Consider the following 110,087-nt stretch of genomic DNA (forward strand, 5'->3'; position numbering starts at 1 on the left):
TCGGGGGTGGGGGTCTACCGGAGTTCGCCGCTCCCCCACCCGGCGCTTACGCGCCACCCTCCCCGCAAGGTGGAGGGGAACAGCTCCCCGCCTCGCGCACGTCGAGCGTGAAAATGGAGTTCAACTCCGAAGTCTCGACACGCATCCCCTCCCCCCATTCCTTCAATGGGAGAGGGTTAGGGGCAGCATCGCGAGCGGTGCTTACCGCCGCCCCTCATGCAACAAGGCCGTGCCCTGCGGTCGGCTCCGCGAAGCGGAGTCGCCGGGCACCACAAAAAACATTGCCGGGCACCAACAGGAAAGCATCACAACATCCTCACTGTCGGTTTCAGCGCATCACTCAACAGCAAATCCGTAATCGCCCAGACAAGCGCGTCGGCGCGATCGGGGCTGCGGCCCTTGACCGTGCCGTCGGACCCAAACGCACACATCTGATCCTCGAGCGCGTCGAGCCGGCCGACGTGCGCCACGCGGCCTTCCGCGTAGAGCGCCGCGACCGGCTCGGCCCTAACCCATTTTCCCCGCGTCGCTCTGACTTTGACGACGGGGAAATTCTGTCGAAACTGCTGCAGCACGGAGACGACGAGATCTCCGCCTTGATTGACTTCAGCGACCATGCGGTCGGCTTCGTAATCGTCGAACGCGGAAAGCGCCGCACGCGCCCAGATTTCAGGCGTTCGTCCCTGTACGGTTCGATCGGCGAGAACGTAGGCGCGCTTGTCGACACCCAATCCCGCAACGACAATTCCGCACGCATCCGACGCGGCCGTCGCCGTAACCGGCGGATCGACAGCCACGACGACGCGTTGCATCTCGGGCACCGCATCGACGCGCGCCTCCTCGATCCAATGCCGCCGCCACAGGCCGTCGCTCGCATCCTCGACGATTTCGCCGAGCAATTCCTGCCGCCCGATCGCCGAGCCCGCGTAACGCCGCGTCATCTCCGCGAGAAACGTCGGCGCGAGGTTCAACGCGTTGTCCGCCGTCGCGAGATTGACGGTCACAGTCGCTTCGTCCGCGATAATCGATTTCAAAAGCTTCGTTGCGCGCGGCGTCGTCGTCACGCAGGCGCGCGGCGCATCTCCGAGACGAAGCGCAAACTGCAGCATGTCCCACGCCTTCTCCGCGTTCCGCCACTTCGCAAGCTCATCGCACCAGGCGGCGGTGAATTGCGGACCGCGCAGAGCTTCTGCTTCGTCCGCCGAGAACAATTCCGCCACCGCGCCGTTCGGCCATGTGAGCCGCCGCTTCGACGGCTCGAACACGGGCCGCTCGCGCGCCGGATGAACCGCGAGCAAACCCGATTGCCCTTCGATCATCACGTTGCGCACGTCGGCCAATGTTTTTCCCACCAGCGCGATACGCGGGGATTCTTTTGTTGGCGCTCGGCGACTCCCGTTCCGCGAGCCGGCCGCCGAGCGCGGCCCTGGATCTTCGCCGCAGGCCAGCCCTCTGATCCACTCTGCACCCGCGCGAGTCTTGCCGGACCCGCGTCCGCCAAGCAGCATCCACACGCGCCATTGTTTGATTGCGCCTTGCGACTCCGCTTCGCGGAGCCGGCCGCAAGGCGCGGCGTTGTTGGACGAATCTCGCGCAACATCGAGCGCGCTCGGCGTCCGGCTCCCCGCAGGGGAGTCGCCGAGCGACAACAAAGGACTCAATTGTTCGTCCCGCGCCCACAATTCCCAATCATGCGCGATGAACTCCAGCTCGGCGGCCGAAAGCTCATTCAGAATGTCGCTGAGACGTCCGTTTGCGATTGAGGCGTTCAAGACGTTCCGCAATTTCGCGGCGTAAGTCTTCCGCATGAGCCAGCGCCTCCTTGCTCTTGGCGTCGCCTCCCGTTGCCTTTCGCTTCGTCATCTCGCGTTGCATCTCAACGGCTTTCTCCAATGCATTGACCATCTGCGACAGAGCCCGGGACGCACGCTCGCGATCCTGCGACGTGAGCCCCTTCTGCTTTTCGAGTTTTTCGAGTTCGCCATCGATCGTGTTGTAGACACGCTGCACGAGGGCGCCCGGTTTTGACTTCTTTGCTGGCGCGCTGCGACTCCCCTTCGGGGAGCCGGCCGCAGCGCGCGGGGCAATTTTCTTCGAGCGGACACGCGTCGTCGTTCGCCGCGCGCTCGATGCCGCTGCCATGGGCTGCTCACCTTTTCAGAATTTCGGGAAACGCGTTCGGCGCAACGGCCGGGATTTCGGTGAGATCGTCGTCTCACACTTTCCGCGTTATACAGAGATGATGCCCGAGAAGCGTCGCGCTGTCAATTGAGAAAACAACATAACACGTTGAAAATATTTGAAATTATAGCAATCCGGAAGTCAAACCGTCCAAGTATAAATCAGCTCCGGCAAGCGAGGATAAGTTTCTCCGCGTCAGCGTGATCGACCAGACGAAGCCGCGCGTTCCTTACGTTGGCGAGGTTGTTCCGGCGCGGCCTGCTGCTCCTCAGCCCCCAAATCCGGGATGATGTAGCGCCAGTAGTTCTCTTCCTTGACGCGCTTCTCGCTCATCGCGAACGAGCTGACTGCGATGCCCGCCTGATGCACCGTCTCGGACGACCCGGAAATCAGCGGATGCCACCACGGCAGATCGCGCCCTTCGTCGACAATGCGATAGCCGCACGTCGGCGGCAGCCATTTCAGCTCGCGCGCCCGTTTGACGTCGATCTGCAGACAATCCGGCATCTTGCTGAAGCGATTCGCATAATCCTTGCACTGGCAGGTCCGCACGTTCAGCATGCTGCAGGCGAGCTTCGTGGTGTAGACCTCACTCGTGTCTTCGTCCTCGAGCTTGACCAGGCAGCAACGGCCGCAGCCGTCGCAGAGCGATTCCCACTCCTCGGGCGACAGCTGTTCAAGCGTTTTGGTCTTCCAGAACGGTTGGCTGTCGCCGTCCAACGTCAGTCTCTCTTTCACTTGCCAGCGCCGCCGAATTGACCACAATTTGGTCGCCTTGCGACGCCTAACGTCCGTCGCTGAAGGTTTGCGGTGCATCCAGCAGGGAGGCGCCGCAATAGTGCTTGCAATGCGTCACGTGTTTTGGTGCTGAAGGGGCTTAATCCCACGTGCCCCGCAAGGCAAGTCTGCCGTCGGGTCGACGTGGCAAGGGGTGACGGGTCTTGAACGACTGGTTCTTCAGACAGGGCGGACGCGACCGTTTCATCAACTGGCTTGCCCTTGATTCGAAACTCAACTCGACGCTTGGCGAGGCTTGGTCTCGCATCAAGGATTACTGGAACGCCGGCTCGAGCTACTTCGCTCGCTTCCAGCTCGTCGGCTGGCGGCGCCTGCTGAATGAATTCGCCTCCGAAGGCCTGACGATGTTGTTCGGCGGACTGGTCGTGCTCTACGGCCTGGCGCTGCCAGCGTTCCAGGAATTCGACGAAAGCAAGTTCCTGACCGGCAAGTTCGCGGTCACCTTCCTCGACGTCAACGGCAACGAGATCGGCAAGCGCGGCATCCTGCACAACGACGCGGTGCCGCTCGATCAGATTCCCGACGTCCTCATCAAGGCGACGCTGTCGACGGAAGACCGCCGCTTCTTCGAGCACTACGGCATCGACGTGCTCGGCACGATGCGCGCCCTGCTGACGAACGTGCAGGCGAACGAGGTCGTGCAGGGCGGCTCGACGCTGACGCAGCAGCTCGCCAAGAACCTGTTCCTGTCTTCCGAACGCTCGCTGCAGCGAAAAATCAAGGAGCTGTTCCTCGCCTTCCTGCTCGAGAGCCGGTACACGAAGCGGCAGATCCTGAAACTCTATTTCGATCGCGCCTACATGGGCGGCGGCACGTTCGGCGTCGAAGCCGCGTCGCAGTATTATTTCGGCAAGTCGGTGCGCGACATCACGATGGCGGAAGCGGCCATGCTCGCCGGATTGTTCAAAGCTCCGTCGAAATATTCGCCGCTCGTCGATCTCGCGGCTTCGCGCGCCCGCACCAATCAGGTGCTCGATAACCTCGTCGAAGCCGGATACTACACGGCAGGACAGGTTCATGCCGCGCGCATGAGCCCGGCACGCGTCGCCGAGAACCGCACGTCGACGAGCCCCGACTGGTTCCTCGATTGGGCGTATGAAGAAGTGCAGCGGCTGGCCGAAGGCAAGGACCAGTATGTTCTGACGGCGCGCACAACCGTTGATCTCACGCTGCAGCGTCAGGCGGAAGAAGCGCTCAACGCCACACTGAAACGCAACGGCCGCTCCGATCATTTCAATTCCGGCGCCATCGTCGTGATGGAAACCGACGGCAAGGTGCGCGCCATCGTCGGCGGCCCCGACTACGGCGAAAGCCAGTTCAACCGCGCGACGCGCGCCAAGCGTCAGCCCGGCTCATCGTTCAAGGTCTACGTCTACGCGGCAGCATTGGAGAACGGCTACAAGCCCGACACGATGGTGCGCGACGCCTCGCGCTCATGCGGAAACTGGTCGCCGTCGAACTACGGCGGCGGCGGCGGCTCGGGCGGCAGGCTTCCGCTCTGGCAGGCGCTGGCGAAGTCATTGAACACGGTCGCAACGGAACTCTCCTTCGCGGTCGGGCGCGAGAAAGTCATCGAGATGACCAAGCGTCTCGGCATCGAAGGCGTGAAGAAAACGTGCTCGATGGCGCTCGGAGACGGCGGCATCACGGTGCTCGAACACACTGGAGGTTTCGCGACCTTCGCCAACGGCGGCAAGCGCGCCAAACCGTTCGGCATTCTCGACATCACGACGTCGAAAGGCGACCTCCTCTATTCGCGCGAACGCGATGAGCCGCCGGCCGAGCAGATTGTCTCGCGGCAGGTAGCCGAAGGCATGAACACGATGCTCTATCGCGTCGTCAACGAAGGCACCGGCGGCATGGCCAATCTCGATTTCACCAACGTCGCGGGCAAGACCGGCACCTCGACCGGACCCAAGGACGCATGGTTCATGGGCTTCACCGGCAAGTACGTTGCGGGCGTGTGGATCGGCAACGACGACAATCACGCGATGCGCATGGGCGTCACCGGCGGCCATCAGGCGGCGCCCGTCTGGCATGATCTCATGACGGTGGCGCACACCGACATGAACATCCCGACCATTCCAGGCCTGCAACCGCATCCGCGTCAGATCGAGGAGCAGCAGCGATTGGCGGCGATCAAGGCCGCGCAGGTCGCGGCCGGACTTGAACCCGCGACGAAGGACGAAGCCGGCAAGCCCGAAACCATCATGTCGGAAAAAACCCGCGCCGTATTGAAGTCGCTGACGACGGCGCTGCGCAAGGCAGAAGGCGGCCCTGGCGATCCCGCGACGCCATCGCCGTCCAATGCACCGCAAGATCCGAAGGACCCCAAGACTCCCGAACGTGCCGACCGGCGCGCGCCGCTGTTCGGTTCGCCTTCCGGCGAGCCGGGCGCATCCGGCGCCCAGCGCGCACAGTAGGAGGATCAGGGCGTGGCGTCGCTCGAACTCAAATCCTATGAGCGGCCATCGGCGCTGGCGCTTGTGCGCACCGTTGCGGCGATCATCTTCCGCGCCGTCAGTCTGATCGCGGCCGTCGCGCTCGCAACCGGCGTCGGCGTCTGGTCGAGCCGCTACATGATCTCGCGCGGCTCTCCGCTTTCCGTTGATTCCTACGGTCCCTGGCAACACTGGCGCGACCTCGGCCGCGAAAACGCCGACCCGTATTCGAAGGCGCATCTCGCATCGACCGGCAAGCTCAGGATCTCCGCCGATAGCGCCGGCATCTTCGAAGCACGGACGGACTCGCAAGGCGCGCGCCTGCACTCTTCCTGCAACTACAAAATCGAGGGCGCGAGCTTGCCCGGACTTTGGTGGAGCCTCGCGGTCTTCGATGCTCGTGGCCGCCTGATCCGCAACGACGCGGATCGCTATACGTTCACCGCCGATACGATCGCACCGAACCCGAACGGATCGTATGTCGTGACGCTCGGCCGCGACGCGCGTCCCGGCAACTGGATACCGACCGGCGGCGCAGGGCGTCTCGTTCTCGTGTTCACCGTGCTCGATCCGGCGAACGGCCTCTCCGACGAGCAGCGCGCTGAACGCAACAAGCGGCTTCCCGTCATCACGCGGGAGAGCTGCTCATGAACCTGTTCAAGCGCATCGACTGGCGGCTTTTGGTGATCTTCGTTCTGGTCGCGGTGATCGTCCACATCGTTGCGACGTTCCTCGCCGTCAACGATCAGCGCGGCACGGCTTACGCCCGCCTCGCGAATGTTCTGCCGCACAACACGATGACGATCGTCGGGCCGGTCGACACGCAACAGGCGCTGCTGCCGTATCTGTCGCCGGACGCGCGATACGCGTTCTGCCCGTTCGATACCGCGGATCGCGCAATGCGCGTGCACGCGTTGCTGCCCGACCTCGGATGGACCGTCGGCGTCTATGCGCCTGACGGGACGAACCTCTATTTCGCCGCCGCCTCCTCCGAGCGCGAGACGACGATCAATCTCTCGATCATTCCGGCCGATGATCGTTTCCTGGGCCTATCGAGCGAAGCTCCGCAGACCGGCGACACAGATCAGACCATCGCCGCGCCGAAAGGCTTCATCGTCGTGCGCGCACCCGACCGGGGCGATCCCTATCGCACCGAAACGCAATCCGTGCTCGAAAAAGCCTCGTGCTCCGTCCGGCGCACTTAATGCTCGCTGCCCGGCGCGTCAGCTATCGATTTCGAGCGTATCGCGACCAGGCTTGCTCTTCTTCGGCTTTTCGACCGCAGGTTCGGGCCGTTCATACCTGACACCCGGAAAGAAAACGATGTCGGCCGAACCGCCGGCGTTGACCGGCCCGGAGTTCACCGGCAAAGACTCGGTTCGTCGCGAAGTGCTCCTGAATTCCACGATTGTCGCCATGCGTGGCCCCCCAAAACACGAAGCTCCCTTCGTGCATGCGGCTCCGCCCGTCATGAGGCTCGTCAACCACCCCGTTATGACACCGTACAAAAACGGTTGCGGCGAAGATGCGTTGCGGCCGCTCGAATCAGCGCATGCATCGATTACAGGCGCGGGGGCATTAACGGAGTGTAAATCTTCCAGCGTCGCGCGCGGAAGCAGCCTCCGCTATGGCAGCAATTCATCGCCGAGAAAATTGCGCCCCTCGCGATCCTCGATTTCGACGATCCAGAGATCGCTGTCGAAACTCGTCTCGCGGTTCAGCAGCGTTTCAGCCTCCGCCTCCGGAACGAAACCACGATCGAAGCGCGACACCCAGCGCCGGTCGTGATCGGCATCGTCAAGTCCGGCCGGAGCCGGCGCATAGACGGCCGCCATCAGATCCTGACGCACGATCTTGATGAAGATCGCACCCGCATCGTCATCGCCGTGGCGCACGACCACGCCGCTGGCGCCGTTGACGGTGCACCGGCGCAAATACGCCTTGACCCAGATTTCTGATTTAAGCCGCATGCTCTCAAGTTATCAGCAAGACCGGCGCAGCGCCTAGCGCGAGGCGGAGCGCGACGACGCACCCTGGCGCAACTTCGCTTGACCCTGAAGACGGATCAGCCGGCTCATCATCGGGCCTGAGATACGGCCGCTAGCCTTGAGCTTCTGCTCGGTCTCGAATTCGCGGATCGCGCGCCCGAGTTCCGGCGTCAGCGCTCCCCCAGCGGCACCCGTCTGATAGCCGAGCGCGGCAAGCTTCAGCTTGACGTCGCGCACCAGCGCCTCGCCATCGGGCGAGATCGTTTTGCCCGGCCGCGCGCTGTTCTGTTCGAGCGACGACGAGCCGAGCACGATCTGGCTCAGCAGCGGCTCGCTCGGTTTGCCGGTCAGCACCAGCCCGTTGTCGTATTCGTAAGCGAAGATCGCGGCGCGCGTGACGAGCCCCGCGACGCCGTCCGGCTGCCCGACATCATACCCGCGCGCATCGAGTTCGCGCTGAATGCCGCGCGTGACTTCCGCCGTGTTGGCGTCGTCCTTCAGCGGACCCGTCGGAGGATCGGTCGGCCCCGGCAACGGCGGCGCAGCCGACGGTGGCGATGTCGGCCCCATTCCGAGTCCCGGACCTTCCACCCATCCGCCACGCGCCGGCAGCCCTCCGGTCTCGATCGCGCTGGCCTGACTTGCTCCCGGTCCCTTGCCCTGGAACGCAGCCATGTTGACGGCGACGCTGAGCGTCATCAGCACGGAAGCGCCGATTGCGATTTTGCGATCCCACCCGATCATGTCTCAACGGCTCCGTTCGCCCCTGCGCGGTATCGCAAGACTATGCCGGCCAGCCGTTAAGGTCTTCTTAACTGTCGGAACGAGGCCCAAAAGAGATGCAAAGCATTTTATCAAAATTTGCCTCAAATTCGCATCGAAGACTGATCGAATTGTAGTGCACACGCTAGCGTCGTCTTGAATTGGCTTTGGTATGAGAATGCTGCGGGAGCCTCACGTCTTTCCCGCTCAACTCTGCGAAGGTCGACCATGGGCTTGTTGCGTACCGCCATAATCGTTGCCATCGGGGTTGCCGTGCTGCCATCGGATCACGAGCAGCAGCAGCGCTTGTACGAGCGCGCCGGCGCCACCGCGCAATGGGTCGTCACGTTCTGCGATCGCAACGCGGGAACGTGCGCGAAGGGTTCGGAATATTGGTCGGTATTCGTTGCGAAGGCCCAGTTCGGAGCCAAACTTGCCTACGACATGATGCGCGATAGGCAAGGTGGGGCAAGTGAGACGGCTGCGGCCGATCATGACGATCGGCCGTATAAGCCGGCCGTGCTCGAGCGCGAGATGGGAACGCTCACTCCGCTCGACAAAGAACCGGCGTGGCGCGGCAAAAAGTCAAGCAAGGGCAGCATCTAGGCTCAAATCGAGCCTTGCCGCGGCGGGGTTCGGCCACCTATTTTCAGGTAATGCCCGATAAGCGGGCTGCTTGGAATTTCCGATGACGATTGACGACATCCGCGCCGATTTCGCGCTCCTCGACGATTGGGAGGACCGTTACCGGTACGTGATCGAACTCGGCCGGGCGCTTCCGCCGCTCCCCGAAGACCTGCGGACCGAAGCGAACAAGGTTCGCGGCTGCGCCAGTCAGGTCTGGCTTGCGACAAAGCCGGTCGCGAACGCGAGTTCCGGCAGGGCAAGCGGCATGGACATGCAAGGCACGAGCGATGCCATGATCGTCCAGGGACTGATCGCCGTGTTGTTCGCTATTTACCAGGACAAGACCCTGGAAGAGATCGTTGCCACAGACGCGCAACACATCTTCGGCGAACTCGGATTGAGTGAGCATCTGACCCAGCAGCGTTCGAACGGCCTCGCCTCGATGGTGAAGCGCATCCACTCCGACGCCGAGATGATGCTGGCTGCCTGATCACGCGCTATCCTGCTCGATCGCCGGACGATAATCGCTCGCGCCCCAGTGCCGGACCTTGACGGGTCTCGCGCCGGACGGCTCAGGCGCGCGCAGCAAACCATAGTGACGGGCCAGCTGACGCAACGCGATCTGCAAAATGATCTTGCCGGAGCGTTGCGGCCATCCGCTCGCCTTCTCGCTGGCTTCGAGTCCTTTCAGATGACAGCAGACGTCGATCAGAACGCCGGCCAGATCCGGCCCGACGCTCGCCAGCGCGCGCCGCACCCGCTCGCGCGCTGCGATGACGGAATCGCGCATATCCGGGCCGAGGTCCGGCGCACCACCACTGCCGCCGCCGCCACCGAGCAGCAGAGACCAGTTGGCCGTGACACGCGGCGTCATCTGAGCGAACCAGAAATCGGCGCGGAGACGCTCTCCGGCATCGAATTCCTCATCCGACAGCATCGGCCTCCCGTCCTTGTCCTTGCGTCGCGCGAGCCACGCCAGCGGGCTCTCTTTAAGATCGCGCTCGGGCGTTTGATGGTCAGCAGCTCTCGCTGCCGAAGCCGCGGAGCTTCGTCTCATCGCCATCGTCTTACCTCGTGGGGATTTGCTGCTTAAGAAAGTCGCGTCAGTGCGGACGCCGTTTTTCGGCGCGCATGACGAGCGTCGGCAATGCCCAGCCGAGAAGGTCGAGCGTCCGGTCCAGGATCGGATCGTCACGCCGGTATTCGACCTTCAGGCAGCCATAGGAAACCGTCGTGCGGTCCCTGCCGAACATCGTGCCGACGTCCGTCAAAGTCATCCCGCACGACACGTGCGCAAGATACATCGCAATCTGGCGTGCGGACGCGATGCCTTTGGCACCGCGCGTGCCGTGCCAAAGCGCGCCGCTCTCGACGCCGAATACGCTCGACATGGCGAGATCGAGCGCGAGGCGCGCCTGACGATAGTGCTGCTCTTCCAAAGCATCGGAAAACGCCGGGCCGCGCGGACGCGTTTTCAACGCGAGGCTGCGAGAGACTTCAAGCATGTGTTCTTCTTCTCATGTGCTTAGATCGGCTTCTCAACGCGGGATGCGCTTCGTTGCAGTGGGGCCGGTCAAGATCGCTCTCCAGTTCGACGCAGAAGCGACGAGCAGAAGATAGAACCGGCAGGAGTAGCGGGGATAAGTTTTTTGTTCGCGCACCCGTTCACCTTACTCAAAAAACAGATCCCAGGAACTTATCCCCGCGCCCGTGCAGTGCAGCACTGTGTGGCGCCATGCCAGATAACGTCTCGATACGGAACATCACTACGCGGACGAAAAGCTCAACGGGCTGCCGCTTCAATTCGAAGGCCAGATGCGCGGACGATCTGCAGCGCGCATTGCCGCTGTGGCCGCGCGAGCGCGATGATCGAAGCGTTGAGGGTCGCGAGAGACTTATCGTGGCGCTCGAACGCGCCTTGCGCAGAGAGCGGCGGAACGGTCGCGCAGGGCATCCCGCCTACGACCTTGAACGCCACGCATCGCTCAACCGGATTCTGAAAATGGAACGCGCCGCACTTGCGGCGCTTCCGTATCGTGTTCACCAACCGCGACGACCGCCGCAAAAGTAAAATGATGCGGCGCGAAGAAAATCAGCGCCGCGTTCCGAGGCCCATCTTCTTGGCAAGCTGCGAGCGGGCGTTGGCATAGTTCGGAGCGACCATCGGATAGTCCGGCGGCAGGCCCCACTTCTCGCGATATTCCTCAGGCGAAAGATTGTAATGCGTCCTGAGGTGCCGCTTCAGCGATTTGAACTTCTTTCCGTCCTCGAGGCAGATGAGATAGTCCGGCATCACGGATTTCTTGACCGCGATTTTGGGCTTGGCCTCCTCGCGCTCCACCGGCGCGCTACGCCCGGCGGCACGGCTCAGCGCGGCATGCGTCTCAGCGATCAGACCCGGCAGATCCGTTGATGAGATAGAGTTATTGCTGACATAGGCGGCGACGATGGTCGCCGTGATGGTCACAAGCTCAGGCTGGGACGGACTGTCCATCGTTATGTTTTCCGCTACTGTTTCTAGCCGAGTTCAGAGGTGCGCCTAACAGATGGCAAGCTTCGACGCAGATCGCTTTGACGACGTCTTAGCCATATTTTGCCGATGTCTGAACTTGCCCCGAATAGAACTTGTCTTCACTTGTGAAAGCTTTGACTACAGCTAATGTTCATTGTCAATTGCGGCTCCTCAACACTTCACAGCATCACTAATTCTTGGCGCCATCTGAACTCCATTGTGACGTTGCTTCAAATTGAGGCTCGCGCGTTGACGCGGGCGCTTTACGCGTAAAGAAACCATGCAACGCCATGCGCTTCCCAATGAAAGGCCTCCCCAAACCATGACCGCGCCGATCGCCTCCGCTTCTCCCGATCAGGTTCCTGCGAACGAACAGGTCTGCCCACCCTTGGCGCGCCGCGAACCTGTGACGGCGATCCATCACGGCATCACGCTCACGGACGATTACGCCTGGCTCCGCGCCGCGAACTGGCAGGAGGTCATGCGCAAGCCGGAGACGCTCGCAGCCGACATCCGCGCCTATCTCGAAGCCGAGAACGCCTACACCGACGTGAAGCTCGTCGATACGAAAGCGCTGCAGGAAACGCTGTTCCTCGAGATGAAGGCGCGGCTCAAGGAAGACGATCGCCAAGTGCCGCAGCCGGATGGTCCGTACGAATACTTTCCGCGCTTCGTGAAAGGCGGCCAATATCCCGAGCTGTGCCGTATCCCGCGCGGCGGCTCTACCGACGATGCCGAGGTGCTTCTCGACGGCAACGCCGAAGCCTCAGGCAAGAAGTATTGGGACCTCGGCGGCACGACCCATTCCGAAGACCACCGCCTGCTCGCCTACTCGACCGACGATAAGGGCTCGGAGCTTTACACGGTCCGCATCCGCGACCTCGCGACCGGCAAGGATCTCGCTGACGAAATTCCCGACACGCGCGGCAGCCTGGAATGGTCGCGCGACGGCTCAACCCTGTTCTATATCAAGGTCGACGATCATCAGCGCCCGCTGTTCGTTTACAGCCACAAGCTCGGAACGCCCGTATCCGACGACAAGCTCGTCTATGCCGAACAGGACTCGGGATTCTTCGTCGGCCTGTCCGCGACCCAATCGGGCAAGTTCATCCTGATCGACATTCACGATCACGAAACGAGCGAAGTTCATCTGATCGACGCCGACAGCCCGGAAGATCCGCCCCGCCTCGTCGCGGCCCGCCGCGTCGGCCATCAGTACAGCGTCGAGCATCACTGGTCGCTGCTGGTCATCACCACCAATTCCGCCGACGCGGAGGATTTCCGCATCGTCGTAACGCCGGTCCACGCGACCGACGAGGCGAACTGGCGCGAGATCGTTCCGCACAAACCCGGCCGCCTCATCCTCGACGTCGGCGTCTATGAGAATTTCATGACGCGCCTCGAACGCGAGAACAGCCTGCCGCGCGTCGTCATCACGCCGATCACCACCGGCATCGTCGTCGATCGCGACGTTCTCGATCTCTCCAATGAGCACACGATCGCCTTCGAGGAAGAAGCTTACGCGTTGGGCCTCGCATCGGGCTACGAGTTCGACACGAGCCGCATTCGCTTCACGTACTCATCGCTGACGACGCCCGCCGAAACCTACGACTACGACATGGCGACCCGCGAACGCGTTCTGCGCAAGCGCCAGGAAGTCCCGAGCGGCCACAACCCGGCCGACTACGTGACGCGACGGCTGCTCGCGCCCGCCGAGGACGGCGCGCTCGTTCCTGTCACGCTGCTCTACAAGAAGACGACACCGCTCGATGGCTCGGCGCCGCTGTTTCTCTATGGGTACGGCGCTTACGGCATCTCGATGCCTGCATCGTTCTCGACCGCGCGGCTGTCGCTCGTCGACCGCGGCTTCATCTACGCGATCGCGCACATCCGCGGCGGCAAGGACAAAGGCTTCCGCTGGTACACCGACGGCAAGATGAAGAAGAAGAAAAACACCTTCACAGACTTCATCGCAGCCGGCGAGTATCTCGTTGCGCAGGGCCTCACTCGGCGCGGACGCATCGTCGCGAACGGCGGTTCGGCGGGCGGCATGCTGATGGGCGCGATCGCCAACATGGCGCCGGATCTCTTTCTCGGCGTCATCGCCGACGTGCCGTTCGTCGATGTGTTGAACACGATGCTCGACAAGGATCTGCCGCTGACTCCGCCGGAATGGCCGGAATGGGGAAACCCGCTGACGAGCAAGGACGACTTCGACTACATCCGAAGCTATTCGCCCTACGACAACGTCCAAGCAAAACGCTATCCGCACATCCTGGCTTTGGCCGGCCTCACCGATCCGCGCGTCACCTATTGGGAGCCCGCGAAGTGGATCGCGAAACTCCGTGCGCGAAACACCAGCGATAATCTTGTGCTGCTGAAGACCAACATGGGCGCAGGACACGGCGGTGCTTCCGGCCGCTTCGACGGCCTCAAAGACACCGCCCTGAATTTCGCGTTCGCACTGAAGGTCGCGGACCTGGCGGAATAGCGGAGCACGACGCCATCGTGCTTCGTCACGCCCAAAAAAATGATGGCCGCGAAAGCGGCCATCAACATCGTCTGAATTTTCGTCGTAACAACCCCCAAAAAACAAAAAGGCCCGCCGAAGCGGGCCTCTCGTTTCAAAGGAGCAGCGCTAGGCTGCGACCGTGCCGAAGGTAGGCGATTTCGTAGCCTCCTCGAGTGCCATGTCGGATTTGAGTGCGATACCAATATACCGGACTCGACCGGCCACCTTCTCCTTTTTCACGCCAAGCTCGGCGAATTCACGCGCGAAGCTCGGAAGTGCTGCGGGTTCCTTGTTCTTGGAGTCACACCAAGAGCAATAGTCCTCGTAAAGTTCAGTAGCCGTTACACTTGATCCGTCACGGACCTCGACATTCTCCTTGTAGAAACGTTCGGTGTTATTTTCAGGGGCGAGACGAGCAACCGGAGCTGCGACTCTCGCTTCGACAACCTTCTGCTCGACCTGATGCACTTCTGCGGGGCGAGCTTCGATTGCTGGCACCTGGACAACTTCGCGTTCGAGAGGAATCTCGATCGAGCGATTGTCGTTGGCGCCGGAACGCGGCTTGCTTGTCTCAACGGCGATCGGTGTAAGCACCGGAGCCGCCACCGCTGCCGCAGCGGTGATTTCCTCTGCCTTCGCCAGTTTCGGCGCGGCAGACTGACGGTCATAGAGCCGCCACTGACTGAATGCGACGTACATGCCGAATCCAGAACCGATTTCGAGCAGCAGCGCCACGAACAACGTCAGGGCCATCTGCACATTCTCGATCTTGACGCTCGGGAAGAAGGCCGAGGCAAGCTCAGTCAGAACCTTGGCTTGCGGATCGGCTTCCGACAGCGCAGGCTTGCCTGCGGCCGCATCGATCTTGGATCGGAGCTCGGAGATGCGAACGTCGGCGGTCTTCGCAGCGCTTGCCGAAGCAAGCTCAGCGTCAAGACCGGTCAGCTTCTGACAGAAGCCGCGCTCCGTCTTCGAATTGACGTCCTTGCAGCCGTTCGTCCACTTCCAAGCTCTCTGCATCTTGAGACCGTCGATCTCGCTCTGCACCGCCTCATAGGGCCGATGCTGAGGAATCCAGCCAGCTTGCTCTTCGGCACGCTTCAGCTCGGTTCTCAGATCCTGATACGACTGAGCTTCCTGCGCGCGTTGCCCGGTCGAGTCGAAGCGGTTCAACGCTGCGTGTCCGAGCGCCGAGGTCATGGAATAGGTCGTCACGACCGTCCACACCAGCGCCGACGCAGCCGCCTGCGACCAGATTCGATTTCGAACAGCGGCGAAGAAGAAGAATGGTATCAGTGCTTTTAAACAGTCGGCCGCAGCGGATGCTGCGCCATAAATCTGGCCGTCCAGCTCGGACCGTCCGAGACTGAAGCCAAAACGCCAGTTCATCGCGGCCGACACGGCTAATAGAACGCCGGCTGCTAGAACCCCCAACACGCCTAAAACGTGTCTCATTTCGTGTGCCCTCTCCTGTGAGGGCCGGTTTACGTGACGCGATACAGACCGGCCATTTCGGCTTGTGGCTGCGCACCTGAGGAGGGAGGCGGCGACCAATGCTCCGGAACGCACAACCGGCACGGCTGCGGACGATATCCTGTTTGACCGACTGTGAGCTCCACTGTCATCCCCATGACAGTGGCAGACGAGCAACTGGGATACTGCGCAACCACGCGAGCCAAGAGCTACCAATCTCCGCCGAGTTGAAGATGCCATACCGGTTCGCCGCTCGAATCCGGTGGATGACTTTTCCTCAAGGTCGACGCGAGGCTGGAAAACGTAAACGCGAATTAAACTCCCCTCGCCCCCAGCCGTAGCTGAGTCGACCTGGGTTGTGAATCGTTTTGACAGGAGAATCAGAATTCTAGGTTTCGCTGCGTGCTGAGTTTTGAACCTCGCGCGCCTCTGTGCACAAGAGCCAGGCGCAGTTGATAACAGAGCGGTTTTCAAGAGGTTTTGCACCGCTTGTCCCAGCTTTGTCATACGAACAGTCTAGCCGCGCAGGCGATCGGCGCATTTGCGGCGAGACGAGCAAATCCGCGCCTCTGTGTCGATCATGTTACACGCACGCGACACGAGTTACCTCTTACAACCGTGCGCGCTTTGGTGCATGCTCGGAGGCGGCGCGGATGTATGCGGCCGCGCGACCGCAGACCCTTCAGCTGGCATGTTCGAGGCAACCCGTAGCCGCTGAAAGGACGAGGCTCGAACTCGCAAATCGCGATGTCGATCTTGCTTCTGCGCGTCGCGGAGTTGAGTGGAGTTTCGCCATGCAGCAGTTCGGTGGATGGCTGTTGTTGCTCTCAGGCGTCGTAGCGTTGGGCGGCTATCTGACATTGCCGCCGGCATCGGACGAGGTTGCCGCTCCCGCCGAAGTCTCACACGTCTCGGTCGTGCCCTATCATGCTCGCCGCCCTGGCGACGCCGTCACACGCACCTTTTCTCCGGTCTCCGCGACCTACCGCGAGGCCGTACTCGCAAACGGGCAGCCCGTGCCAGAGCGCCAGCCGCAAACCACGACGTGGGCCGCGACCGTAATCTCTGAGCCGTCGCCCAGCGCCGTGCTCAGATCCGCGAAACCGGCCGACGCACGCACACGCTACGAGCTTGCGCGCGATCTGCAGAAAGCGCTGAAGCGCGCTGGATGCTATTGGGGCGAAATCAACGGCCTCTGGAATCCGTCGACCAAACGCGCGATGTCGGCCTTCATGGATCGAGCCAACGCGACGCTGCCGATCAAATCGCCGGACTACATTCTCCTGAGCCTCGTCGAGAACCGCCGGGAGATTTCCTGCGCATCCGGCTGCCCGGCGGGGCAGGCGATGGACTATACGGGACGCTGTGTGCCGAACGCGGTCATGACGCAAGCTTCGAAACGGTCGAAGCGGCTCGAGACGCGCTACGCATCCGAAACTCGCGCGCCTGCTGGCTCCGGTCGGATCGCCGCGACCAAGGCCGAACAACTGCCCTGGCTCGATCGTGACGGTCGCTCGATCGTTGCAGACACCACCGCACGCGCCGCACCGCCACCCGGCATGATGTCCGTCGGCGGCCCCAGCGCCGGGCTGCGGCCTGCTCCCGCGTTGCCCCTCGCTCAAAAGGTCGTCATCGAACACGACGACGATCGCATGGTGGCCGAGACCGCGAACGGCGCCGATCCCGCAGCGAACCCCGATAAGCTTGCAGCCCTCTCGTCCGATGACGCGGCGGCGGCCGAGTACGCGCCCGTCGCGAAGCCGGCGAAATCCCGCCGTGCACGCCACACGCGCGAATGGCGAGACGACCGTCCTCGCCGCTCCGCTTATGGCGGCCGCTCGCGGCGTGGCGATCCAAGGCCCGGAACGATCCGCTATAATGTGGCGCAAGTGCTCGGTGGCATCTACTGACGGAGAGCGAGCAAGCGGCTGACGATCAGAGCTTCGTCCCGTCGCGCACCCAGTTGAGGTAATTGGCGCTGCCGCCGGAAACGGGCAGCACCAGCACCGCCGGGGTTTCGTAGGGATGATGCGCCAGAATGTGAGCGACGGCGCGCTCCGCGCCTTCTGCTCCGAGCTTGGCGATCAGCACGGCCTCGTTCGACGTCTCCGTCACGCCCTTCCAGACATAGACCGACGTCATGCCTGGAAGCACATTGACGCAGCCCGCGATCCCCTGCTCCACCATGATCCGGCCGGCAGAAAGCGCCGCATCACGATCCGGGTACGTCGCATAAATCATGACCACGGCTGCCGCTGGCGCGGCAACACCTGCTCCTTTATCAGCCACTAGGGGCTTGTCGTTTTCCGGCACTTGAGCGAGCCTCCCTGCCGCCATAGGCCCGCATCAGCCGCAAAGCCATTCATGTCCAAAGAGAAAAACAAGTTCGAACGCATCGCCTTCGTCGCGAGCGACGTGCCAGAGGCGATCGAGGCCCGCGAAGCGCTGATCAAACGCTACGGCAAGACCGATCCGGCGGACGCCGATGTCATCGTCGCCCTCGGCGGCGACGGCCTGATGTTGCAGACGTTGCACCGGTTTATCAATGACAAGATCCCGACCTACGGGATGAATCGCGGCTCCGTAGGCTTCCTGATGAACGACTACAGCGAGGACGATCTTCGGGAACGTCTCGCAGCCGCCGAGATCAGCCGCATCCATCCGCTGTCGATGATCTCGACCGACAGCACCGGCAAGGCCCAGAAGAGCCTCGCGATCAACGAGGTCTCGCTGTTTCGGCAGCGCTATCAGGCCGCCAAGCTGAAAGTCGCCATCGACGGCAAGGTCCGCCTCGAAGAGCTGATCTGCGACGGCATCCTCGTCGCGACGCCCGCCGGCTCCACCGCCTACAATCTTTCGGTGCACGGACCGATATTGCCGATCAAGGCCGCGCTCCTCGCCGTGACGCCGATCAGTCCGTTCCGCCCCCGGCGCTGGCGCGGCGCGCTCGTCTCAAACAAGGCGCACATCACGATATCGGTGCTGGAAGCGCAGAAGCGCCCGGTCAGCGCCGCCGCCGACCATTTCGAAACCCGCGATGTCGTGAAGGTCGAGATCGAACAGGCGCGCGCCATCGAACTCTACATGATGTTCGACCGCAACCACGGCCTCGAAGAACGCCTGCTGGCGGAACAATTCAGCTATTGATTAGCGCTTTGCGACTCCGCTTCGCGGAGCCGGCCGCAAAGCGCAATGCTACCCCGAAAACCGACTGGCCTCCTCGGCCGGACGGGAGAACCCGAGGGCGGAGAAGGCCATGATTTGGTGAGTATGCTCTCGGCATCTCTGCCGCTGGCGGAGCGGTGCTGATCCCGCCGCAACGGATGATGCCCGGAGCACGCATTTCGTTAGAATGCCGCCGATCCCGTTAACAACCGGTTAAGATTTCCAGATCGACGGGCCAAAAGCCGACGCGACTATGCCGTCCACTCGGTGATCAGGTTTTCGATGACCGGCCGCTCGCGCTCTTCCGGCTTCTCCATTGGCTGCCCAATATAGAGGAACCCGGCGATCCGCTCCGACTCCTTGAGACCAAGCGCCTCGCGCACCGTTTTGCTGTAGGCGATCCACTCCGTCAGCCACGTCGTTCCGAAGCCCAGCGCGTTCGCGGCGAGACACGTGTTGTAGCAGACAGCCGCCGCGGACAGGATCTGCTCCCATTCCGGCGCGCCGGGCCGCGGCTTCAGCGACGAGACGACCGCCACGACCAGAGGCGCACGCAGGAATCGCTCGCGCTCCATGTCGAGCCGGACGTGCGAAGGCGGCTGACTTTCCTCGGCTTGGCAGGCCTTGGCGAAAACTTCCCCAACACTTTTTCGCGCGTCGCCTTCGAAAACGATAAACCGCCATGGTGCCAGCTTTTTATGGTCCGGAACGCGCGCCCCGACCGTCAGAATCTGCCGCAATTGTTCAGGCGTCGGTCCGGGTGCCGCGAGACGATCCGGCTTCACTGAACGTCTTGCCGCAAGAAATTCAAAAATCGGGGTATTCATGTCTTATTCCGTCTCGTTCTGGTTGCCGTCTCGCTATCGCAGGCCGCCGCCTGTTACAATTGGAATCAGGACGAAATCGGCGTGAGGGGACGATGCGCCTAAGGATTCTGCAATTCGCCGCAGTGGTGACAGCCGCGAGCGCTGCCGCGCTCTCTGGCGCGCGCGCCGACGATGCACCGACGGCGATGCTGATCGTCGACGGATCGGGATCGATGTGGGGCCGCCTCGCACCTGACAACAAGCCGAAGATCGACGTCGTGCGCGAAAAGCTCGCGACAATTCTGCAGACGCCGTCATCGACGCGCGTCGGGCTCGTATCGTTCGGCCACCGCCGCCGCGGCGATTGCAACGACGTCGAGCTGATCGCCTCGCCCGACAGCGAACGCGCCGCGCTTCTCGGCCCCCTCGCGAAATTGAACCCACGAGGCCCCGGCCCCGTCACCGCAGCTTTGGAGATTGCGGCCGACGCGATCGGAACGTCGCGACCGGCGCAGATCATCATCGTCGGCGACGGCGCCGACAACTGTCAGCGGGACAGCTGCGCCGCCGCGAACGATTTCGCGAAGTCAGCGCCCGGCGTCGCCGTTCAGGTCATCGGCATCGGCGTGCCCGCGACGGAGCGGCCGCGCATCGCCTGCGTCGCCCAGGCGACCGGCGGGCGTTACTACGATGTCACCGACTCCGCTGGACTGAACGCGGCGCTCGATGAAGCGACGAAACTCGCGATCCTTGCTCCCGGCGCGCCGGCCGTGGCCGCGAAACCCAATGAGCCGGCTGCTCCGCCACCGCCCGCAGGCGCGACGCTGCGCGCGTCGGCAAACCTTGCCGAAGGCAGCCCGCTCCTCACCGTGCCGATGCGCTGGAGCATCTTCAAGGCCGGCGAAAAGGATATCGCCGGGCGCTCGACCGGTCCCGACATCAGCGCCAAGCTCGCGGCCGGCAGCTACGATATCGAAGTCGAGCTTGGGTCCATCGTCGCGCGGCGGCAGATCACCGTCACGGACGGCGGCGCGGAAAGCATCATCATTCCGATTGACGCCGCGCACCTCAAGGTCAACGCCATCGCCGCCAAAGGCAGCGCGCCATCTGAGACCGCGACGATGACGGTCGCAGCCGGAGACAAACCCGTAGGGCTCGCACGCAACGGCGTGATCGATCTCTATCTGCCGCCCGCCGACTACACCGTGACCATTGCTGATGGCGTCGCACATGCGAGCCGCGCGGTGTCGCTCAGCGCAGGCGACGTCAAAACGGAAAACGTGACGCTCGGCACCGGCCGCGTCGAACTCTCCGCCACGACGGGCGCGAATGGCGTCGCCCCCGATGATCTCATCTACACGATTTACGAGGACGATCCCGAAAGCCCGAATGGGCGGCGCGAAGTTGCCCGCTCGCACGCCAGCGAAGCGAGCTTCGTTCTGCCATCTGGAACGTATTACGCCAGCGCGCGATCCGGCGCCGCCGACGTGCGCCAGCGCATTGCCATCGGCGCCGGCGAGACCGTGAAGCAAACGCTGACGCTCGCACTCGCACCGCTGAAGCTTTCGACCGTCGTCGCAGGATCGCCCGCGACGGCAGCGCAAGGCATCGTCTACCGCATCGACAAGGCCGATGGCGACAAGGCGCGCATCGCCCGCGCCGTCGGGCCGGAGGCAGCCTTCTCCTTGCCACCCGGGCGCTATAAAGTGAGCGCCACGCTTGCCGCGTATCCGCTATCGACGTCGCAGGACATCACGCTCGAAGGCGGCAAGCCCGTCGAAGCGACGCTCAGGATCGAGGGCGGGATGGTCAGCTTTCGGCCACCCGCGGAAATCGCGACCAGCGACGTCTACTGGGAAGTGATGGACTCGAGCGGCACCCCGGTATGGCGTAAGACGGGCCGCGAGGCGAAAACGCTGCTCGCGCCCGGCCGCTACAAAGTCCGGGTTGAATCGCAAAGCACACGCCGTGAAACCGACTTCGATGTTCGCGCCGGCGAAACGAAAGAAGTTGAGATCGGCCGAGGATGATGCAGGCTTCGAAGCAATCGAACCTCCGCAGCGGCGGTGCCCGTAAAACGGCATCACCATCGAGCATGCTGATGCGCGCCGCAGCCCGAACGAGGTCTGCAATCTTGGCGCTCGCCGCAGCCGTCCTGCTCGCCGCTCCGCAGCCGTCGCTCGCGCTCGATCCTATCCCCGACGGACCGCCGAGCGGCCCGCTCAATCTGCATATCCCGCCGCACAAATCCGCACCGAAATCACCGAACACGACGGTCATCGAACGCGCGGGAAAAACCGGATTGCCGTCGCTCAGGCTCGTCGCGCTGCTCACCGGCGACGGACAGCAGATCGACGAAGGCCTCGTCTGGAGAATTTTTCAAAGTACCGGCCCCACCGGCAAAGCGAAGCTCGTACTGGAATCGCACGAGGCGACGCCGCTCGTGAAACTTCAGCCCGGCGACTACACCGTCAATGCAGCCTTCGGCCGGGCGAACCTGACGCGCAAGATCGCCGTTAAAACCGACGGCCCGCCATATGAAGCTTTCGTTCTGAACGCCGGCGGTCTGCGCCTCGGAGCGACCGTCGCGGGCGCGCCTGCGGCTCCCGGAGCCGTGACGTATTCGATTTATGCCGACGATCACGACCAGTTCGACAGCCGCTCCGTCGTTATCAGCGGCGCTAAGCCCAATCTCATCATCCGGCTCAATTCCGGCATCTACCGCATCGTCTCGCAGTACGGCGACGCCAACGCGAAGATCGAAGCCGACGTGACCGTCGAAGCGGGCAAGCTGACCGAAGCGAACGTCACGCACACCGGCGGCAAGGCGACGTTCAAGCTCGTCACGCGTTCCGGCGGCGAAGCGATGCCCGACACGCGCTGGACGATCCAGACCGACGACGGCGAAATGGTGAAAGAAAGCGTCGGCGCTCTACCGACGCACGTGCTGGCGCCCGGAAAATACATCGTCACGGCATCATCGGGCGGCCATCTCTACAAGAACCGTTTCGAGATTGCGGACGGCGAAGTGAAAAACGTCGAAGTGCTGATGGCGGCGTCGGCCCTCGGCGCGCGCTCGGCCGGTGCGACCGATATCGCTCCGACAAACGGCGACAGCCTCGACAGCGTCGGCAAGCCATCGTTCGATTTCAAAACTCCGTAAGCACCCAGTCGGTCGGGCAGCCGTTTTCGCGCATCAGCTTTTCGACGCGGGCATGCTCTTCCGAATGGCCGCTGGCCTGAAACGCCTCGCGCGCCAGATGCCAGTGCTCGCAGGCGCTCGTCAGGTCGCCGGTGCTGCGCGCGGCGTCGGCCAGATGCATCCGCGCGATGGCGTGCGTCGACTCCGGACCATGAAGCGCGGCATATCCCGCAGCAGCCGTCAGCGCCGTCATGCGCGCTTTCTCATCACCGAGCTTCTGATAGGCAAGCGCCTGTGCAAGGTAGAGATCTGCGACCGCCACGTTGTTGTTCCCCGCCTTCGCTGCCTCGATCCGAGTTGCAATCGCGCCTACGTCGTCGACCGGCATCGCATAGGCGTGCGCGGCGGTATCGCGACGCCCCTTAGCCCGTTTGATCGCTATGCGCCGCAATAACAGAAGCACCAGCGTCAGCAGGACGGCTAACGGAATCGCAAAAATCGCTTCGCCCGGCAGCGTTTCGATTATCCTCTGGATGGTCACTACACTGCTCTTTCAACGTGAACCGGGAATTCCCGTGACCAAGCCGTTCGCCTGTTAGCGCATCGGCGCGGAATACATCAGCCCGCCCTTAGTCCAAAGGTTGTTCAACCCGCGATCTAGTTTCAGCGCCGAGCCCTGCCCGAGCGTGCGATCGAAAATTTCGGCGTAATTGCCGACCTGCCGGACGACCTGATAGGCCCAATCGCGCGCCAGCCCGAGCGGCGCACCGATGTCCGCCTCGAGCCCCAGGAAACGGCGAACGTCGTGCGATGGCGAAACTTTCATCATCTCGACGTTGCTGCTGTTGATGCCGAGTTCCTCGGCGGCAACGAGCGCCATGTACGTCCAGCGCACGACCGCAAACCAGGAATCGCGTCCGACTTTCACGGCAGGTCCCAGCGGTTCCTTGCTGATATACTCCGGAAGCAGCATTTGATCAGCGCCGTTGATCAGCCGGCTGCGCTCATAAGCGAGCAATGAAAGATCGCCGGTAAGAACCGTGCAGCCGCCGCTGGAGTACGTCTTGACCAGTTCATCCCAACGATCCGATGTGATCAGCTGGTAGCGCATTCTCCTGGCGCCGAAATAGTCCGCGACCGCGTTGGCATCCGTTGATCCCGGCAGCACGCAGATCGACGCTCCGGAAAGCTCGAGCACGCTTGAAATCGAATGGTTGCGCGGCACGATGAAACCTTGCCCATCGTAGTAGAGGGCCCCCACGAAGCGCGCGCCGAGTTCGGTATCGCGCGTGAGTGTCCACGACGTCGCCCCCATCAGCACGTCGATTTCATTGTCCCGGAGCGCGTTGAATTTATCGCTCGGCATCAAGCTCAGAAACTTGACGGAGTCCTTGTTGCCTAAAACTGCGGCAGCGAGCGCTGAACAGAATTCAACATCCAGACCTTTCCAGGTCCCACTGCCGCTGATTTCGCTGAAACCGGGAGCACGTTCGCTGACGCCGCAGACGACGTGCCCGCGCTTGCGAATGGTATCAATGAGGCTGGCTTCGCTCCAAGCCGGGCCGCACAATCCACCAGCCATCGATCCGATGGCCAGGATCAGCGCCGCACACCTCATTGCAATTTTCATATGCACTTTCCAGCGAACCCTTTACCGGGCATTCGATTGCTTGTTGCCCGGCGATGGGCACGGTGGCCCGTCATGGTACGTTAATCGTCGCGATCGCAGGGGCCACACACATCCCGCGCCAGAGCTTAGCGGTCAAGGCCTTGACCGCGCACGAAACTTGCGCCACGAGGTCCGATCCTGCGGCCGGAGACGCGAAGAAATGACGGATAAGGACGATCATTCAAAGCCTGCGACGCGTCCGGAAACAAAGGTCGTTCACCTCGGTCGCGAACCCTTTGAACAGCATGGCTTCGTCAACCCGCCGGTTTATCGCGGTTCGACGGTTCTCTACAAAACGCTCGACGCCATCAACTCGCGAAAGCAGCCCTACACCTACGGCCGCCGGGCGACGCCGACGACGCGCGCGCTCGAAGACGCAATCACCGACCTCGAAGGCGGCGCGGCAACGATCCTGACGTCATCGGGTCTCGGCGCGGTATCGACGGCTCTGCTCGCATTCGTGACGGCCGGCGATCATATCCTTATCACCGACAGCGCTTATCAGCCCGGACGTGCGTTCGCGGACCGGATGCTGAAGCGGCTCGGCGTCGAGACGACGTATTACGATCCGCACCTCGGCGCGGACATCGCGAAACTCTTTCGTCCGAATACGCGCCTGGTGCTCGTCGAGAGCCCAGGTTCGCAGACGTTCGAGATGCAGGACATTCCCGCCATCGCGAACGCGGCGCACGCGCGCGACATCTGGGTGCTGGCCGACAACACCTGGGCGACGCCGCTCTTCTGCAAACCGCTGGCGCTCGGAGCCGACGTCTCGATCCAGGCGGCGACGAAGTACATCGTCGGTCATGCCGACGCGATGCTCGGAGCGGTCACTGCCAATGCCCGCGCGGCGCGCTTGCTCGATCATGCCAAGGAAGCGCTCGGAACGTGCCCGGGCTCGGAAGAAACGTACCTCGGCCTGCGCGGGCTTCGGACGCTCTCCGTCCGTCTCCAACAACATCAGAAATCGGCGCTCGCCGTTGCCGAGTGGCTGGCCGCGCGCCCCGAGGTCGACCGCGTTCTCTATCCGGCTTTGCCGAGCGATCCCGGACATGCGCTCTGGAAGCGCGACTACACCGGCGCGAGCGGATTGTTCGGCGCCGTCCTGAAGCCCGTTTCCGAAACCGCGCTGGCGGCATTTCTCGATGGATTGAAACTGTTCGGAATGGGCTACTCGTGGGGCGGCTACGAAAGCCTCGTCATCCCGTTCGACCCGACGAGCTACCGCACGGCGACGAAGTGGATCGGCCCCGGCCCGGCACTGCGCTTCCACATCGGCCTCGAAGCCGTCGAAGATTTGCTGCGCGATCTCGACGCCGGTTTCGAGCGGCTCAATACCGCGTAACCCGCGCGCGCATCAGAATCCGAGCTTCATGCGGATGATGTCGCCGACGCTATCGTTGTAGCGTTTGTAACCCGCGCTCGAGAAGCTGTTGGTGACGCCCATCGGCGCGCCGAAACCGTCGCCATCCTTTTTCGAGCGACCTTCTTCACGCAGCCGCACCTTCTTCAACATCGACGTGTCGATCTCCGCGAGGTGATCCTTGCCGACGTCGATCTGTTTCCATTTTCCCGCCAGCGCCAGTGTGATGCGCTTCTGGTGGCCATAGTAATCCTTGAAATACTGCGGCTGCCCATCGTCGCCGACCCACACCGTGAAGTATCCGACGTGCACCGGGATAGGCGTCTCGAGCGTCACGTTGTTGTCCTTCGGACCCTTGCGGACGAGGCGTTTGACGTCAAAGGCCCCCGCGCCGCGATCGATATCCAATAGATCCTGAGCGAAGACCTGCGGGTTACGCACGCGCACGCAGCCGTGACTGTAGAGACGTACGCGCTCGTTGAAGAGATGCCGCGACGGCGTGTCGTGCAGGTAGACCGAGTGCTTGTTCGGAAACAGAAACTTGACGAGACCGAGCGCATTGTCGTCGCCCGAGGGCTGGAAGATCGTGTACTCGCGCAAGTTGGCCTTGGCCCAGTTGACGCGCGTGCTGTCGATCGTGCGCCCGTTGCGCATCACGACATAGCCTTGCTGCTCGATCGAGCGTCCCGACAGTAGTGCGGTCAATTTGATCGAGTCCGGCAAATTCCATTCCGGCCGGAGCACAATCGTCTTCATACTCTTTGAAAAGATCGGCGTCTGCTTGTCGGCCGTACCGACCACGACGCGGTCTTCGAAGACCGGCGCATCGTCTTTCGTCAGGCGGATCGAAAACGCGGGAATGTTGACGAAGACGTTCGTCGCGCCGAGCTCTTGCGGCATCCAGCGCCATTCTTCCATGTTGGCGATGACCGCCGCGATCCTGTCGGCGTTGGTTTCGGAACCGTCGCCCGCAAGCGCGGCGCGCGTCGCCGGACCAACAAACCCATCGGCGCGCAAGCCAGCGGAAGCTTGGAACGTCTTCACCGCCGAGACGAGCGCCGCATCGAACACCGTTTCTTCGCCTTGAGCCGACGCGACGCCGAAACGCTTCTTCAGTGTCGCGACTTCAGGGCTCTTCGACTTGCGCTGCAACGACGGTCCGCGGCGCGCGATCTGCAGGTCCTGCGGTTCGCCAGGCTGCTTGCCGCGCAGCGTCGCAAGCAAGGCCTTCAACTTCAGGAACTGGTCCGCCGACGGTTGCCATTCGCGTAGCGTAACGTCGGGCGCCGGCGATTGTGAAATCTTTGCCAGGATGTCCTGCGCGCTCGAAAGCGAAGGCTGCCGGTCGATGTAGGACGACAGTTGCGCTTCCGGGTTCGGAATGCGTCCGCCTTGCGCCTGATGCGCATAACGGAGAACCGACGCCGTGATCTCAAGCTCCGCATCGGCGGTCTCGTCGCCCGTCCAACGCCCTTCTGCTTTCGAGCGGCTGAGAGCCGCGAAGGGGAAATCAGCCGACCTCAGTCCCCATGCGTCGGCGCGGCGAATTTCGGCGATGGCAAGATCCGCAGCCCGCGTCGTTCCCGTCTCGTCGACCCACAACGGACGGCAGTCGCGCGCCGCATAGAAGGCGGTAACGGCGGGGCGATCCTCGCTATCGAAGCCGTCGAGCGCCCCCGACGCTGTCCTCGCGCAAATGGCGGACTGAGCCATGCTCCGGTCGTCCGCAAAGCTCTGCGCCGCGGTCACCGGAAGTGAGACGGACAATACCGCAAGCAGCCGGAACACGGCTTTGAAGGTCGGACGCACCACGAAACCCACTCTCTACAATCGCGACGAAAACTAGCTCGTCCAATATAGGGCGTTTTTGCGTCACGACCACAACCGCGCCGTAAAAACGGCACCGCTGCTTAACCCTTTATGACCTTGTCATGAGAATCGGCGAGTTGGCGATCCCGGCAGGGGTCGAACCTGCAACCTTCGGAGTCGAATTCCGACGCTCTATCCATTGAACTACGGGACCGCAGCGCGACGCGAGTCGCAAGGCGATTTCTTATCGACTGGGAGGTGAATTGTCGACACCCCGCCCGTCCTCCAGTTTCGCTCAGGAGAGCGGCACCTGGTTAATACGAAAAATTTTTAACTCCGATATCGGAACTTCGGCGCGCCGCACAGAGTTGCGAACATTCGGGGAGTTGGCGTGCACACTTCTACTCAGGGAACGCGAACCTGATGACTTACGTTGATCGTCAAATCGGAAATGCAAGCACTGTACATATCCGATATCATCTCGACGCCATATTCAGCAGTGCAGCCGCTGTTCGGAAATTTCTGGGAGAAGCGCATTCCGCGTGCTCTTCCCTTCTCGCCTTCATTTCACACGCACAGGGTCCGACCCATTCGGCGTCGGCGCTCGTCTACGGCGGTGTCGCAGCCGCCGGCACGGTGCTTTACGAAGCGTGGGACGATGCGGCCGAAGAAGGCCGTCCAACACGCGGCTTGATTTGCGAGCGCGGATGTCTCCGCCGCTTGTCAAAAAGATTGCATGTCAAAGCGACCGACGAAATCCGTCTGCATCAAGATGTTCTTGATCGGCGCTTCCGGTATCGGGTGCGAACGCTGAGATCGCAGCGAAGTGCCAACTTCTGAAGTTCCACGGTGACGTTAGTCCAACAGAAACTCGGAGCGCCGGCCTGACAGGTCGGCGCTTTTTTGCGTGCAAGCTTACGCGCCATACCCGCCGATCACTGGCAGGATTTCGCCGGTGATATAGCTCGAACAGCAGGGCGCCGCCATGAACACGAAAGCGGGCGCAATTTCCTCCGGCTGCGCCGCGCGATGCATGGCCGAGGTCGTGCCGAACTTTGCGACGTCTTCCGCTGGCCGGTCCGCCGGATTGAGCGGCGTCCAGACCGGTCCCGGAGCCACGGCATTGACCCGGATGCCTTTGTCGATGAGTTGCGACGACAGCGACCGCGTAAACGCATGGATGCCGCCCTTGGTCATCGAATAATCGAGCAGCTCTTTGCTCCCCTCGATGCCCGTGACCGAGCCGGTCATTACGATCGATCCACCGGGTCTGATGTGCGGGATCGCGGCGCGCGCCATGTAGAAATAGCCATAGAGGTTGGTTTTCAGCGTTCGGTCGAAATGCTCGTCGGTGAGATCCATGATGTCGGACGTGTGTTCCTGAAACGCAGCGTTATTGACGAGCACATCGAGCTTGCCGAAGTCCGCGACGGTTTTCTCAACCGCCGCCTTGCAGAAATCTGAATTCGAAACGTCGCCCTGGATCAGGATGCAGCGCGCGCCTTCCTTCTCGACCGCCGCCTTCGTAACCGCCGCATCGTCCTTCTCTTCCAGGAAGCAGATGGCGACGTCGGCGCCTTCGCGCGCGAAAAGCACGGCAACGGCGCGTCCAATCCCGGAGTCGCCGCCCGTAATCAGCGCGACCATATTTTTGAGCTTCTGCGAACCCTTGTAGCCGGGTGCTTCGAACATGGGCTTCGGCTCGAGCAGCTCCTCGCTTCCGGATTTCCTCTGATGCTGCGCGGGAAACTCCGAAGGGTACTCACGCGCGCCTGCCTGCATCGGCGCTTTCGCGCTCTTCGATTTCGAGGATGACGTCTCGTCAACGACGTCCACATCGGCCTGCACGCGCCGCCCCTCTTCGGCCGTCTCTTTCGCTTGTTTCGGTTTCGATGCCATCGAAAAGTAGTCCTCTTGAACAAACATCAGCGCACGCGCCGCCGGGCACGAGAAAGCATAAGGAAGTCATTGATGAACTGTCCGCGAGCTGCACAGTTCCTGCGCTTTTTGAGGAACCGCCGGTTCAGCAAGACGTTGGATCGCACACCATAAAGGCTGCGCGATCGGACGAATGCGGTGTTCGGCCAGAGGCTCAGTCCTTCGCACAAGGAGGTTGATCTAATGAACTTCAAAGCTCTTTTGACAGCAGCTGCCATTCCGGCGTTCGCGACGGTCGCATACGCGCAAACAACCACGCCAGCTCCTTCGACCGCGCCATCCGCAACGACCGCGACCACGACACCGTCGGTAAGGACGACGGGCGATGCGATGGCTCCGCAATGGTATTCCACGCAGCAAGGCGAATGGCGCACGAGCAAGCTGATAGGTTCGAAGGTGCAGAATAAAGCCGGCGAATCCATCGGCGACATCAACGAGATTATTCTCGCGAGCGATGGCTCGGCCGCTGCAGCCGTGATTGGCGTCGGCGGATTCCTCGGCATGGGCGAGCATCATGTCGCCGTGCAATTCAAGTCGCTGAAGATCGACCGCGACACCAAAGGCAACATCGTCATCACGCTCGACACGACCAAAGACGCTTTGAAGAGCGCGCCGGCGTGGAGCGATACGAACACTTGATGGTGTCTCGAACGTCTGTGCGCAGATCTCGTATCCGCGCACAGCGTCTCAAACGAACACAGATGGAGACAGCAATGAACCCTGAAATGACAATGCTCGAGACCAGCAAGGTGCCGGGAACGTCCGTTTATGGCGCTTCGCGCGAGTCGATCGGCGAAGTCGACGATTTGATCGTCGATACGGTATCGGGAAAAGTCCGTTATGCCGTTTTGAGCTTCGGCGGCTTCCTTGGCCTCGGCAAGAGCAGCTACGTTATTCCCTGGACGTCACTGAAATGGGATCAGGAACTCAACGGCTACGTAACTGGCGTCACCGAGGAGCAGTTGAAATCGTCGCCCGACCTCGATCCGACATCTTTGCGCAGTCGCGATTTCGAACAGCGGTTGCACACCAACTACGGCGCGCCAAGCTACTGGGACCTCGAAACGCGTAACAACTAATTGGCCGCAGAACACAGGTTCAAAGGGCATTCGCGAGTTTGAGCTTGCGGATGCCTTGTCTGTTTTGCCGACGTCGTCAAACCTTCGTCGGAGCCGATCCGAAACCGTCCGGAGCGGAATTTTCCGGATCGAGCATCATCAAGGCTCGATTGACTTCATCGAGCAGGTTTGGCTCGTCGCCGCTCATATTTTCATCGGTCGCGCGTTGAAGCGCGCGCGCGTCCAGTTCCCAGCGCTTCAGGATTTCGATCTTCTGATCACGCGAGAGCCCGGGGCACGCGACAACTTCGAGCGGAAAATCGAATATCGAAACAGGACTCGTGATCGCTTCGGTGAGTTCCTGCTTCGTCAGAGTGACCGACTCCGTCTTCATCGCAATGATCCTGGCGAATGGATTTAACAACGATAAAAACGCATGCGAATAAACTGCGGTTCCGGCCTCCTCCGACGCCGCCTTTTGCGCGAGAGCGTCGAAAGACCTCGTCACTTCTCTGGAACAAAGCCTTGCGAGGCCGGGTTTCCGACCTGGACAGCAAGAAAAGGAGAAGATGAATGAATGTTCTGAAAGTTGCAGCTTTAGCAGCATCGTTGTCGGCTCTCGGCTGCGCTGGCGCGATGGCTCAAAGCAACGATACCGTTCAGCGTCCGCCGTCGATGGCTCCATCGGAGACTCCGTCAACGACGGCGCCGTCTAGCGAAGGCGTGAGCTCGGGTGAATCTGGCGTGACGTCACCCGCCGGCATTCCGGCCGATCCGAACACCAATCAGAATGTCCAGCCTGGTCCGTCGACCGGCACGCCATCGGATCCAGCCGCTGGCTCGACCCCTGGCGCGCGCGTTCCGACTTCGCCGCCTGGAACCGGAACATCGAGTCCGTAATTCGCAGAACATGTCCCCAAAAAGAAAGGATCCGGGCGTTCGCTCGGATCCTTTTTATTTCAGCCTGCTACAGCGACACGCTTTTAGTACGTGCACTGCTCATAACGCCGCCACCAATACGGGCTGCCGGTCGCGATGGCCCGCCGATACAGCCAGCCGCAATCGCCACCGTAATAACCGTCGTTGTAGTAACCGTAATCGTAGAAGTAGGGCGCTCCAATGAAGATGCGCCGGCCGCGATGATGCCGCCAACGACCGTGATTGCGTCCGCCCCAGTTCCCGTGACGCGCGAAGTCCCGGCCGCGCATACCGCGCCCGTCACCGAAGTTGCGGCCCGGCGTAAACGAGCGTCGGTTGAAGTTGCCGCCGCGGAAGCCGCCTGTACGCGGACCGCTGAAACCGCGATTGCCGCTGAAGCTGCGGTTTCCGGCGAACCCGCCGCCGCCGAAGCTGCGACCGCCACCACCACCGAAACTGCGGCCACCACCGCCGCCGCCAAACCCGCCGACGCTCGGACCGCCGCCACCGCCACCTTGAGGCCTTGCCTCGGCGACAGCGCCGCCCAGCGCCAGGAGCAGAACCGCTCCCGAGGCTATTACGAACTTTCTGATCATTGCTTTAGGCTCCTAGCTAGATTTCCGTCGTGCACGTATTCAACAAACCGAAAATATCAACGCTCAGTTCCTGCATTGCTGCTTCGCCGTGATGAGCGACGGAATTGGAACGGCCCGGATTAAGGCGCGTTGTAACTTCGCGTTTTCATAAATCGATTAACACCTATGGCAGCCCAGGACTTTGAGAAAAGCCCCGCCGTCGGCCCCAGTAAACCACGTCTCTTCAAAGTTTTAGGGCCAGGCCTCATCACCGGCGCCTCGGACGACGATCCGAGCGGCATCGCGACCTATTCGCAGGCTGGAGCACTGTTCGGCTTCGGGCTGTTATGGACGATGGTCGTTGCCTATCCGTTGATGGCCGCCGTGCAGGAGATCAGCGCCCGTATCGGCCGGACCACCGGCAAAGGTCTCGCGGCCAACATCATTCCCAATTATCCGCCGGTCGTCGTGTTCGGTCTCGTCGGCCTTTTGTTTATGGCTAACATCATCAACATCGGCGCCAATCTCGGAGCGATGGGTGACGCCGTTGCGTTGCTCGCAGGCGGCCCGCGACTAATCTACGTCATCGCGTTTGGCGTTCTTTGCACACTGATGGAAGTCTTCATGAAGTACACGCGCTACGTCGCCGTGCTGAAATGGCTGACGCTCGCGCTGTTCTCCTACATCGCAACGCTGTTCGCGATCGACATCCCCTGGACCGGGGTCATCTCCGGCCTGCTGGTGCCGAAGCTCTCGACCGACGGCAACTACTGGCAGACCGTGGTCGCCATCCTCGGCACGACGATCAGCCCTTATCTGTTTTTCTGGCAGGCCTCGCAGGAGGTCGAAGACATTCATGAAATCCCCAAACGCGAACCGCTTCTGACGAGCCCTCGCCAAGCTCCGTCCGCCCAACATCGCATAAGGATCGACACGCTCGTCGGCATGGCGTTCTCGAACATCGTCGCGATCTCGATCATCGTGACCGTCGGAGCAACGCTGCACCCGGCCGGCATCACGGACATCGAAAGCTCGGCGCAGGCGGCATCGGCATTGAAGCCGATCGGCGGCGCCTTCGCGTTCGGCCTGTTCGCGCTCGGCATTATCGGAACGGGGATGCTTTCAATTCCCGTTCTCGCAGGCTCCGCCGCTTATGCGTTCGGCGAAGCGCTCAAATGGAAAGTCGGACTGTCGTTGAAACCGACGGAAGGCAAAGCCTTCTACGGCATGATTGCCCTTGCGACCCTCGTCGGCATCGCGATCAACTTTTCGGGATTGAACCCCATCAAAGCGCTATACTATAGCGCCGTCATCAACGGGGTCGTGGCCGTGCCCATCATCGCGATCATGATGCTGATGGCTGGAAATAAGAAAGTCATGGGGCAATTTACGGTTCACGGATGGTTGAGCTACCTCGGCTGGGCCACCGCCGCCGTCATGGCGCTCGCGAGCGTCGCTATGCTTGTCGGAATGCTCTGACAGAGACGCCGATCAACCTTTGTCACCATCGCCATCCTCCGAAGTCAGCAGCCCATAGTCTTGCGATCTCAACGGCTTCACGGCTCCTTCCAGCTGCTTGATGTGAAGGCCGACATTCAACAACTGGCGTATCGCAGCCGCGCGGCTCGGCATGCGCTGCTGAAACCGCCAATCGTCGATCGCCGCCAATTCTTCGTCGCTCAGCATGATCTGGATGCGGGTTTCGCGAGATAATCCGCCCATAGACTTGCCTCTCCCCTTCCCGCCTCCGACTGGCGTCACTTACTCATTCGACACCAAAACGGTATGTGGGGTAGAATGTTCCATGATCGCATTAACCTCGGATTTGGTATTTCGCGGATGGTTTCCCGTATGCCGATGCGGTATGCCGGGAGCTTAGGTAGCGTCAGTGAGCAACATGTCCTCAGGGTTTAATGTCTTCGGGCCGGAAGAACTCGATCGCGCCGAAAGCATCCTCAGCGAAGTCTGGGCTTCAGTGCCGGGCGACGTTCGCAAAGGCCCGGGCGCGGACATCTTGCGCGAACGCATGGCCCGCCACGTTCTCGCAGCGCTCGTAAACAGCGGCGCCGACTCCGATGAACTCAAAGCCTCGGTGATGAGAGCTGGTGCGTCCGACTGGGCCCGCGCATAACCGAAATCGAAGGGGAACCTTCTTCCTCATTTTGTCGTTCATCAACCAGACGCATGTACCAACGTGTGTCAGGCGCCGAAAGGTGCTGGGCCGTCCGGGAGCCTCCATGACTCCCCGGCGGCTTTCTTTATATTTGCGGCATCCGCTGGCGGCAGGCGCAAGCCGCAGCTAAGCTCTTGAAGCTTTTCGCGGAGACTGAGGGATGGCGTCGAAACAGCTTTCCGAATATCGCGCCAAACGCGATTTCACCAAGACAGCCGAGCCCAGCGGCGCGAAATCGGTCCGCCCCGCCAAGCATCTCCGCTTCGTCATCCAGAAGCACGACGCAACCCGATTGCACTATGATTTGCGGCTTGAACTCGATGGCGTGTTCAAATCCTGGGCCGTGACCAAGGGGCCGTCGCTCGATCCGAAAGTCAAACGCCTCGCCGTCGAAGTAGAGGATCATCCTCTCGATTACGGGGACTTCGAGGGCACGATTCCGAAAGGACAATACGGCGGCGGTACCGTCATGCTCTGGGATCGTGGGTTCTGGGCGCCGCTCGGCGACGAAACACCCGAGCAGCAATTGCGCAAGGGCGATCTGAAATTCGTGCTCGTCGGCGACAAGCTCGAAGGCAGCTGGGTTCTCGTGCGCATCAAGAACGATCGCGCCGGCAACAAGCGCACGAACTGGCTTCTGATTAAGCATCGCGATCAAATTGCAAAGCCCGGCGACGATGACGGCATTCTGAAAAAGGATCGATCCGTCGCATCCGGCCGGTCGATGTCCGATATCGCTGCCGGGCGCGGCAAAGGACCCGAGCCCTTCATCTCGAAACGCCGTCACGCCGCCAAGCCGGACGCCATTTGGAACTCGAACCGCGCCGACGGCGAAGCCGAGGAAGACGAGAAAAAGCCGGCGCCGTTGCGCCGCGTTGTTGTGAAAAAAGCAACGAACGCCGGCAAACGCTCGGCGAAAAACACTGACGGTGGCCCGAACACCGTCTGCGGAATTACGATTTCGAACCCCGATAAAAAGCTGTGGCCCGCGAATACCGGCGCCGCGGTTTCGAAACTCGACCTCGCGCATTATCTCGAGACAGTCGGACCTTGGATGCTCGAACACATCAAGGGCAGGCCGTGCTCCGTCATCCGCGCGCCCGACGGCATCGACGGAGAAACGTTCTTTCAGCGTCATGCCATGCGCGGCATGTCCTCCGAGATCGACCTCGTCCGCATTTCCGGCGATCGCGAACCCTACATCGAAGTCAACAGCGTCGAAGCGCTCGTGGCGCTCGGGCAAATCGCGGCGCTCGAATTCCATCCCTGGAATTGCGAACCGCTCGAGCCGGATGTGCCGGGCCGTCTGGTGTTCGATCTCGATCCGGCGCCGGACGTTCCCTTCGATCGTGTTGTCGACGCCGCCAACGAATTGCGCGAGCGCTTGCAAGCTATCGGTCTTGTGCCCTTTTGCAAGACGACCGGCGGCAAGGGTCTGCATGTCGTGACGCCGTTGAAGCCGCGCCGCGGCGACGGCATCGGCTGGAACGAAGCGAAGACGTTCGCCGGTGCGCTCTGCCAACAGATGGCCGCCGACGATCCGAAGTCGTATCTGATCAAGATGACGAAGAAGCTGCGCACAGGCCGGATCTTTCTCGACTACTTACGCAACGATCGGATGGCGACGGCGGTCGCGCCGTTGTCGCCGCGTGCGCGGCCGGGTGCGACCGTCTCCATGCCGCTCACCTGGAGCCAGGTTCGCAAAGGCCTCGATCCGGCGCGCTTTACCGTGCACACGGTTCCTGACCTGCTCGCCAAATCCAAAGCGTGGAACGACTACTGCGACTCCTGCCGTCCGCTCGGAGCTGCGATCAAATCGCTGCTCGGCAAGTGAGCCGTGGGGTGGCGCGCGGCAGGACGACCATCGGAGCACGAACGCGTACTGCGACCGCGAAACCGAAGGCGGCGTCTCGCAACGGCACGCGAACGCCCAAAATGCCCGCCGCTGCAGTTAAAAGCGCGCTTCCCGACTTCGTCGATCCCTGTCTTGCGACGCTTGTCGCGGCGCCGCCCGAAGGCGACGATTGGGTGCACGAGATCAAATTCGACGGCTATCGCATTCAGGCCCGCATCGACGGCGACGACGTTCGGCTCATCACGCGCAGCGGATTGGATTGGACAGACCGTTTCGGTGAGCTTTCCGAATGGCTGCGCAAGGTCCATCGCGGCAAGGCGCTGATCGACGGCGAACTCGTCGTCGAAGACAGCTCCGGACACTCCAACTTCTCAGAGCTCGCCTCAGCGCTGAAGAGCGGAGTTTCGGATCGCTTCATTTTTCAGTGTTTCGATCTTCTGCATCTCGACGGCTTCAATCTGATGCCCGCCCCTCTGATCGAACGGAAAGATCTGCTTCGGCAAATACTGGTGCGTCGCCCTGTACCGGGCATTCGCTACAGCGAACATCTGACCGGCGACGCTGCCCGTATGCTGAGCGAAGCATGCCGTCTCGGTCTCGAAGGACTCGTCTCCAAACGCGCCAACAGACCGTATCGCTCAGGCCGTCACGACGACTGGCTGAAGAGCAAGTGCATTCAAGTCGATGAATTCGTCATCATCGGATACGTCGTGTCGAATGTCTCGGCCAGCGCGGTCGGCGCGCTCGTCGTCGGCTATTTCGACCGCAAGCGCCTTGTGTACGCAGGGCGCGTGGGAACCGGATTCGCTCAAAAGACGGCCGTCGCTCTGATGAAGAAGCTGAAGCCGCTCGCAATCGCCGCCCCGTCATTTGCTTCCGCATTGACAGGCTTGCAGCGTAAGGGCGTCGTCTGGGTCGAGCCCGTGCTCGTCGCGCAAATCGAATATCGCGCCTGGACCGGCGACAACCTGCTGCGCCACGCGGCGTTCAAAGGCTTGCGCGAGGACAAGCCTGCCGTCGACGTCCGCCGTCCTGTCGTCAAGTCTCCAAAAACCTGATCCGGCGCGCCCGCCCGGTCATCCGCGCGCGCGGCTTTTGGTTTTCGGTTTCGGCTTGCTGCGCTTTGCCGGCTCGCGCTTCTGCTGCGAAGCCGCCGTTTTGGTCGATGATCGCGCGCTCTTCGCCGGAGCCTTGCCGGTCGAGCGCCGCAGCGCATCCATGAAGTCGATGACCGTGCCGCCCGCCGGACGCTCGTCGCCGCCACCGACTTCCGTCGACTCTCCGCCCTCGACCTTCTCCTTGACGAGATTGCGAAGCGCCTCGGCGTAATGGTTCTTGAAATCGCCGGGTTCGAATTTGCGCGTGCGTTCCTTAATGAGTTGCTTGGCCATTTCGATCAGCTCCGGCCGAAGCTTGCCGTTGCTGATTTCGGAAAAGACGTCGTCGGCATCGCGCACTTCGTTGGCGTAGCGCAGCGTCTCGATCATCAAACCGTCGCCGCTCGGCTTCATGGCGATCAGATTTTCGCGTCCGCGCATCGTCAGCTGTCCGACGCCGAATTTCTTCGACTCCTTCAGCGCATCGCGGATGATGCGATAGCCTTCCTCCGCGACGTCGCCGTCAGGGAGCACGTAATACGGATTATCGAAGTACAGCGGATCGATGGAGCACGCATCGACGAATTCCGTCAGCTCGATCGTGTGCCGCGTCGAGAGCTTGAGCTTGTCGAGCTCGTCCGGCTCGAACAGCACATAGCTACCGTCATCAAGTTCATAGCCCTGCACGATGTCGGATTGCGGCACGACCTTGCCGGTCTCCCCCGCCACCTTCTGATAGCGGATACGCTGCTTCGATTTACGATCGACTTGATGCAGCGCGATCTTGTCTTCCGAAGCGGTCGCGCTGACGAGCCGGATCGGAATGGTGACAAGAGCCAGGCGGAGATGCCCCTTCCAGAACGACCGCGCGGTGGCCATGATCTACTCCCTGGGACGCAATACAATGGGAGGATTATAGCGCAGAATGCGCGAAATCCCCCGTTTACGCCAAGCAACGCCGCGATGCGGGGAACGGTTCCGCTTAACGCTGTTTCCGTTCGCTATTTCGGCTCCGTGATCGCCACCCAGTGATAGCGATTGCTCAGCGTACGCCGATGCTCCTCCGCCTCTTGCCTCGTTGCAAACGTCATCGCTGCATCCACGTCCTGGACGCCGCTGTTGTCCTTGCCCAGATAGATTTCCGTGCCGCCGGAATAAATGACGTCAGGCTTACGTTCGACGAGCATCCACTTCATCGCAAGGCTCTGTAATCGCTTCCGGCCCCCGCGCGACCATCGGCCGGGCCCGAACGGAAGTTGTAGCCGAACGGTCAGCCAGAGAAATTGACAATTCGGACGTACTCCAACTTTTTTTACCGCCAGCCGCGCCCGATGCTGGCCTCGGCTGGCGATACCGGTATCAGCCGAAGGCGCGAGTGGCGGGCCGGCGTTCGGACAGATCGCCGGCGTCGAAATTGACAAGATCTTCCGCCCCGCGCGGCGGCGAGAAATAGTAGCCTTGGAAGCTGCCGCAACCCATGCTCTGCAACAGCACGAACTGCTCGTACTTTTCGACACCTTCGGCGGTGACGCGCAGCCCGAGGCTCTGTCCGAGCTGAACGATGGCCTTCACGATCGACAAACTTTCGTGGTTCTCGTGCATGTCCTGAACGAACGAGCGGTCGATTTTCAAGCGGTCGATCGGGAATGCCTTGAGATGCGTCAGCGACGCATAGCCGGTCCCGAAATCGTCGAGCGCGACTTCGACGCCCAACGCGTTGATACGGTGCATCGCATCCGCGATGTTCGTGACGCCGCCACCGAGGAAGACCCGCTCGGTAACCTCGATGCAGAGCTTGCTCGCCGGCACATGATAACGCGCCAGCGTCGCCTGTAGGCGTGTCGCGAGGCAGCCGATCGTGAAATCCGCCGACAGGACGTTGACCGCGATGCGCCCGAACTCCTTGCCTTGCGCCATCCAAGCCGCCGCTTGCCGTATGGCCATCTCGATGACGTGACTGCCGACTGAGGAAGCCAATCTCGGATCGTCGAGCACTTCCTCGAAATGTCCTGGCGTCAGCAGGCCTTCCACTGGATGCTTCCAACGCAGCAGGGCTTCGAACGATATCGGACGCTTGGGATCGGCAGCGATGATCGGCTGGAAGTGCAGGACGAACTGGCCGGATTCGAGTCCGTGACGCGCTTCCTGTTGCAATTCCACGCGTCTGCGCAGCGCTTGCCGCATGTCGGGAACGAAATGGACGACGCGATCGCGCCCATCCGATTTGGCCCGATAGAGCGCAAGATCTGCGTTTTTCAGAAGCTCGCCTGCTGTCGTTGCGTCTTGCGGAAACTTGGTGATGCCGACGCTGATCGTGCAGCTTCGGCGCGTGCCGCCGATCGCGAGCGGCTTTTCCAACGCTTCATGAATGACATCGCAGGCTGCGGCGATTTCCTTGTCCTGCCCTCGTATCAGGACGGCAAACTCATCGCCGCCCAAGCGCGCGATCTTTCCGATCCCATCCAACGCTTCCTTCATCCGCGCCGCCAATTGCTTCAGCATCTGATCGCCGACGTCATGGCCGAGCGTGTCGTTCACCTCTTTCAGTCGATCGATATCGAGGAGCGCGACAGCAAACGACGCGCTGGTCAATTGCGCGAACTGTATTTCGTTGAACAGCAGCTCGTTGAACGACAGCCGGTTCGGCAGCGACGTCAGAACGTCGAGGTTCGCGAGCCGCCACAGCTCATCACGGATCTTGTTCCGCTCCGAAACCTCCTCCGTCATCATCATCATGCCGCCGATGCTCTGGTCCGGCAGATACCAGGGGCGGACTTCCCAGCGAATGACATTTTCGCGGCCGTCGGCCCTGATGAATTTCTCTTCCTCGCAGCGCTCCATTGCGCCTGCGAGGATGCGCTGATGCTTGCGCTTCCAATGCACCGGAATTTCAGGAAACACGTCGTAGTGACAGCGCCCGGCGAGATCGGTGGTTCCAAGATTATAATCCGCGAGCCAGCGATCCGTGTAGGCGACGTAGCGCATGTCGTTGTCGAACATCGCAACCGCCGCTGGCGCATGCTTGACGAAGGCCTGCAGCCGCGAATTTGCCTCCTTGAGCGCTTGCTGCGCGCGGCGCTTGTCGCTGACGTCGACACCTACCGTCGTCAACGATTGCAGGACGCCTTCGGCATCGCGCACCGGCACGACGATCGCGCTCATCCACACCAGCGATCCGTCCTTGGCCTGATCGCAGAATTCGCCGCTCCAGGACTTTCCCGAGCGGACCAGCGGCCACATCTCGGACAGCGAGGCACTTTCGTCGTCGATCTGATGGCGTGGTAGCGCGCGCAGCTCTTCGATCGTGTAGCCGATGCGCTCGAGATACATCTCGTTCGCGTCAACGAGATGGCCGGCGACGTTCCACTTCAGCACGTAAAAGAATTCTTCGATGGTCGCGTCGTAGGGCTCCGAATGCCCGGCGCGGGGCTGCCGGTTCGGCCGGAAAAGCGCGACCCCCGCGATCGTGATCGCTAATGAGGAAAGCACCGCAGCCGCTGCAGCGACCCAAATGGAGACGTCCGTTAACAGGTAGAGCAGCACGCCTTGCGCGACGCCGAATCCAACGACCACCCAAATGCGCGGGCTCATTAGAGATTTAGCGATATTCCAACTCGTCATGCTTATGCACGCTTCTTAATTCAATTGCGGAACCTCCACAGCCTAAGTCAAAAAGCTAAACGGACGGCGAACAGACGCGTCATTTCGCGCTTGCGAAGCACCGTTGCGCCGCAAAGCCAAATCATCGCCTTACGATTTGATATGGATCAGAGTTCTTGCGCGCCGCACATTGAGTGGCCGTCGCGCGCCATTCGCTTTACCGATGCGCCTGTTCGGCGACGCCGTGGTAACGGCGAAACGCTTCGGAGGGCAATTCCCCGAACATCATGTTGTAATCGCGCGCGAAGCGGCCGAAATGCCAGAAGCCCCAGAGCGTTGCCGCCTCTGCGACCGAGTTTTCCGTCTTGATCGCGCGGCGCGCACCGTTCATGCGAACCGCACGCATATAAACGGATGGCTTCACCCCGAGCGTGTCCTGAAACGACTGCTGCAGCGCCCTCCGGCTGACACCCAATTCACGGCAGAGATCGGCGATCCCTTTCAAATCCTGTGACCATTCCGAAATCAGATCGCGTGCGTCGCGAACGATCAGCGCCCGCCTCGCCTGCGGGACGTCGAACCGGTCACCATAGCCGTGCGCCAGACCGCTGACGATCGCCGCAATCAGATCGCGTGACATCGACGATAGCCGCGCCCGGTCTCGAGCCGAGGCATCAGGCTCCGCCAGGATCTCGCAGACATCGAGAAAAATGGCGCGCATGCGATTGAGCGCGGTAATATCCGCGAAGCGCAGATGCGGTGTTGCAAGCGACGGCATGACGTCCTCGAGTTCGTCATGTGTCAGGGCGCTGCGCAGATCGCTTTCGTCCAGCACGAATCCGACGATGTCCAATCCCCGCGGCGAGAAGAAATCGAATTGATCCTTGCCCGAGAACACGTGCAGCTGCTGGCCATTGCAAGAACGCCCGCAAAAGGTGGCGCTGCCATGCAGCGACAGCGGTGCACCCACCGCGATCGTCCCTTCGGGAAGCGCACCGGTCTGCTGCAAGGAATTGCTTGTGACTTCGCGAAACAATTGAACGCAGTCTATTTGCGTTTCGAGAAACGATCCGTTGAAGCGCCCTGCTGAAATCTGTTCGTAGGTCTGGTTCCAGCCACGCAGAAGAGCCGCTTGCTCATCGATATCGGACGTACTGGCCGCGTGGATAATGGCAGTTTCCCCCGCAGGCGCGCTCATCGGAATCTCAGGAGAGTCGGACCGCAATTCCATCCCGCACAACACCCTATCTCAAGTGCTTCCGATCGCAGTTCGCGCAATGGACTTAAGTCGGCATGCACGTGTGCCGAAAATGGATAGACGGCATATTAGCGCAGTCCTACCGTCCCACGCTACCCGGAACCAACGCGTTCCGCGCTCCTTTGGGGCCAATGATGATGCCGGCAGTAATCGTCACTTGCAGCACTAGGCGTGCCTTCGGTCCAACTAGCCGGATGCGCCGCCGCTCGGAAAAAATAATAACATTCAAGAGGATTGGGTATGGAGACGACGGGACAGGGTGGAGTCGAATACGACAAAGTCGGTAATGAATACTTCGAAAAAAGGCAGCTGAAGCGCGGCGCGGCCGGATGGCTGCTGCTCGTCGGCCTCGGCGTTGCTTACGTGATTTCAGGCGATTACGCGGGCTGGAACTTCGGCCTCGCGCAGGGCGGCTGGGGCGGTCTGTTCGTGGCGTCGCTGCTGATGGCGACGATGTACACGTGCATGTGCTTCGCGCTCGCCGAACTCGCGACCATCGCTCCAACAGCCGGCGGCGGCTACGGTTTCGCGCGCCGCGCCTTCGGTCCTTGGGGCGGCTTTCTTTGCGGCATCGCCATCCTGATCGAATATGCGATCGCCCCCGCAGCGATCGCCGTTTTCATCGGCGCTTATTGCAATTCGTTGTTCGGCATCGACGGCTGGGTCGTCTATCTGGCCTTTTATGCTGTGTTTTTAGGCATCCACCTCTATGGCGCGGGCGAAGCCCTTCGTCTGATTTTCGCGATCACGGCGCTCGCCGTCGTGGCGCTGATCGTCTTCCTGGTCGCGATGATCCCGCACTTCAACGCCGACAACCTGTTCGACATTCCGGTAACCGACGCCGCCGGCGCAAGTCCTTTCCTGCCCTTCGGTTACATCGGCATCTGGGCAGCCATTCCCTACGCCATCTGGTTCTTCCTCGCGATCGAGGGCGTTCCGCTCGCGGCGGAAGAAACGAGCGATCCCAAACGCGATCTGCCGCGCGGCTTGATCGGCGGCATCCTCGTTCTGCTCGCGTCTTGCGCCCTCATCCTGCTGTTCGGACCCGGCGGCGCCGGCGCTGACGCTCTGAAATCCTCGGGCAATCCGCTCGTCGAAGCGCTCGAGTCGGCGAAAGTGTACGGAGGCCCGACATGGGTCAGCCGCTTCGTCAACTTCGTCGGCCTTGCCGGTCTGATCGCGAGCTTCTTCTCGATCATCTTCGGCTACTCGCGTCTGGTGTTCGCGATGTCTCGCGCTGGTTATCTGCCGCGAGCGCTGTCGCTGACCAACAGTCGCAAGACGCCGTACGTGGCGCTCATCGTTCCGGGCATCATCGGCTTCCTGCTGTCGCTCAGCGGCCAGGGCGATCTTCTGATCTTGATCGCCGTCTTCGGAGCGACCATTTCCTACGTGATGATGATGGCGGCGCATATCGCGTTGCGCGTGCGGGAACCGGATCTCGAGCGTCCGTATCGAACGCCGGGCGGCATCCTGACCTCCGGCATTGCGCTCGTACTCGCGTGCGTCGCGGTCGTCGCCGGCTTCCTCGTCGACCCGCGCGTCGTGATCGGTGCCGCCGTCGTCTATGCGGTATTCATCGCATACTTCGGACTTTATAGTCGCCATCATCTCGTGGCGGCGGCGCCAGGCGAAGAAGAAATTTTCTAAGCTCTCGAACCTCCAGCAACGGCGAGTGCCACATGAGCTACACCTATTCCATCGGAGGACACCGGTTCAGCTTCGAGAACCTCAAGGTCCTCATGGCGAAAGCCACGCCTGCGCGATCCGGCGATTATCTCGCCGGTGTCGCGGCGGGCGACGACGAGGAACGGGTTGCCGCCCAGATGGCGCTCGCCGATGTCCCGCTCAAGGAATTCCTCGTCGATCATCTCATTCCCTACGAGATCGACGAGGTCACACGTCTGATCATCGACGATCATAATGCCAAGGCGTTCGCGCCCGTTTCGCATTTGACCGTCGGCGCTTTCCGCGACTGGCTGCTTTCGGATGAAGCGACGGAACGTTCCCTCGCCCTGCTCGCACCCGGCCTGACCCCGGAAATGGTCGCGGCTGTCTCGAAAATCTGCCGCGTGCAGGACATGGTTTTGATCGCGCAGAAATGCCGTGTCGTGACCAAGTTCCGCAACACGATCGGCCTCAAAGGACGGCTTTCAACGCGCCTGCAGCCCAATCATCCGACCGACGATCCGACCGGCATCGCGGCGAGCATCGTCGATGGGCTGATGTACGGCAACGGCGACGCTGTCATCGGCATCAATCCCGCGACCGACAGCACCGCCGCAGTCACGACGCTGATCGAGATGCTGCACGAGATCATCCAGCGCTATAACATTCCGACGCAATCGTGCGTCCTCACGCACGTCACGACCAGCATCGCCTGCATCAACAAGGGCGCGCCGGTCGACCTCGTCTTCCAGTCGATCGCAGGCTCGGAAGCAGCCAACGGCAGCTTCGGCATCAATCTCGCGATGCTGAAGGAAGGCTACGAAGCGGCGCAAAGCCTGCAGCGCGGCACGGTCGGCAACAACGCCATGTATTTCGAGACGGGTCAGGGCAGCGCGCTCTCGGCCAACGCCCACCACGGCGTCGATCAGCAAACGCTCGAAGCCCGCGCTTATGCCGTCGCCAGAAAATTCGAGCCGCTGCTCGTCAACACCGTCGTTGGCTTCATCGGCCCCGAATACCTTTACGACGGCCGCCAGATCATTCGCGCCGGACTTGAAGATCACTTCTGCGGCAAGCTCCTCGGCGTGCCGATGGGTTGCGACATCTGCTATACGAACCACGCCGAAGCCGACCAGAACGACATGGACACCTTGCTGACCTTGCTCGGCGTCGCCGGCATCACGTTCATCATGGGCATTCCGGGCTCCGACGACATCATGCTGAATTATCAGACGACGTCGTTTCACGATGCGCTCTATGCCCGCAAGGCGCTCGGATTGAAGCCGTCACCGGAATTCGAAGACTGGCTCTTGAACGTCGGAATTTTCCAGGACGGCGATGCTCTGAAGCTCGCCGACACGCTGCCCAAACCATTCCAGCGCGCACTCGCACATCTCCACTGAGGTCAAGCACGGCCATGTCGGATAAAAAGATGCCGGATGAAAAGAAGCCCGTCGTCGTCACCAATCCCTGGGACAAGCTCCGCCAATATACGCCCGCGCGCATCGCGCTCGGCCGCGCCGGGACGAGCCTGCCGACGAAGCCGCATCTGGAATTTCAGCTTGCCCATGCTCGCGCACGCAACGCCGTCCATCATGAGCTCGACACCGCAGCACTTCAGTCGGCGCTGAAGACGCGCGGCCACGACACATGCCTCATGCACAGCGCCGCCGCCAACCGTCCGATGTATTTGCAGCGCCCTGACATGGGCCGCCGCCTGGATGAGGAGTCACGCGCCGCGCTGACCGACATGGCGCGCGCAGGCAGCGGTTACGACGTCGTCTTCGTGATCGGCGACGGCCTGTCGTCGTTCGCGATCGAAGAGAACGCCGCCCCGTTCCTCGACGTCATCCTGCCGCCCCTCGTCAAGGAAGGCTGGCGGATCGCGCCACTCGTCATCATCCGCGAAGCCCGCGTCGCCGTCGGCGACGAGATCGGACAGCTACTCGGCGCCAAGATGGTCGTTGTTCTGATCGGCGAGCGCCCCGGCCTCAGCTCTCCCGACAGCATGGGTATCTATATGACTTTGAACCCGCGCGTCGGGCTCACCGACGAAGCACGCAACTGCATCTCCAACGTCCGGCGCGAAGGTCTGAACTATGAGGGCGCCGCCCACAAATTGTTCTACCTGATGACCGAAGCGCGCAAGCGCGGCCTCTCCGGCGTGCACCTGAAGGACGAAGCCGAGGCGCATCAAAGCGCAGTTTCAACGTCGAGCAAGAGCTTCCTGATCGAACCGGATTCATCGCCGGGTAGCTGAGCGTGATCGCTTTTCCGCCAACACATCACGCAGCACGACCGCCTGATTGTGCTCGGTATCCTTTGCGCCGTAGAGCAGCGTGACCGGCTCTTTTTTCGCGCGGGCCCGCAATTCATCCAGCTTATCGCCAAGCTCACGCAGTTCGGCCCGATACTTTTCTTGAAATCCAACCCACCGCGCCGGATCGTGGTTGAACCATTTGCGTAGCGCGGTCGACGGTGCGATGTCCTTCATCCAGAGATCGATCTGTGCAGCGTCCTTGCTGAGCCCGCGCGGCCAAACCCGATCCACCAGCACGCGATACCCATCAGATTTCTGCGGCGGTTCGTAAATGCGCTTCAGCTGAACTTGCACCATGACGGCCTCCAGCGTTTTGGCTCGACGCTTACCTAAGCGCCAATTTCACGGCATTGCGAAGCTCCGGAATGACCTCGGCTTCGAACCACGGATTCTTGCGCATCCAGATCGTGCTGCGCCAGCTGGGATGCGGCAACGGAAAGAACTGCGGCGCGTACATTGAAAAATCTCTGACCGTCACCGTGACCGAAGACGCGCCGCGTAACCCGAGATAACGACGGTGCGCATACTGCCCGACCAGCACCGTTAGCTGAACATCGGGCAAATGCCTAAGCAATCGTTCGTGCCAATGGGGCGCGCATTCCGGCCTCGGCGGATTGTCGCCGCCCGACTTGCCGACCCCCGGATAGCAGAACCCCATCGGCAGCAAGGCAATCTTCGCAGCATCGAAAAACATATCGCAGTCGAGCCCCAGCCACTCGCGGAGCCGGTCACCGCTGGCGTCATTCCAAGGCACACCCGTCAGATGCACTTTCCGCCCCGGCGCCTGACCGACGATCAACAGCCGCGCGCCGCTTCCGAGCTGCACGACCGGGCGCGGACCGAGAGGCAACTCCGCCGCGCAGATCCGGCAGGCGCTGACATCGCGCAACGCTTTCGCCAGGGATGCGGAATTTTTTTGCATCGAAACCGGATTTCAAACGCTCGCCGTCAGGCGATCAATCCATTTGCGCCCAAAATCGCAAGCGGGACGAGACTAGTTTGCGCAACCCAGCGCGGCACTTCGAGCCTGCCGGTGCTCCGATGGCGAATTTCCACCCTGAGCCGCCTTGATCTATGATGGCCCGACAATGCTCCGTTGACAGTACGTTCGCATGAAATTATCTGCCGCAGACGCAGGGGCGGCGCATTCGTGTATATCATCACGATCACGACCAGCATTCGAGAAAGCCGACTGAGGACTGCCGATGACCGCGCGCATTTTCAAGCCAGCCAGATCCGCGATGCAGTCTGGCGAAGCTCGCACCAAAGAGTGGGTTTTGGAGTTCGCCCCGGCGACGCCGCGTTCGGCCGACCCGCTCATGGGATGGACGAGCACCCGCGATACGCAAACGCAGGTGCGGCTCGAGTTCGAAACCAAGGAAGAGGCGATCGCCTACGCCGTGCGCGAAGGCCTGAGCTACTCGCTCGCCGAGCCGAAGCCGCGGAAGCCGATCCGCAAATCCTACGCCGACAACTTCCGCTTCGGCCGCACCACGAACTGGACGCACTGAACACCCATCCGTCGCACGGTCGTACGCGTTGATCGGCGGCTTTGATCCGCGCTTCCCGCGCGGCCGAAAATCGGCCGCGCCACAACGCCGCTCGGAAATCACCCGAACAGCGCCACCGCTTTCACCAGCGTATTCCAGACGCCCCACAGGAACGGTATTCCAACGGCGAGCCACGCGAGTAGGACCGCCGGGCTGAAGCCGCCGAAGCCGATGCCATGCGAGCCGTCCGGCAACGTCGCCGTCGAAGCCTTCGTCTTGAGCGCCGCAAGCTGCTCGTCGGTCATCATGTATTTATGATCGACCGGTCGCACGAGCGCATTGGCGATGAGGCCGATGAGCAGGAAGCCGGTCAGGATATAGAGCGTATAGTCGTAGACGGCGGCGCGCGGCACGCCGGCCGCGATTTCCGCGTCGCGAATGTATCCGATGACCAGCGGCCCTAGAATGCCGGCCGCCGACCACGCCGTCAGGATGCGGCCGTGAATTGCGCCGACGAACTGCGTGCCGAAGATGTCGGCGAGATACGCCGGAAGCGTCGCGAAGCCACCACCGTACATGCTGATGATGACGCACAGCGTACCGACGAACAGCGCCACCGATCCCATGTGCGCCAGCGTCGGCGCCAGCACGTAGAGGATCATGCCCAGAATGAAGAAGGAGAAATAGGTGACCTTGCGCCCGAGGATATCGGACAGCGAGGCCCAGGCGAAACGACCGCCGCTATTGAATAGCGACAAGAGGCTGACGAACCCGCCTGCGATGCCGGCGATCACAGCATGCTGCGAGGCGTCGAGGTCGCCGAACTTCAAGTCTGGGCGGCCGATCAGCGATCCGCCGAAGATTTCCTGCAGCATCGGCGACGCCATCGACAGCACGCCGATACCGGCCGACACGTTCATCCACAACGCGACCCAGATCAGCCAGAATTGCGGCGTCTTGTGCGCATCGTTGAGATGCACGTGGCCGGTCGTGATGAGCGCGTGCGTTCGCTCCTTGGATTGCGTCCATCCGTCGGGCTTCCAGCCGTCGGGCGGCACGCGGTAGCCGAAGGCGCCGCACAGCATGAACACCAGATAGATGCAGCCCATCACGGCCATCGCCTGCGCGACGCCTGACGATTGATCGTCCTTGAAATGGTTCATCAGCAGGATGGCCAGCGGCGAACCGATCATCGCGCCGCCACCGAAACCCATGATCGCCATGCCCGTCGCCATGCCGCGGCGGTCAGGAAACCATTTGATCAGCGTTGAGACCGGCGAGATGTAGCCGAGCCCAAGTCCGATGCCGCCGATCACACCGAGGCCAAGCCAGAACAGCCAGAGCTGATGAATATAGACGGCGAGCGCGGCGAGCAGGAAGCCGCCGCCCCAGCAGAGCGCCGCGGACACGCCCGCCCGGCGCGGGCCAGCCCGCTCGAGCCACCCTCCGAATGCCGCGGCCGACAGCCCAAGGAAAACGATCCCGAGTTCGAAGGTCACGAGCAGGCTGCTGACGCGCCAGTCGCACGTCGTCGTGAACAGCTCCTGCATCAGCGACATATCGGGACACGCCACCGGCTTCGAAATGCCGAGCGCCTGCGACAGCGGCAGCCAGAAGACGCTGAGCCCATAGCTCATGCCGATGCAGAGGTGGATCGCAAGGGCGGCGGGCGGCACGAGCCACCGGTTGAAGCCCGCCTGCGCAACAATGCGGCCGCGGTCCAAAAGCCCCGGTGCCTGATCGGACGCCATTACCGTCATGTTCTCTCCCCCACGATGAATCTGTTCTTTTTGGCTTTTTGCCGGTGTTGTCGCACGGGATCTGCGACACAATCAACAGCATTGCCGCACTTGCCGTTCTGAACGATTGATGCCGGCGGTGACTTGCGCTTGGGAGCGGCGGCCATTATCGGTTTTTCGCGACGCTGACGGTGCGTCGCGCCGCCGGTTCGGCTGATAGGGCGAACTTGCGGCACCGCAGCAAAGCGGGATCCCGTAGCTCAGTTGGATAGAGCATCTGCCTTCTAAGCAGAGGGTCGCAGGTTCGAATCCTGCCGGGATCGCCAATAATTGCAGACATTTCTGTAATTGCAGACATTTCTGTCAAGTTCAGTATGCGGATGGAAAAGTGTGAAACAGAGCGAAGTTTCACACTTTCATTTTCTTCGTCTTCTTCAACCCCTTGAATTGATGGACTGTAGGCATCTCGGGCATCTACTTTTGCTCAATTAGGGGCAGCATTTGTCGGCACATTGCGAGATGCAGATAAGACGAAGCCCCGCCTCAAGGCGGGGTTTCGTTTCTGGTTCTGGAATGCTCAATCAGGGGGATTGAAGGGTGGCGCGACGTAATACGTTATTAGTCGTTGGAGCCGGGGCAAGCGCAGAAGCAGGCTTACCGATCGGCCGCGGGCTGGCAGATCAAATTTCAAAAATCCTTCGCTTCGAGGCGGACCGCTTCGGAAGTGCAATTGGAGGGGACGAAGATTTTCGCTACCAGCTCGAACGCCACACTCAACAGGATTTTAAAAGTTTTGCGAAGACCGCTCAAACAATGTCCCCGGGGATTCTGCGCGCCCCTTCTATAGATCAGTTTATCGACAAGCATTCAGATGACGAGCGCGTTGCCATCCTCGGCAAAGCGGCAGTCATTCAAACTATCCTGAAAGCAGAGCGAAATTCCGCTCTCTATGCCGATGAGAGCAAGCGTAAAAGCATTGATAGTGTGGGAGTCCGCGCAACTTGGTACGCTGCTTTTGCCGATCTAATTTGCGCAGACACGAACAAGTCCAAGTTGGACGAAGTCTTTTGCAACGTCACAGTTGTTTGCTTCAACTACGATCGATGCATTGAACAGTTCCTGGCATTCCACCTTAGCGAACTATATAGGATACCGCTCGCGGAAGCACGTGCACGGGTGGCTGGACTGTCGATTTTGCGGCCTTATGGGCTCGTAGCCCCTCTTTACGGCGCAAACGCAATATTCTTTGGCTCAGACTTCCGCAATCACGACATCTTCTATCTCGCGAACAACATCCGGACCTTTACCCAGCAGGAACAGGATCATACTGTGGTCACGCGTATCAGGAAGGCAATCGAAGAGGCCGACACAATCGCCTTTCTCGGATTTTATTATTTGCAACAGAATATGAAGCTTCTATCGCCAGAGAAACCGACGCGAGCCACTCGAATTTACGGAACTGCATTTGAGCGTTCGGGGCACGACGTGATCGAGATCAAAAACCGCATCAGAGGTTATCTCTATAATAAAGGACCTAATCATAAATCCGCACCCGAACTGATGATTGATCAAACCAAGTGCGGTGCTTTGCTTCGGGATCACTCGCTAGGGCTCGATCTGACGTCTTGATTCTCAACACCGAGCGTCAGACGAGTTCAAAAAGTTTAACGCTCGACGATTGACTCGCTAATTGCGGGATTTCTCTGGGCGGTAGGGACCGCTTTGGGCGTTGTCGCTATATTCGGATACCCGATCTTCATAGTCATCGTTTTTCGGGTCAAACGTGAGCACGCCAACAGATTTTAGGATTCGATCTTTCCTTGAAAAGGCTTGGCCATGATCAGCCGATTTCTGAACCGCTAAAATCCACTGCCTTAACGGTAGCATCATACAGTTTCCAGACATCGCAGCACGCACAACCGGGCTCGTGCTCTTCGCACCGAAGTCCAAACTGTTCGGTAGCAAATTGCATAAAGTGCGCCAGGAAATCGGCGCTCGCTCGATCATACTGATCGGATGTATCAGACTCGATTGTCACCATCTCTATCTCCATGAGAACGAAGAAGCTGAAAATACCTGCGCGGGCGCCATTGAAGCGAAATGCATTTGCAATGCATCCCAAAAAATTGTTTCACATAGGCAAGCGGGTAATTAGTGATTTGAACACGTTAGAACGCACAGAATAGCGATCCAAAATTGCGAAAACATAATTGATTTTGTTCAAGATAGCCTAGTCTTCCAAGCAGAGGGTCGCAGGTTCGAATCCTGCCGGGATCGCCAGCGGCGCGCTGCTTCGAGTGTCCGATGAGGTTTTGCTACCCCAGCCCGAGGAACCGCTTGATGCGGTGGCGCGGCGAAACATCGACTCGCCGCAGCTTTGCGCCAAGGCCTGGAACGTACCGCTCGCGATCGCGCGTGACCGCCTGCATATAAATGTCCGCGAAGAATGCCCGCTCCTTGCGCTTCTCGAGTTCAATCCTGCCGAGCATCGACGGCTGATAGGAATTGTCGGTGAAGATCGGCGGGATCTGATCTGTCGCGATCAGAAACATCAGCTTCGTTCGAACGCATTTCTGGCAACGCCCGCAATTGACGGGCCGCGATTTGCTATCGGTGCAAAATGAAATCGAATCGCACGCCATCTTGTTTGCAGCGATGGCCTCGATCTTTTCCGTTCTCGAAAAGTCGCTCGTAACGGTTTTGAGAGACCAGTCGGAACCCGCGAAATATCTGTTCGTGACGTGGTTCGTCCCCCACGGCCACGACATCATGTCTTGCTCCCAGGTGTAGTCGGCCGCGATCTGTGCCGTTCCGAAAACATCAGAGAGCAAGCTCGCGCAGCCTGCGAGCGTGAAGCCATGCAAGAGGGTTGCTTTGCCGTATTGCGCGACGTCGCTCTTGATCGTCACACGCTCGATTCCGAAATGCTTCAGAAGCGGCTCGGTCTTTTTGACGAGCGCAAGAAAATTGCGGTCATTGTCCGGCTTGTAGTCCATTCCGTGAATCGTCAAAGCGCGCGACGGAAGATCTTCTTTTGGCGACGCCATCAAATGAAAAGTTGAATCGACGCCGCCCGAATAAAACGCGAGCACACTCCGCTTGCCGCGCTGCGGCGCTACGACCTTCGATGCGTGGATTTTGACGGGCTGCAATACACCCGGACTCCACATGGACCAGACGCGGGCGAGCTTTTCTCCATTAGCGATGACGACAGGATCGACCGGGCCATCGATCTCGATATCGCGCCCCGTCAGCATCGCGGTCGGCAGCGTATGCCAAACCGCGAAACTGTAATCGGCAAGCTGCGGCAGTTCCAACCCTTCGACTTGGTAGCTTATCGTCCGGCTCCGGTCCGACAGCTTGATCTAGTTCCCGTTCTGCTCAACCTTCCACATTGCAATTGCCTTTTCCCGTCAATTCCAATTACGGCTGCACAAATGGCAGAAGAGCGTCAGGACAATCGGGCTTCTTGCGCCAATGCTCAAGCGCCGTACTGACGGATATTCATAAATGGCAGTTCAGGTCTGGCGCACCTCCAGCAATCGGTGCGCCGCAGTGGAACGCGCAGCCACCTTCAAACCCGGCGCGACCGGCGGCTGAATCGTCTTAGAATTGTAGCTGCCGGGACACGTTACGCGCGCGCGCGTTCAACCGCGATCTGCGCGACCACGTCATCGAAGCACTCGGCAACGGCTTTCTGGGCGTTCGCGACGTAGTTTCGGCAGCGGGCCTGGTCCGTGTCGCTCCAGGTTGCGGCGGCGAACAGACTATCGAGGCGTGTCGTCGACTTCAAAGTTTCCAAGTCGATGAGCTTGTGCGAGAGCTGCGCGTCATCCAGCAAGCTTTCCACTTTGTGCGTGATCGATCGCACCGCCAGAAAAGGGACACCTAGTCTCATGGCGAGACACGCGCCGTGGAATCGTCCGGAGACGATGAATTTCGTGCCGCCTGCAATGGCGCGAAGAAATGCGTCCGCGGAGCCGACGGCGCATCCGAAACGATCCGCCGTGAAATTTCCAGGCAGCACATTTCCAATTTTGTGCCGCACCTCGTATTTCACGATCCGCATAAAAGCTTTTTTGCTCGAAAAGATCGGCACCTGCGGACGTGTTCTCATCGGCAGAAACGCGGCGTGCGTGCGACGCGCGAATGCATGAAGCAGCTTATTGACCGAGCCGAGCGTGGAGTCCGTGACGATGACTTTCTCGCCTGCGTGCCACTTGATGTCTTTTGGCGTTTCGATCGCGAGCGTGACATCGGGACAAAGCTTCGCCGTCGCGCCGTATGACTTCGCCCTCTCGAGACTTCTCGGCTCCCGGCAGAACACGCCGGTCAAAGCGGGAAAGCCTTGAATGACGTCCTCGTCGCATTCGTCCATGACGGTATTCACGAGAAAACAGGGAATGCCGAGGTCTCGTGCGCGCCGGGCGAATTGGGATATCAAAAGCGCCTTTGGACTCCGAACGTGCAGCGCGCCTTCACCGTTGATGACGACCCCGTCGATTGTACGCAGACGCGCAACGTCGAATTCGGAGCGAACCGGACCGACAACGGCGGCATCGACGCCCCGAATGGCCAACTCGCGAGCGATGGCTTCCATGACCAGCGTGCTGCCATGGTGACCACCCGCACGCGTGTCGCCCATCACTAAAATCTTGGGACGCCGGCCGCCCACAAAAGATGTTCTTTCTGTAAGCATATCTGGCAAAACCCGACGGCGGCGATGAAGCATCCGTGCCCGTTCTACGTGACGGTGTGCACCTTGCCAACCGCGACGACGCAATCGCCAACAACGAATTGCCAGATTACAGAGGCCGCACCGTTATTTGAGTACTTGCGCACTTAAGTACTTGAGTACGCGAGCCCTCGACGAAGCACACAAAAAATCTGTTTCTGAAAAACTGCTCTACTCTTTGCGAAGCGAGAAGATGTAGCCGGCCAGATCGCGAATCTCCAATCGCGTGAGACTGAGATTGGGCATCGGCGGGTGCGGCTCGGTCAGCCATGTCGTCAGATGATCGAGCGTCTGGTTCGGGCGGTTGGCGATGCCTGAAAAGCTCGGCACGTCAGCCTGGACGGGACGATCCGATGCTTGCCCAATCAAGTGGCAAGTCGTGCACAGCGTTTTCGCCAGCCGCGCGCCGTTCTCGATATCGGGCTTTGTGGACTCGAGTCTTCCCGGCTCATCACGGATGACCGGACCTTGCGGTTCCACTTGCGCGACAGCTGCTGGCATTTGTGCTGCGAATACCGATGCGGCAGCAAACAGGCAAGCAACCGTTCGCGTTGCAATTGGAAATGCGCCCGCCATATTTTCCTCCCGCCGCTGTTCAAGATCAAAACGCTTCTAGGGTGCGCGCGATATGCTGCAATTGATCGAGCGCAAACGCTTTCGAGGGAGATGACATGGGATTCAATCTTCGCGCCGATCGGGTAGCGCTGCTCGCGAGCCTGTTGTTCTGGCTCGGCGGCGGCACGGCCGTTGCTGCGCCGGACACGCCGCAAATCGATGGCGCGGCGATCCTCGAAAAGAACTGCGCCCGCTGCCACGCAATCGGCATGACGGGCGATAGTACGCATAAGGAAGCGCCGCCGTTCCGCGAGATTGTCATGCGCTACCCGCCCGAGAACCTCGAAGAGTCCCTCGCCGAGGGCATTGTCTCCGGCCACGCGGATATGCCGGAATTCACGTTCTCATCGGAAGAAGTCAGCGCGATCGTCGGCTATTTGAATGATCTCAAGGCTCAGGTCACCGGCAAGTGAGGGTTGACCGCCAGAGCGCCTGAAGCACGCGCTCAATTGAGCGAAAGACTTGGTCGGGGCGACATGATTCGAACACGCGACCCTCTGCTCCCAAAGCAGATGCTCTACCAGGCTGAGCTACGCCCCGACAAAAGACGGGGCTTAGTAGCATGTTCGCCCGCGCGAACAAATGGACATTTGCAGAACGAATAGCCGCGCCCCGGAAGGTGATCGACGCTCGGCCCGGGGCGCAAGCAGTCTCAAGCGGTCGCAGGCGGCCGCGCCGGCCGGAAGTGTCGATCCCGTGCCACGCCCGTCCGACGGATTGGCATCCGTGGCGACAGTTGCCTTTGCCAAAGCCCCCCTGAAATAGTAGCGAGTTGGTGAAGCTCGGCCGCCCCGTCTGGCGGTACCGTATTGTCCTGTTCCCGTTGGCGTTGCTCGCGAGTGCGTATCGTGAATTTCGTGCGTTCCGTATTGCCGAATGCGTATGCCGCCAAGGCACGAGGCATCGTGCTCAGCGCAATCGCCCTCAGTGCGTTTTACGTTTATTATCTCGCCGTAGACGCGGACGACGCTATCCCACCGGCCGCAGCCGAAGCCATGCCGATGCCCCCTGTCGTTCGGGCATCTTCGATCACATCTCCGATTTATATCATCCCCGACGCTTCGGCGCAGGAAACGCCACGACCGGCAGCGCCGCCGCGCGCCGAGCTCGCACGCGACTTGCAGATCGCTCTGGCGAAGGCGCACTGTTATGACGGCCCAGTTTCGGGACGCTGGAGCGCCGCCTCCCAGACGGGCATGAGCGCATTCCTGAGCGTCGCGAATGCTCACATGTCCGTCGACGATCCCGATGAAGCGCTTTTGGCGCTCGTCTCGTCGAATGCGGACGTAACATGCTCGACTCTCCCGACGCGCGTCGCCGATGCGAGCAATACAAATGCGGCCGCGGCCTACGATCGAAGCCCCCTGCAAACGAAAGTCGCGATTGCAACCGACGCGCCCATCCCTTCACCGGCAGGCTCTGTCTCTACAGTTCCGGGCGACGAGCGATCGATGCTGGATCACCCTTGGGCACAACCGGAAATGCTCGTGCCCACCGCCGCCGCTGGGATAACGCCCCCTGCGCCCGCCGTGAGCCCGATCTTGACGAGCAGCACTCGCCCGGCAGGTCGCGAGGCAATCCAGGGCGTACAAGATCCGAAGGCCGGCGTCGCCGCGGAGCCTCAGCCAGTCGTGACTGTGACGAAGGTCAGCACCGCCGCGAGCGAGCAATCCCGATTGCGCTTCGAAGGTGGCAGCGTCATCGCCGACGATAAGCCGGAACTTACGCCCGTACCGCGTGCGGACCTGAGCCAGCCCGCGGCCGTCAACGACGCGACGGCGGCAGGTGCGCCGGCAAAAGTCACCCAGCGCAAGAAGACTGCGAAGCGCCGGGTAGCACGTCCTGATGACTCGGGCTTCGGCGTGAGCTTGGATTCAATCCAGCGTTCGCTGACGTCGCTGTTCAACTGACGCGACCGAAACACCCTGACATCCGCAAACCGACGGCTATCGCTTTGCGCCCTTGAATAGCGGATAGATGACCTTGTCGCCGGGCTTGATGCCAAGTCGCGCGGCAGTCCCGGCCTGCAACTCCAGCACAGCCGCCACCGCAACCCTCGACGAGATGACCCGGTCCGAAAGCGGCTCGGCACGCTCCTCGATGCGCGCGATGGTGCCATTCGCGCGGATAAACACCATGTCGAGCGAGATGTAGGTGTTGTGCATCCACATCGAGATTTCGCGCTCAACGCCATACGGGAAGAGCATACCTTCGCTCTCGCCGATGCTCGTGCGGTACATCAGACCGAGACGCTTCTCCTGCTCGCTGGAGGCGACCTCAATATCGAAGGCGTGGCCTTGCCCGCCCGCAGCCGGCTCGATCGTCAGCTTGTCCCGGCGCATCTTGGCGTAGGCCGGCGCGACGAACTCAAGAAGCCCCGCTTCCCGGAGTGCAGGAAGGCTCGCTCCTGCAAAAGCGAAAAGGGCCACGCAGATGGCGGCCCTTTTCGTAAAACTCGCTGACACGATCGTCATGAATCCCGCGTTTAGTTCCGCGACGGCAGTCCTGTCGACACGCCATCCGGGCGAAGCTCTGCAGCCATGCAGCCCTTCGAACCGTAGCCCCAGCGGACCTGAACGATCTGACCGGGACGAAGCTCGGTGAAGCCGAAGCGCCGCAACGTCTCCATATGGCAGAAGATATCAGGCGTGCCCTCGCCGCGTGTCAAGAAGCCGAAGCCCCGGACGCGGTTGAACCACTTCACGTAAGCCCGTTCCCAATCGCTTTCAGGCTGCACGATGACGTGCGTGCGCTGCGGAAGCTGAGAGGGGTGAATGGCCGTGCTTTCATCCATGCTGAGAATGCGGAAAGCCTGCATTCCCTTTGAACGGCGCAGAACTTCGCAATGAACGCGAGCGCCTTCATAAGCGGTCTGGAAACCGCCTGCGCGCAGACACGTCACGTGCAGAAGAATATCCGGCAGTCCGTTGTCCGGGACGATGAAACCGTATCCCTTGGAAGCGTCGAACCATTTTATCATTCCAGCGACCTCGAAAACCTCGATCGCCGCGTCGTCCATCACTTCCGGTCCGGCCGAAACCGGTTGTAGATCATCCAGAAGACCGGGACGCTTTGTATCCCCCATCACTTGATACCCCGCATACTGTGCGTCAAACGATTATGACAGCTCGCGTCCGAAGCTTCGGCGATCGGTTCTGGAAGAGCCCTCTTCAGAATCGAACGCCACCGCATCATCGCGAAGCGGGACGAAACATAACACCGGCTCTGCGCAGGGCCAGCGGCATTTTTTTAGCCCGCCTCTTGACGCTTGTTTCCCCTGATTCAATCCACATTCGATTGCGTACCTTAAGCATATGATCGGACAGCGAGAAAATCGAATTCCGATTCATCCCCAGTTTCGCACGAGCGCATGTTTGCGCTGCAAAGCCATCCACACCACCACATTCGTCAAGTGCGCACGAAGTGTGTTTTCACTGATTCGATTTTTACGCACGAATAGCGATGCTTTTGAACGCTTGCTCGCGATGCGCCGGCCGATTTTTCCAAAGGTCTTGCACAGGCGGCAAAAAATGACACTGACATCATCCGGACACGCAATGCGCGATTCGAAGTCGAGTGTGGCAATGCTGCCGCTCACGGCGTGGCGCTCGATGGCAAACCTCGACGGCACCGTCTAAATTCGCAATCCCAGACGCAACATCCGTGCGACGCTTCACACACGGTGTCCGCTTTGTCTGCCTGGTTCGGAGGGTTTCAGTGTTGGTTCGCGCGAGATGCATAACGAAATCGTGGCGACTCACGAACGTAACGAGCAACGCTCTGGACGATGATCACAGCGCGGATGCTTTCGGCATGGGCCCATTATGACGGTCGCGCCTAAAACATCCCGGCAGGTCGCCATCGTCGGCGCCGGGCCAGCCGGACTTTTCGCAGCCGAGATCATCGCCGCGCGCGGACACCACGTCACCGTGTACGAACGGATGGCGTCGCCAGCGCGAAAATTCCTGCTCGCCGGGCGCGGCGGCTTGAACCTCACGCACAGCGAGGACATCGCCGCCTTCCTCGACCGCTATGGCGACGATGCGAGTAATGTGCGCGCGGCCGTGGAACGCTTCCCTCCCGAAAAGCTGATCGCATGGGCGAACGGCCTCGGCGCAGAGACGTTCGTCGGCAGCAGCGGCAGAGTCTTTCCCCGCGCGATGAAGGCGTCACCCTTGCTTCGCGCGTGGCTCCGCCGTCTCGCTGACCTCGGCGTGACGATCAAGACCCGGCATCGCTGGACGGGCTTCACGCTGTCGCGCGGTCTGCAATTCGAACTCGCAGACAAATCGCAGATCGAAATCGACGCCGACGCAGTTTTGCTTGCACTCGGCGGCGCGAGTTGGCCGAAACTCGGCTCCGACGGATCGTGGGTCGAACCCTTCAAACAGGCCGGAATTGACGTGACGCCGCTCGCGCCCGCCAACTGCGGTGTCCTTGTTCCGTGGTCTGAGATCTTCCGCACGCGCTTCGAAGGCTCTGCCCTGAAGCGCATCGCGCTGACGATCGACGGCACGACCCGGCGCGGCGAGGCGATCGTCACGCGCGACGGTCTCGAAGGCGGAGCCGTCTATGCCCTCGGCCCCTATATACGTGCAGCCCTCGGCAGAGATCAGACAGCAACGGTGCTCGTCGACCTCAAGCCGGACATGACGCATGCCGACCTCGTCGCGCGCCTCGCTCGGCCGCGCGGCAAGGACACCATGACGAATTTCCTCCGCAAGGCCGTCCATCTCGACGCCGCCGCCGCTGGTCTGCTGCGCGAGGCCGGATTGCCGGACGGGGCGGACGCGCTCGCGACGCGGATCAAGGCCGTTCCAATCCAGACGACGGGTCTCGCCCAGATCGAGCGCGCGATCTCAACGGCGGGCGGAGTTGCATGGCAATCTCTGACCGGCGGACTGATGCTCTCGACGCGGCCGGGCGTTTTCCTCGCAGGAGAGATGCTGGACTGGGAAGCGCCAACGGGCGGCTATTTGCTGCAGGCGACGTTCGCAACATCAGCCGTCGCCGCAAATAGTTTGCTCGATTGGCTGCTCGCGCAGGATTAACCCATCCTCAAATCGCCTCTCCGAACACGCCCATGCTCCGGCGTTGGCAAAATGGAAAACGACAATAAGCGCCGATCGCAGAAATAATATCCTATTCACGCTGAGTTATATGGCTTCTCATGGGAAAAATATTCCCATATGGTGGGTTCAACCGGAGGCTCTATATGACTTTGTTCGAAGCAACCCCGTCCCCCGCTAGCGGAGGGGCGAGCGACGCTCATGCCGCGACGCAGCAGGCGACGGCTGCCGACCTCGATCGGGCCTTGGGTGACCTGCCGACGCTCGGCGAGCGGATCAAAGCCATTCGCGCCGCCATCGACGGCACGATCGCGTTCTCGACCAGCCTCGGCATCGAAGATCAGGCGATCACCCACGCCATCGCCGAGACCGGTGCCGACATCGACATTTTCACCCTCGATACCGGACGCCACTTCCCGGAAACGCTCGACACGCTGTTCGATACCGAAGGCAAATACGGCCTGCGCATTCGCGTCATGTATCCCGACGCAGCGGAAGTCGAAGACCTGGTTGCCAACGACGGCATCTACGGCTTCCGATACTCGATCGATGCACGCAAGGCGTGCTGCGAGGTGCGTAAGGTGCGTCCGCTCAACCGCGCACTGAACGGCGCGGCAGCCTGGGTCACGGGACTTCGACGCGAGCAATCGCAAGGCCGCGCACACGTGCACTTCGCGACCTATGATCCGGCGCAGAAACTCATCAAGCTCAATCCGATCGCCGACTGGTCGCTCGCGACGCTCGAGGATTACGTCGCGACGAACAAGATTCCCGTCAACGCGCTGCACGCGAAAGGCTTCCCGTCCATCGGCTGCCAGCCCTGCACGCGCGCCATCAAGCCGGGCGAGGATATTCGTGCCGGTCGCTGGTGGTGGGAAAGCGAAGACAAGAAAGAATGCGGACTTCACACGCAGCGTGAAGATCCGGGATTTGAAGAAAAGGACCACGCCGCATGACGGCCTCACCCTCCCATCTCGATCTCCTCGAAGCGGAGAGCATCCATATTTTCCGCGAGGCTGCGGCCCAGTTCCGCAAGCCCGTGCTGATGTATTCGATCGGCAAGGACTCGACCGTTCTGCTGCATCTCGCGCGCAAGGCGTTCCATCCGCAGAAGCTGCCGTTTCCGCTGCTGCACGTCGACACGACGTGGAAGTTCCGCGACATGATTAAATTTCGCGACCAGCAGGCGAAGGAGCTCGGTCTCGATCTCATCGTCCACACCAATGAGGACGGCATCAAGCGCGGCATCAATCCGATCGATCATGCGCCGTCCATTCATACCGACGTTCTGAAAACGCAGGCGCTGAAGCAGGCGCTCGACAAATACGGGTTCGACGCAGCATTCGGCGGCGCCCGCCGCGACGAGGAAGCGAGCCGCGCGAAGGAACGCGTCTTCTCGTTCCGTGCGAGCGGCCATCGCTGGGACCCGCGCCGCCAGCGTCCGGAGATGTGGAATCTGCTGAATGGCCGCCTCGGCACAGGCGAAACGGTTCGCGTGTTTCCGATGTCGAATTGGACGGAAAAAGACGTCTGGCGCTACATCCTGCGCGAGAAGCTCGATGTCGTGCCGCTCTATTTCGCAGCCGAACGCCGGACCATCGTCCGCAACGGGCAGATATTGATGCAGGACGATGACCGCCTGCAGCCGCGCCCCGGCGAGAAAGTCGAAACGCGCAGGATCCGCTTCCGCACGCTCGGCTGTTATCCGCTGACGGCCGCCGTTGAGTCCGACGCCGATACGATCGAAGCCGTCGTCGCCGAGACCATCAACGCGCAAACCTCCGAACGCCAGGGCCGCTTGATCGACCACGATCAGGCCGGCGCAATGGAAAAGAAAAAGCAGGAAGGCTATTTCTGATGTCCATCCACGCTCTCAAAACCAATCCTGGCCTGCAGACGCCTGCGCGTGCGCAAGACGTGCCGAACCTCGTTCGCGAGCTCGGCGGCATCACGCATCTTCTGACCTGCGGTTCCGTTGACGACGGCAAGTCGACGCTGATCGGGCGCCTGCTCTGGGATGCCTCCGATCTTTATGAAGATCAGCGCGAGAACGTCCGCCGCTCGGGACGCAAGGCCGCCGGTACCGATCTTCCCGACTTCTCGATGTTGCTCGACGGTCTGGTGGCCGAACGCGAGCAAGGCATTACCATCGATATCGCCTGGAAGTATTTCGATACCGATACGCGCCGCTTCGTCATCATCGACTCGCCAGGCCACGAGCAGTACACGCGCAACATGGCGTCGGGCGCGTCCCACGCGGACGTTGCGATTGTGCTCGTTGACGCGCGGTCGGGCGTCAAGAAGCAGACCAAACGTCATACGGCGATCCTCGACCTCGTCGGCGTCAAACACGTCATTCTCGCCGTCAACAAGATGGATCTCGTCGGCTGGTCGGAAGACGTGTTCCGCAAGATCGAAGACGATTTCCGCACGCTGTGCTGGAAGTTCAATTTCTGGGATTCGACCGCGATCCCTCTCTCGGCCGTTTTCGGCGACAACGTTTCGGCGCCCTCCACCAACATGAGCTGGTATTCGGGGCCGACGCTCATTCAGCATCTCGAGAAAGTGCCGAGCCGGGTCAACGAGGCGGGCTCCGTCTTCCGCTTTCCCGTACAGATGGTGCTTCGCGACGGTCAGGATTTCCGCGGCCTCGCAGGCACGGTCGCCTCCGGCACGGTGAGAGTTGGCGATACCGTCACCGACGCACTCAGCAACGCCAGCGGTAAGGTCGTCCGCATCGCGACGTTCGATCGCGATCTGCAAAGCGCGTCCGCTGGCGAAGCGGTTTCGCTGCAGCTCGATGTCGATATCGACGTCTCGCGCGGCGCCGTGCTTTCCGCGCCGGAGATGCGCCCCGTCGCGGCGCAAACGCTCGAAGCGCGGTTCGTCTGGCTTTCGGAAGACGCGTTCAGTCCGACAGCCGGTTATCTCGTTCGCACGGCGACCGACTTGATTCCGGTTTCCAACATCGAGATCAAAGCCCTGCTCGATCTCGAAACGATGGCATCGCGCCCAGCGCGCGCGTGCTCGGCGAACGATATCGCCATCGCCAAAATCTCGCTCGGCCGTGGCGCGGCGATCGATGTTTTTTCGGAAACGCCGGAAACCGGCCAGCTTCTGCTGGTCGATTCCGTATCGGGCGCAACGGTCGCCGGCGGCATCGCGACGTCCGTCGATGCCAAGGCCGAAACTCCCTCCGAAGGTCACTTCGTTCTAAAGCGCGATATGCTCGCCAACGGCTTGAACCGCGATCTCTCGATGAGTTCGAAGGATCGTGAAGAGTTCATGCGCCGCGCAAACGAGGTCGCGATCATTCTGCGTTCGGCTGGCGTTTCAGTCGCCATCGAGCCGCCTCCGCCGCTGGACGACGGCCTCGATCCGGGACTCTGATCTTCACTCGTAGCGCATCAAGGAACGCGAGACAGCTTCCACCACACCGACACTAAAACAGCGAGGATTCTGCAATTGCAGACCTCGCTATTCTCGCGTACCTCAATCTCTCGCTTTTTTTTCGGACCAAAATGCCTGACGTCGATCCCCAAACACTTTGGCCGATGATCATCTCCGGCGGCTTCGTCGTCGGATTTCTCGTTGGGTTGACCGGCGTCGGCGCCGGCTCGCTGATGACTCCGTTTTTGATCACGAAGATCGGAATCTCTCCGGCGCTTGCCGTCGGCACCGATCTGCTGTTCGCATCGATCACGAAAGCGTCCGCTGCCTGGCCGCACCACAACTTCGGCAACGTCAATTGGCGGCTCGTCGCCTGGCTCGCGACAGGCAGCGTGCCGGGCTCGTTGGCTATGCTGGGCATTTTGCACGTGCTCGACCCCGATACCGCGCGCCTCGCGGCGCTCATCAAGCACGCTCTGATCGCCGCTCTCGTGATCAGCTCCCTCGCGATCATTTTTTATCCGCTCATCACGCGGCGCGGCGCGCAGGTCGTCGAACCGACCGACGTTCCGGTTCGCCATCTCTCCACGCTTCTGCTCGGTCTCTGCCTCGGCTCGGTCGTGACGCTGACGTCCGTCGGCGCCGGCGCGATTGGCGTCGTCATCCTGACACTGCTCTATCCGACGCTCAGAACGCGCCGCTTGATCGGCACCGACATCGTGCACGCCGTGCCGCTGACGCTGGTCTCGGGCCTCGGCCACATGTCGATCGGCAACACGAGCTTTGAATTGCTCGGGCTGCTGCTCGTCGGCTCGATTCCAGGCATCGCCATCGGATCGCGCCTGACGGGCCGCTTGCCGGACTGGCTGCTGCGCCTGTTCCTGGCGACGATCCTCTGCTTCGCAGCTTATCAGCTCGCGCAAAAGCTCTAGCCGACGCCCCCGGCCGTGTTCAGCCGGGAACCTGAAGCTGCATCGTGCGATTGCCGCGTTTGACCGCGACCTGCCACATGCGCTGCCGTTCAGCGACGGCATGTTCGGCATCGATCACGTTCGCAATCTTCTTGCCGCCAATCGACACGATGATGTCACCCGGCTGAAATCCGAGACTTTGCGCAACCGATCCATTGCGCACCGACGTGATCACCACGCCCTCGGTCTCATCGATGCTCAGTTCATCGGCAACCGACGGCAGGATGTTCGAAACCCGAGCGCCGTCGAGCGGATTGTTGCCCGACAGATTGCGCGCGTCGTCTTTTTCCGGCTTTGGAGCGACGACCAGAGGCAATGAAATATCGATCGGCTGGTTCTTGCGAATAACGCTCAGATGCGCCGTCTGACCGATGCCCTTGGTCGCAAGACGATAATAGACCGCGCGCGCATCGGCGACTTCGACGCCGTCGACATTCGTGATCACGTCGCCTTCGCGCAACCCCGCATCCGCTGCCGGACCTTTGTTGTAGAGCCTTGTCACCACCGCGCCCGCAACGCGATTGAGACCGAGCCCTTCCGCAAAATCATGCGACATCGCTTCGAGCTTCGCACCGATCCACGGCCGCTCGACCTTGCGTCCGTTGGCGGCGCTTTCGGCATAGACGCGAACGAGGTTCGACGGAATGGCGAAGCCGATGCCAACTGATCCGCCCGACTGCGAATAGATCATCGTGTTGATGCCGACGAGACGGCCGTTCATGTCGACGAGCGCGCCGCCGGAGTTGCCAGGATTGATCGCGGCATCCGTCTGGATGAAAACTTGACTGTCCGACTCAGCCATTTCAGATCGCGACAGCGCGGACACGATACCGCTCGTAACAGTCTGGCCGACGCCGAACGGATTGCCGATCGCGAGCACGAGATCGCCGACATCGAGCCGGTCTGAATCGTCGAACTGCAGATACGGAAACTTGCCATCGCCGCCTTCGATCTTCAGGACGGCGATATCGGCTTTCTCATCCTTGCTGATGACTTTCGCATCGTACTCGCGACGGTCCGACAGCGCGACGCGGATTTCCGTTTCGCCGCGCCCCCTGACGACGTGATTGTTCGTAACAACGAGGCCGTCCGGATTGACGATGACGCCGGAGCCGAGCGAACTCATGACGCGTTCCGTCGGCTGACCGAAAGCATCGCCGAAGAAACGGCGAAACCACGGATCGTTCGCGAAGGGCGAAGCGATCGTTTGCACGTGGGTTCGGACGTAGACGTTGACGACGGCAGGCGCAGCCGTACGGACGATCGGCGCGTAAGAAAACTGGATCGCCTCGCGCGACGGCGGCGCGACTTTCTCCTGCGCCAACGCGGAGCTCGGAGGTGTCTTCGGCGCAAGCGCGAATACGCCGGCGACCGCCGCAAGCCCGATCATCACGACCCGTTTTTTCATTGTCATCCGAATGCTCCACATGAGCGCGATTGCAGGTGCCGGCCGGACAGTCCGTCGGTGGCCAGACTCGTATGGCAGAGGAATATGTAGGGTTCGCGCCTCAGATCAACCTAAGGTCTCGTAATGATCGGACGGCAGCCGTCACGGCGTCGTCGGCGCTCCGGAGGTTCAATCCAAGGTCCCTGCGAACCCTTGCATTTGTGTAATCTTTCTCAGCCCCAAGCTCCGGGAGGATCGTCCGCAACCTCTTGTCGAACACGGCAAGCGCGCGAACCGCGGCATCGGGGAGTTCAAACTTCGGCACCTTGCCGCGCAGATCCGGCAGCTCGCGCGCGAGGACCTGGCCAAGCTCATAAAGGCGCAACTGGCCCTCACCGATCAGATAGCGTTTTCCCGCCGCCTCGGGCCGAAGCGCCGCTTCCGCATGCGCCGCCGCGACGTCGCGAACGTCGGTGACGGGAAAGCGAATACGCGGCGCCGCCGGATAAAGCCCGCGCGCCATCAAGCGGAACAGCTCATGCGACGTCGACAGATCATCGTCGAGCGCCGGACCTTGCACGAATGCAGGATTGATGACCGCCAGCTCCGGCGCGCTCGCGGTTTCCTTGACGAACTGCCACGCCGCCTTCTCCGCGATCGTCTTCGACTTGATGTAGGGCGTCAGCCCAGAACGCGTTTCGTCGGTGAAGTCATCTTCGGAATAGATGTGCTCCGGCCGCAGGCCGCTTCCGTAAAAAATCGCGACGGATGAAGACGTCAGCACCACGCGCTTCACTTGCGCGCGCGTCGCCGCTTTGAGAACGCGGAGCGTGCCCTCGCGCGCCGGGCGGATCACATCATCCGCATTATCAGGCTGCGCGATCGGAAACGGCGACGCCGTATGCACGACGATGCCCGCGCCCGCGACGGCTTCATCCCAGCCCGCATCGCGCTCGAGATCGGCGACAGCGAAGGAAAGTCGCGATGGATCACAGCCGGGCCGCGTCATCGCCCGGCGCACCGTATCCGCCTTGTCCAGCGTGCGAACCGTGCCGCGCACCGGATAACCGCGCTTCAGGAATTCGCCGATGACATACTTGGCAACGAGGCCTGACGCGCCCGTCACGACGACCAGAGGTTCCGTTGGCATTGTGTCCCCACGGATGGCGGCGGCCGCAGAGCCGGCGGCCTCTGCAGGCATAATCCGTCAGAAGGCGACAGCAAGGCAATGCATTGAGCGGCGCGCGCAAACAAAAAACCCGGCGTTGCGCGCCGGGGTTTTCAGAATTCTCGAAGTCGCCGCTTGGCGATCAGTTGGAGTCAGCCTGCTCTGCAAGCTGAGCTGCGTGCCGGGCTTTGTCTTCGGCACCCTTCACACTCTCGTCGCGATCGACGAGTTCGATGACGGCGCGAGGCGACGCGTCGCCATAACGGAAGCCGGCTTTGAGCACGCGCGTATAGCCGCCGTTGCGATCCTTGTAGCGGGCCGCGAGCACGTCGAAGAGCTTCTTGACCTGATCTTCGTCGCGAAGGCGCGCAGCCGCGAGACGGCGCGAGTTCAGGTCGCCGCGCTTGGCGAGCGTGATATACTTATCGACAACGCGCTTCAGGTCCTTCGCCTTCGGCAGCGTCGTGATGATCTGTTCGTGCTTGATGAGGGCAGCAGCAAGGTTCGAGAACATTGCCTGGCGGTGCCCGACGTGACGGCCGAAACGGCGGCCGAGTTTCTTGTGTCGCATCTTATCTTCATCCTTACATTGTGAGATTGACCGTCAGCTTGGCTGCCCGGTTTGAGCGCGGGAGTTTCTATGGCCTCACCTTCGCCCTTCGCTCCTTCTCCCCGTTTACGAGGAGAAGGTTGGGATGAGGGGCGGCAACAATCGCCGGAGCGCGTTTCTGCCCCTCACCCTAACCCTCTCCCCGCGAGCGGGGAGAGGGGATATCGTTCTCAGTACTGGTCTTCGAAGCGCTTCGCCAGCTCGTCGATGTTGTCCGGCGGCCAGTTCGGCACTTCCATACCAAGATGCAGACCCATCGTGGCCAGCACTTCCTTGATCTCGTTGAGCGACTTGCGCCCGAAGTTCGGCGTGCGCAGCATCTCGGCTTCCGTCTTCTGGATCAGGTCGCCGATGTAGACGATGTTGTCGTTCTTCAGGCAGTTCGCGGAACGCACCGAAAGCTCGAGCTCGTCGACCTTCTTGAGAAGCGCGGCGTTGAACGCCAGCTCCGGATGACGCTGCTCTTCCTGTGCCTTCTTCGGCTCCTCGAAGTTGATGAAGACCGCAAGCTGATCCTGCAGAATGCGAGCGGCAAGCGCGACGGCATCCTCGGGACGAACCGAGCCGTCCGTCTCGACGACCATCGTCAGCTTGTCGTAGTCGAGGATCTGGCCTTCGCGCGTGTTCTCGACCTTGTACGAAACCTTCTTCACCGGCGAATAGAGGCTGTCGACCGGGATCAGGCCGATCGGCGCGTCTTCCGGACGGTTGCGGTCGGAGGCAACGTAGCCCTTGCCCATGTCGGCCGTGAATTCCATACGGATCGATGCGCCCTGGTCGAGGTGGCAGATCACGTGATCCGGATTCAGGACTTCGACTTCGGAGGACGCTTCGATGTCGCCCGCGGTGACGGGGCCGGCGCCTTCCTTCTTGAGCACCATGCGCTTCACGCCTTCCGAGTGGATGCGCAGCGCGATTTCCTTGATGTTCAGGATGATGTTCGTGACGTCTTCGCGGACGCCCGGGACGGACGAGAACTCATGCAGCACGCCATCGATCTGCACCGTCTTGATGGCGGCGCCTTGCAGCGACGACAGCAGCACGCGACGCAGCGCGTTGCCGAGCGTCATGCCGAAGCCGCGCTCGAGCGGCTCTGCGACGACCGTCGCGATGCGCGAGCGATCGCGGCCCGTCTGGATCTCAAGCTTCGAGGGCTTGATCAGGTCTTGCCAGTTCTTCTGCAGAACGTTCACGAGATACCTCGTCAATTATGCGCGGACGGGGGAGCGGGCCGCGGAATCTCTTATGCGGTACATGCGTCAGCGCGCCGGAAAGCGGCGCGCGATCTATGATCTCTTAGACGCGGCGGCGCTTGCGCGGGCGGCAGCCGTTGTGCGGGATCGGCGTCACGTCGCGGATCGAGGTGATCTGGAAACCGACGGCCTGCAGCGCACGAAGCGCCGACTCACGGCCCGAGCCCGGACCGCAGACTTCGACTTCGAGCACCTTCATGCCGTGCTCCTGCGCCTTACGGCCGGCGTCTTCGGCCGCGATCTGCGCCGCATACGGCGTCGACTTGCGCGATCCCTTGAAGCCCTTGGTGCCCGACGACGACCAGGCAATCGTGTTGCCCTGCGCGTCCGTGATCGTGATCATCGTGTTGTTGAAGGAAGCATTCACGTGAGCGACGCCCGACGTGATGTTCTTCTTCTCGCGCTTTTTGACTTTGCCGCGCGCTGCACTTGCTTCTTTGGCCATTGCGTCCGTTACTCCTAGCCTCTCCGATGCCGAGGCGAAAATTCAGTTTGTGCGCCTCGACGGAGGTGCGAATGCGATATCGCGCCGAACTACTTCGTCGCCTTCTTCTTACCGGCGATCGGAACGGCCTTGCCCTTGCGGGTGCGAGCGTTCGTGTGCGTGCGCTGACCGCGGACCGGGAGGCCCTTGCGGTGGCGCAGACCGCGGTAGCAACCGAGATCCATCAGACGCTTGATGTTCGTCTGCACTTCGCGGCGAAGATCGCCTTCGACGGTATAGTCGCGGTCGATCGTCTCACGGATCTGGAGCACCTCGGCGTCCGTCAACTGATTGACGCGGCGCTCAGTCGGGATGTTGCACTTCGCGCAAATCTCTTTCGAGAATTTGGGGCCGATGCCATGGATGTAACGCAGCGCGATTTCGACACGCTTGCCGGTAGGAATGTTGACGCCTGCGATGCGGGCCACTTCAGTCTCCTGACTTTATCTCGTCGTTTTGTTTCGTCTTGCTCAAACGTGTTGGTCGAATTTCGATTTCTGAAGCTACCGGAACGCGTTGCAGCGTTCTTGCCAATCCTCAAAAGCCAATAGGCGCAACGATCGCGAAACCGGAGCTAACGCCCAGGTCCGGATCAAGTTGAGCCCTAAAAGAAAAGTGGGCTGTTTTAGCTCGGTCGCTCCCTTCCGTCAATGCTCGCTTTTTACCTTAAGCCACCTGATATTTGTTCAGAATTTCATCGATTTGCTGGCTGACTTCGGCGATCGGAGCCATCCCATCGATCGATTTCAGCAGGCCGTGGGCGAAATAGTAACCAATGATCGGCGCCGTCTCGCGGTAGTAGGCCATCAGACGCGTTTTGAGCGCTTCGGCGTTATCGTCGGCGCGTACCGTGCCGCCAGCCGCCAGAGTCTCGCGGGCGCGATTCTCAATGCGGTCGACCAGCTTGCCGTCGTCGACCTTGAGCTCGATCACGCTGTCGATCTTGCGGCCCTTGGACTTCAGAAGCTTGTCGAGCGCGTCGGCCTGGGCCAGCGTGCGCGGAAAGCCGTCGAGGATGAAGCCCTTGCTGCAATCAGCTTCGGAAATCCGGTCCGCGATGATGCCGATGACGATCTCATCGCTGACGAGACCGCCCGAGGCCATGACCTGCTTGGCCTTGAGGCCGACCGGCGTCTCCGCCTTGACGGCCGCCCGCAGCATGTCACCGGTCGAAAGCTGAGGAATACCGAGCTTCTCGGAAATCTGCTGAGACTGTGTTCCCTTGCCCGCGCCAGGCGGGCCGAGCAGCATCAGGATCATCGGCGTGTCCCACGGAGCTTGGCCTTCTTGATCAGGCCTTCATACTGTTGGGCGATGAGGTGGCCCTGGATCTGAGACACCGTATCCATCGTCACGCTGACCGCGATCAGCAGCGAGGTGCCACCGAAGTAGAGCGGGATGCCGGCATACGACGTCAGAATTTCAGGCAGGACGCAGACTGCAGCCAGGTAAAGAGCGCCGACGACGGTAATGCGGGTCATCACGTAGTCGATGTATTCCGCAGTCTTCTCGCCAGGACGAATGCCAGGCAGAAAGCCGCCGTATTTGCGAAGGTTGTCGGCCGTCTCTTTCGGATTGATGACGACAGCCGTGTAGAAGAACGTGAAGAAGATGATCATCGCGGCATAGATCGCGACGTGCAGCGGCTGCCCGCTTCCGAGCATCGCGACGGCGGTATTCAGCCACTCCGGTCCCTGGCCCGCGGTGAACTGCGCGACAGTGATCGGCAGCAACAGCAGCGATGACGCGAAAATCGGCGGAATGACGCCCGACGGATTGAGCTTCAGCGGCAGATGCGAAGCTTCGCCTTGGAACATCTTGTTGCCGACCTGGCGCTTCGGATACTGCACCAGAAGGCGTCTCTGAGCCTGCTCGCAGAACACGATCGCCGCGACGACCGCGAGAGCGAGCACGATGAAGAACAGCAAAATCGCAGGCGAGATCGAGCCCGTGCGCGACAGCTCGAACAGCTGCACGATAGCTCCGGGAATGCCGGCTACGATGCCTGCGAAGATGATCAAGGACGTGCCGTTGCCGACGCCGCGCTGTGTCACCTGTTCGCCAAGCCACATCAGGAACACGGTGCCGCCGACCAGCGTGATGACCGTCGTCGCGCGGAAGAACATGCCGGGTTCCAGCACGACCGCGCCGGCCGAATTCTGCGATCCTTCAAGACCGACCGCGATGCCGTAGGCCTGCAGCGCCGCCAGAATGACCGTGAGGTAGCGCGTATACTGGTTGATCTGCTTGCGGCCCGCCTCGCCTTCTTTCTTCAAGGCTTCGAGCTTCGGCGAGATCGACGTCATCAACTGCATGATGATCGACGCCGAGATGTACGGCATGATGTTCAGCGCGAAAATCGCGAGGCGCTCCAGCGCGCCGCCCGAGAACATGTTGAACATGCCGAGGATGCCGCCGGCCTGCGACTTGAACGTCTCGGCGAACGCCGCCGGGTTGATGCCGGGCATCGGAATGAAGGTGCCGAGACGATAGACGATGAGGGCGCCGAGGGTGAACCACAGGCGCCGCTTCAGATCCTCCGCCTTCGCGAAAGCGCTAAAATTCAGGTTCGAAGCGAGCTGCTCGGCAGCGGAAACCATTGCTGTCTTCTCCTAAGCGCCGTCGCGGTGCTTTTGGAAGCAACACGTCAGCCTGGACCTGATGCCCGCGATCATGCGCGAGCCTCGGTCCGGATACGAGCACACGGGAGAACGACGCGCTATCGTCTCCCGCGCGATCGTTATTCCTCGGTTTTCGCGGCCGGCTTCTTGCCCGAAGCAACTTTCTTCGCCGCAGATTTTTTGCGCTTCTCTTCGTCGGCCGCAATCACCTTGCGCTCGATCAGGCTGATGCTGCCACCGGCCTTTTCGACGGCGGCTTTCGCCTTCTGCGTCGCGTGATTGACGGTGATCGAGATCTTCGCCTTGATTTCGCCGTCGCCGAGCAAGCGCACGCCATCCTTGGGACGACGAACGATACCGGCTGCGACCAATGCGGCGAGATCGAGCGGCTTCGAACCGTCGAGACGCTTGTCGTCGATCGCCTGCTGCAGCGTGCCGACGTTGATCTCGTTGAAATCCTCAGGGCGCCACTTGTTGAAGCCGCGCTTCGGCAGACGGCGATGGAGCGGCATCTGACCGCCTTCGAAGCCGCCGATGGCAACGCCGGTACGGGCCGTCTGGCCCTTGCCGCCGCGGCCACCCATCTTGCCGAGACCCGAGCCGATACCGCGACCGATGCGGACGCGCGTCTTCTTCGAACCCGGATTATCTTTGATGCCGTTGAGCCGCATAGTCGTTATTTCCCTTCTACGACCTGCACGAGATGCTGAACTTTCTTCAGCATGCCACGCACGGCCGGCGTATCTTCGAGCGTCGATTTGCGGCCAAGCTTATTGAGGCCGAGACCAATCAGCGTCTCGGTCTGCCGCTCGGGGCGACGGTTCGGGCTGCGAACCTGCTCCAATGTGATCGTTTTCTTAGCCGCCATATCGTTACCTCAAGTCCATTTGTGAAGCGGCGCTTCGGCCACTCCGCCATACCTTTTAGGCGTCAGCGCCAGCATCGGCGGCAGCCGAGCCGTCACGGCGACGCGACACGATGTCGGAAACCTTCTTGTTGCGGCGGGCCGCAACGGCGCGGGGATTTTCCTGCGCCTTGAGAGCGTCGAACGTCGCGCGAACGACGTTGTAGGGGTTCGTCGAGCCCATCGACTTGGCGACGACGTCATGCACGCCGACCATCTCGAACACGGCGCGCATGGCGCCGCCCGCGATGATGCCGGTACCGGCAGGCGCAGCGCGGAGAACGACTTTGCCCGATCCGTGACGGCCGACGCTGTCGTGATGCAGCGTACGCGCATCGCGAAGCGGCACGCGGAGCAGGTTGCGCTTCGCACCTTCCGTCGCCTTGCGGATGGCTTCCGGCACTTCGCGCGCCTTGCCATGCCCGTAACCGACGCGACCCTTCAGATCGCCGACGACGACCAGCGCGGCGAAGCCGAACCGCTTGCCGCCCTTGACGACCTTGGCGACGCGATTGATGTGCACCAGCTTATCGGTGAACTCGCTGTCGCGCTCCTCGCGGTCTCTGCCACGGTCTCTCTGGGGTCCACGTGCCACGATTTCGTTCCTCTCGGGTCTTTAAAACTTCAATCCGCCTTCGCGGGCGGCATCGGCGAGCGCTTTCACGCGCCCATGAAAGAGAAAGCCGCCGCGATCGAAAATGACCTCGGTTACACCGGCCTTGACGGCGCGTTCGGCGACGAGCTTGCCGACGGCCGCAGCCGCAGCCTTGTCCGCGCCGGTCTTGCCCGAACTCTTGACGTCCTTCTCGAGCGTCGAAGCCGCGGCGAGTGTCACGCCCTTCACGTCGTCGATCACCTGAGCGTAGATGTTCTCCGACGAGCGGTGAATCGAGAGCCGGGGACGGCCGTTCGCGCTCTTCTTCAAAGACCGGCGAACGCGCGCTTTGCGGTTCTTGAATTTGTCGTTGATGTTGGCCATCATTGCCGTTCCTACTTCTTCTTGCCTTCCTTGCGGAAGATGTATTCGCCTTTATAGCGCACGCCCTTGCCCTGGTAGGGTTCGGGCTTGCGAGACGCGCGGATCACCGACGCCATCTCGCCGACCGCCTGCTTGTCGATGCCGGACACCGACAGAAGCTCCTGCTTAGCGCCGCCGACCTTGACTTCGACGCCGGCCGGAACCTTCAGAACGACATCGTGGCTGTAGCCGACAGAAAGGGTAAGGGTGTCCTTGCCCTTCATCGCCGCCTTGAAGCCGACGCCATGGATCTCGAGATCCTGCTGGTAGCCTTCCGTGACGCCCTTGATGAGGTTCGCGATCTGCGTCCGCGACATACCCCATTTCGAACGTGCGAGCTTGGAATCCTCGAGGAGCGAGATATCGATCCCCTCGTCCGTACGCTGCACCTTCAAGGCGTCAGGAACCGTAAAGGCGAGTTCGCCCTTCGGGCCTTTCATTTTCACGGTCTGGCCGCTGATCGTCGCCGTCACATTGGACGGGACGGGGACGGGCTTTTTACCGATGCGCGACATGACTTCTCAAAACCTTGTTTCGTTCGGCCGGCGTGCCGGCCATAGCCTTAGAAGATGCTGCAGATGACTTCGCCGCCGACGTTCGCTTCGCGCGCCTTCGAGTCCGACATCACGCCCTTCGGCGTCGACAGAATTGCAACGCCCAAACCGTTCGCCACCGTCGGGATATCCTTGACGGGCGAGTAAACGCGGCGGCCCGGCTTCGAGATACGCTCGATCTCGCGGATCGCAGGTTGGCCATTGTAATACTTCAGCTCGATCTCGAACTGCGGGACTTCGCCCTTGAGTTCGACGCGGCTGTAACCACGGATGTAGCCTTCATCGGCGAGCACGTCGAGGACGCGCGCGCGGAGGCTTGAAGCAGGTGTTGCGACTTTCGGCCGGCGGCGCATCTGCGCGTTCCGGATACGTGTCAGCATATCGCCCAACGGATCATTCACGGACATCGTGCGTTCCTTTTACCAGCTCGACTTAACCATGCCCGGGATACGCCCCTGGCTCGCCAACTCACGGAGCTGGTTGCGGCACATCTTGAGCTTGCGGTAGTTGCCGCGCGGGCGGCCGGTGATTTCACAGCGATTGCGGACGCGGACCTTCGAGCCGTTACGCGGCATCTCGGCGAGCTTCAACCGTGCGGCGAAGCGTTCTTCCGGCGTCTTCGTGGTGTCCTTGGCAAGCTCTTTGAGACGCTTGCGCTTCGGAGCCTGTGCCAACGCCATCTTGCGCCGGCGGTTGTTCTTTTCGATCGAACTGGTCTTTGCCATTTCTTCTCCTCCAAAGGCCTTTCGGCTTCTGTCGCCGAGGTCCTCTAGCTGCGGAACGGGAAGTTGAAGCCCTTGAGCAATTCACGGGCTTCATCATCAGTGCGGGCCGATGTGCAAACGATCACATCGAGACCGAGAACGTTGTCGACCTTGTCGTAGTCGATCTCGGGGAACACGAGATGCTCCTTGAGGCCGGTCGCGTAGTTGCCGCGGCCGTCGAAGCTCTTCGGGTTCAGGCCGCGGAAGTCCTTCACGCGCGGCAGCGCGATCGTGACGAAGCGGTCGAGGAATTCATACATGCGGTCGCCGCGCAGCGTGACCTTGGCGCCGATCGCCATGCCTTCGCGCAGCTTGTAGGTCGCAATCGCCTTGCGGGCGCGGGTCACGACAGGCTTCTGACCGGAGATCAAGCCGAGATCGGTCGCTGCGTTGTCGACTTTCTTGCGATCGTTGACAGCTTCGCCGACGCCCATGTTGAGCACGATCTTCTCGATGCGCGGAATCTGCATGACGTTCGCGTAGCCGAACTTTTCCTTCAGCGCGTCGCGGACGACCTTCTCGTAATGCGCTTTGAGACGCGGCTTGTAATCCTTCGGACGCGGCGCTGCGGGAGCGCGCGGCTCGGAGGCAGCAGCCTTCGCGGCTTTCGCCTTCTTCGCGGCGCCGCCCTGGGCAGCCGCGCCTTGCGGCTTTGCAGCTTTCGCTGGTTTGTCTTTCTCAGCCATGGCCTAGTTCTTCTCCGGGATCTGCTCGCCCGAGCGTTTTGCGATGCGGACCTTCTTGCCGTCGGTCAGGACCTTGAAGCCGACGCGGGTCGGCTTGCCGTCCTTGGGATCCTCGACTGCGATATTCGACAGGTCGATCGGACCTTCCTTCGAAATGATGCCGCCTTCCTGGCTCGCCGACTGGCGCTGGTGACGACGCACCATGTTGACGCCGCGAACGAGCGCACGATGCTCACCAGGGCGAACCTCGATGACTTCGCCGCTCTTGCCCTTGTCGCGGCCGGCGAGGACGACGACCTTGTCGCCCTTTTTGATTTTAGCAGCCGACATCAGAGAACCTCCGGCGCAAGCGAAACGATCTTCATGTGGTTCTTGGCGCGAAGCTCGCGCGTGACGGGTCCGAAAATACGCGTTCCGACCGGCTCGCCGTTGGCGTTGATCAGCACGGCGGCGTTGCGGTCGAAGCGGATCAGCGAACCATCGGCGCGGCGGATGCCCTTCGCGACGCGGACGATGACGGCTTTCATCACCTGGCCCTTCTTGACGCGGCCTTTCGGGATCGCCTCCTTAACGGAGACGACGATGGTATCGCCGACGGTCGCGTATTTGCGTTTCGAGCCGCCCAGCACTTTGATGCACTGAACGCGGCGCGCGCCCGAGTTGTCGGCGACGTCGAGATTGCTCTCCATCTGGATCATCGCGTCGTTCCTTCTCTTTCGGCTTCGTCGGAAGCCCTATTCTTGTTTGCCTTTGGGCTCGCGGGGTCTTGGGAAATATCCCAACGCTCCTACGGCTTCAAAGGCGCTCTCAAATCGAACCGCGTGAGAGCGAGGCTAACGCCTCACTGCGAAATCGCGATCCAACGTTTGTTCTTGGAAATCGGCCGGGTCTCTTCGATCGAAACCTGGTCGCCAACCTTGAACGAATTCTTCTCGTCATGCGCGTGATACTTCTTCGTACGACGCACCGTCTTCTTCAGCAGGGGATGCGTATAGCGGCGCTCGACCTGAACGACGATGGTCTTGTCGTTCTTGTCAGATACCACCACACCCTGCAACACGCGCTTCGGCATAATCTATATCTCCCTCACGCGCCTTTTCTGACGCTGCCAGCGCGCTTGGCGCTCGCCTCGGTTTTGATACGCGCGATATCGCGGCGGATGATCCGGATGCGCGCGGTGTTCTCAAGCTGACCCGAAGCCCGCTGGAAGCGCAGGTTGAACTGCTCCTTCTTGAGCTTCACCAGCTGGTCGTCGAGCTGATCGAGCGACATGCCTTTGAAATCGTCGGCCATGGCTGTTCCTCAACTCCTATTCGAGACGCGTCACAACGCGCGTTTTGATCGGCAACTTCGCGGCGCCAAGGATCAGTGCTTCCTTGGCAACCTGCTGATTGAGACCGCCGAGTTCGAAAATGATGCGGCCCGGCTTCACGCGCGCCACCCAGAGCTCGGGCGAACCCTTGCCCGAACCCATGCGAACTTCAGCCGGCTTTTTCGACACCGGCACGTCCGGGAAGATGCGCAGCCACATGCGGCCGGCGCGCTTCGTGTGACGTGCGATGGCGCGGCGTGCGGCTTCGATCTGGCGCGCGGTCAGGCGCTCCGGCTCCATCGCCTTCAAGCCGACTTCGCCATAGGCGAGCGTCGTGCCCGACTTGGCGGCGCCGTGAATGCGACCCTTGAACTGTTTGCGGAACTTCGTCCGTTTCGGTTGCAGCATATCTTAAGTGCCTCTCGGGTCCTTACGCTTCCGGCGTCGATGATCCGGCGTCTGACGCCGCAGGAGCGCTGCCGCCTGATCCGGGGCCACGTCCACCGCCACGTCCGCCACGGCCGGGACGGCGATTGCCGCGATCCTGACGGTCGCCATCGTCGCGACGCGGGCGCGGCGCGCCGCTTTCCTGCATTTCAGCAAGCTTCTTGTCGGCAGCCATCGGATCGTGCTCGATGATCTCGCCCTTGAAGACCCAGACCTTGATGCCGATGATGCCGTAAGCCGTACGCGCAACGCCGTAACCGAAGTCGATGTCGGCGCGCAAGGTGTGCAGCGGCACGCGGCCTTCGCGATACCATTCCGTACGCGCGATTTCAGCACCGCCAAGACGGCCGGCGACGTTGATACGAATGCCGATGGCGCCGAGACGCAGAGCCGACTGAACGGCGCGCTTCATTGCACGGCGGAACGCAACGCGGCGTTCGAGCTGCTGGGCGATGCCTTCAGCGATCAGCGTCGCATCGATCTCGGGCTTGCGGATCTCGAGAATGTTCAGGTGAACTTCCGAGCTCGTCAGCTTCGCGAGGTCGGCGCGCAGGCGCTCGATCTTCTCGCCCTTCTTGCCGATCAGGATGCCGGGGCGCGCGGTCTGCACCGTGACGCGGCACTTCTTGTGCGGGCGCTCGATGACGACCTTCGAAATGCCGGCCTCGCGCTGCTCTTTCATGATGTGATTGCGGATCGCGCGATCTTCATGCAGCAGCTTGCCGTATTCACCACGGGCCGCGAACCAGCGGCTGTCCCAGGTGCGGTTGATGCCAACGCGAAGGCCGACGGGATTGACTTTTTGACCCATATTACTTGGCCTCCTTGGACTTCGCCTGAGCCTTGCCGGCAGCCGGCTTCTTAGCGGCCTTCTTCTTCTCGGTCTTTTCCTCTTCGACCTGACGGACGACGACGGTCAGCTGCGAGAAGGGCTTCAGGATCGCTGCGCCGCGGCCGCGGCCCCGGGCATGAAAACGCTTCAAGACCATGTTCTTGCCGACATAAGCCTCGGCAACGACCAGATCGTTGACGTCGAGCGAGTGATTGTTCTCGGCGTTGGCGACAGCGCTCATCACGCACTTGCGGACATCGCCCGCGATGCGCTTCTCGCTGAACTCGAGTTCGGCGAGCGCCTGTTCGACCTTCTTGCCCCGGATCAATCCCGCGACGAGGTTGAGCTTTTGCGGCGAGATGCGCAGCGACTTCGCAACCGCCTGGGCCTCGGTATCCGGGAGGCGCCGCTGATGGCTAGGCTTGCCCATTATCTCTTCACCGCTTTCTTATCGCCGCCGTGCCCGTGGAAAATGCGGGTCGGTGCGAATTCCCCGAACTTGTGGCCGATCATGTCTTCGGTCACGGCGACCGGAATATGCTTCTGCCCGTTGTGCACGCCGAAGGTCAGGCCGACGAACTGAGGCAAGATGGTGGAGCGGCGGCTCCAGATCTTGATCACCTCGTTGCGCCCCGACGAGCGCGACTTCTCCGCCTTCTTCAGGAGGTAGCCGTCGACGAACGGGCCTTTCCAGACTGAACGTGTCAAAGTCGAATCTCCTTCAATTCGCCGCTACTTCTTCGCCTTCTGGCGCGAGCGTACGATGTATTTGGTCGTGGTCTTGTTCTTGCGCGTCTTGAAGCCCTTGGTCGGCTTGCCCCAGGGCGTCGCCCAGTGCTTACCGCCCTTGGTACGGCCACCGTTCGGGTGATCGACCGGGTTCATCGCAATCGAGCGAACCGTCGGACGACGGCCGAGCAAACGCGTGCGGCCGGCCTTGCCAACCACAGTGTTCATGTGATCGGGGTTCGACACCGCGCCGACCGTCGCCATGCATTCGGCGCTGACCTTACGCGTCTCGCCCGAGTTGAGGCGAATAACGGCGAAACCTGAGTCACGGCCGACGAGCTGAACGAACGAGCCCGCGGAACGTGCGATCTGACCACCCTTGCCGGGCTTCATCTCGACGTTATGGACGATCGTGCCGATCGGCATTGCCGCCAGCGGCATTGCATTGCCCGGCTTCACGTCGACCTTGGTGCCAGCGACGACCGTGTCGCCAACACCGAGACGCTGCGGCGCGAGGATGTAGGCCTGCGTTCCGTCCTCGTACTTGAGGAGAGCGATGAATGCGGTCCGGTTCGGATCGTATTCAAGGCGCTCGACGGTCGCCGGCGCATCGAACTTGCGACGACGGAAGTCGATCCGGCGATAGGCGCGCTTGGCGCCGCCGCCGATGTGGCGCGACGTGATGCGTCCATCGCTGTTGCGGCCGCCCGTCTTGTTCAGGCCCTCGACGAGAACCTTGACCGGCTTGCCCTTCCACAGCGTCGACTTGTCGACCTGGATCAGGTGGCGGCGTCCGGGCGACGTCGGGTTGTATGTCTTAAGCGCCATGATGCGTTTCCCTTAGAGCCCTGTCGTCACGTCGATCGAATGACCGCTCTCGAGCGTCACGACGGCCCTCTTCGTATCGCTCAACACGGCTTTGACGCCGCGGAACGCCTTCAGCTTGCCCTTGCGAACGATCGTGTTCACCGACTTGACCTTGACCTTGAAGAGGGTCTCGATCGCGTTCTTGATCTCGGTCTTCGTTGCGTCAGGCTTGACCTTGAAGATCACCTGGTTGGCTTCGGACGCAAGCGTTGCCTTTTCCGTGATGACCGGCGCAACGATGACGTCGTAAGCGGAGCGTTTCGTCGTCATTTGAACCGCGCCTCCAGCGCTGCAACGGCCGCGCGGGTCAGCACCAGCTTCCTACGACGCAGAATGTCGTAGACGTTGATACCCTGAACCGGGAGCACGTCGATATTCGGAATGTTGCGCGCCGCGCGTGCGAACGTCGGCTCGAGCTCGGCGCCGTCGATGATCAGAGCGTTGTCGAGCGACAGCTTTGCGAACTGTGCCTTCAGCGCGCCGGTCTTGCCTTCCGACGTTGCCTTGTCGATGACGACGATCTCGCCGGCCTTCGCCTTCGAAGAGAGAGCGTGGCGAAGAGCCAGCGCGCGAACCTTCTTCGGCAGCTCGATCGCGTGCGAACGAGGCTTCGGACCGAACGCCTTGCCGCCGCCGCGGAACTGCGGAGCCGACTTGTCGCCGTGACGTGCGCCGCCCGTGCCCTTCTGTTTCGTCATCTTCTTGCCGGTGACGGCAACTTCCGAACGATCCTGGGCGTGATGCGTGCCTGCCATGCGCTTCAGAGTCTGATAGCGCACCATGCGGTGAATGAGATCGTTGCGGACCTCGAGACCGAAGATCTCGTCGGCGAGATCGATGTCGCCAGCCTTGCTGGCGTCGAGGTTCGTGACTTCAGCTTTCATCACGCGCCTTCCTTCTTCGCTTCGCCGCGGGGCGTGAATGCGCCCGGCTTCGGCAGATCCGCCGGAGCGGCCTTCTTCACCGCGTCGCGAACGATGACCCAACCGCCCTTCGAGCCCGGAACAGCGCCGCGCACCATGACCAGACCGCGAGCCTTGTCGATCTTGGCGACGACGAGGTTCTGCGTCGTGACGCGCTCGTCGCCGAGATGACCGGCCATCTTCTTGCCCTTGAACACCTTGCCCGGGTCCTGGCGCTGACCGGTCGAACCGTGCGCGCGGTGCGTGACCGAGACGCCGTGCGTTGCGCGCAAGCCGCCGAAGTTCCAGCGCTTCATTGCGCCCTGGAAGCCCTTGCCCTGCGTGGTGCCCGTGACGTCCACGAATTGACCCGGAACGAAGTGGTCAGCCGTGATTTCGGCGCCAACATCGATCAGGTTCTCAGGACTGACACGAAACTCTGCAATCTTGCGCTTCGGCTCGACTTCAGCTTTCGCGAACGTGCCGCGATCAGCTTTCGTCAGCCGCGAAGGCTTGCGCGTTCCACCACCGACCTGGATGGCGGTGTAGCCGTTCTTTTCAACCGTGCGATGCGAGAGAACCTGCAGGTTCTCGAGCCTCAGCACGGTCACAGGGACATGCTCGCCTGCATCGGTAAAGATGCGGGTCATGCCGACCTTCTGTGCAATTACCCCGGAACGCATGTGCATTCCTTCCTATCGTTGGGGCCATTCGCGTTACCGCCAGAGGGCCCAAAAAAACTTGGTTTAAAGTTTGATCTCGACGTCGACACCGGCGGCAAGGTCAAGCTTCATCAATGCGTCGACCGTCTGCGGCGTCGGATCGACGATGTCGAGGAGACGCTTGTGAGTCCGCATTTCGAACTGCTCACGGCTCTTCTTGTCGATGTGCGGCGAACGGTTGACCGTAAAACGCTCGATGCGGGTCGGCAGCGGAATCGGACCACGAACCTCAGCACCGGTGCGTTTAGCCGTATTCACGATCTCACGGGTCGATGCATCGAGAATACGATGATCGAACGCCTTGAGCCGGATGCGGATGTTTTGGCCGTGCATTGCTTTGCTCCACTCTCCCCCTCCCCGCCGCGGTTACGGCGGGGAGAAGGAAAACCCCTACTCGATGATCTTCGTGACGACGCCGGCGCCAACCGTACGGCCGCCTTCGCGGATCGCGAAGCGCACCTTCTCTTCCATGGCGATCGGCGAGACGAGCTCAACGGTAACCGAGACGTTGTCGCCCGGCATGACCATTTCCGTGCCTTCGGCCAACTTGACGGTGCCCGTCACGTCGGTCGTGCGGAAGTAGAACTGCGGACGATAGTTCGTGAAGAACGGCGTATGACGGCCGCCTTCTTCCTTGTTCAGGATGTACGCCTCAGCCGTAAACTTCTTGTGCGGCTTGACGGAGCCCGGCTTGCAGAGAACCTGGCCACGCTCGACGGCTTCCTTGTCGATGCCGCGCAGGAGGCAGCCCACGTTGTCGCCAGCCTCGCCCGAGTCGAGCAGCTTGCGGAACATTTCGACGCCCGTGACGACCGACTTCTGCGTGTCGCGGATGCCGACGATCTCGACTTCTTCGCCAACCTTGATGACGCCGCGTTCGATACGGCCGGTGACGACGGTACCGCGACCCGAGATCGAGAACACGTCTTCGATCGGCATCAGGAACGGCTGATCCTTCGGACGCTCCGGGATCGGGATGAAGCTGTCCATCGCCTCATAAAGCTTGATGATGGCTTCGTCGGCGAGCGGGCCTTTCTCACCGTTGAGCGCCTTGACGGCGGCGCCGCGGATGACCGGGGTGTCATCGCCCGGGAAGTTGTACTTCGAGAGAAGCTCACGAACTTCCATTTCGACGAGGTCGAGGAGCTCTTCGTCTTCGACGATGTCGCACTTGTTCAGGAACACGACGATCTTCGGCACGCCGACCTGGCGGGCGAGAAGAATGTGCTCACGCGTCTGCGGCATCGGGCCGTCAACGGCCGAGACGACGAGGATCGCGCCGTCCATCTGCGCAGCGCCCGTGATCATGTTCTTCACGTAGTCGGCGTGGCCTGGGCAGTCGACGTGCGCATAGTGACGGTTCGGCGTCGCGTATTCGACGTGCGACGTGGCGATCGTCAGAATCTTCGTCGGGTCGCGGCGACCCTGAGACTCGGAGGCCTTCGCAACTTCGTCATACGCAATCGACGTCGACGTCCAGCCGCGATCGGCCGAAACCTTCGTCAACGCTGCGGTCAGCGTCGTCTTACCATGGTCGACGTGTCCAATCGTGCCGACGTTGCAGTGCGGCTTGTTCCGCTCAAATTTCGCTTTGGCCATCGTTGGCTCTCCTCAGTCTTCCTTACTCGGCCCCGGCTCTCACCGGAGATCTCTCAAAAATGTCTTCAGGCGTACTTAGCTTTAACCTCGTCCGCGACGTTACGCGGAACGTCCGCGTAATGCGCAAACTGCATCGTGTACTGCGCGCGACCTGTCGACATCGAACGCAGCGTATTGATGTAGCCGAACATGTTGGCGAGCGGGACATACGCACGGATGACCGTCGCGTTGCCGCGCATCTCCTGCGTGCGGATCTGACCGCGCCGCGAGTTAATGTCGCCGATGATACCGCCGACGAATTCGCCCGGCGACACGACTTCGACGTCCATGACGGGCTCGAGAATCTTGACGCCCGCCTTTTCGCAGCCTTCCTTCATGGCGGCGCGCGTCGCGATTTCGAATGCGATCGCGGACGAGTCCACTTCGTGGAACGCGCCGTCATAGAGGTTGACCTTCATGTCGACCATCGGGAAGCCGATCAGGATACCGTTGTCCCAGACCGACTTGACGCCCTTTTCGACGCCCGGAATGTATTCCTTCGGGATCGAACCGCCGACGATCGTCGTCGAGAATTCGTTGCCCTTACCGACTTCGTTCGGCTCGAGCTTCAGCTTGACGCGCGCGAACTGCCCCGTGCCGCCCGTCTGCTTCTTATGCGTGTAATCGATCTCGGTCGGACGAGCGAGCGTTTCGCGGTAGGCGACCTGCGGTGCGCCGGTCATCGCTTCAACGCCATACGTGCGCTTCAGGATATCGACTTTGATGTCGAGATGAAGTTCGCCCATGCCCTTGAGGATCGTCTCGCCGGACTCGGGGTGAACCGAGACGCGGAAGGACGGATCTTCGAGCGACATCGTATTGAGCGCGATCGCCATCTTCTCCTGATCGGCCTTCGTCTTCGGCTCGATCTTCATTTCGATGACGGGTTCCGGGAACTCCATCTTTTCGAGAATGACAGGCTTCGACGGATCGCAGAGCGTTTCGCCCGTACGCGTGTCCTTCAGACCCTGCAGAGCGACGATGTCGCCAGCATAGGCTTCTTTGATTTCTTCGCGGTCGGCGGCGTGCATCAGATACATGCGGCCGGCGCGCTCTTTCTTGTCGCGCGACGTGTTAGCGAGCGCCATGCCCTGCTCGAGCTTGCCCGAGTAGATGCGGCAGAACGTGATCGAGCCGACGTGCTCGAAGCTCATGATCTTGAAGGCGATCAGCGACAGCGGCTCGCTGTCGGAAGGCTTGCGAAGAAGATCTTCGCCAGTCTTCGGATCGATACCCTTATAAGCTTCACGATCGACAGGCGACGGCAGGAAGTCGACGACGGCGTCGAGCAGCGGCTGCACGCCCTTGTTCTTGAAGGCCGAACCGCAGAACATCGGGTAGAACGCGCCCTTGACGGTCGCCTTGCGGATGAGCTTGCGAAGCGTATCGGCATCCGGCTCGTTGCCTTCGAGGAACGCCTCAAGCGCGGCATCGTCCATTTCGACGGCGGCTTCGATCATCGCCGCGCGGAATTCGTTGGCCTTATCGACGAGATCAGCAGGGATCTCGCCCTCGGTCATCTTTGCGTCTTTCGCGTCACCATCCCAGGTGTACGCCTTCATCTTGATGAGATCGACGACGCCGCGGAAATTCGACTCAGCGCCGATCGGAATCTGCAGCGGAACCGGACGCGCGCCGAGTTTCGTCTTGATGTCTTCGACGCACATGTAGAAGTCGGCGCCGGTCTTATCCATCTTGTTGGCGAAGATAACGCGCGGGACGTTATACTTGTCGCCTTGGCGCCAGACGGTTTCCGTCTGCGGTTCGACGCCCTGGTTCGAGTCAAGAACGCAAACCGCGCCATCGAGCACGCGCAGCGAACGCTCGACTTCGATCGTGAAGTCGACGTGGCCTGGGGTGTCGATGATGTTCAGGCGGCGCTTCTTGCCGTCGCGGCCAACCCAGAAACAGGTCGTCGCGGCCGACGTGATCGTGATGCCGCGCTCGGCTTCCTGATCCATGAAGTCCATCGTCGCGGCGCCGTCATGGACTTCGCCGATCTTGTAGGACTTGCCGGTGAAATAGAGAATCCGCTCCGTAGTCGTGGTCTTTCCAGCATCAATGTGAGCCATGATGCCGAAATTGCGGTAATCCTCGATCGGGTACTGTCGGGCCATTGGGTGCCTCGAAAATCCTTAAAAGTCTGTCCTACCAGCGGTAGTGCGAGAAGGCGCGGTTGGCTTCCGCCATCTTGTGCGTGTCTTCGCGCTTCTTGACGGCGGTGCCGCGATTGTTTGCTGCATCGAGCAATTCGCCCGAAAGCTTGTCGATCAGGGTCGACTCGTTGCGCGAACGTGCGGCAGCGATGAGCCAACGGATCGCGAGAGCCTGACGGCGCTCGTTACGAACTTCGACCGGCACCTGATACGTGGCGCCACCGACGCGGCGAGAACGCACCTCGACCGCCGGCATGACGTTGTCGAGCGCCTGACGGAAGAGATCGAGCGGGTTCGCCTTGCCCTTCTGTTCCATCTTATCGAACGCACCATAAACCATGCGCTCAGCGACGGACTTCTTTCCGTGCTCCATCACCGCGTTCATGAACTTGGTGACGACGAGGTCGTTGAACTTCGGATCCGGGATCACTTCCCGCTTTTGCGCCGCGTGACGACGAGACATTCTGACTGACCCTTCGCTTCAATTCTGCTTGTGATGGGCCAGACAATCCGGCCCGAAACATCGGCCGCTTACTTCGGCCGCTTCGCACCGTATTTCGAACGCCGCTGACGGCGGGCTGCAACGCCCTGCGTATCGAGCACGCCGCGGACGATGTGATAACGAACGCCCGGCAAGTCCTTCACGCGGCCGCCGCGGATGAGCACCACAGAGTGCTCCTGCAGGTTATGGCCTTCGCCCGGGATATAGCCGATGACTTCAAAGCCGTTGGTCAGCCGGATCTTGGCGACCTTACGAAGCGCCGAGTTCGGCTTCTTCGGCGTCGTCGTATAAACGCGCGTGCAGACGCCCCGCTTCTGCGGGCAGGCTTCCATGTGGCGCGATTTCTCGCGATAGACCGGCTTCACGCGCGGCTTACGGATCAACTGTTGTATCGTCGGCATTCGCCCAATCCTACTTCATGACCCATCCCCACATGGGGATACGCCAAGCAAACCTGCCAGGTGCGAAAGTCGCCCCTGGCATGAAAAAACCAGAGGATCGTGCCGCCCGTTCAGGTGGCAGATCATGGCCCGTCGATATGCTCTGCTTTATAAACGGGAGCGTTTAGGCCCAAAATGGCGCTAAGAGCGCCGGACGACCTACCACCTTCCGTGAGAGTGGGCGGAGCTATATATGCACCCGCAATATTGGTCAACAGCCCGGCCCGCATCGAAAGAGATTATTTTCGCCCGTTCATGCCGAAATCGGCAAATTGAGCTGCGACCGGTTGTCTGCCCGAAGAATTTACCGCCGTCACCGCAACGTAAATTTAAGCACGCGACGCGCGATGGCTTTGATTCACCCGCCTTGCGCTAAAATAGAACGGCCGCCTCTTGAGGAGACGGCCGTTCAAACAATCAATCAGCTCAGATCGAAGCCGCGCGTCACTCTGCGGCTTCTTCCTGCGGACGGCGGCGGCGGCGCGCTGCCGGACCTGACGTTCCGTCGGGCGAAGGCAGATTGCCCGACTTCGCCTTTTCCTTCGCGATCAGATCATCGCGCTGCGTCGCAACCTTGCGGAGCTGGCGCAGCATGCCGCCCGTACCGGCCGGAATCAGACGGCCGACGATGACGTTCTCTTTCAGGCCTTCGAGCGTATCCGACTTGCCGTTGACCGCAGCGTCGGTGAGAACGCGCGTCGTTTCCTGGAACGATGCCGCCGAGATGAAGGACCGCGTCTGCAGCGAGGCCTTGGTGATGCCGAGCAGAACCGGCGTCGCCGTTGCTGCCCGCTTGCCGGCCTTCTGAGCCGCGGCATTGACCTCGTCGAACTCGATCTTGTCGAGCTGCTCGCCCTTGATCAGTTCCGTCTCGCCGGCGTCCGTGATCTCGACCTTCTGCAGCATCTGGCGAACGATCACCTCGATGTGCTTGTCGTTGATCGTCACGCCCTGCAGACGATAGACGTCCTGGATCTCGTTGATCAGATAGTTCGCGAGTTCCTCGACGCCCTTGATCGCCAGGATGTCGTGCGGTGCCGGGTTTCCGTCGTAGACGAAATCGCCACGCTCGACGCGGTCGCCGTGCTGGACAGCCAAGCTCTTGCCGCGCGGGATCAAGTATTCGACCGGCTCTGCCGACTCGTCGTCAGGCTTGATCGTGATGCGCTGCTTGTTCTTGTAGTCCTTGCCGAACTCGATCGTGCCCGAGATATCCGCCAGGATCGCGTGATCCTTGGGACGCCGCGCTTCGAAGAGTTCCGCGACACGCGGCAGACCGCCCGTGATATCGCCCGACTTCGCCGACGCCGTCGGAATACGCGCAAGCACGTCGCCCGCCTTCACTTCGCTGCCGCGATCGACCGAAAGAACGGCATCGACCGACAGCAGATAGCGTGCGTCGCCGCCGCGCGCGACCTTGATCGGCTTGCCTTTCGAGTCCTTGATCACGATCGCCGGCTTCAGCTCGGCGCCGCGCGGAGAGGCCCGCCAATCGACGATGACGCGGTTGGACGTACCCTTCATTTCGTCGGTCTGCTCGCGAACCGATGCGCCTTCGATCAAATCCTCGAAGTCGACCGAGCCGTTGGCTTCCGACAGAATCGGACGGGTGTACGGATCCCACTGCGCGATCTTCGTGCCGCGCTTCACGGTATCGCCTTCGTCGACGAAGACGCGGGCGCCGTAGGTGATCTTGTGCGTCGCGAGTTCCTTGCCGGACTGGTCGACGATGATGACCGACATGATGCGGCTCGTCGCGACGTTCTGGCCCTTCGAATCCTTCGCGATGGCGCGGTTCTTGAGCTTCACCGTGCCGTTGAAGTTGGACTCGATGAACGACGAGTCGACGAGGTTCGCCGTGCCGCCGATGTGGAACGTACGCATCGTGAGCTGCGTGCCGGGTTCACCGATCGACTGCGCGGCGATGACGCCGACAGCTTCACCGATGTTGACCGGCGTACCGCGCGCGAGGTCGCGGCCATAGCACTTGGCGCAAACGCCGCTGATCGTCTCGCAGGTCAGCACCGAGCGGATGCGGACTTCCTGGATCTCGGCCTTGGCGATCGCCTCGGCATGGCGTTCTTCAATCAGTTCGCCATTGGCAACGATGACTTCGCCCGAGGCCGGATGCGTGATGTCTTCCGCAGCCGTACGGCCAAGCACGCGCGCCGCGAGCGACACGATAACCTGACCGGCGTCGACGACGGCCTGCACGTTGATGCCGGCATCGGTTCCGCAATCGACTTCCGAGATGATCGCATCCTGCGCGACGTCGACGAGACGGCGCGTCAGGTATCCGGAGTTCGCCGTCTTCAAGGCGGTGTCAGCCAGACCCTTGCGGGCGCCGTGCGTCGAGTTGAAGTACTCGAGAACGGAGAGGCCTTCCTTGAAGTTCGAGATGATCGGCGTCTCGATGATTTCGCCCGAAGGCTTCGTCATCAGGCCGCGCATACCGGCGAGCTGCTTCATCTGCGCCGGCGAACCGCGCGCACCCGAGTGGCTCATCATGTAGACCGAGTTGATCGGCCGGTCGCGGCCGGTCTTCGGATCTTTCTGAACCGCGGAGATGCGATCCATCATTTCTTTCGCGATCTGGTCGGTGCAACGCGACCACGCGTCGACGACCTTGTTGTACTTCTCGAGCTGCGTGATCAGGCCGTCCTGATACTGCTGCTCGAAATCGCGAACTTCGACGTTGGTCTTCTCGACGATCTTTTCCTTGCTGTCCGGGATCTGCATGTCGTCCTTGCCGAACGAGATGCCGGCCTTGAACGCATGGTGGAAGCCCAGCGCCATGATGCGGTCGCAGAAGATAACCGTCTCTTTCTGACCGCAGTTGCGGTAGACGGCGTCGATCATGCCCGAGATGTTCTTCTTCGTCAGAAGCTGGTTGACGAGCGCGAACTTGACGCCCGGCATCTTCGGCAGGTTCTGAGCCAGAAGCAGACGGCCCGGCGTCGTCTCGTGAATTTCGACGACCTCTTCGCCAGCGTCGTTCGTCGTGATGAAGCGGCCCTTGACCTTGGCGTGCAGCGACACGGCCTTGGCTTCGAGCGCGTGCTGCACTTCGTTGATCGAACCGAACAGCATGCCTTCGCCGGGCTCGCCTTCACGCTGCATCGAAAGGTAATAAAGACCGAGCACGATGTCCTGCGACGGCACGATGATCGGCAAGCCGTTCGCCGGATGCAGGATGTTGTTCGTCGACATCATCAGGACGCGCGCTTCGAGCTGCGCTTCGAGCGACAGCGGAACGTGCACGGCCATCTGGTCGCCGTCGAAGTCAGCGTTGAACGCGGCGCAGACCAGCGGGTGAAGCTGGATCGCCTTGCCTTCGATCAGTTGTGGCTCGAACGCCTGAATGCCGAGACGGTGCAGCGTCGGCGCACGGTTCAGCATCACCGGATGTTCGCGGATGACCTCGTCGAGGACGTCCCAGACTTCCGGCTTTTCTTTTTCGACGAGCTTCTTCGCCTGCTTCACGGTCGCCGCCTGACCGAGCGTCTGCAGACGCGCATAGATGAACGGTTTGAACAGCTCGAGCGCCATCTTCTTCGGCAGGCCGCACTGGTGCAGCTTGAGTTCCGGACCGACGACGATGACCGAACGGCCGGAATAGTCGACGCGCTTGCCGAGCAGGTTCTGACGGAAGCGGCCCTGCTTGCCCTTCAGCATGTCGGCGAGCGACTTCAGCGGACGCTTGTTGGCGCCGGTGATGACGCGGCCGCGACGGCCGTTATCGAACAGCGCATCGACCGCTTCCTGAAGCATGCGCTTCTCGTTGCGGATGATGATGTCGGGCGCACGCAGTTCCATCAGCCGCTTCAGACGATTGTTGCGGTTGATGACGCGGCGATAAAGATCGTTGAGGTCCGACGTGGCGAAGCGGCCGCCATCGAGCGGCACGAGCGGACGCAGTTCCGGCGGAATGACCGGAACCTGCGTCAGGATCATCCACTCCGGACGGTTGCCCGACTCCATGAACGCTTCGATGACCTTGAGGCGCTTGCCGAGCTTCTTGGGCTTCAGCTCGGTCGTTGCCTCAGCGATTTCCTGACGGAGATCGACGGCGATCTTCGGAAGGTCCATCGCCGACAGCAACTCGCGGATCGCTTCCGCGCCGATGCCGGCCGTGAACGTATCGGCGCCGTACTCATCGATCGCCTGGTTGTACTGCTCTTCCGTAAGCAGCTGCTTTTCCTGGAACGGCGTCGTGCCCGGCTCGATGACGACGTAGTTCTCGAAATAGAGAACGCGCTCGAGATCCTTGAGCGCCATGTCCATGAGCAGGCCGATGCGCGACGGCAGCGACTTGAGGAACCAGATGTGCGCGACCGGCGCCGCAAGCTCGATGTGGCCCATGCGCTCGCGGCGAACCTTTGCAAGCGTCACCTCGACGCCGCACTTTTCGCAGATCAGGCCCTTGTACTTCATGCGCTTGTACTTGCCGCACAAGCATTCGTAGTCCTTGATCGGTCCGAAGATGCGCGCGCAGAACAGGCCGTCGCGCTCGGGCTTGAAGGTCCGGTAGTTGATCGTCTCGGGCTTCTTGATCTCGCCGTACGACCAGGAAAGGATATCCTCGGGCGAGGCGATCGAAATGCGGATCTGGTCGAAGGTCGGGATCGGAGCCTGCGATTTAAAGATATTGGTGATTTCGTTCATCGGCTGTCTCCTCGAGGGCTCAGCGGGGCAACGCCAGGCCCGTGGAATTTTCAGGCCCTCATCCCGCTGGGCGGGAAGAGGGTTCGGGTAAGGGGCAGCAGCGTCGTCGCGTGAGACTGCCCCTCACCCCGGTCCTCCCCCCGCACGCGGGGAGAGGTGAGATTGTGTTATTCGGCTGCCGGGGGCAGCTGTGCCTGCGGCGCTTCCGGTTCGGCTTCTTCCACTTCCGGAGGCTGCGCTTCGCTGTTGACGAGCTCGACGTTGAGGCCGAGCGCACGCATTTCCTTGACGAGCACGTTGAAGCTTTCGGGAACGCCGGCTTCGAAGGCATCGTCGCCGCGAACGATCGCTTCGTAGACCTTGGTGCGGCCCGCAACGTCGTCCGACTTCACCGTCAGCATTTCCTGCAGCGTGTAGGCGGCGCCGTACGCTTCCAGCGCCCAGACCTCCATTTCGCCGAAACGCTGACCGCCGAACTGCGCCTTGCCACCCAGCGGCTGCTGCGTGACGAGCGAGTACGGTCCAATCGAACGCGCGTGGATCTTGTCGTCGACAAGATGGTGCAGCTTCAGAACGTACTTGTAGCCGACGGTAACTTTCCGATCGAACGGCTCGCCGGAGCGGCCGTCGAACAGCGTCACCTGACCTGACGTGTCGAAACCTGCAAGCTGCAGCATCTCGACGATATCCTTTTCGCGCGCGCCATCGAACACCGGCGTCGCGATGGGAACACCATTGCGCAGGTTTTCGGCGATACCGACGAGTTCATCGTCCTTCATCGTCGGCTTGATCTCGTCGCCGTAGACCTTCGCCATTTGATCGCGCAACGCCTTCGCCTGCCCACTCTCGTGGAACTGATGCAATGCGTCGTCGATCAGGCGGCCGAGACCGCGGCAAGCCCAGCCCATGTGCGTTTCGAGGATCTGTCCGACGTTCATGCGGCTCGGCACGCCGAGCGGGTTCAGAACGACGTCGACCGGCGTGCCGTCCTCGAGGAACGGCATGTCTTCCGACGGGACGATCATCGACACGACGCCCTTGTTGCCGTGACGGCCGGCCATCTTGTCGCCCGGCTGGATCTTGCGCTTCACGGCGACGAAGACTTTGACCATCTTCATGACGCCCGGAGGCAGCTCGTCGCCGCGCTGCAGCTTGTCGACCTTGTCGGCGAAGCGCAGGCCGAGACCCTTCTTCGCGTCTTCGTACTGCTTCTGAATGGCTTCGACTTCGGCCTGCGCCTTTTCGTTCGCGAGACCGATTTCCCACCACTGGCTGCGCGGAATGTCGTCGAGGATCGCGGTGTCGATCGTGGTGCCCTTGCGAGCGCCCTTCGGACCCTTGGCGACTTCCTTGCCCATCAGCGCGTCTTTGAGACGTGCGTAGACGTTGCGGTCGAGGATCTGCAGCTCGTCGTCGCGGTCCTTGGCGAGGCGTTCGATTTCCTCGCGCTCGATCGCCATCGCACGCTCGTCTTTTTCGACGCCGTGACGGTTGAAGACGCGCACTTCGACGATCGTTCCGGCGACGCCCGGCGGCAGACGCAGCGACGTATCGCGAACGTCGGACGCCTTCTCGCCGAAGATGGCGCGGAGCAGCTTCTCTTCCGGCGTCATCGGGCTCTCGCCCTTCGGCGTGATCTTGCCGACGAGAATGTCGCCCGGATGCACTTCGGCGCCGATATAGACGATGCCGGCTTCGTCGAGGTTCTTCAGCGCTTCTTCCGAGACGTTCGGAATATCGCGTGTGATTTCCTCAGGCCCGAGCTTCGTGTCGCGCGCCATCACCTCGAATTCCTCGATGTGAATCGAGGTGAACACGTCCTCCGAGACGACGCGCTCGTTCATCAGGATCGAGTCTTCGAAGTTGTAGCCCATCCACGGCATGAACGCGACGAGCACGTTCTTGCCGAGCGCCAGTTCGCCGAGTTCGGTCGACGGACCGTCGGCGATGATGTCGCCCGCATGCACATGGTCGCCGACGTTGATCAGCGGCCGCTGGTTGATGCAGGTGTTCTGGTTCGAGCGCTGGAACTTGCGCAGACGATAGATGTCGACGCCCGGCTTCGAGGGGTCCTGCTCTTCCGTCGCGCGGATAACGATACGCGTCGCATCGACCTGATCGACGATGCCCGTGCGGCGCGCGGCGATCGCGGCGCCCGAGTCATGCGCGACGCGCTCTTCCATGCCGGTGCCGACCAGCGGCGCTTCCGCCTTGATCAGCGGCACGGCCTGACGCTGCATGTTCGAGCCCATCAGCGCGCGGTTGGCGTCGTCGTTCTCGAGGAACGGAATCAACGCCGCGGCGACCGACACGAGCTGCTTCGGCGACACGTCGATGTAATCGACCTTGTCCGTCGGGACGAGCGTCACGTCGCCGTTGTGGCGGATGGTGACGAGGTCTTCCGTCATCTTGCCCTTGGCGTCGATCTCGGCATTCGCCTGCGCAACGTGATGGCGCATCTCTTCCATGGCGGAAAGATAGACGACCTCGTTCGTCACACGGCCGTTGATGACCTTGCGATACGGGCTCTCGATGAAGCCGTACTTGTTGACGCGTGCGAACGTCGCGAGCGAGTTGATGAGGCCGATGTTCGGGCCTTCAGGCGTCTCGATCGGGCAGATGCGGCCGTAGTGCGTCGGATGCACGTCGCGGACTTCGAAGCCCGCGCGCTCACGCGTCAGACCGCCCGGTCCAAGAGCCGAAAGACGGCGCTTGTGGGTGATTTCCGACAGCGGGTTTGTCTGGTCCATGAACTGCGAAAGCTGCGAGGAACCGAAGAACTCGCGCACGGCAGCGGCGGCCGGCTTCGCGTTGATCAGATCCTGCGGCATCACCGTGTCGATATCGACCGACGACATGCGCTCCTTGATGGCGCGCTCCATGCGCAGCAAGCCGACGCGATACTGATTTTCCATCAGCTCGCCGACCGAGCGCACACGGCGGTTGCCGAGATGGTCGATGTCGTCGATCTCGCCCTTGCCGTCGCGGAGATCGACAAGCGTCTTCACGACCGCAAGGATGTCTTCCCTGCGGAGAACGCGCATCGTATCCGGCGCATCGAGTTCGAGGCGCATGTTCATCTTCACCCGGCCAACTGCCGAGAGGTCGAACCGTTCCGGGTCGAAGAACAGGCCGTGGAACAGCGCGGTCGCCGCTTCGATCGTCGGCGGCTCACCCGGGCGCATGACCCGGTAGATGTCCATCAGCGCTTCCTGCTGATTGGCGTTCTTGTCGATGTTCAACGTATTGCGGATGAACGCGCCGACGTTGACGTAGTCGATGTCGAGGATATGGAATTCCTTGACCTTCTGCTCCTTGAGTTCGGCGAGCAGATTGGCGTCGAGTTCGTCGCCAGCTTCCGCGAAGATCTTGCCGGTCTCGAGATCGACGATGTCTTCCGCGATGAAGCGCCCGGCGAGATCTTCAGCCGAGATCAGGATTTCCTTGACGCCGCTTTCGGCAAGCTCACGCGCACGCCGTGCCGTGATCTTCTCACCCTGGCGCGCGATGACTTCACCCGTCTTCGCATCGGCGATGTCCGACTGCGGTGTGATGCCCCGGAACTTCTCCGGAATGTACGGCATCTTCCAGCCGCGCTTCGATTCCTTGATCGGGATGTGCTTGTAGAAGTGCGCGAGGATCTGCTCGTCGTCGAGGCCCAGCGCATACAGCATCGTCGTCACCGGCAGCTTGCGGCGACGGTCGATGCGCACGTAGACGATATCCTTCGCGTCGAACTCGAAGTCGAGCCACGAACCGCGATACGGAATGATGCGAGCCGCGAACAACAGCTTGCCGGACGAATGCGTCTTGCCGCGATCGTGGTCGAAGAAGACGCCCGGCGAGCGGTGCATCTGCGAGACGATCACGCGCTCGGTGCCGTTGATGATGAAGGTGCCGTTCAGCGTCATGAGCGGCATGTCGCCCATGTAGACGTCCTGCTCCTTGACGTCCTTGATCGACTTGGAGCCCGTCTCTTCGTTGATATCAAACACGATGAGGCGCAGCTTCACCTTGAGCGGCGCCGCATACGTCATGTCGCGCTGCATGCACTCGTCGGTGTCGAACTTCGGCGGTTCGAACTCATAGCTGACAAATTCGAGAGTCGACTTGCCGGCGAAATCCGAAATCGGAAACACGCCCTTGAAAACCGACTGCAAGCCGAAATCATCCGACCTGCCGCCCGGAGGTTCCTTGACCATCAGAAAGTCGTCATAGGATGCTTTCTGAACCTCAATGAGATTCGGCATCTCAGCGACTTCGCCGATAGAACCAAACTGCTTGCGGAGGCGTTTGCGGCTTGTGAGGGTTTGAGCCATGTCGGTCCCTTCGTGCTCTCGTATGCGGGGGAGGCCCCGCGATCCAATTTTCGGCCGTCGAGCACCCCGAACTGACGGGGGCGCTCCTGAAACGGTTCACCGGAGGGCCCTTTTCGAGGTTGCTCGAACCTCAGGCCCTCCGGAAAACCGTTCTTCATTTGCGCATTCCGACTCTCCTCCACAGAGCCGGCCGGAAGGCGCGGTATGAATAGACATCGACACCGACCGGGAGCGGCCCGGCCGGTGTCGATGGATCATCACTTCACTTCGACGACGGCGCCCTGATCTTCGAGCTGCTTCTTCAGCTTCTGGGCTTCGTCCTTCGAAACGCCTTCCTTCACGGTCTTGCCGCCGGCCTCGACGAGGTCCTTGGCTTCCTTCAGGCCGAGACCCGTGATGGCGCGAACTTCCTTGATGACGTTGATCTTCTTGTCGCCACCCGACTTCAGGATGACGGTGAACTCCGTCTGCTCTTCGGCAGGAGCGGCAGCAGCGCCGGCACCCGGAGCAGCAGCGACGGCGACAGCAGCAGCGGCCGAAACGCCCCACTTCTCTTCGAGAGCCTTGGCGAGTTCAGCAGCTTCGAGCACGGTGAGGCTCGACAGGTCATCAACGATTTTCTCGATCTTCGACATATATAGTGTCCTTACGGTTTGAACCTAGAGGTTGAGTTGCAGCACCCTGTCCCAGGGCTTGCGCTGCGTTAGCGTTTGCGGGCTCGAAAGCCCCACAACAGTCGTCAGCCAGCTATGCGGCCTCGCCTTTTGCTGCCTTGGCCTGAATGACGCGTGCGAGCTGGGCTCCCGGCTCCTTGACGGTCCGAGCGATTTTCGTCGCCGGAGCGTTGAGAAGACCGATGAGTTTGGCGCGCAGTTCATCAAGCGATGGCAGGTCGGCGAGCGCTTTCACGCCGTTCGCGTCGAGGATGGTCTTGCCCATCGCGCCGCCGAGGATCACGAGCTTTTCGTTCGCCTTGGCATACGTAACGGCAGCCTTCGCCGCGGCGATCGGGTCTTTCGAGAAGGCCAGAATGGTCGGCCCCTTCAACAAACCTGAAAGCTGTTCGGCGTCGGTATCCTTGAGCGCGAGCTGCGCCAGCTTGTTCTTGGCCACTTTCACAGAGCCGCCAGCGTCTTTGACGCGCTTGCGGAAATCTGCGGATTGGGCGGCCACGAGGCCGGTGTTGTGGGCGACCACAACCACGCCGGTGCTTTTCAGCTCGGCATGGAGATGATCGATGAGCTCACGTTTCGCGGCTCTATCCACGTCTCGTCTCCTTGCTGCGAAGCCTCATTCGCGAAGCTCCGCGGGTTGCACCTTGCCGCCCGTCCCGCGAGCGGAATCGGACGACGGGTAGTCTGTCCTCGTTCCCGTGCACCGCTTGAACGGCGGCACGGTGCTGACCCAGAAGGTTCAAACCGAATGCGAGGCCTGCGCCTCAAATCCGATCCACTTCTGTCTCATGCAGGCTCTCCCGGAAGAGATTTCGGCCGACCCGCGAACGGGCTGGCACCTACAGTCTCGGACAGTTTCGAACCGGAGCTCGAAAGCCCCGGTCCGGGTTTTCCGGGTTGCCCCGGAATTCGCAAAAATCTTAGACCACGGGTCCCGACGAAACGGTCGCGGTGTCGAGCTTGAGGCCGGGCCCCATCGTCGACGACACCGACACCTTCTTCAGGTACGTGCCCTTGGAGCCCGTCGGCTTGGCCTTCACGACCGCATCAACGAACGCCTTGATGTTCTGGACGAGCGCTTCCTGCGAGAAGCTCGCCTTGCCGACGCCGGCGTGAACGATGCCGGCCTTCTCGACGCGGAACTCGACGGAACCGCCCTTGGCGCCCTTGACGGCGGTGGTGACGTCCATCGTCACCGTTCCGACGCGCGGGTTCGGCATCAGGCCGCGCGGGCCCAACACTTTGCCGAGGCGTCCGACAAGACCCATCATGTCCGGCGTCGCGATGCAGCGATCGAAGTTGATCGTGCCCTTCGAGACGATCTCGACGAGGTCTTCCGCGCCAACGATGTCCGCGCCCGCTGCCTTGGCTTCGTCAGCCTTGGCGCCCTTCGCGAAAACAGCGACGCGCGCCGTGCGGCCCGAGCCGTTCGGCAGATTGCAGACGCCGCGCACCATCTGATCGGCGTGCTTGGGATCGACGCCGAGGTTGACTGCGACTTCGATCGTCTCGTCGAACTTCGCCTTGGCGCGGTCCTTCAGGATCTTCACGGCTTCGTCGACGCCATAAGACTTGCCTGCGGGCAGTCCCTGCTTGACGACGAGCATGCGCTTGCCGCCGGCTTCGCGCGTTTCCTTGATCTTCTCAGCGCTGATTTGAGCTTTTGCCATCGGACTACTCCACCACCTTGAGACCCATCGAGCGCGCGCTGCCTGCAAGCGTGCGGGCGGCGGCATCGATATCGTCGGTGTTCATGTCCTTGAGCTTGCCCTTGGCAATCTCTTTCAGCTGCGCAATCGTCACCTGTCCGGCAACCGCACGGCCCGGCTCCTTGGAGCCCGTGCCACCCTTGCCCGTCGGACGAAGGCCCGCGGCCTTCTTGATCAGGAAGGTTGCAGGCGGGTTACGCATCTCGAACGTGAAGGAACGGTCGGAATAGACCGTGATCTTCACCGGGATCGGCGTGCTCTGCTCAAGATCCTTCGTCTTCGCGTTGAAGGCCTTGCAGAATTCCATGATGTTGACGCCGCGCTGGCCAAGCGCGGGACCGATCGGGGGCGACGGATTCGCCGCGCCTGCCGGCACCTGTAGGTTGATATAGCCGTCGACTTTCTTCGCCATAGTCCCCTTCACTCATTAGAGCGTGAAGACGTCCTCGGACGTCACGCTCAGGGTTAGCGGTTCAACGGGCCGGATCGCTTACCGCGAACTCTGCCCTCCCGCACGTCACCGCCCCAGAGCCGAAACCCCGCCGCGGTTCCCGATGCTGAAGCACCGGAATTCTCGAACTCTCGCGCAATGTCCCGGCACAACGTTCGCCGAAACGTCGCCCTCAACTCGCAATCTTCTCGACCTGCCCGAATTCGAGCTCGACCGGCGTCGGACGGCCGAAGATCGACACAGCGACCTTGACCCGCGACCGCTCCTCGTCGACGTCTTCGACGACGCCCGTGAACGACGCGAACGGGCCGTCGGCAACTTTGACGTTCTCGCCGATCTCGAAGGTGATCGTCGGACGCGGACGCTCGACGCCTTCCTTCACCTGGTTGAGGATGCGCAGCGCTTCATCCTCGGGGATCGGCATCGGCTTGTTGTCGGCACCGAGAAAGCCCGTGACCTTCGGCGTGTTCTTGATCATCACGAACGCCTGGTCGGTCATCTTCATTTTGACGAGCACGTAGCCCGGCAGAAACTTGCGCTCGGTCGGAATCTTGCGGCCGCGCTTGACCTCGACAACCTCTTCGGTCGGCACGACGATCTCTTCGAACAGATCATCAAGACCACCGGCCTTCGCGCGTTCGCGAATGGCGTCGGCGACCTTGCGCTCGAAATTCGTGTAGGCGTGGACGATGTACCAGCGCGTTCCGGCCACCGACTTTTTTTCTTCGCGATCTTGCGCGACAACCATTCTCAAACGCCCTCTAGCGCGTCACCAAGCCAAATACCGAGAGCTGATGCTCAACTGCCCACCCCAAGAACGAAGCGCACGATGTGGCTCAAAACCTGATCGACGAGCAAAAAGAAAACAGAGGCGAACGCGACCATGATGAGCACCATCAAAGTCGTGATCCACACCTCTTTCCATTTCGGCCAGGTGACCTTGGAGACTTCCTGCCGAACTTCCTGGATAAAGGTTATGGGATTGAACTTCGCCATTAAAGTGCTTTCTATGCGCAGATGCGACAACATGCCGCTCCAGCCCCGTCGTTGATTGACCGGGCCGGTCGGCAGATCAGACCTAGCTGAGGCTGGCAGGGGCGGAGGGTCTCGAACCCCCGACCTTCGGTTTTGGAGACCGACGCTCTACCAATTGAGCTACACCCCTTAAACCCGACGCGAGCAAAAGCCCGGGCGTCGCGCAGCCTCTTTCGGGGCGTGTTTCCTTAACTGATGTCATCGCCCTTGTCAGCCCCATGCGCGAGCTTTTTTGTCCCGGCTGCCGTTATTCAATAGAAACCGTCGAACGGTCGGGGCTTCAACGGCCGGTCCAGGGGCCGGGAGCACCGGCACCACCGCCGGGCGACGACTGCGCCGAACCCGCGATCGGTTCGACAACGACGGCCGATCCGTAAGCCAGCACCTCGGTGACGGCGGCTGCAATCTCGTTCGCATCGTATCGCATCGCGATAACGGCATTGGCGCCCATGCTTTGCGCGTGTTCGACCAAGAGATCGAAAGCTTCCTGGCGGGCCTGCTCCGCGAGCTTGGTGTACACGGAGATATTGCCGCCGAAGAAAATCTGAATGGCGGCGCCGAGGTTGCCGACGACACTGCGTGAACGCACCGTCAAACCCCGGACCAGGCCAAGGTGGCGCACGACGCGGTAGCCTTGAATTTCATTCGTCGTAACAACCAGCATGAAAATCCCCTGTTTCGCCCCGCGTCCGGAATTGCGCCGTCAGAACGCAACTTAATGCAAGAGAGCTTGGCTGGCGACCGCTGAAGTTGCAACGCTCGACGTTTGCTCGCCGGACTTTTGCCTTCGCGACAGCGCCGCCGTCGATCACCACCAAACCCAAAGTTGCATCAACACGATCTAAATCGAAGGGGCTTGTCGTCGTCTCGCCTTACGTTATCAGCTTAAATGCCTCACATTCGTGGCGGCACCTGCCCGCCCTCGATACGTTGCCTCCCTGACGACGACTAAATCCCGCCCCTATTATTCGTTCAAAGCCAGCGCCATGACATTCACACCGCATCGTCGAGATGTTCTTTCCGGAGCCTTGGCCGCATCCGTCGCGGGCTGGGCACTTCCCGCACGCGCCGCATCCGTCGGGGCCATGGCGCTCGGAAACGCCGAGCCGTTCTCATTCGACGACCTCAAGATCCGCGCTAAGGAGCTGGCAAAGGCCCCTTACACACCGCCTCCGAAACCGGCCGACTCCGATCCATTGCGCGGCATGACGTTCGATACGTTCGCGCAAGCGATTTACAAGCCCGAGATGGAGCTTTGGCGCGACGTGCCGGGGGCGCAGAAGGTGCGCCTCTTTCCGCAAGGACGTTTCTACGCGGAACCGGTGAGCATCTACGTCATCGAGAACGGCCAGGCACGTCAGGTCGTCTATACGCCCGACCTGTTCAACATGCCTTCCGACCATCCGTTGCGGACGTTGAAGTCTGCCGGATTCGCGGGCTTCCGCCTGATGAGCCGCGGCGGCGTCAGCGACTGGCTCTCGTATCTCGGCGCATCCTATTTCCGTGCCTCTGACCCGCAGGATCAGTACGGCGGATCGGCGCGCGGTCTCGCCATCAACACCGGACGACCGGAAGAATTCCCGCGTTTCACCTCGTTCTGGCTCGAACAGAACGGTGCGGGCATGACGATCTACGCCCTTCTCGAAAGTCAGAGCGTGACCGGCGCCTACCGCATGGACAGCCGCCGCATTCAAGGCGGCCAGGGCGGCGCGTTGCAGGACGTCGAATGCGAACTCTATTTCCGTGCGCCTGTCGACTTGCTCGGCATCGCGCCTTTGACCGGCATGTTCTGGTACGGCGAAAATTCGGGGCACTTCCGCGGCGACTGGCGCCCTGAGGTTCACGACTGCGACGGCCTCTCGCTGTGGACCGGCGCCGGCGAACGCATCTGGCGTCCCGTCGCCAACCCGCCGCGCATCGTCACCAACAGCTTTTCGGATGAAAATCCCAAAGGCTTCGGACTCGTTCAGCGCGACCGCAACTTCGAGAACTATCAGGACGACAGCCTGTTCTACGATCGCCGCCCGAGCATGTGGGTCGAACCGCTCGGCGATTGGGGCAAAGGCTCTGTCAATCTCGTGCAACTGCCGACGACGAACGAGACCGAAGACAACATGGTCGCGTTCTGGACGCCTGAGCAGAAGATCGTCCAAGGCACGGTGATCAATACGAAGTATCGGCTGTATTGGGGCGTCGATGGCCCACCGACCGGCGACGTCGGCCGCATCGTCGCAACGCGCATCGGACTCGGCGGTCTCGGCGGACGCGACCTCGATCTGCGCCACACCAAGCCCGGCGCGCGCAAATTCATGATCGACGTCGAAGGCAAGGTTCTCGAAGAGCAGACCCGCTTCGGCGGCACGCACACGGTCGTGACGACCACGCGCGGCAAGATCTCGGGCGTCGAAGCTTTCCCCGTCGTCGGCACCACGCGTTGGCGAATGATGTTCGACCTCTCTGATCTCGATGGACAAGAGGCCGACCTGCGCGCGTTTCTGCAGAAGGACGGCGTCGCGCTGAGCGAAACCTGGATCTATCAGGCGTTTCCATAAGCGCCGCTCGGAATTCTCAAACGACGCGAACGCTAATTCTTGAAGTCCCTAGTCCCTAATCCCCAGTCCCCTCACTGAAGCCCAATTGTTGCCATCGATTGACGCGACGCTGCGTGACCGCCACGCACTCGGCCTAACCGGTGTCGCATGTCCTATCGCGTCTTCTCTATCCCGCCCAAGGTTCGCATTCGGGAGAACATCGATTTTCCCGGTCCCGTCGTCATTGACGGCACCGTTCTGGGCGACATCAGCTGCATGTCGCTCGTCGTCGGCGAGCGTGGCATCGTCGACGGCACGATCAAGGCCGACCGCGTGACCATCCTCGGCGAAGTCTCGGGCGAGATCTTCGCGACGCACATCACTCTGAAGCCGTCGTCAGCCGTCGCCGCGAATATTTTCCATAAGCATCTCTCCGTGGAAGACGGCTGCCTGTTCGAAGGCAACTCGCGCCGCCACACCGCTCCACTGGAATTGACTTAAGGTCTTCGCTGCTCGTCCGACGCAAAGATTGCAAAGCGTTGGCAAGCGAATTTGCCAGACTTCCACACCCGCTCGATTGATCTGCGGCACCGGCCAGCTAAAACCATTGCTGGCGCGGATGCTGTGCAAGTAAGCGCCGATTTTATTGCGAGCGCCGTTACGGCAAAGCTCGAACGCTGAATGGCGCTAAGCATGCTGCCACTGCATGCATTTCATTTCTCTGACTCGAAGCCAGGAGTGCCGATGTCACGCCCGAAGTACATCCTCTTTGCCTTCGCGATCGCCGCTCTGACATTGACCGGTGCCGGTATCGGCGCGGAAGAAATCAATCACGAGAACGAAGCGTCCTGGGCCAGCATCCGAAAGGATACATTCGGGCAGCAGGAGATGATCGACGGCAAGGGGCTCCTGTCGCTGGAGGCTCCGGAACGCGCCGAAGACGCCGCCGTGGTTCCGATCACGATACGTCTGGCACCTGAACTTGCCGACAACGTCAAATCGCTGACGCTGATCGCCGACGAAAATCCTGCTCCGGTCGTCGCAACATTTACGTATGGAGAAGCGGCAGGACGCGGCCCCCGCACCCTGGCGACGCGCATTCGTGTGGACCGTTACACGTTCGTACGCGCTATCGCGGAAAGCGCGGACGGCAAACTGTATATGACGAAGGCTTTCGTCAAAGCCTCCGGCGGCTGCTCGGCGCCAGCAAGCCGCGACGCCGAGGAAGCCGCGAAATCCATCGGCAAGATGCGCATCAGGACCGCCACGGGCAACGCCGGCAAGTCCGACCTCGGCGAAGTCATGATGCGGCATCCCAATATTTCAGGTTTGGCGATCGACCAGCTTTCGGGAGGATATCCGCCCGCGCGCTTCATCTCGCATTTGTCCGTCACGGCGGACGGCAAACTCGTCTTCGCCATGGAAGGCGGCATCTCGATCAGCGAAGACCCGCATTTCCGGTTCAGCTATCTGCCGGGCGCGAGCGACAGCCTCGAGGTCACTGCTGAAGACACAGAAGGGACGAAGTTCTCAGGACGCTCCGGCAACCCGTCTTGACACCGGCGCCGCCAATTGGCGTTCGCCGCGAGGTTATGGAGCGGGTGATGGGAATCGAACCCACGTATTCAGCTTGGAAGGCTGCTGCTCTACCATTGAGCTACACCCGCATCCTGTAGCCAAAGCAATTGCTTAAGCAATCGCCGCAGCTAGGAACACTTCGTTCCCGGAGCATCCGGTTCTATAAATGCCTCCGGTTGATTTTGGAAGCGACAGATGCGCGGCGGAGTGACGTAATTTTCACGGCGCGCGGCAGATCGGATCAGCCAGCATCCGGCGCGGCGCTCCCAAGTCTCGGAACGGCCATCAAGGGGCACTGCCCGCCCCGCAGGCCGGGATATTCGAAGGGCCTCAGGATCAGGCGCGCCATCTCGATGATCGGCATGTCACCATCGAAACGCGATCAATGAGGCACACGGGAAGAATTGCGATACCCGGCCAAGGTGAAGAACACCGCGACCGCCAGCATCGCGATCACCCCTGCGGCCGTCATCAACAGCACTGCATGCGCCTGAGAGAAGGCGACCTTGCCTGCCTCGATCAATGCCGCGCCTTGCTCACCTCCAATTAGGCCAGCGACGATGTAGGAATCGCCGATCGTTCGGGACGCCTGTTCGGCCAAATCCTGCGCCAAGTGGGATGGGAGTTCGATGGCACGGCTGAACACGGCCGACGTGAAGACGCCGAACAGACTGATGCCAAGACCAGTGCCAAGCTCGTAACCCGTCGCCTCTAGCGAGCCTGCCGCACCGCCCTTGCTCGCATCCACGGAGCCCATGATGGCGATTGACGAGGCCGTCAGCGCGATGCTGAGCGTGAGTCCCAGAATAGCAAGCGCGAGCGGAACGAGGATGCCAGGTTCGTGGAAATCGCTGCGCGCGAGACCTACCAACGCGATAGCGGAGATTGCGAGCGAAAGCGTAGCGACGAGCCGCAATCCGAACCAATTGGAGAGATAGCCCGCGACAGGTCCGGCTACTGCCGCCGCCGCCATGATAGGGATCATGAAGACCCCGGCCTGCAACGGCGTCTTGCCCAGCACATATTGCAATTCCTGCGCGAGCGTCAGTTCGACGCCGGCCAACGCTCCTGATGAAACGATAGCCATGATCAGGCCGGCAACGATCGCCGGATGAGACAGCAGGGAGAGGTCCAGCATAGGCTTGGACGAGTGCAGTTGCTTGCGCGCGAACACCGTCAGAGCGGCAAGTCCGAACGCAACGACGAGAATGACGGTCGTCATCGGCTGCTTGCCGCCGAACCCGGCCTTAATGCCGTACACAAGCGATATCATGCCTGCGATCAGCAACAGGGCCTGTCCGATCGCCCATTTGCCGGGCGTCGTCTGCTCGCTGCGCGGCAGCAGGAAATAGCAGGCCGGCACCACAACGAACATGATCGGCACGTTGATCAGAAAGACCGAGCCCCACCAGAAGTGTTCCAGAAGAGCTCCGCCAACCAGCGGACCGACCGCCGCCCCCGCTGCGCCGACCATGCCCCAGAGCCCGAGCGCGATGGCGCGCTCATCCTCGTCCTCGAAGGTTTTGCGGATGAGACCGAGAACGCAGGGCAAGATCATCGAGCCGCCGAGCGCCAGCAGCACGCGCGCGGCGATCAGCATGGCAGCGCTTTGCGCGAAGGCGGCCCAAGCAGATGCGACGCCGAACATGACAAGGCCGATGAGCAGGATCTTGCGATTGCCCACCCGGTCCGCGAGCGTACCCATCGGCACGAGAAGCCCCGCCATCAGCAACGAATAGATGTCGATGATCCAAAGCACTTCGGTGCCCGACGCATTCAGGGATTGCGTCAGGGTCGGGACGGCGACATGCAAGATCGTCATGTCGAGGACCGCCGGGAGAAAGGCCAGCGTGACAGCGACGAGGACAAACCAGCGGTTGGCCGGAAGAGACGCGGACGGCATCATTCACCTGACGAACATTGCATTCAGCGATATAAATACATACGTATGTATTTCAATAGAGGCCGACCAGGAAGGAGTGACAATCTGGGCAGAAAGCCGACCATCACGCGTGAGGGCTTGCTCGAAATCGCGGAAGGCCTCGTTCGCGGCGAAGGCGCAGCTGCGCTGACCATCGATGCCCTTGCCAAAGCGGCGGGCATATCGAAGGGGGGGGTCCAGTATTCGTTCTCATCGAAGGATGATCTGGTCCGCGCGCTGGTCGAGAGATGGACGCAGAAGTTCGAAGAATTGCTCGGAGAGATCGATGAGCTTTCGCCCGCCGATCTCGTGCGCAGGTACATCAAGGTCATGCGAAGTTCGCAGGCGGCGATGAACGCCAAGATGGCTGGGCTGATGATTGCCTACATCCAGAATCCGGAAAACGTAACGGAAACTCGGGAATGGTACCTGTCCATGTTCAAACACTTGAGCGGGTCAGCGGAAGACGCACAGGCCGCGCGGGTTGCGCTATTGGCAGTCGAGGGACTGTTCATGCTGCGCATTTCCGGCATAGACGAAAATGGGGAATGGAGCGCTTTTCTCGACGACGTCGAAAGCGTCTTTGAACGCTTGCTGAAGAAAAGCTAAGTCGGCGGCAGACACAGTCCGGAAGCAAAATGCCGAGTGTCGTTGCGTCGAAATGATGCCCCGCAAGCCGGGATGATACGCTTTGCCGGGGTGGCGTCGCAGGAACCGCAAGAGCGGGTGGGGAACGATGAGAAAGGGCAAAGGCTGGTACGCTGCTTTCGCGTTTCTCTTCATAGCGTCTTTCGTGGCGATCTACGCCGCTACCGGACAAGACGCCATCGGAGCCGCGGCGCGATTTCTGTCCAACGGCATCATCCTTGTCCGCAACATCATCGCACGTTCCGCCGGAAGCTTTCTGAAACTCTTGGCGCAGGGCGTCGGATTACGGCGGCTTTCGCGGTTTCTCGCGGCGGGAGCGAGCATAGGCCTCGGATATGCCGCAAGCGTCATCGTCAGCGACAAGACCGTCCGGCGAGCACATGGCTGGCGCGAGAAAGTCCATACCGCGGCCCGGTTCGCGCAGCGCACATGGCATGAAGCGCCTTTATTCGCGAAAATCGCTGCTGTCGTTTGCCTGATCGCGAGCCAGGTTTATCTGCATTTCTTTCTCGTTGTGTTTCCGATCGCGTTTCTCGTCCCGACCGTGCGCAGAATTTGGGTACGTGCTGCCGACATGTTGTTCGGCAGCTGGTATTGGAAAACCTTCGGATCGACGCACCGCGCAATCGTCGCGGGAATCAGAAGCTTGCCGTTCATGCGTGCGCTTTTCGATGCGGCGCGCCTTATGCGTCTTCGCTATCTCAGCGCTTGGCGCATATGGCGCTACGATCCGCGCTATCGCGATCAGGCAAGTCAGGCGCGCTTCGTCAGCCTCATCGAGCCATGGCGTCTTTTGCGGCGCGGCGAACTCGATCGCTATATCGGCCGGCCGCTCCTCGCCGGACGCGAACGTCAACGCTTGATCGAAGCCGAAGCGAGCGTTTAGCGAAAGCGCGCAGCGTCGCGAAGCCTGCGTCTACGCGATAATGCCCTTGCTCGCGGCAATACCAAGCTGAAGCGACTGCGCGATCCGTTGCGAGCGATCGACGAACAAGGCTGCGGCGTCCGGCGGGCAGACGGCCTTCGCAGTCTCGGCGAACAGTTCCAACCAGCGCAGAAAATGGTCTTCGCCGATTTCGGAAATCGCGACATGAGCGGGCATCGGCTGCCCTTTGTAGCGGCCCGTCATCAGAACGACGGACGACCAGAACGCGCTGAGCTTCGCCAAGTGCTCGTCCCAATCCTCGATGCGCGAATTGAAGACGGGACCGAGCAACTCGTCCTGCCGCACCTTGGCGTAGAAACGATTGACCAGATCCGCAACCATGGCCTCGTCAATCCCGACGGACAGTCCGGGCGCTTTTGGATGCGGGGGATGATACGACATGGCGGAGGCTCTTGCCGTTAGACTTCATAAGATGTACTGAGATTGCACCTTAAGGTGTTTTGCCTGTTTCCGGCAACCGTTCGACGGACCCTCCGATGCGGCTAACAGTCCATTCCGACTATGCGCTTCGCGTACTCATGTATCTCGGAGCGCGAGAGGACCGCCTGGCGACGATCCAGGAAATCGCGAAAGTCTACGCGATCTCCGAAAATCACCTCATGAAAGTCGTCAACAAGCTTGCGAAGCACGGCTTCGTCAAGACGTTGCGGGGGCGCGGCGGCGGACTTCGTCTCGGACGCCCTGCCGAAAACCTGACGATCGGCGAAGTGCTGCGGGTCGTCGAAGAGGATTTTCACGTCGTCGAATGTTTCGGCGAATCCAACATGTGCCGCATCTCGCAAAGCTGCCGGCTGCGGCTCGCTTTGCGGCGCGCAATCGACGCCTTCCTCGCGGAACTCGATGAATGGACGCTGGCCGACATTCTTTCAAACAGGAATTCCATCTTACGCGAGTTACGACCCTTCATAAGCTAAGGGCCGGTATGAAAGGGGGAGCGGCGTGCTCAAGACACGACTGACGGAACGGCTTGGACTACGGCATCCAATCATCTGCGCACCGATGGCATGGGCAGCGGGCGGTCGTCTTGCGGCTGCGGTTTCCGCGGCCGGCGGCCTTGGCCTGATCGGCGGCGGATACGGTGACGCGGACTGGATCGCGCAGGAATTTCGCGCTGCGGGCAATCAACCCGTCGGCTGCGGATTCATCACTTGGTCGCTCGCCAAGCAGCCGGCGCTTCTCGATCTGGCGCTGTCGAACAAGCCGAAAGCCATCATCCTGTCGTTCGGAAACCCCGAGCCCTTCGCCAAGCGCATCAAGGACGCGGGCGTGACACTGATCTGCCAGGTGCAAACCCGGCGCGACGCAGCACACGCGATGGCCTGCGGCGCCGACGTTATCGTGGCTCAGGGCGCCGAAGCCGGCGGACACGGACAAAGCCGCGGAACACTCTCGATCGTTCCCGAAGTCGCGGACCTTATTGCGAAGGACTATCCCGACACCATTCTTTGCGCAGCAGGCGGAATTGGCGACGGCCGCACAGTCGCCGCCGCATTGATGCTCGGCGCTGACGGGGTGATGGTCGGATCACGCCTTTGGGCGTCAAAGGAAGCCAACGTCAGCCAGCGCATGCACGACGCCGCGTTGAGCGCGACGGGCGACGAAACCATTCGCTCGCAGACAATGGATCTGGCGCGTAAGCTCGAATGGCCGAAGCAATACAGCGCCCGCGTTCTCATCAACGAATTCATTGGCCGCTGGCACGGACGCGAAGCCGAGCTGATCGCGGTCGCCGATGAGGAAGCTGCGAAATACCGCGCCGGCTGGATCGAAGGCGATCCCGAAAAGAGCAACACCTTCGTCGGTGAGGTTGTCGGCCTGATCCGTTCGATCGAACCTGCGGCAGAGATCATCGAACGGCTGATGCGCGAAGCCGAAGACCTGCTTCTATCGAAGCCCCGCGAAATCGTCTCGCAGGCTTAGATCGTGGTGCGCGACTGAACGGAGCAGCGACAATCTAAAACGCGAAGCTTCCACCGGCTGCGGCGAGCAGCCGGCTTCACGTTGTGTCAAATTCAGTACCGTCCGAGTCGCGCGCGCCTATGGGCCACGGCGAACCAATCGCAGAATGAACAGCAAGAGACACGCGCCGACGACGGCAGCAATGATGGATCCGACAATCGGGTTACCAAACGCAAAGCCGAGCCTTGGGAACAAAATACCGGCGATGAACGCTCCGACGATGCCGACGATGATATCGCCGACGAGACCAAATCCGCCGCCTTTCATGATTTGCCCGGCGAGCCAACCGGCAATAGCACCGATAAGCAGCCAGATGATCAGTGACTGGAGATCAATATCCATGTCTTCCTCTCGGTTTGAGCCTCCACGCACACGAATCGGTTCAGCATGATCATCTGCGGCAAAACGGCCGTTGACAAGCTTGCAAACAAAGTTCCTGCGAGGCAACAGAACGAGAGAGAGATTGTGCGGCGCGGCTATCTCTGACTTTGCCGGGCATCGCCCAGCCATTGCGACAGACTCTTGAAATCGGCGGCGCCGGAAAATGTCGTGACCGTGCCGTCGCGTGCGATGAGGCGCGTGTACGGTAGTTCGCCCATCCAATCGTGATCGACGGCGAAGCGCAGCTTCTCTTCAAACCCGTTCGCGAGGCTGAAGCTCTGGACGTTTCCGAGCCCGGATTTCGCGAGCGCTTTTTCGATGCGCTTCGGATCGGCGCCGCGGCGGTCCCAATTCACGAATGCGATCGTCGTATCGGCATGCGCGGCTGCAAATTTCCCCCAGTCTCCCAGCTCGACCATGCAGTTGCCGCACGAAAAACCCCAGAAGTGCACGATCACCGGCTGACCCTTACGTCCATCGAGAAGCGTCTGCCAGCTTGCGCTGTCGAACGTGCGCGGCGGCTCGGCCGCCGCTTGAACGCACGCACACCAGACGAACATCAGAACGGACGCAATACGCACGACAGCGTTCATGACTGCGGTTCCAGAGCGATCAGTCGATAGCCTTCTTTCATCGTCAGCCATGACAGATAAACGCTCGCCTGCCGAGCGATGAGCAACGGATGATCCGACGCGTTCGCCGCCGAGGCGACAGTCCGCGGCCTGCTCCACGTGCGTCCGCCGTCGTGCGACGTCATCAGATCGATACTGGTTTTCTCGCCGTCGAAGGATTTGTAGGCGAGATAAACCGTGCCGCCTGCCGCCAAGACATACGGGCGCGAAATCTGCGCGTTCTGATCACCAATCCGCAGCGGCTCCGAGAACGTCTTGCCGCCATCCTCAGAGTGCGCGTAGTAGACGCCCTTCAGCTTGCGCCCGAGTGCGAACCACGTCGCGTGATAAGCGCCGTCGCTGCCGATTGCGAGGCTCGGTCCCTGATGCGGGCACGCATCGATCTTCGCATCATCCTCGCTCACACGATACAACTGCCCGGGCTTTCCAGCGTCCGAGAACGTGATCGTCGCGTGATCGCGAATGCCGCCGTCGAAAATGTTGCGGAACATTACGACCGGCTCGCCCGAGCTTTTGAACGCGACGGCGATGCGGCAGCATTCGCAGGAATTGTCACGCGCGATGGATGCTGCTTCGAGCGCACCGCCCGGCTTGTCGTCCCACGCGTAAGCGAGCGCCGCGCCCGCATACTTTTTGCCTTGCTTCTTCGCGGCGGCGACGTTGCGCTTGTCGATCCAGGCGACGAACACCCGGCCATTCGGATCGAATACCGCCGTCTCGAAGCGCTGGCTCGGCGAGTCCATGGTGATCGGCTGAGGCTCGGAGAACGTTTTGCCTCCGTCAGCCGATCGCGCGATGAAAGCGTGTCCGTTGTATTTTTCGTCCCGCGACGCGTACGTGACGGCGACACGATCGTTGGGTCCGAAGGCGAGTTTCGGACGCGCATCCGGTCCGTCATCGAGCGGCAGCTTCGTCGCAGGCAGCG

115 protein-coding genes, 5 tRNA genes and 1 pseudogene (1 of these 121 running past the window's edge) are annotated in these 110,087 nt (G+C 61.2%); 38 read left to right on the plus strand and 83 right to left on the minus strand.

Annotated features, from left to right (window positions below):
- Window positions 1-305: 305 nt before the first annotated feature.
- The 3 genes from HYPGJ_RS08235 to HYPGJ_RS08245 all read right to left on the minus strand — a co-directional run bounded on the left by HYPGJ_RS08235 (window position 306) and on the right by HYPGJ_RS08245 (window position 2,919).
- Complete coding sequence (locus HYPGJ_RS08235; RefSeq protein WP_052750845.1) at window positions 306-1,808, minus strand: terminase family protein; 1,503 nt, start codon at window positions 1,806-1,808, stop codon at window positions 306-308.
- On the minus strand, window positions 1,726-2,142 hold the full coding sequence (locus tag HYPGJ_RS19195; protein WP_046846820.1) for a hypothetical protein: 417 nt from the start codon (window positions 2,140-2,142) through the stop codon (window positions 1,726-1,728). The genes HYPGJ_RS08235 and HYPGJ_RS19195 overlap by 83 nt, the downstream gene beginning before the upstream one ends.
- Window positions 2,143-2,376: 234 nt before the next feature.
- Complete coding sequence (locus HYPGJ_RS08245) at window positions 2,377-2,919, minus strand: YcgN family cysteine cluster protein (RefSeq protein WP_046848233.1); 543 nt, start codon at window positions 2,917-2,919, stop codon at window positions 2,377-2,379.
- Window positions 2,920-3,122: 203 nt separating this feature from the next.
- Between HYPGJ_RS08245 and HYPGJ_RS08250 the strand changes: the two genes are divergently transcribed.
- The 3 genes from HYPGJ_RS08250 to HYPGJ_RS08260 are packed head-to-tail and all read left to right on the plus strand — an operon-like array spanning window position 3,123 to window position 6,625.
- Window positions 3,123-5,402, plus strand: coding sequence for a PBP1A family penicillin-binding protein (locus tag HYPGJ_RS08250; RefSeq protein WP_046846821.1), 2,280 nt, complete (start codon window positions 3,123-3,125; stop codon window positions 5,400-5,402).
- Between the two features lie 12 nt (window positions 5,403-5,414).
- Window positions 5,415-6,071, plus strand: coding sequence for a DUF1214 domain-containing protein (locus tag HYPGJ_RS08255; RefSeq protein ID WP_046846822.1), 657 nt, complete (start codon window positions 5,415-5,417; stop codon window positions 6,069-6,071).
- A complete protein-coding gene (locus HYPGJ_RS08260; protein WP_013215130.1) occupies window positions 6,068-6,625 on the plus strand; it encodes a hypothetical protein in 558 nt (185 codons plus the stop codon). Before HYPGJ_RS08255 ends, HYPGJ_RS08260 begins: the two co-directional genes overlap by 4 nt.
- Window positions 6,626-6,643: 18 nt before the next feature.
- Here the strand turns inward: HYPGJ_RS08260 and HYPGJ_RS08265 are convergent, their stop codons facing one another.
- The 3 genes from HYPGJ_RS08265 to HYPGJ_RS08275 all read right to left on the minus strand — a co-directional run bounded on the left by HYPGJ_RS08265 (window position 6,644) and on the right by HYPGJ_RS08275 (window position 8,152).
- Complete coding sequence (locus tag HYPGJ_RS08265; RefSeq protein ID WP_046846823.1) at window positions 6,644-6,838, minus strand: hypothetical protein; 195 nt, start codon at window positions 6,836-6,838, stop codon at window positions 6,644-6,646.
- A gap of 207 nt (window positions 6,839-7,045) precedes the next feature.
- On the minus strand, window positions 7,046-7,390 hold the full coding sequence (locus HYPGJ_RS08270; protein ID WP_046846824.1) for a DUF1491 family protein: 345 nt from the start codon (window positions 7,388-7,390) through the stop codon (window positions 7,046-7,048).
- A 33-nt stretch (window positions 7,391-7,423) separates the two neighbouring features.
- Window positions 7,424-8,152: a peptidoglycan-binding domain-containing protein gene (locus HYPGJ_RS08275; RefSeq protein WP_046846825.1), complete on the minus strand. Its 729-nt coding sequence runs from the start codon at window positions 8,150-8,152 to the stop codon at window positions 7,424-7,426.
- Window positions 8,153-8,398: 246 nt separating this feature from the next.
- Here HYPGJ_RS08275 and HYPGJ_RS08280 point away from each other — a divergent pair, with 246 nt between their 5' ends.
- Both HYPGJ_RS08280 and HYPGJ_RS08285 read left to right on the plus strand, forming a co-directional pair.
- Window positions 8,399-8,776, plus strand: coding sequence for a DUF5330 domain-containing protein (locus HYPGJ_RS08280; RefSeq protein ID WP_013215126.1), 378 nt, complete (start codon window positions 8,399-8,401; stop codon window positions 8,774-8,776).
- A gap of 82 nt (window positions 8,777-8,858) precedes the next feature.
- On the plus strand, window positions 8,859-9,287 hold the full coding sequence (locus HYPGJ_RS08285) for a SufE family protein (protein WP_046846826.1): 429 nt from the start codon (window positions 8,859-8,861) through the stop codon (window positions 9,285-9,287).
- Here HYPGJ_RS08285 and HYPGJ_RS08290 read toward each other — a convergent pair whose 3' ends face one another.
- The 3 genes from HYPGJ_RS08290 to HYPGJ_RS08305 form a co-directional block, all read right to left on the minus strand.
- Window positions 9,288-9,860 (minus strand): DUF6456 domain-containing protein, encoded by a 573-nt coding sequence (locus HYPGJ_RS08290; protein WP_046846827.1) that lies wholly within the window; start codon window positions 9,858-9,860, stop codon window positions 9,288-9,290.
- A gap of 40 nt (window positions 9,861-9,900) precedes the next feature.
- Window positions 9,901-10,302: a helix-turn-helix domain-containing protein gene (locus HYPGJ_RS08295; protein ID WP_013215123.1), complete on the minus strand. Its 402-nt coding sequence runs from the start codon at window positions 10,300-10,302 to the stop codon at window positions 9,901-9,903.
- Window positions 10,303-10,889: 587 nt separating this feature from the next.
- The gene (locus HYPGJ_RS08305) at window positions 10,890-11,291 is read right to left on the minus strand and encodes a MucR family transcriptional regulator (protein ID WP_046846829.1); all 402 of its coding nucleotides are present in this window, start codon (window positions 11,289-11,291) and stop codon (window positions 10,890-10,892) included.
- Between the two features lie 340 nt (window positions 11,292-11,631).
- Here HYPGJ_RS08305 and HYPGJ_RS08310 point away from each other — a divergent pair, with 340 nt between their 5' ends.
- Window positions 11,632-13,800 (plus strand): S9 family peptidase, encoded by a 2,169-nt coding sequence (locus tag HYPGJ_RS08310; RefSeq protein WP_046846830.1) that lies wholly within the window; start codon window positions 11,632-11,634, stop codon window positions 13,798-13,800.
- Between the two features lie 147 nt (window positions 13,801-13,947).
- Here HYPGJ_RS08310 and HYPGJ_RS08315 read toward each other — a convergent pair whose 3' ends face one another.
- The gene (locus HYPGJ_RS08315; RefSeq protein ID WP_046846831.1) at window positions 13,948-15,276 is read right to left on the minus strand and encodes a hypothetical protein; all 1,329 of its coding nucleotides are present in this window, start codon (window positions 15,274-15,276) and stop codon (window positions 13,948-13,950) included.
- Between the two features lie 812 nt (window positions 15,277-16,088).
- Between HYPGJ_RS08315 and HYPGJ_RS08320 the strand changes: the two genes are divergently transcribed.
- Window positions 16,089-17,204, plus strand: a complete 1,116-nt coding sequence (locus HYPGJ_RS08320; RefSeq protein ID WP_046848234.1) for a hypothetical protein — start codon at window positions 16,089-16,091, stop codon at window positions 17,202-17,204.
- A 25-nt stretch (window positions 17,205-17,229) separates the two neighbouring features.
- Here HYPGJ_RS08320 and cutA read toward each other — a convergent pair whose 3' ends face one another.
- A complete protein-coding gene (cutA, locus tag HYPGJ_RS08325) occupies window positions 17,230-17,583 on the minus strand; it encodes a divalent-cation tolerance protein CutA (protein ID WP_244466051.1) in 354 nt (117 codons plus the stop codon).
- 75 nt (window positions 17,584-17,658) lie between these two features.
- Here cutA and HYPGJ_RS08330 point away from each other — a divergent pair, with 75 nt between their 5' ends.
- The gene (locus tag HYPGJ_RS08330) at window positions 17,659-18,441 is read left to right on the plus strand and encodes an NAD kinase (RefSeq protein WP_046846833.1); all 783 of its coding nucleotides are present in this window, start codon (window positions 17,659-17,661) and stop codon (window positions 18,439-18,441) included.
- Between the two features lie 269 nt (window positions 18,442-18,710).
- Here the strand turns inward: HYPGJ_RS08330 and HYPGJ_RS08335 are convergent, their stop codons facing one another.
- Window positions 18,711-19,286: a nitroreductase gene (locus HYPGJ_RS08335; RefSeq protein ID WP_013215116.1), complete on the minus strand. Its 576-nt coding sequence runs from the start codon at window positions 19,284-19,286 to the stop codon at window positions 18,711-18,713.
- 92 nt (window positions 19,287-19,378) lie between these two features.
- Here HYPGJ_RS08335 and HYPGJ_RS08340 point away from each other — a divergent pair, with 92 nt between their 5' ends.
- Window positions 19,379-21,295, plus strand: coding sequence for a VWA domain-containing protein (locus tag HYPGJ_RS08340; RefSeq protein ID WP_046846834.1), 1,917 nt, complete (start codon window positions 19,379-19,381; stop codon window positions 21,293-21,295).
- A 104-nt stretch (window positions 21,296-21,399) separates the two neighbouring features.
- Complete coding sequence (locus tag HYPGJ_RS08345; RefSeq protein ID WP_244466052.1) at window positions 21,400-22,428, plus strand: hypothetical protein; 1,029 nt, start codon at window positions 21,400-21,402, stop codon at window positions 22,426-22,428.
- Here the strand turns inward: HYPGJ_RS08345 and HYPGJ_RS08350 are convergent.
- Both HYPGJ_RS08350 and HYPGJ_RS08355 read right to left on the minus strand, forming a co-directional pair.
- Window positions 22,415-22,948, minus strand: coding sequence for a hypothetical protein (locus HYPGJ_RS08350; RefSeq protein ID WP_046846835.1), 534 nt, complete (start codon window positions 22,946-22,948; stop codon window positions 22,415-22,417). The genes HYPGJ_RS08345 and HYPGJ_RS08350 overlap by 14 nt on opposite strands.
- A gap of 54 nt (window positions 22,949-23,002) precedes the next feature.
- Window positions 23,003-24,037: an amino acid ABC transporter substrate-binding protein gene (locus tag HYPGJ_RS08355; RefSeq protein ID WP_052750846.1), complete on the minus strand. Its 1,035-nt coding sequence runs from the start codon at window positions 24,035-24,037 to the stop codon at window positions 23,003-23,005.
- 199 nt (window positions 24,038-24,236) lie between these two features.
- Here HYPGJ_RS08355 and metC point away from each other — a divergent pair, with 199 nt between their 5' ends.
- Window positions 24,237-25,421, plus strand: a complete 1,185-nt coding sequence (gene metC / locus HYPGJ_RS08360) for a cystathionine beta-lyase (RefSeq protein ID WP_046846836.1) — start codon at window positions 24,237-24,239, stop codon at window positions 25,419-25,421.
- A gap of 12 nt (window positions 25,422-25,433) precedes the next feature.
- On the opposite strand, the gene HYPGJ_RS08365 is transcribed toward metC, so the two are convergent.
- The 3 genes from HYPGJ_RS08365 to HYPGJ_RS08380 all read right to left on the minus strand — a co-directional run bounded on the left by HYPGJ_RS08365 (window position 25,434) and on the right by HYPGJ_RS08380 (window position 29,147).
- Complete coding sequence (locus HYPGJ_RS08365; protein ID WP_244466053.1) at window positions 25,434-27,251, minus strand: L,D-transpeptidase family protein; 1,818 nt, start codon at window positions 27,249-27,251, stop codon at window positions 25,434-25,436.
- A 135-nt stretch (window positions 27,252-27,386) separates the two neighbouring features.
- Window positions 27,387-27,462, minus strand: a tRNA-Arg gene (locus HYPGJ_RS08370).
- A 701-nt stretch (window positions 27,463-28,163) separates the two neighbouring features.
- Window positions 28,164-29,147, minus strand: a complete 984-nt coding sequence (locus tag HYPGJ_RS08380; RefSeq protein WP_046848238.1) for an SDR family oxidoreductase — start codon at window positions 29,145-29,147, stop codon at window positions 28,164-28,166.
- Between the two features lie 222 nt (window positions 29,148-29,369).
- Between HYPGJ_RS08380 and HYPGJ_RS08385 the strand changes: the two genes are divergently transcribed.
- Both HYPGJ_RS08385 and HYPGJ_RS08390 read left to right on the plus strand, forming a co-directional pair.
- Complete coding sequence (locus HYPGJ_RS08385) at window positions 29,370-29,825, plus strand: PRC-barrel domain-containing protein (RefSeq protein WP_046846838.1); 456 nt, start codon at window positions 29,370-29,372, stop codon at window positions 29,823-29,825.
- A gap of 74 nt (window positions 29,826-29,899) precedes the next feature.
- Window positions 29,900-30,265, plus strand: a complete 366-nt coding sequence (locus HYPGJ_RS08390) for a PRC-barrel domain-containing protein (RefSeq protein ID WP_046848239.1) — start codon at window positions 29,900-29,902, stop codon at window positions 30,263-30,265.
- Window positions 30,266-30,341: 76 nt separating this feature from the next.
- On the opposite strand, the gene HYPGJ_RS08395 is transcribed toward HYPGJ_RS08390, so the two are convergent.
- Window positions 30,342-30,638 carry a hypothetical protein gene (locus HYPGJ_RS08395; protein WP_046848240.1) on the minus strand — a complete coding sequence of 99 codons (297 nt, stop codon included), beginning with the start codon at window positions 30,636-30,638 and terminating at the stop codon, window positions 30,342-30,344.
- Window positions 30,639-30,817: 179 nt separating this feature from the next.
- Between HYPGJ_RS08395 and HYPGJ_RS08400 the strand changes: the two genes are divergently transcribed.
- Window positions 30,818-31,144 carry a hypothetical protein gene (locus HYPGJ_RS08400; RefSeq protein ID WP_046846839.1) on the plus strand — a complete coding sequence of 109 codons (327 nt, stop codon included), beginning with the start codon at window positions 30,818-30,820 and terminating at the stop codon, window positions 31,142-31,144.
- Between the two features lie 83 nt (window positions 31,145-31,227).
- Here HYPGJ_RS08400 and HYPGJ_RS19200 read toward each other — a convergent pair whose 3' ends face one another.
- Window positions 31,228-31,758: a hypothetical protein gene (locus tag HYPGJ_RS19200; RefSeq protein ID WP_046846840.1), complete on the minus strand. Its 531-nt coding sequence runs from the start codon at window positions 31,756-31,758 to the stop codon at window positions 31,228-31,230.
- 165 nt (window positions 31,759-31,923) lie between these two features.
- On the opposite strand from HYPGJ_RS19200, the gene HYPGJ_RS08410 reads away from it, so the two are divergent.
- On the plus strand, window positions 31,924-33,216 hold the full coding sequence (locus HYPGJ_RS08410; protein WP_046846841.1) for a divalent metal cation transporter: 1,293 nt from the start codon (window positions 31,924-31,926) through the stop codon (window positions 33,214-33,216).
- A 12-nt stretch (window positions 33,217-33,228) separates the two neighbouring features.
- Here the strand turns inward: HYPGJ_RS08410 and HYPGJ_RS08415 are convergent, their stop codons facing one another.
- Window positions 33,229-33,459: a hypothetical protein gene (locus HYPGJ_RS08415; RefSeq protein ID WP_046846842.1), complete on the minus strand. Its 231-nt coding sequence runs from the start codon at window positions 33,457-33,459 to the stop codon at window positions 33,229-33,231.
- 175 nt (window positions 33,460-33,634) lie between these two features.
- Here HYPGJ_RS08415 and HYPGJ_RS08420 point away from each other — a divergent pair, with 175 nt between their 5' ends.
- The 3 genes from HYPGJ_RS08420 (at window position 33,635) to ligD (HYPGJ_RS08430) (ending at window position 36,823) form a co-directional block, all read left to right on the plus strand.
- Window positions 33,635-33,868 (plus strand): hypothetical protein, encoded by a 234-nt coding sequence (locus HYPGJ_RS08420; RefSeq protein WP_046846843.1) that lies wholly within the window; start codon window positions 33,635-33,637, stop codon window positions 33,866-33,868.
- 202 nt (window positions 33,869-34,070) lie between these two features.
- Complete coding sequence (gene ligD, locus HYPGJ_RS08425) at window positions 34,071-35,744, plus strand: non-homologous end-joining DNA ligase (RefSeq protein WP_046846844.1); 1,674 nt, start codon at window positions 34,071-34,073, stop codon at window positions 35,742-35,744.
- Window positions 35,745-35,845: 101 nt separating this feature from the next.
- Window positions 35,846-36,823, plus strand: a complete 978-nt coding sequence (gene ligD / locus HYPGJ_RS08430; RefSeq protein ID WP_244466054.1) for a non-homologous end-joining DNA ligase — start codon at window positions 35,846-35,848, stop codon at window positions 36,821-36,823.
- An 18-nt stretch (window positions 36,824-36,841) separates the two neighbouring features.
- Here ligD (HYPGJ_RS08430) and HYPGJ_RS08435 read toward each other — a convergent pair whose 3' ends face one another.
- The 4 genes from HYPGJ_RS08435 to HYPGJ_RS08450 all read right to left on the minus strand — a co-directional run bounded on the left by HYPGJ_RS08435 (window position 36,842) and on the right by HYPGJ_RS08450 (window position 41,660).
- A complete protein-coding gene (locus HYPGJ_RS08435; protein ID WP_046846846.1) occupies window positions 36,842-37,741 on the minus strand; it encodes a Ku protein in 900 nt (299 codons plus the stop codon).
- A 122-nt stretch (window positions 37,742-37,863) separates the two neighbouring features.
- Window positions 37,864-38,058: a hypothetical protein gene (locus HYPGJ_RS08440; RefSeq protein ID WP_046846847.1), complete on the minus strand. Its 195-nt coding sequence runs from the start codon at window positions 38,056-38,058 to the stop codon at window positions 37,864-37,866.
- Between the two features lie 163 nt (window positions 38,059-38,221).
- Complete coding sequence (locus tag HYPGJ_RS08445) at window positions 38,222-40,483, minus strand: bifunctional diguanylate cyclase/phosphodiesterase (protein ID WP_046846848.1); 2,262 nt, start codon at window positions 40,481-40,483, stop codon at window positions 38,222-38,224.
- Between the two features lie 196 nt (window positions 40,484-40,679).
- Window positions 40,680-41,660, minus strand: a complete 981-nt coding sequence (locus tag HYPGJ_RS08450; RefSeq protein WP_244466055.1) for a helix-turn-helix domain-containing protein — start codon at window positions 41,658-41,660, stop codon at window positions 40,680-40,682.
- 300 nt (window positions 41,661-41,960) lie between these two features.
- On the opposite strand from HYPGJ_RS08450, the gene eat reads away from it, so the two are divergent.
- The 3 genes from eat to eutC are packed head-to-tail and all read left to right on the plus strand — an operon-like array spanning window position 41,961 to window position 45,648.
- Window positions 41,961-43,370 carry an ethanolamine permease gene (eat, locus tag HYPGJ_RS08455; protein ID WP_046846850.1) on the plus strand — a complete coding sequence of 470 codons (1,410 nt, stop codon included), beginning with the start codon at window positions 41,961-41,963 and terminating at the stop codon, window positions 43,368-43,370.
- Window positions 43,371-43,402: 32 nt separating this feature from the next.
- Window positions 43,403-44,791 carry an ethanolamine ammonia-lyase subunit EutB gene (locus HYPGJ_RS08460; RefSeq protein ID WP_046846851.1) on the plus strand — a complete coding sequence of 463 codons (1,389 nt, stop codon included), beginning with the start codon at window positions 43,403-43,405 and terminating at the stop codon, window positions 44,789-44,791.
- Window positions 44,792-44,805: 14 nt separating this feature from the next.
- Window positions 44,806-45,648, plus strand: a complete 843-nt coding sequence (gene eutC / locus HYPGJ_RS08465; protein WP_083984076.1) for an ethanolamine ammonia-lyase subunit EutC — start codon at window positions 44,806-44,808, stop codon at window positions 45,646-45,648.
- Here eutC and HYPGJ_RS08470 read toward each other — a convergent pair.
- Both HYPGJ_RS08470 and HYPGJ_RS08475 read right to left on the minus strand, forming a co-directional pair.
- Window positions 45,631-46,005: a DUF488 domain-containing protein gene (locus HYPGJ_RS08470; protein ID WP_046846852.1), complete on the minus strand. Its 375-nt coding sequence runs from the start codon at window positions 46,003-46,005 to the stop codon at window positions 45,631-45,633. The two genes, eutC and HYPGJ_RS08470, sit on opposite strands and share 18 nt — an antisense overlap.
- Before the next feature lie 28 nt (window positions 46,006-46,033).
- On the minus strand, window positions 46,034-46,630 hold the full coding sequence (locus HYPGJ_RS08475; RefSeq protein WP_046846853.1) for a uracil-DNA glycosylase family protein: 597 nt from the start codon (window positions 46,628-46,630) through the stop codon (window positions 46,034-46,036).
- 283 nt (window positions 46,631-46,913) lie between these two features.
- Between HYPGJ_RS08475 and HYPGJ_RS08480 the strand changes: the two genes are divergently transcribed.
- On the plus strand, window positions 46,914-47,219 hold the full coding sequence (locus HYPGJ_RS08480) for an ETC complex I subunit (protein ID WP_046846854.1): 306 nt from the start codon (window positions 46,914-46,916) through the stop codon (window positions 47,217-47,219).
- Window positions 47,220-47,317: 98 nt separating this feature from the next.
- Here the strand turns inward: HYPGJ_RS08480 and HYPGJ_RS08485 are convergent, their stop codons facing one another.
- Window positions 47,318-48,958 carry an OFA family MFS transporter gene (locus HYPGJ_RS08485; RefSeq protein WP_046846855.1) on the minus strand — a complete coding sequence of 547 codons (1,641 nt, stop codon included), beginning with the start codon at window positions 48,956-48,958 and terminating at the stop codon, window positions 47,318-47,320.
- A 228-nt stretch (window positions 48,959-49,186) separates the two neighbouring features.
- Here HYPGJ_RS08485 and HYPGJ_RS08490 point away from each other — a divergent pair.
- Window positions 49,187-49,263: transfer RNA gene (locus HYPGJ_RS08490), tRNA-Arg, on the plus strand.
- A 271-nt stretch (window positions 49,264-49,534) separates the two neighbouring features.
- Entirely contained in the window at window positions 49,535-50,566 is a 1,032-nt protein-coding gene (locus tag HYPGJ_RS08495) for a hypothetical protein (RefSeq protein ID WP_046846856.1), read from the plus strand.
- A 686-nt stretch (window positions 50,567-51,252) separates the two neighbouring features.
- On the opposite strand, the gene HYPGJ_RS08505 is transcribed toward HYPGJ_RS08495, so the two are convergent.
- The 3 genes from HYPGJ_RS08505 to HYPGJ_RS08515 all read right to left on the minus strand — a co-directional run bounded on the left by HYPGJ_RS08505 (window position 51,253) and on the right by HYPGJ_RS08515 (window position 54,248).
- Window positions 51,253-52,254 (minus strand): hypothetical protein, encoded by a 1,002-nt coding sequence (locus tag HYPGJ_RS08505; RefSeq protein WP_244466056.1) that lies wholly within the window; start codon window positions 52,252-52,254, stop codon window positions 51,253-51,255.
- Between the two features lie 314 nt (window positions 52,255-52,568).
- Window positions 52,569-53,582 (minus strand): polysaccharide pyruvyl transferase family protein, encoded by a 1,014-nt coding sequence (locus tag HYPGJ_RS08510; protein WP_046846858.1) that lies wholly within the window; start codon window positions 53,580-53,582, stop codon window positions 52,569-52,571.
- Between the two features lie 261 nt (window positions 53,583-53,843).
- Window positions 53,844-54,248 (minus strand): cytochrome c, encoded by a 405-nt coding sequence (locus tag HYPGJ_RS08515; protein ID WP_052750847.1) that lies wholly within the window; start codon window positions 54,246-54,248, stop codon window positions 53,844-53,846.
- A gap of 95 nt (window positions 54,249-54,343) precedes the next feature.
- Here HYPGJ_RS08515 and HYPGJ_RS08520 point away from each other — a divergent pair, with 95 nt between their 5' ends.
- Entirely contained in the window at window positions 54,344-54,700 is a 357-nt protein-coding gene (locus HYPGJ_RS08520) for a cytochrome c (protein ID WP_046846859.1), read from the plus strand.
- 50 nt (window positions 54,701-54,750) lie between these two features.
- Here the strand turns inward: HYPGJ_RS08520 and HYPGJ_RS08525 are convergent.
- Window positions 54,751-54,827: transfer RNA gene (locus tag HYPGJ_RS08525), tRNA-Pro, on the minus strand.
- A 299-nt stretch (window positions 54,828-55,126) separates the two neighbouring features.
- Here HYPGJ_RS08525 and HYPGJ_RS08530 point away from each other — a divergent pair.
- Window positions 55,127-56,197, plus strand: a complete 1,071-nt coding sequence (locus tag HYPGJ_RS08530) for a hypothetical protein (protein ID WP_244466057.1) — start codon at window positions 55,127-55,129, stop codon at window positions 56,195-56,197.
- 36 nt (window positions 56,198-56,233) lie between these two features.
- Here the strand turns inward: HYPGJ_RS08530 and HYPGJ_RS08535 are convergent, their stop codons facing one another.
- The 3 genes from HYPGJ_RS08535 to HYPGJ_RS08545 form a co-directional block, all read right to left on the minus strand.
- The gene (locus tag HYPGJ_RS08535; protein WP_046846860.1) at window positions 56,234-56,761 is read right to left on the minus strand and encodes a DUF192 domain-containing protein; all 528 of its coding nucleotides are present in this window, start codon (window positions 56,759-56,761) and stop codon (window positions 56,234-56,236) included.
- Window positions 56,762-56,772: 11 nt separating this feature from the next.
- A complete protein-coding gene (locus HYPGJ_RS08540; RefSeq protein WP_046846861.1) occupies window positions 56,773-57,372 on the minus strand; it encodes a cold-shock protein in 600 nt (199 codons plus the stop codon).
- 261 nt (window positions 57,373-57,633) lie between these two features.
- On the minus strand, window positions 57,634-57,918 hold the full coding sequence (locus tag HYPGJ_RS08545) for a hypothetical protein (RefSeq protein WP_046846862.1): 285 nt from the start codon (window positions 57,916-57,918) through the stop codon (window positions 57,634-57,636).
- A 193-nt stretch (window positions 57,919-58,111) separates the two neighbouring features.
- Between HYPGJ_RS08545 and HYPGJ_RS08550 the strand changes: the two genes are divergently transcribed.
- From HYPGJ_RS08550 to HYPGJ_RS08570, 5 genes are all read left to right on the plus strand, one after another.
- Window positions 58,112-59,338 carry a TIGR03862 family flavoprotein gene (locus HYPGJ_RS08550; protein WP_046846863.1) on the plus strand — a complete coding sequence of 409 codons (1,227 nt, stop codon included), beginning with the start codon at window positions 58,112-58,114 and terminating at the stop codon, window positions 59,336-59,338.
- Window positions 59,339-59,502: 164 nt separating this feature from the next.
- On the plus strand, window positions 59,503-60,312 hold the full coding sequence (locus tag HYPGJ_RS08555) for a phosphoadenylyl-sulfate reductase (protein ID WP_052750848.1): 810 nt from the start codon (window positions 59,503-59,505) through the stop codon (window positions 60,310-60,312).
- Entirely contained in the window at window positions 60,309-61,214 is a 906-nt protein-coding gene (cysD, locus tag HYPGJ_RS08560; protein WP_046846864.1) for a sulfate adenylyltransferase subunit CysD, read from the plus strand. The genes HYPGJ_RS08555 and cysD overlap by 4 nt, the downstream gene beginning before the upstream one ends.
- Window positions 61,214-62,746 (plus strand): GTP-binding protein, encoded by a 1,533-nt coding sequence (locus HYPGJ_RS08565; RefSeq protein ID WP_046846865.1) that lies wholly within the window; start codon window positions 61,214-61,216, stop codon window positions 62,744-62,746. Before cysD ends, HYPGJ_RS08565 begins: the two co-directional genes overlap by 1 nt.
- Before the next feature lie 131 nt (window positions 62,747-62,877).
- Window positions 62,878-63,678, plus strand: a complete 801-nt coding sequence (locus tag HYPGJ_RS08570; protein ID WP_083984077.1) for a sulfite exporter TauE/SafE family protein — start codon at window positions 62,878-62,880, stop codon at window positions 63,676-63,678.
- Window positions 63,679-63,697: 19 nt separating this feature from the next.
- Here HYPGJ_RS08570 and HYPGJ_RS08575 read toward each other — a convergent pair whose 3' ends face one another.
- The 43 genes and pseudogenes from HYPGJ_RS08575 to HYPGJ_RS08785 form a co-directional block, all read right to left on the minus strand.
- Window positions 63,698-65,131: a Do family serine endopeptidase gene (locus tag HYPGJ_RS08575; protein WP_101536124.1), complete on the minus strand. Its 1,434-nt coding sequence runs from the start codon at window positions 65,129-65,131 to the stop codon at window positions 63,698-63,700.
- A gap of 94 nt (window positions 65,132-65,225) precedes the next feature.
- Complete coding sequence (locus HYPGJ_RS08580; protein WP_046848246.1) at window positions 65,226-66,254, minus strand: aldehyde reductase; 1,029 nt, start codon at window positions 66,252-66,254, stop codon at window positions 65,226-65,228.
- Between the two features lie 160 nt (window positions 66,255-66,414).
- Window positions 66,415-66,843: a 50S ribosomal protein L17 gene (gene rplQ, locus HYPGJ_RS08585; protein WP_046846867.1), complete on the minus strand. Its 429-nt coding sequence runs from the start codon at window positions 66,841-66,843 to the stop codon at window positions 66,415-66,417.
- Window positions 66,844-67,052: 209 nt separating this feature from the next.
- Window positions 67,053-68,075: a DNA-directed RNA polymerase subunit alpha gene (locus tag HYPGJ_RS08590; protein ID WP_013215070.1), complete on the minus strand. Its 1,023-nt coding sequence runs from the start codon at window positions 68,073-68,075 to the stop codon at window positions 67,053-67,055.
- A gap of 103 nt (window positions 68,076-68,178) precedes the next feature.
- Entirely contained in the window at window positions 68,179-68,580 is a 402-nt protein-coding gene (gene rpsK, locus HYPGJ_RS08595) for a 30S ribosomal protein S11 (protein ID WP_015598212.1), read from the minus strand.
- An 89-nt stretch (window positions 68,581-68,669) separates the two neighbouring features.
- Window positions 68,670-69,047: a 30S ribosomal protein S13 gene (gene rpsM / locus HYPGJ_RS08600; RefSeq protein ID WP_046846868.1), complete on the minus strand. Its 378-nt coding sequence runs from the start codon at window positions 69,045-69,047 to the stop codon at window positions 68,670-68,672.
- Window positions 69,048-69,285: 238 nt separating this feature from the next.
- A complete protein-coding gene (locus tag HYPGJ_RS08605; protein ID WP_046846869.1) occupies window positions 69,286-69,879 on the minus strand; it encodes an adenylate kinase in 594 nt (197 codons plus the stop codon).
- Entirely contained in the window at window positions 69,876-71,219 is a 1,344-nt protein-coding gene (gene secY / locus HYPGJ_RS08610; protein ID WP_046846870.1) for a preprotein translocase subunit SecY, read from the minus strand. Before secY ends, HYPGJ_RS08605 begins: the two co-directional genes overlap by 4 nt.
- 140 nt (window positions 71,220-71,359) lie before the next feature.
- Window positions 71,360-71,911: a 50S ribosomal protein L15 gene (gene rplO / locus HYPGJ_RS08615; RefSeq protein ID WP_046846871.1), complete on the minus strand. Its 552-nt coding sequence runs from the start codon at window positions 71,909-71,911 to the stop codon at window positions 71,360-71,362.
- Window positions 71,912-71,916: 5 nt separating this feature from the next.
- Window positions 71,917-72,108, minus strand: coding sequence for a 50S ribosomal protein L30 (gene rpmD / locus HYPGJ_RS08620; RefSeq protein WP_046846872.1), 192 nt, complete (start codon window positions 72,106-72,108; stop codon window positions 71,917-71,919).
- A 55-nt stretch (window positions 72,109-72,163) separates the two neighbouring features.
- Entirely contained in the window at window positions 72,164-72,739 is a 576-nt protein-coding gene (gene rpsE / locus HYPGJ_RS08625) for a 30S ribosomal protein S5 (RefSeq protein ID WP_013215063.1), read from the minus strand.
- A gap of 21 nt (window positions 72,740-72,760) precedes the next feature.
- A complete protein-coding gene (gene rplR / locus HYPGJ_RS08630; protein WP_013215062.1) occupies window positions 72,761-73,123 on the minus strand; it encodes a 50S ribosomal protein L18 in 363 nt (120 codons plus the stop codon).
- 11 nt (window positions 73,124-73,134) lie between these two features.
- Entirely contained in the window at window positions 73,135-73,677 is a 543-nt protein-coding gene (gene rplF, locus HYPGJ_RS08635) for a 50S ribosomal protein L6 (RefSeq protein ID WP_013215061.1), read from the minus strand.
- A gap of 47 nt (window positions 73,678-73,724) precedes the next feature.
- The gene (rpsH, locus tag HYPGJ_RS08640; protein WP_046846873.1) at window positions 73,725-74,123 is read right to left on the minus strand and encodes a 30S ribosomal protein S8; all 399 of its coding nucleotides are present in this window, start codon (window positions 74,121-74,123) and stop codon (window positions 73,725-73,727) included.
- 12 nt (window positions 74,124-74,135) lie between these two features.
- Window positions 74,136-74,441 (minus strand): 30S ribosomal protein S14, encoded by a 306-nt coding sequence (gene rpsN / locus HYPGJ_RS08645; protein ID WP_046846874.1) that lies wholly within the window; start codon window positions 74,439-74,441, stop codon window positions 74,136-74,138.
- A gap of 44 nt (window positions 74,442-74,485) precedes the next feature.
- On the minus strand, window positions 74,486-75,166 hold the full coding sequence (rplE, locus tag HYPGJ_RS08650) for a 50S ribosomal protein L5 (RefSeq protein ID WP_013215058.1): 681 nt from the start codon (window positions 75,164-75,166) through the stop codon (window positions 74,486-74,488).
- A 3-nt stretch (window positions 75,167-75,169) separates the two neighbouring features.
- Window positions 75,170-75,496, minus strand: a complete 327-nt coding sequence (rplX, locus tag HYPGJ_RS08655; protein WP_013215057.1) for a 50S ribosomal protein L24 — start codon at window positions 75,494-75,496, stop codon at window positions 75,170-75,172.
- Window positions 75,496-75,864: a 50S ribosomal protein L14 gene (gene rplN / locus HYPGJ_RS08660; RefSeq protein ID WP_013215056.1), complete on the minus strand. Its 369-nt coding sequence runs from the start codon at window positions 75,862-75,864 to the stop codon at window positions 75,496-75,498. The genes rplX and rplN overlap by 1 nt, the downstream gene beginning before the upstream one ends.
- A gap of 143 nt (window positions 75,865-76,007) precedes the next feature.
- A complete protein-coding gene (rpsQ, locus tag HYPGJ_RS08665) occupies window positions 76,008-76,238 on the minus strand; it encodes a 30S ribosomal protein S17 (protein WP_013215055.1) in 231 nt (76 codons plus the stop codon).
- Between the two features lie 14 nt (window positions 76,239-76,252).
- On the minus strand, window positions 76,253-76,459 hold the full coding sequence (gene rpmC, locus HYPGJ_RS08670) for a 50S ribosomal protein L29 (protein ID WP_013215054.1): 207 nt from the start codon (window positions 76,457-76,459) through the stop codon (window positions 76,253-76,255).
- A gap of 16 nt (window positions 76,460-76,475) precedes the next feature.
- Window positions 76,476-76,886, minus strand: coding sequence for a 50S ribosomal protein L16 (gene rplP / locus HYPGJ_RS08675; RefSeq protein WP_013215053.1), 411 nt, complete (start codon window positions 76,884-76,886; stop codon window positions 76,476-76,478).
- A gap of 22 nt (window positions 76,887-76,908) precedes the next feature.
- Window positions 76,909-77,736, minus strand: coding sequence for a 30S ribosomal protein S3 (gene rpsC / locus HYPGJ_RS08680; protein WP_013215052.1), 828 nt, complete (start codon window positions 77,734-77,736; stop codon window positions 76,909-76,911).
- An 85-nt stretch (window positions 77,737-77,821) separates the two neighbouring features.
- Window positions 77,822-78,187: pseudogene (gene rplV / locus HYPGJ_RS08685) on the minus strand (50S ribosomal protein L22); the annotation flags it as partial.
- Window positions 78,187-78,465, minus strand: coding sequence for a 30S ribosomal protein S19 (rpsS, locus tag HYPGJ_RS08690; protein WP_046846876.1), 279 nt, complete (start codon window positions 78,463-78,465; stop codon window positions 78,187-78,189). The gene rpsS and the pseudogene rplV, both read right to left, overlap by 1 nt.
- 24 nt (window positions 78,466-78,489) lie before the next feature.
- Window positions 78,490-79,314 (minus strand): 50S ribosomal protein L2, encoded by an 825-nt coding sequence (gene rplB / locus HYPGJ_RS08695; RefSeq protein WP_046846877.1) that lies wholly within the window; start codon window positions 79,312-79,314, stop codon window positions 78,490-78,492.
- A 12-nt stretch (window positions 79,315-79,326) separates the two neighbouring features.
- The gene (locus HYPGJ_RS08700) at window positions 79,327-79,623 is read right to left on the minus strand and encodes a 50S ribosomal protein L23 (protein ID WP_013215048.1); all 297 of its coding nucleotides are present in this window, start codon (window positions 79,621-79,623) and stop codon (window positions 79,327-79,329) included.
- Window positions 79,620-80,237: a 50S ribosomal protein L4 gene (gene rplD / locus HYPGJ_RS08705; RefSeq protein ID WP_013215047.1), complete on the minus strand. Its 618-nt coding sequence runs from the start codon at window positions 80,235-80,237 to the stop codon at window positions 79,620-79,622. Before rplD ends, HYPGJ_RS08700 begins: the two co-directional genes overlap by 4 nt.
- Window positions 80,237-80,938, minus strand: coding sequence for a 50S ribosomal protein L3 (gene rplC, locus HYPGJ_RS08710; protein ID WP_013215046.1), 702 nt, complete (start codon window positions 80,936-80,938; stop codon window positions 80,237-80,239). Before rplC ends, rplD begins: the two co-directional genes overlap by 1 nt.
- Before the next feature lie 63 nt (window positions 80,939-81,001).
- On the minus strand, window positions 81,002-81,310 hold the full coding sequence (gene rpsJ, locus HYPGJ_RS08715; RefSeq protein ID WP_013215045.1) for a 30S ribosomal protein S10: 309 nt from the start codon (window positions 81,308-81,310) through the stop codon (window positions 81,002-81,004).
- 57 nt (window positions 81,311-81,367) lie between these two features.
- Window positions 81,368-82,576 (minus strand): elongation factor Tu, encoded by a 1,209-nt coding sequence (tuf, locus tag HYPGJ_RS08720; protein WP_046846878.1) that lies wholly within the window; start codon window positions 82,574-82,576, stop codon window positions 81,368-81,370.
- Window positions 82,577-82,641: 65 nt separating this feature from the next.
- Window positions 82,642-84,732 (minus strand): elongation factor G, encoded by a 2,091-nt coding sequence (fusA, locus tag HYPGJ_RS08725; protein ID WP_046846879.1) that lies wholly within the window; start codon window positions 84,730-84,732, stop codon window positions 82,642-82,644.
- Window positions 84,733-84,763: 31 nt separating this feature from the next.
- The gene (gene rpsG / locus HYPGJ_RS08730) at window positions 84,764-85,234 is read right to left on the minus strand and encodes a 30S ribosomal protein S7 (RefSeq protein WP_046846880.1); all 471 of its coding nucleotides are present in this window, start codon (window positions 85,232-85,234) and stop codon (window positions 84,764-84,766) included.
- 68 nt (window positions 85,235-85,302) lie between these two features.
- The gene (gene rpsL / locus HYPGJ_RS08735) at window positions 85,303-85,674 is read right to left on the minus strand and encodes a 30S ribosomal protein S12 (protein ID WP_013215041.1); all 372 of its coding nucleotides are present in this window, start codon (window positions 85,672-85,674) and stop codon (window positions 85,303-85,305) included.
- A 483-nt stretch (window positions 85,675-86,157) separates the two neighbouring features.
- The gene (rpoC, locus tag HYPGJ_RS08740) at window positions 86,158-90,378 is read right to left on the minus strand and encodes a DNA-directed RNA polymerase subunit beta' (protein ID WP_046846881.1); all 4,221 of its coding nucleotides are present in this window, start codon (window positions 90,376-90,378) and stop codon (window positions 86,158-86,160) included.
- 167 nt (window positions 90,379-90,545) lie between these two features.
- Window positions 90,546-94,697 carry a DNA-directed RNA polymerase subunit beta gene (rpoB, locus tag HYPGJ_RS08745; protein WP_013215039.1) on the minus strand — a complete coding sequence of 1,384 codons (4,152 nt, stop codon included), beginning with the start codon at window positions 94,695-94,697 and terminating at the stop codon, window positions 90,546-90,548.
- A gap of 257 nt (window positions 94,698-94,954) precedes the next feature.
- On the minus strand, window positions 94,955-95,332 hold the full coding sequence (rplL, locus tag HYPGJ_RS08750; RefSeq protein ID WP_013215038.1) for a 50S ribosomal protein L7/L12: 378 nt from the start codon (window positions 95,330-95,332) through the stop codon (window positions 94,955-94,957).
- 112 nt (window positions 95,333-95,444) lie between these two features.
- Entirely contained in the window at window positions 95,445-95,963 is a 519-nt protein-coding gene (gene rplJ / locus HYPGJ_RS08755; protein ID WP_013215037.1) for a 50S ribosomal protein L10, read from the minus strand.
- Window positions 95,964-96,291: 328 nt separating this feature from the next.
- Window positions 96,292-97,041: a 50S ribosomal protein L1 gene (rplA, locus tag HYPGJ_RS08760; RefSeq protein WP_046846882.1), complete on the minus strand. Its 750-nt coding sequence runs from the start codon at window positions 97,039-97,041 to the stop codon at window positions 96,292-96,294.
- A 4-nt stretch (window positions 97,042-97,045) separates the two neighbouring features.
- Complete coding sequence (rplK, locus tag HYPGJ_RS08765) at window positions 97,046-97,492, minus strand: 50S ribosomal protein L11 (protein ID WP_046846883.1); 447 nt, start codon at window positions 97,490-97,492, stop codon at window positions 97,046-97,048.
- Window positions 97,493-97,703: 211 nt separating this feature from the next.
- The gene (nusG, locus tag HYPGJ_RS08770; protein ID WP_013215034.1) at window positions 97,704-98,279 is read right to left on the minus strand and encodes a transcription termination/antitermination protein NusG; all 576 of its coding nucleotides are present in this window, start codon (window positions 98,277-98,279) and stop codon (window positions 97,704-97,706) included.
- A gap of 50 nt (window positions 98,280-98,329) precedes the next feature.
- Window positions 98,330-98,527: a preprotein translocase subunit SecE gene (gene secE, locus HYPGJ_RS08775; RefSeq protein WP_041921556.1), complete on the minus strand. Its 198-nt coding sequence runs from the start codon at window positions 98,525-98,527 to the stop codon at window positions 98,330-98,332.
- Between the two features lie 93 nt (window positions 98,528-98,620).
- A tRNA-Trp gene (locus HYPGJ_RS08780) sits at window positions 98,621-98,696 on the minus strand.
- Window positions 98,697-98,846: 150 nt separating this feature from the next.
- A complete protein-coding gene (locus HYPGJ_RS08785) occupies window positions 98,847-99,230 on the minus strand; it encodes a YbjQ family protein (RefSeq protein ID WP_046846884.1) in 384 nt (127 codons plus the stop codon).
- 322 nt (window positions 99,231-99,552) lie between these two features.
- On the opposite strand from HYPGJ_RS08785, the gene HYPGJ_RS08790 reads away from it, so the two are divergent.
- The 3 genes from HYPGJ_RS08790 to HYPGJ_RS08800 all read left to right on the plus strand — a co-directional run bounded on the left by HYPGJ_RS08790 (window position 99,553) and on the right by HYPGJ_RS08800 (window position 102,654).
- On the plus strand, window positions 99,553-101,118 hold the full coding sequence (locus tag HYPGJ_RS08790) for a glucan biosynthesis protein D (RefSeq protein WP_046846885.1): 1,566 nt from the start codon (window positions 99,553-99,555) through the stop codon (window positions 101,116-101,118).
- Between the two features lie 147 nt (window positions 101,119-101,265).
- Window positions 101,266-101,598 carry a polymer-forming cytoskeletal protein gene (locus HYPGJ_RS08795; protein ID WP_046846886.1) on the plus strand — a complete coding sequence of 111 codons (333 nt, stop codon included), beginning with the start codon at window positions 101,266-101,268 and terminating at the stop codon, window positions 101,596-101,598.
- Window positions 101,599-101,841: 243 nt separating this feature from the next.
- Window positions 101,842-102,654, plus strand: coding sequence for a quinoprotein dehydrogenase-associated SoxYZ-like carrier (locus HYPGJ_RS08800; RefSeq protein ID WP_046846887.1), 813 nt, complete (start codon window positions 101,842-101,844; stop codon window positions 102,652-102,654).
- A gap of 36 nt (window positions 102,655-102,690) precedes the next feature.
- On the opposite strand, the gene HYPGJ_RS08805 is transcribed toward HYPGJ_RS08800, so the two are convergent.
- Both HYPGJ_RS08805 and HYPGJ_RS08810 read right to left on the minus strand, forming a co-directional pair.
- Window positions 102,691-102,764 (minus strand) — tRNA-Gly (locus HYPGJ_RS08805).
- A gap of 293 nt (window positions 102,765-103,057) precedes the next feature.
- Window positions 103,058-104,578, minus strand: a complete 1,521-nt coding sequence (locus HYPGJ_RS08810) for an MFS transporter (protein ID WP_046848248.1) — start codon at window positions 104,576-104,578, stop codon at window positions 103,058-103,060.
- A gap of 117 nt (window positions 104,579-104,695) precedes the next feature.
- Between HYPGJ_RS08810 and HYPGJ_RS08815 the strand changes: the two genes are divergently transcribed.
- Both HYPGJ_RS08815 and HYPGJ_RS08820 read left to right on the plus strand, forming a co-directional pair.
- Window positions 104,696-105,205, plus strand: coding sequence for a TetR/AcrR family transcriptional regulator (locus tag HYPGJ_RS08815; RefSeq protein ID WP_244466058.1), 510 nt, complete (start codon window positions 104,696-104,698; stop codon window positions 105,203-105,205).
- 127 nt (window positions 105,206-105,332) lie between these two features.
- Window positions 105,333-106,130 (plus strand): hypothetical protein, encoded by a 798-nt coding sequence (locus HYPGJ_RS08820; RefSeq protein WP_046846888.1) that lies wholly within the window; start codon window positions 105,333-105,335, stop codon window positions 106,128-106,130.
- Window positions 106,131-106,160: 30 nt separating this feature from the next.
- Here the strand turns inward: HYPGJ_RS08820 and HYPGJ_RS08825 are convergent, their stop codons facing one another.
- A complete protein-coding gene (locus tag HYPGJ_RS08825; protein WP_046846889.1) occupies window positions 106,161-106,571 on the minus strand; it encodes a group III truncated hemoglobin in 411 nt (136 codons plus the stop codon).
- Window positions 106,572-106,666: 95 nt separating this feature from the next.
- On the opposite strand from HYPGJ_RS08825, the gene HYPGJ_RS08830 reads away from it, so the two are divergent.
- The gene (locus HYPGJ_RS08830) at window positions 106,667-107,104 is read left to right on the plus strand and encodes an Rrf2 family transcriptional regulator (protein WP_046848250.1); all 438 of its coding nucleotides are present in this window, start codon (window positions 106,667-106,669) and stop codon (window positions 107,102-107,104) included.
- Window positions 107,105-107,129: 25 nt separating this feature from the next.
- The gene (locus tag HYPGJ_RS08835; RefSeq protein ID WP_046846890.1) at window positions 107,130-108,110 is read left to right on the plus strand and encodes a nitronate monooxygenase; all 981 of its coding nucleotides are present in this window, start codon (window positions 107,130-107,132) and stop codon (window positions 108,108-108,110) included.
- Window positions 108,111-108,227: 117 nt separating this feature from the next.
- Here the strand turns inward: HYPGJ_RS08835 and HYPGJ_RS08840 are convergent, their stop codons facing one another.
- The 3 genes from HYPGJ_RS08840 to HYPGJ_RS08850 all read right to left on the minus strand — a co-directional run.
- The gene (locus HYPGJ_RS08840) at window positions 108,228-108,485 is read right to left on the minus strand and encodes a GlsB/YeaQ/YmgE family stress response membrane protein (RefSeq protein ID WP_046848251.1); all 258 of its coding nucleotides are present in this window, start codon (window positions 108,483-108,485) and stop codon (window positions 108,228-108,230) included.
- A 140-nt stretch (window positions 108,486-108,625) separates the two neighbouring features.
- Entirely contained in the window at window positions 108,626-109,123 is a 498-nt protein-coding gene (locus HYPGJ_RS08845) for a hypothetical protein (RefSeq protein WP_046846891.1), read from the minus strand.
- Window positions 109,120-110,087, minus strand: partial view of a sialidase family protein gene (locus HYPGJ_RS08850; protein ID WP_046846892.1) — the 3' portion only. It continues 259 nt past the right edge of the window; 968 of the gene's 1,227 nt are visible here — the last part of the coding sequence; the start codon falls outside the window, past its right edge; the stop codon is at window positions 109,120-109,122. The genes HYPGJ_RS08845 and HYPGJ_RS08850 overlap by 4 nt, the downstream gene beginning before the upstream one ends.

This window comes from Hyphomicrobium sp. GJ21 (assembly GCF_001006785.1).
In the GTDB taxonomy this organism is placed as follows: Bacteria; Pseudomonadota; Alphaproteobacteria; order Rhizobiales; family Hyphomicrobiaceae; genus Hyphomicrobium_B.

Excerpts from the sequence above, each read along its gene's own strand:
- HYPGJ_RS08235 (WP_052750845.1), bottom strand. The coding sequence starts at position 1,808 with ATGCGGAAGACTTACGCCGCGAAATTGCGGAACGTCTTGAACGCCTCA.
- HYPGJ_RS19195 (WP_046846820.1), bottom strand. The coding sequence starts at position 2,142 with ATGGCAGCGGCATCGAGCGCGCGGCGAACGACGACGCGTGTCCGCTCG.
- HYPGJ_RS08260 (WP_013215130.1), top strand. The coding sequence starts at position 6,068 with ATGAACCTGTTCAAGCGCATCGACTGGCGGCTTTTGGTGATCTTCGTT.
- HYPGJ_RS08265 (WP_046846823.1), bottom strand. The coding sequence starts at position 6,838 with ATGGCGACAATCGTGGAATTCAGGAGCACTTCGCGACGAACCGAGTCT.
- HYPGJ_RS08270 (WP_046846824.1), bottom strand. The coding sequence starts at position 7,390 with ATGCGGCTTAAATCAGAAATCTGGGTCAAGGCGTATTTGCGCCGGTGC.
- HYPGJ_RS08275 (WP_046846825.1), bottom strand. The coding sequence starts at position 8,152 with ATGATCGGGTGGGATCGCAAAATCGCAATCGGCGCTTCCGTGCTGATG.
- HYPGJ_RS08280 (WP_013215126.1), top strand. The coding sequence starts at position 8,399 with ATGGGCTTGTTGCGTACCGCCATAATCGTTGCCATCGGGGTTGCCGTG.
- HYPGJ_RS08285 (WP_046846826.1), top strand. The coding sequence starts at position 8,859 with ATGACGATTGACGACATCCGCGCCGATTTCGCGCTCCTCGACGATTGG.
- HYPGJ_RS08290 (WP_046846827.1), bottom strand. The coding sequence starts at position 9,860 with ATGGCGATGAGACGAAGCTCCGCGGCTTCGGCAGCGAGAGCTGCTGAC.
- HYPGJ_RS08295 (WP_013215123.1), bottom strand. The coding sequence starts at position 10,302 with ATGCTTGAAGTCTCTCGCAGCCTCGCGTTGAAAACGCGTCCGCGCGGC.
- HYPGJ_RS08305 (WP_046846829.1), bottom strand. The coding sequence starts at position 11,291 with ATGGACAGTCCGTCCCAGCCTGAGCTTGTGACCATCACGGCGACCATC.
- HYPGJ_RS08310 (WP_046846830.1), top strand. The coding sequence starts at position 11,632 with ATGACCGCGCCGATCGCCTCCGCTTCTCCCGATCAGGTTCCTGCGAAC.
- HYPGJ_RS08315 (WP_046846831.1), bottom strand. The coding sequence starts at position 15,276 with ATGAGACACGTTTTAGGCGTGTTGGGGGTTCTAGCAGCCGGCGTTCTA.
- HYPGJ_RS08320 (WP_046848234.1), top strand. The coding sequence starts at position 16,089 with ATGCAGCAGTTCGGTGGATGGCTGTTGTTGCTCTCAGGCGTCGTAGCG.
- HYPGJ_RS08330 (WP_046846833.1), top strand. The coding sequence starts at position 17,659 with ATGTCCAAAGAGAAAAACAAGTTCGAACGCATCGCCTTCGTCGCGAGC.
- HYPGJ_RS08335 (WP_013215116.1), bottom strand. The coding sequence starts at position 19,286 with ATGAATACCCCGATTTTTGAATTTCTTGCGGCAAGACGTTCAGTGAAG.
- HYPGJ_RS08340 (WP_046846834.1), top strand. The coding sequence starts at position 19,379 with ATGCGCCTAAGGATTCTGCAATTCGCCGCAGTGGTGACAGCCGCGAGC.
- HYPGJ_RS08355 (WP_052750846.1), bottom strand. The coding sequence starts at position 24,037 with ATGAAAATTGCAATGAGGTGTGCGGCGCTGATCCTGGCCATCGGATCG.
- metC (WP_046846836.1), top strand. The coding sequence starts at position 24,237 with ATGACGGATAAGGACGATCATTCAAAGCCTGCGACGCGTCCGGAAACA.
- HYPGJ_RS08380 (WP_046848238.1), bottom strand. The coding sequence starts at position 29,147 with ATGGCATCGAAACCGAAACAAGCGAAAGAGACGGCCGAAGAGGGGCGG.
- HYPGJ_RS08385 (WP_046846838.1), top strand. The coding sequence starts at position 29,370 with ATGAACTTCAAAGCTCTTTTGACAGCAGCTGCCATTCCGGCGTTCGCG.
- HYPGJ_RS08390 (WP_046848239.1), top strand. The coding sequence starts at position 29,900 with ATGAACCCTGAAATGACAATGCTCGAGACCAGCAAGGTGCCGGGAACG.
- HYPGJ_RS08395 (WP_046848240.1), bottom strand. The coding sequence starts at position 30,638 with ATGAAGACGGAGTCGGTCACTCTGACGAAGCAGGAACTCACCGAAGCG.
- HYPGJ_RS08400 (WP_046846839.1), top strand. The coding sequence starts at position 30,818 with ATGAATGTTCTGAAAGTTGCAGCTTTAGCAGCATCGTTGTCGGCTCTC.
- HYPGJ_RS19200 (WP_046846840.1), bottom strand. The coding sequence starts at position 31,758 with ATGATCAGAAAGTTCGTAATAGCCTCGGGAGCGGTTCTGCTCCTGGCG.
- HYPGJ_RS08410 (WP_046846841.1), top strand. The coding sequence starts at position 31,924 with ATGGCAGCCCAGGACTTTGAGAAAAGCCCCGCCGTCGGCCCCAGTAAA.
- HYPGJ_RS08415 (WP_046846842.1), bottom strand. The coding sequence starts at position 33,459 with ATGGGCGGATTATCTCGCGAAACCCGCATCCAGATCATGCTGAGCGAC.
- HYPGJ_RS08420 (WP_046846843.1), top strand. The coding sequence starts at position 33,635 with ATGTCCTCAGGGTTTAATGTCTTCGGGCCGGAAGAACTCGATCGCGCC.
- ligD (WP_046846844.1), top strand. The coding sequence starts at position 34,071 with ATGGCGTCGAAACAGCTTTCCGAATATCGCGCCAAACGCGATTTCACC.
- ligD (WP_244466054.1), top strand. The coding sequence starts at position 35,846 with ATGCCCGCCGCTGCAGTTAAAAGCGCGCTTCCCGACTTCGTCGATCCC.
- HYPGJ_RS08435 (WP_046846846.1), bottom strand. The coding sequence starts at position 37,741 with ATGGCCACCGCGCGGTCGTTCTGGAAGGGGCATCTCCGCCTGGCTCTT.
- HYPGJ_RS08440 (WP_046846847.1), bottom strand. The coding sequence starts at position 38,058 with ATGAAGTGGATGCTCGTCGAACGTAAGCCTGACGTCATTTATTCCGGC.
- HYPGJ_RS08445 (WP_046846848.1), bottom strand. The coding sequence starts at position 40,483 with ATGACGAGTTGGAATATCGCTAAATCTCTAATGAGCCCGCGCATTTGG.
- HYPGJ_RS08450 (WP_244466055.1), bottom strand. The coding sequence starts at position 41,660 with ATGAGCGCGCCTGCGGGGGAAACTGCCATTATCCACGCGGCCAGTACG.
- eat (WP_046846850.1), top strand. The coding sequence starts at position 41,961 with ATGGAGACGACGGGACAGGGTGGAGTCGAATACGACAAAGTCGGTAAT.
- HYPGJ_RS08460 (WP_046846851.1), top strand. The coding sequence starts at position 43,403 with ATGAGCTACACCTATTCCATCGGAGGACACCGGTTCAGCTTCGAGAAC.
- eutC (WP_083984076.1), top strand. The coding sequence starts at position 44,806 with ATGTCGGATAAAAAGATGCCGGATGAAAAGAAGCCCGTCGTCGTCACC.
- HYPGJ_RS08470 (WP_046846852.1), bottom strand. The coding sequence starts at position 46,005 with ATGGTGCAAGTTCAGCTGAAGCGCATTTACGAACCGCCGCAGAAATCT.
- HYPGJ_RS08475 (WP_046846853.1), bottom strand. The coding sequence starts at position 46,630 with ATGCAAAAAAATTCCGCATCCCTGGCGAAAGCGTTGCGCGATGTCAGC.
- HYPGJ_RS08480 (WP_046846854.1), top strand. The coding sequence starts at position 46,914 with ATGACCGCGCGCATTTTCAAGCCAGCCAGATCCGCGATGCAGTCTGGC.
- HYPGJ_RS08485 (WP_046846855.1), bottom strand. The coding sequence starts at position 48,958 with ATGACGGTAATGGCGTCCGATCAGGCACCGGGGCTTTTGGACCGCGGC.
- HYPGJ_RS08510 (WP_046846858.1), bottom strand. The coding sequence starts at position 53,582 with ATGGGCGACACGCGTGCGGGTGGTCACCATGGCAGCACGCTGGTCATG.
- HYPGJ_RS08515 (WP_052750847.1), bottom strand. The coding sequence starts at position 54,248 with ATGGCGGGCGCATTTCCAATTGCAACGCGAACGGTTGCTTGCCTGTTT.
- HYPGJ_RS08520 (WP_046846859.1), top strand. The coding sequence starts at position 54,344 with ATGGGATTCAATCTTCGCGCCGATCGGGTAGCGCTGCTCGCGAGCCTG.
- HYPGJ_RS08535 (WP_046846860.1), bottom strand. The coding sequence starts at position 56,761 with ATGACGATCGTGTCAGCGAGTTTTACGAAAAGGGCCGCCATCTGCGTG.
- HYPGJ_RS08540 (WP_046846861.1), bottom strand. The coding sequence starts at position 57,372 with ATGGGGGATACAAAGCGTCCCGGTCTTCTGGATGATCTACAACCGGTT.
- HYPGJ_RS08550 (WP_046846863.1), top strand. The coding sequence starts at position 58,112 with ATGACGGTCGCGCCTAAAACATCCCGGCAGGTCGCCATCGTCGGCGCC.
- HYPGJ_RS08555 (WP_052750848.1), top strand. The coding sequence starts at position 59,503 with ATGACTTTGTTCGAAGCAACCCCGTCCCCCGCTAGCGGAGGGGCGAGC.
- cysD (WP_046846864.1), top strand. The coding sequence starts at position 60,309 with ATGACGGCCTCACCCTCCCATCTCGATCTCCTCGAAGCGGAGAGCATC.
- HYPGJ_RS08565 (WP_046846865.1), top strand. The coding sequence starts at position 61,214 with ATGTCCATCCACGCTCTCAAAACCAATCCTGGCCTGCAGACGCCTGCG.
- HYPGJ_RS08570 (WP_083984077.1), top strand. The coding sequence starts at position 62,878 with ATGCCTGACGTCGATCCCCAAACACTTTGGCCGATGATCATCTCCGGC.
- HYPGJ_RS08575 (WP_101536124.1), bottom strand. The coding sequence starts at position 65,131 with ATGACAATGAAAAAACGGGTCGTGATGATCGGGCTTGCGGCGGTCGCC.
- HYPGJ_RS08580 (WP_046848246.1), bottom strand. The coding sequence starts at position 66,254 with ATGCCAACGGAACCTCTGGTCGTCGTGACGGGCGCGTCAGGCCTCGTT.
- rplQ (WP_046846867.1), bottom strand. The coding sequence starts at position 66,843 with ATGCGACACAAGAAACTCGGCCGCCGTTTCGGCCGTCACGTCGGGCAC.
- rpsK (WP_015598212.1), bottom strand. The coding sequence starts at position 68,580 with ATGGCCAAAGAAGCAAGTGCAGCGCGCGGCAAAGTCAAAAAGCGCGAG.
- HYPGJ_RS08605 (WP_046846869.1), bottom strand. The coding sequence starts at position 69,879 with ATGATCCTGATGCTGCTCGGCCCGCCTGGCGCGGGCAAGGGAACACAG.
- secY (WP_046846870.1), bottom strand. The coding sequence starts at position 71,219 with ATGGTTTCCGCTGCCGAGCAGCTCGCTTCGAACCTGAATTTTAGCGCT.
- rplO (WP_046846871.1), bottom strand. The coding sequence starts at position 71,911 with ATGCGGCTCAACGGCATCAAAGATAATCCGGGTTCGAAGAAGACGCGC.
- rpmD (WP_046846872.1), bottom strand. The coding sequence starts at position 72,108 with ATGGCGGCTAAGAAAACGATCACATTGGAGCAGGTTCGCAGCCCGAAC.
- rplR (WP_013215062.1), bottom strand. The coding sequence starts at position 73,123 with ATGGCCAACATCAACGACAAATTCAAGAACCGCAAAGCGCGCGTTCGC.
- rplF (WP_013215061.1), bottom strand. The coding sequence starts at position 73,677 with ATGTCGCGCATCGGTAAAAAGCCCGTCCCCGTCCCGTCCAATGTGACG.
- rpsH (WP_046846873.1), bottom strand. The coding sequence starts at position 74,123 with ATGTCCGTGAATGATCCGTTGGGCGATATGCTGACACGTATCCGGAAC.
- rpsN (WP_046846874.1), bottom strand. The coding sequence starts at position 74,441 with ATGGCAAAGACCAGTTCGATCGAAAAGAACAACCGCCGGCGCAAGATG.
- rplE (WP_013215058.1), bottom strand. The coding sequence starts at position 75,166 with ATGGCTGAGAAAGACAAACCAGCGAAAGCTGCAAAGCCGCAAGGCGCG.
- rplX (WP_013215057.1), bottom strand. The coding sequence starts at position 75,496 with ATGTCGGCTGCTAAAATCAAAAAGGGCGACAAGGTCGTCGTCCTCGCC.
- rplN (WP_013215056.1), bottom strand. The coding sequence starts at position 75,864 with ATGATCCAGATGGAGAGCAATCTCGACGTCGCCGACAACTCGGGCGCG.
- rpsQ (WP_013215055.1), bottom strand. The coding sequence starts at position 76,238 with ATGCCGAAGCGCGTGTTGCAGGGTGTGGTGGTATCTGACAAGAACGAC.
- rpmC (WP_013215054.1), bottom strand. The coding sequence starts at position 76,459 with ATGGCCGACGATTTCAAAGGCATGTCGCTCGATCAGCTCGACGACCAG.
- rplP (WP_013215053.1), bottom strand. The coding sequence starts at position 76,886 with ATGCTGCAACCGAAACGGACGAAGTTCCGCAAACAGTTCAAGGGTCGC.
- rpsC (WP_013215052.1), bottom strand. The coding sequence starts at position 77,736 with ATGGGTCAAAAAGTCAATCCCGTCGGCCTTCGCGTTGGCATCAACCGC.
- rplB (WP_046846877.1), bottom strand. The coding sequence starts at position 79,314 with ATGGCGCTTAAGACATACAACCCGACGTCGCCCGGACGCCGCCACCTG.
- HYPGJ_RS08700 (WP_013215048.1), bottom strand. The coding sequence starts at position 79,623 with ATGACGACGAAACGCTCCGCTTACGACGTCATCGTTGCGCCGGTCATC.
- rplD (WP_013215047.1), bottom strand. The coding sequence starts at position 80,237 with ATGAAAGCTGAAGTCACGAACCTCGACGCCAGCAAGGCTGGCGACATC.
- rplC (WP_013215046.1), bottom strand. The coding sequence starts at position 80,938 with ATGCGTTCCGGGGTAATTGCACAGAAGGTCGGCATGACCCGCATCTTT.
- rpsJ (WP_013215045.1), bottom strand. The coding sequence starts at position 81,310 with ATGCACGGCCAAAACATCCGCATCCGGCTCAAGGCGTTCGATCATCGT.
- tuf (WP_046846878.1), bottom strand. The coding sequence starts at position 82,576 with ATGGCCAAAGCGAAATTTGAGCGGAACAAGCCGCACTGCAACGTCGGC.
- fusA (WP_046846879.1), bottom strand. The coding sequence starts at position 84,732 with ATGGCCCGACAGTACCCGATCGAGGATTACCGCAATTTCGGCATCATG.
- rpsG (WP_046846880.1), bottom strand. The coding sequence starts at position 85,234 with ATGTCTCGTCGTCACGCGGCGCAAAAGCGGGAAGTGATCCCGGATCCG.
- rpsL (WP_013215041.1), bottom strand. The coding sequence starts at position 85,674 with ATGCCGACGATACAACAGTTGATCCGTAAGCCGCGCGTGAAGCCGGTC.
- rpoC (WP_046846881.1), bottom strand. The coding sequence starts at position 90,378 with ATGAACGAAATCACCAATATCTTTAAATCGCAGGCTCCGATCCCGACC.
- rpoB (WP_013215039.1), bottom strand. The coding sequence starts at position 94,697 with ATGGCTCAAACCCTCACAAGCCGCAAACGCCTCCGCAAGCAGTTTGGT.
- rplL (WP_013215038.1), bottom strand. The coding sequence starts at position 95,332 with ATGTCGAAGATCGAGAAAATCGTTGATGACCTGTCGAGCCTCACCGTG.
- rplA (WP_046846882.1), bottom strand. The coding sequence starts at position 97,041 with ATGGCAAAAGCTCAAATCAGCGCTGAGAAGATCAAGGAAACGCGCGAA.
- rplK (WP_046846883.1), bottom strand. The coding sequence starts at position 97,492 with ATGGCGAAGAAAGTCGACGGCTATATCAACCTACAGGTGCCGGCAGGC.
- nusG (WP_013215034.1), bottom strand. The coding sequence starts at position 98,279 with ATGGTTGTCGCGCAAGATCGCGAAGAAAAAAAGTCGGTGGCCGGAACG.
- secE (WP_041921556.1), bottom strand. The coding sequence starts at position 98,527 with ATGGCGAAGTTCAATCCCATAACCTTTATCCAGGAAGTTCGGCAGGAA.
- HYPGJ_RS08785 (WP_046846884.1), bottom strand. The coding sequence starts at position 99,230 with ATGCTGGTTGTTACGACGAATGAAATTCAAGGCTACCGCGTCGTGCGC.
- HYPGJ_RS08790 (WP_046846885.1), top strand. The coding sequence starts at position 99,553 with ATGACATTCACACCGCATCGTCGAGATGTTCTTTCCGGAGCCTTGGCC.
- HYPGJ_RS08795 (WP_046846886.1), top strand. The coding sequence starts at position 101,266 with ATGTCCTATCGCGTCTTCTCTATCCCGCCCAAGGTTCGCATTCGGGAG.
- HYPGJ_RS08800 (WP_046846887.1), top strand. The coding sequence starts at position 101,842 with ATGTCACGCCCGAAGTACATCCTCTTTGCCTTCGCGATCGCCGCTCTG.
- HYPGJ_RS08810 (WP_046848248.1), bottom strand. The coding sequence starts at position 104,578 with ATGCCGTCCGCGTCTCTTCCGGCCAACCGCTGGTTTGTCCTCGTCGCT.
- HYPGJ_RS08820 (WP_046846888.1), top strand. The coding sequence starts at position 105,333 with ATGAGAAAGGGCAAAGGCTGGTACGCTGCTTTCGCGTTTCTCTTCATA.
- HYPGJ_RS08825 (WP_046846889.1), bottom strand. The coding sequence starts at position 106,571 with ATGTCGTATCATCCCCCGCATCCAAAAGCGCCCGGACTGTCCGTCGGG.
- HYPGJ_RS08830 (WP_046848250.1), top strand. The coding sequence starts at position 106,667 with ATGCGGCTAACAGTCCATTCCGACTATGCGCTTCGCGTACTCATGTAT.
- HYPGJ_RS08845 (WP_046846891.1), bottom strand. The coding sequence starts at position 109,123 with ATGAACGCTGTCGTGCGTATTGCGTCCGTTCTGATGTTCGTCTGGTGT.